Source organism: Brevibacillus sp. FW301-21C12A (assembly GCF_058788915.1).
Map to the genome: position 1 here is coordinate 59241 of NZ_JBYTBG010000002.1, position 114102 is coordinate 173342.

General features: G+C 54.0%; 108 protein-coding genes, 1 other RNA gene, 2 pseudogenes, 1 riboswitch and 1 other annotated feature (2 of these 113 running past the window's edge). Of the genes and pseudogenes, 70 read left to right on the plus strand and 41 right to left on the minus strand.

Annotation, left to right across the window (positions count from 1 at the left end; genetic code table 11):
- From hutH to uvsE, 4 genes are all read right to left on the minus strand, one after another.
- Positions 1 to 594, minus strand: the start of a protein-coding gene (gene hutH, locus AC3WQH_RS01850) for a histidine ammonia-lyase (RefSeq protein WP_197187734.1). It extends 915 nt beyond the left edge of the window; only the first 594 of its 1509 coding nucleotides appear in the window; it begins with the start codon at positions 592 to 594; the stop codon falls past the left edge of the window.
- 325 nt (positions 595 to 919) lie between these two features.
- A complete protein-coding gene (locus AC3WQH_RS01855; protein ID WP_242507371.1) occupies positions 920 to 1363 on the minus strand; it encodes a hypothetical protein in 444 nt (147 codons plus the stop codon).
- Entirely contained in the window at positions 1364 to 1537 is a 174-nt protein-coding gene (locus tag AC3WQH_RS01860) for a hypothetical protein (RefSeq protein WP_155808674.1), read from the minus strand.
- 347 nt (positions 1538 to 1884) lie between these two features.
- Complete coding sequence (uvsE, locus tag AC3WQH_RS01865) at positions 1885 to 2817, minus strand: UV DNA damage repair endonuclease UvsE (RefSeq protein ID WP_492331895.1); 933 nt, start codon at positions 2815 to 2817, stop codon at positions 1885 to 1887.
- Positions 2818 to 3129: 312 nt separating this feature from the next.
- On the opposite strand from uvsE, the gene AC3WQH_RS01870 reads away from it, so the two are divergent.
- The 6 genes from AC3WQH_RS01870 (at position 3130) to AC3WQH_RS01895 (ending at position 8103) form a co-directional block, all read left to right on the plus strand.
- Positions 3130 to 3612, plus strand: a complete 483-nt coding sequence (locus AC3WQH_RS01870; RefSeq protein WP_290426098.1) for a hypothetical protein — start codon at positions 3130 to 3132, stop codon at positions 3610 to 3612.
- A gap of 270 nt (positions 3613 to 3882) precedes the next feature.
- Positions 3883 to 5058, plus strand: coding sequence for an amidohydrolase (locus AC3WQH_RS01875; RefSeq protein ID WP_492331882.1), 1176 nt, complete (start codon positions 3883 to 3885; stop codon positions 5056 to 5058).
- 33 nt (positions 5059 to 5091) lie between these two features.
- The gene (locus AC3WQH_RS01880) at positions 5092 to 5922 is read left to right on the plus strand and encodes a DUF3100 domain-containing protein (RefSeq protein WP_005832930.1); all 831 of its coding nucleotides are present in this window, start codon (positions 5092 to 5094) and stop codon (positions 5920 to 5922) included.
- On the plus strand, positions 5919 to 6356 hold the full coding sequence (locus AC3WQH_RS01885) for a hypothetical protein (RefSeq protein WP_005832928.1): 438 nt from the start codon (positions 5919 to 5921) through the stop codon (positions 6354 to 6356). Before AC3WQH_RS01880 ends, AC3WQH_RS01885 begins: the two co-directional genes overlap by 4 nt.
- Before the next feature lie 172 nt (positions 6357 to 6528).
- The gene (locus AC3WQH_RS01890) at positions 6529 to 7320 is read left to right on the plus strand and encodes an ABC transporter ATP-binding protein (protein ID WP_005832926.1); all 792 of its coding nucleotides are present in this window, start codon (positions 6529 to 6531) and stop codon (positions 7318 to 7320) included.
- A 93-nt stretch (positions 7321 to 7413) separates the two neighbouring features.
- Positions 7414 to 8103 (plus strand): MBL fold metallo-hydrolase, encoded by a 690-nt coding sequence (locus tag AC3WQH_RS01895; RefSeq protein WP_005832924.1) that lies wholly within the window; start codon positions 7414 to 7416, stop codon positions 8101 to 8103.
- Between the two features lie 88 nt (positions 8104 to 8191).
- Here the strand turns inward: AC3WQH_RS01895 and AC3WQH_RS01900 are convergent, their stop codons facing one another.
- The 3 genes from AC3WQH_RS01900 to AC3WQH_RS01910 form a co-directional block, all read right to left on the minus strand.
- Positions 8192 to 8809: a SurA N-terminal domain-containing protein gene (locus tag AC3WQH_RS01900; protein ID WP_005832922.1), complete on the minus strand. Its 618-nt coding sequence runs from the start codon at positions 8807 to 8809 to the stop codon at positions 8192 to 8194.
- A 199-nt stretch (positions 8810 to 9008) separates the two neighbouring features.
- Entirely contained in the window at positions 9009 to 9695 is a 687-nt protein-coding gene (locus AC3WQH_RS01905; RefSeq protein WP_221842733.1) for a tetratricopeptide repeat protein, read from the minus strand.
- A gap of 80 nt (positions 9696 to 9775) precedes the next feature.
- Positions 9776 to 11722, minus strand: a complete 1947-nt coding sequence (locus AC3WQH_RS01910) for a beta-propeller domain-containing protein (protein WP_007785074.1) — start codon at positions 11720 to 11722, stop codon at positions 9776 to 9778.
- Positions 11723 to 11901: 179 nt separating this feature from the next.
- On the opposite strand from AC3WQH_RS01910, the gene AC3WQH_RS01915 reads away from it, so the two are divergent.
- The 6 genes from AC3WQH_RS01915 (at position 11902) to AC3WQH_RS01940 (ending at position 17982) form a co-directional block, all read left to right on the plus strand.
- A complete protein-coding gene (locus AC3WQH_RS01915; RefSeq protein ID WP_007785077.1) occupies positions 11902 to 13437 on the plus strand; it encodes a fumarate hydratase in 1536 nt (511 codons plus the stop codon).
- Positions 13438 to 13624: 187 nt separating this feature from the next.
- Entirely contained in the window at positions 13625 to 14590 is a 966-nt protein-coding gene (locus AC3WQH_RS01920; protein ID WP_005832916.1) for a HipA domain-containing protein, read from the plus strand.
- Complete coding sequence (locus AC3WQH_RS01925; protein ID WP_005832914.1) at positions 14580 to 15326, plus strand: HIRAN domain-containing protein; 747 nt, start codon at positions 14580 to 14582, stop codon at positions 15324 to 15326. The genes AC3WQH_RS01920 and AC3WQH_RS01925 overlap by 11 nt, the downstream gene beginning before the upstream one ends.
- 177 nt (positions 15327 to 15503) lie before the next feature.
- A complete protein-coding gene (locus AC3WQH_RS01930) occupies positions 15504 to 15887 on the plus strand; it encodes a LysM peptidoglycan-binding domain-containing protein (protein WP_492331883.1) in 384 nt (127 codons plus the stop codon).
- A gap of 121 nt (positions 15888 to 16008) precedes the next feature.
- The gene (locus AC3WQH_RS01935; protein WP_005832911.1) at positions 16009 to 16197 is read left to right on the plus strand and encodes a hypothetical protein; all 189 of its coding nucleotides are present in this window, start codon (positions 16009 to 16011) and stop codon (positions 16195 to 16197) included.
- A 228-nt stretch (positions 16198 to 16425) separates the two neighbouring features.
- Positions 16426 to 17982, plus strand: a complete 1557-nt coding sequence (locus tag AC3WQH_RS01940) for an MDR family MFS transporter (protein ID WP_007785082.1) — start codon at positions 16426 to 16428, stop codon at positions 17980 to 17982.
- 5 nt (positions 17983 to 17987) lie between these two features.
- Here the strand turns inward: AC3WQH_RS01940 and AC3WQH_RS01945 are convergent, their stop codons facing one another.
- Both AC3WQH_RS01945 and yfkAB read right to left on the minus strand, forming a co-directional pair.
- The gene (locus tag AC3WQH_RS01945; RefSeq protein ID WP_026557020.1) at positions 17988 to 18242 is read right to left on the minus strand and encodes an alpha/beta-type small acid-soluble spore protein; all 255 of its coding nucleotides are present in this window, start codon (positions 18240 to 18242) and stop codon (positions 17988 to 17990) included.
- 30 nt (positions 18243 to 18272) lie between these two features.
- Positions 18273 to 19388 carry a radical SAM/CxCxxxxC motif protein YfkAB gene (yfkAB, locus tag AC3WQH_RS01950; RefSeq protein ID WP_005832907.1) on the minus strand — a complete coding sequence of 372 codons (1116 nt, stop codon included), beginning with the start codon at positions 19386 to 19388 and terminating at the stop codon, positions 18273 to 18275.
- Positions 19389 to 19466: 78 nt separating this feature from the next.
- Between yfkAB and AC3WQH_RS01955 the strand changes: the two genes are divergently transcribed.
- Together AC3WQH_RS01955 and AC3WQH_RS01960 are read left to right on the plus strand one after the other, a co-directional pair.
- Complete coding sequence (locus AC3WQH_RS01955) at positions 19467 to 20147, plus strand: DUF1385 domain-containing protein (protein ID WP_005832905.1); 681 nt, start codon at positions 19467 to 19469, stop codon at positions 20145 to 20147.
- 212 nt (positions 20148 to 20359) lie between these two features.
- Positions 20360 to 20905, plus strand: a complete 546-nt coding sequence (locus tag AC3WQH_RS01960; protein ID WP_007785087.1) for a GNAT family N-acetyltransferase — start codon at positions 20360 to 20362, stop codon at positions 20903 to 20905.
- A gap of 45 nt (positions 20906 to 20950) precedes the next feature.
- Here the strand turns inward: AC3WQH_RS01960 and AC3WQH_RS01965 are convergent, their stop codons facing one another.
- Together AC3WQH_RS01965 and AC3WQH_RS01970 are read right to left on the minus strand one after the other, a co-directional pair.
- Positions 20951 to 21481: a gamma carbonic anhydrase gene (locus AC3WQH_RS01965; RefSeq protein WP_007785089.1), complete on the minus strand. Its 531-nt coding sequence runs from the start codon at positions 21479 to 21481 to the stop codon at positions 20951 to 20953.
- A gap of 13 nt (positions 21482 to 21494) precedes the next feature.
- A complete protein-coding gene (locus tag AC3WQH_RS01970; protein WP_025848379.1) occupies positions 21495 to 21803 on the minus strand; it encodes a HesB/IscA family protein in 309 nt (102 codons plus the stop codon).
- Between the two features lie 135 nt (positions 21804 to 21938).
- On the opposite strand from AC3WQH_RS01970, the gene rnpB reads away from it, so the two are divergent.
- The 3 genes from rnpB to AC3WQH_RS01985 all read left to right on the plus strand — a co-directional run bounded on the left by rnpB (position 21939) and on the right by AC3WQH_RS01985 (position 25237).
- Positions 21939 to 22328, plus strand: an RNA gene (gene rnpB, locus AC3WQH_RS01975) — RNase P RNA component class B.
- Positions 22329 to 22553: 225 nt separating this feature from the next.
- Entirely contained in the window at positions 22554 to 24596 is a 2043-nt protein-coding gene (locus AC3WQH_RS01980; protein ID WP_492331884.1) for a molybdopterin-containing oxidoreductase family protein, read from the plus strand.
- Positions 24597 to 24643: 47 nt separating this feature from the next.
- Positions 24644 to 25237, plus strand: coding sequence for a DL-endopeptidase inhibitor IseA family protein (locus AC3WQH_RS01985; RefSeq protein WP_235694761.1), 594 nt, complete (start codon positions 24644 to 24646; stop codon positions 25235 to 25237).
- A 46-nt stretch (positions 25238 to 25283) separates the two neighbouring features.
- Here AC3WQH_RS01985 and asnB read toward each other — a convergent pair whose 3' ends face one another.
- Positions 25284 to 27131, minus strand: a complete 1848-nt coding sequence (gene asnB / locus AC3WQH_RS01990) for an asparagine synthase (glutamine-hydrolyzing) (protein WP_007785093.1) — start codon at positions 27129 to 27131, stop codon at positions 25284 to 25286.
- A 133-nt stretch (positions 27132 to 27264) separates the two neighbouring features.
- On the opposite strand from asnB, the gene AC3WQH_RS01995 reads away from it, so the two are divergent.
- The 6 genes from AC3WQH_RS01995 (at position 27265) to AC3WQH_RS02020 (ending at position 33769) form a co-directional block, all read left to right on the plus strand.
- A complete protein-coding gene (locus AC3WQH_RS01995) occupies positions 27265 to 29016 on the plus strand; it encodes a LytS/YhcK type 5TM receptor domain-containing protein (protein ID WP_007785095.1) in 1752 nt (583 codons plus the stop codon).
- Positions 29016 to 29744 (plus strand): LytR/AlgR family response regulator transcription factor, encoded by a 729-nt coding sequence (locus tag AC3WQH_RS02000; RefSeq protein WP_005832892.1) that lies wholly within the window; start codon positions 29016 to 29018, stop codon positions 29742 to 29744. The genes AC3WQH_RS01995 and AC3WQH_RS02000 overlap by 1 nt, the downstream gene beginning before the upstream one ends.
- 140 nt (positions 29745 to 29884) lie before the next feature.
- Positions 29885 to 30235 carry a DUF485 domain-containing protein gene (locus AC3WQH_RS02005; protein WP_005832890.1) on the plus strand — a complete coding sequence of 117 codons (351 nt, stop codon included), beginning with the start codon at positions 29885 to 29887 and terminating at the stop codon, positions 30233 to 30235.
- Positions 30232 to 31758: a solute symporter family protein gene (locus AC3WQH_RS02010; RefSeq protein ID WP_005832888.1), complete on the plus strand. Its 1527-nt coding sequence runs from the start codon at positions 30232 to 30234 to the stop codon at positions 31756 to 31758. The genes AC3WQH_RS02005 and AC3WQH_RS02010 overlap by 4 nt, the downstream gene beginning before the upstream one ends.
- A 135-nt stretch (positions 31759 to 31893) precedes the next feature.
- The gene (locus AC3WQH_RS02015) at positions 31894 to 33411 is read left to right on the plus strand and encodes a solute symporter family protein (protein WP_206699488.1); all 1518 of its coding nucleotides are present in this window, start codon (positions 31894 to 31896) and stop codon (positions 33409 to 33411) included.
- 46 nt (positions 33412 to 33457) lie between these two features.
- Positions 33458 to 33769 carry a hypothetical protein gene (locus AC3WQH_RS02020; RefSeq protein ID WP_005832886.1) on the plus strand — a complete coding sequence of 104 codons (312 nt, stop codon included), beginning with the start codon at positions 33458 to 33460 and terminating at the stop codon, positions 33767 to 33769.
- A gap of 50 nt (positions 33770 to 33819) precedes the next feature.
- On the opposite strand, the gene AC3WQH_RS02025 is transcribed toward AC3WQH_RS02020, so the two are convergent.
- On the minus strand, positions 33820 to 33993 hold the full coding sequence (locus AC3WQH_RS02025) for a Ger(x)C family spore germination C-terminal domain-containing protein (RefSeq protein ID WP_157179549.1): 174 nt from the start codon (positions 33991 to 33993) through the stop codon (positions 33820 to 33822).
- A gap of 667 nt (positions 33994 to 34660) precedes the next feature.
- Here AC3WQH_RS02025 and AC3WQH_RS02030 point away from each other — a divergent pair.
- The 14 genes and pseudogenes from AC3WQH_RS02030 to AC3WQH_RS02095 all read left to right on the plus strand — a co-directional run.
- Positions 34661 to 36782: pseudogene (locus tag AC3WQH_RS02030) on the plus strand (molybdopterin-dependent oxidoreductase); the annotation flags it as partial.
- Positions 36783 to 37238: 456 nt separating this feature from the next.
- Positions 37239 to 37460, plus strand: coding sequence for a helical membrane plugin domain-containing protein (locus AC3WQH_RS02035; RefSeq protein WP_274388432.1), 222 nt, complete (start codon positions 37239 to 37241; stop codon positions 37458 to 37460).
- Between the two features lie 151 nt (positions 37461 to 37611).
- Positions 37612 to 38940, plus strand: coding sequence for a cytochrome ubiquinol oxidase subunit I (locus AC3WQH_RS02040; protein WP_327990816.1), 1329 nt, complete (start codon positions 37612 to 37614; stop codon positions 38938 to 38940).
- The gene (locus tag AC3WQH_RS02045; protein ID WP_007785108.1) at positions 38937 to 39950 is read left to right on the plus strand and encodes a cytochrome d ubiquinol oxidase subunit II; all 1014 of its coding nucleotides are present in this window, start codon (positions 38937 to 38939) and stop codon (positions 39948 to 39950) included. The genes AC3WQH_RS02040 and AC3WQH_RS02045 overlap by 4 nt, the downstream gene beginning before the upstream one ends.
- 246 nt (positions 39951 to 40196) lie before the next feature.
- Positions 40197 to 43148 carry a formate dehydrogenase subunit alpha gene (gene fdhF, locus AC3WQH_RS02050; RefSeq protein ID WP_026557024.1) on the plus strand — a complete coding sequence of 984 codons (2952 nt, stop codon included), beginning with the start codon at positions 40197 to 40199 and terminating at the stop codon, positions 43146 to 43148.
- Positions 43148 to 43627: a helical membrane plugin domain-containing protein gene (locus tag AC3WQH_RS02055; protein ID WP_005832877.1), complete on the plus strand. Its 480-nt coding sequence runs from the start codon at positions 43148 to 43150 to the stop codon at positions 43625 to 43627. The genes fdhF and AC3WQH_RS02055 overlap by 1 nt, the downstream gene beginning before the upstream one ends.
- Before the next feature lie 44 nt (positions 43628 to 43671).
- Positions 43672 to 44094, plus strand: coding sequence for a phosphate-starvation-inducible protein PsiE (locus AC3WQH_RS02060; protein WP_026557025.1), 423 nt, complete (start codon positions 43672 to 43674; stop codon positions 44092 to 44094).
- Complete coding sequence (locus tag AC3WQH_RS02065; RefSeq protein ID WP_005832873.1) at positions 44091 to 44441, plus strand: Na-translocating system protein MpsC family protein; 351 nt, start codon at positions 44091 to 44093, stop codon at positions 44439 to 44441. The genes AC3WQH_RS02060 and AC3WQH_RS02065 overlap by 4 nt, the downstream gene beginning before the upstream one ends.
- Positions 44442 to 44477: 36 nt before the next feature.
- The gene (gene fdhD, locus AC3WQH_RS02070; RefSeq protein ID WP_025848403.1) at positions 44478 to 45299 is read left to right on the plus strand and encodes a formate dehydrogenase accessory sulfurtransferase FdhD; all 822 of its coding nucleotides are present in this window, start codon (positions 44478 to 44480) and stop codon (positions 45297 to 45299) included.
- Positions 45286 to 46293 carry a GTP 3',8-cyclase MoaA gene (moaA, locus tag AC3WQH_RS02075; protein ID WP_492331885.1) on the plus strand — a complete coding sequence of 336 codons (1008 nt, stop codon included), beginning with the start codon at positions 45286 to 45288 and terminating at the stop codon, positions 46291 to 46293. Before fdhD ends, moaA begins: the two co-directional genes overlap by 14 nt.
- A gap of 5 nt (positions 46294 to 46298) precedes the next feature.
- Complete coding sequence (locus AC3WQH_RS02080) at positions 46299 to 47552, plus strand: molybdopterin molybdotransferase MoeA (RefSeq protein ID WP_026557027.1); 1254 nt, start codon at positions 46299 to 46301, stop codon at positions 47550 to 47552.
- A 77-nt stretch (positions 47553 to 47629) separates the two neighbouring features.
- Positions 47630 to 48259 (plus strand): HD-GYP domain-containing protein, encoded by a 630-nt coding sequence (locus AC3WQH_RS02085; protein WP_242507369.1) that lies wholly within the window; start codon positions 47630 to 47632, stop codon positions 48257 to 48259.
- A gap of 175 nt (positions 48260 to 48434) precedes the next feature.
- Entirely contained in the window at positions 48435 to 49496 is a 1062-nt protein-coding gene (locus tag AC3WQH_RS02090; protein ID WP_007785125.1) for an HD-GYP domain-containing protein, read from the plus strand.
- Positions 49497 to 49646: 150 nt separating this feature from the next.
- A complete protein-coding gene (locus AC3WQH_RS02095) occupies positions 49647 to 50516 on the plus strand; it encodes a universal stress protein (RefSeq protein WP_005832862.1) in 870 nt (289 codons plus the stop codon).
- Between the two features lie 128 nt (positions 50517 to 50644).
- Here the strand turns inward: AC3WQH_RS02095 and AC3WQH_RS02100 are convergent, their stop codons facing one another.
- The 3 genes from AC3WQH_RS02100 to AC3WQH_RS02110 all read right to left on the minus strand — a co-directional run bounded on the left by AC3WQH_RS02100 (position 50645) and on the right by AC3WQH_RS02110 (position 51776).
- Positions 50645 to 50875, minus strand: a complete 231-nt coding sequence (locus AC3WQH_RS02100; protein ID WP_005832859.1) for a hypothetical protein — start codon at positions 50873 to 50875, stop codon at positions 50645 to 50647.
- 5 nt (positions 50876 to 50880) lie between these two features.
- Entirely contained in the window at positions 50881 to 51036 is a 156-nt protein-coding gene (locus tag AC3WQH_RS02105) for a hypothetical protein (protein ID WP_238500504.1), read from the minus strand.
- A 146-nt stretch (positions 51037 to 51182) separates the two neighbouring features.
- Entirely contained in the window at positions 51183 to 51776 is a 594-nt protein-coding gene (locus AC3WQH_RS02110; RefSeq protein ID WP_122952645.1) for a TetR/AcrR family transcriptional regulator, read from the minus strand.
- A 151-nt stretch (positions 51777 to 51927) separates the two neighbouring features.
- Between AC3WQH_RS02110 and AC3WQH_RS02115 the strand changes: the two genes are divergently transcribed.
- Together AC3WQH_RS02115 and AC3WQH_RS02120 are read left to right on the plus strand one after the other, a co-directional pair.
- Positions 51928 to 52770, plus strand: coding sequence for a deoxyribonuclease IV (locus AC3WQH_RS02115; RefSeq protein WP_005832855.1), 843 nt, complete (start codon positions 51928 to 51930; stop codon positions 52768 to 52770).
- A 51-nt stretch (positions 52771 to 52821) separates the two neighbouring features.
- The gene (locus tag AC3WQH_RS02120; protein ID WP_005832854.1) at positions 52822 to 53223 is read left to right on the plus strand and encodes a hypothetical protein; all 402 of its coding nucleotides are present in this window, start codon (positions 52822 to 52824) and stop codon (positions 53221 to 53223) included.
- Positions 53224 to 53348: 125 nt separating this feature from the next.
- Here the strand turns inward: AC3WQH_RS02120 and AC3WQH_RS02125 are convergent, their stop codons facing one another.
- The gene (locus AC3WQH_RS02125; RefSeq protein ID WP_026557029.1) at positions 53349 to 54773 is read right to left on the minus strand and encodes a sigma-54 interaction domain-containing protein; all 1425 of its coding nucleotides are present in this window, start codon (positions 54771 to 54773) and stop codon (positions 53349 to 53351) included.
- A 287-nt stretch (positions 54774 to 55060) separates the two neighbouring features.
- Between AC3WQH_RS02125 and AC3WQH_RS02130 the strand changes: the two genes are divergently transcribed.
- The 6 genes from AC3WQH_RS02130 to AC3WQH_RS02155 all read left to right on the plus strand — a co-directional run bounded on the left by AC3WQH_RS02130 (position 55061) and on the right by AC3WQH_RS02155 (position 59975).
- Positions 55061 to 55729 carry a CoA transferase subunit A gene (locus tag AC3WQH_RS02130; RefSeq protein WP_005832850.1) on the plus strand — a complete coding sequence of 223 codons (669 nt, stop codon included), beginning with the start codon at positions 55061 to 55063 and terminating at the stop codon, positions 55727 to 55729.
- On the plus strand, positions 55729 to 56391 hold the full coding sequence (locus AC3WQH_RS02135) for a 3-oxoacid CoA-transferase subunit B (RefSeq protein WP_007785141.1): 663 nt from the start codon (positions 55729 to 55731) through the stop codon (positions 56389 to 56391). Before AC3WQH_RS02130 ends, AC3WQH_RS02135 begins: the two co-directional genes overlap by 1 nt.
- A gap of 40 nt (positions 56392 to 56431) precedes the next feature.
- Positions 56432 to 57247 (plus strand): transporter substrate-binding domain-containing protein, encoded by an 816-nt coding sequence (locus AC3WQH_RS02140; RefSeq protein WP_007785143.1) that lies wholly within the window; start codon positions 56432 to 56434, stop codon positions 57245 to 57247.
- A gap of 87 nt (positions 57248 to 57334) precedes the next feature.
- Positions 57335 to 58000, plus strand: a complete 666-nt coding sequence (locus tag AC3WQH_RS02145; RefSeq protein ID WP_025848420.1) for an amino acid ABC transporter permease — start codon at positions 57335 to 57337, stop codon at positions 57998 to 58000.
- A gap of 18 nt (positions 58001 to 58018) precedes the next feature.
- Entirely contained in the window at positions 58019 to 58759 is a 741-nt protein-coding gene (locus AC3WQH_RS02150) for an amino acid ABC transporter ATP-binding protein (RefSeq protein WP_122952644.1), read from the plus strand.
- A 28-nt stretch (positions 58760 to 58787) separates the two neighbouring features.
- Positions 58788 to 59975, plus strand: a complete 1188-nt coding sequence (locus tag AC3WQH_RS02155) for a thiolase family protein (RefSeq protein ID WP_007785148.1) — start codon at positions 58788 to 58790, stop codon at positions 59973 to 59975.
- A gap of 202 nt (positions 59976 to 60177) precedes the next feature.
- On the opposite strand, the gene AC3WQH_RS02160 is transcribed toward AC3WQH_RS02155, so the two are convergent.
- From AC3WQH_RS02160 to AC3WQH_RS02170, 3 genes are all read right to left on the minus strand, one after another.
- Positions 60178 to 61449 (minus strand): erythromycin esterase family protein, encoded by a 1272-nt coding sequence (locus AC3WQH_RS02160; RefSeq protein WP_492331886.1) that lies wholly within the window; start codon positions 61447 to 61449, stop codon positions 60178 to 60180.
- Positions 61450 to 61785: 336 nt separating this feature from the next.
- Positions 61786 to 63501, minus strand: a complete 1716-nt coding sequence (gene argS / locus AC3WQH_RS02165) for an arginine--tRNA ligase (RefSeq protein WP_007785153.1) — start codon at positions 63499 to 63501, stop codon at positions 61786 to 61788.
- Between the two features lie 76 nt (positions 63502 to 63577).
- Positions 63578 to 63838 (minus strand) — a binding site (T-box leader).
- Positions 63839 to 63881: 43 nt separating this feature from the next.
- Entirely contained in the window at positions 63882 to 64376 is a 495-nt protein-coding gene (locus tag AC3WQH_RS02170; RefSeq protein ID WP_005835067.1) for a hypothetical protein, read from the minus strand.
- A gap of 213 nt (positions 64377 to 64589) precedes the next feature.
- On the opposite strand from AC3WQH_RS02170, the gene AC3WQH_RS02175 reads away from it, so the two are divergent.
- Positions 64590 to 64868 carry a hypothetical protein gene (locus AC3WQH_RS02175; protein WP_007785156.1) on the plus strand — a complete coding sequence of 93 codons (279 nt, stop codon included), beginning with the start codon at positions 64590 to 64592 and terminating at the stop codon, positions 64866 to 64868.
- Here the strand turns inward: AC3WQH_RS02175 and AC3WQH_RS02180 are convergent.
- Entirely contained in the window at positions 64865 to 64972 is a 108-nt protein-coding gene (locus AC3WQH_RS02180) for a YjcZ family sporulation protein (protein WP_005835070.1), read from the minus strand. The genes AC3WQH_RS02175 and AC3WQH_RS02180 overlap by 4 nt on opposite strands.
- 210 nt (positions 64973 to 65182) lie before the next feature.
- A riboswitch (SAM riboswitch) is annotated at positions 65183 to 65284 on the plus strand.
- A gap of 117 nt (positions 65285 to 65401) precedes the next feature.
- On the opposite strand from AC3WQH_RS02180, the gene metH reads away from it, so the two are divergent.
- Together metH and AC3WQH_RS02190 are read left to right on the plus strand one after the other, a co-directional pair.
- Positions 65402 to 68854, plus strand: coding sequence for a methionine synthase (metH, locus tag AC3WQH_RS02185; protein WP_005835072.1), 3453 nt, complete (start codon positions 65402 to 65404; stop codon positions 68852 to 68854).
- Between the two features lie 33 nt (positions 68855 to 68887).
- Positions 68888 to 70753: a bifunctional homocysteine S-methyltransferase/methylenetetrahydrofolate reductase gene (locus tag AC3WQH_RS02190; protein WP_005835074.1), complete on the plus strand. Its 1866-nt coding sequence runs from the start codon at positions 68888 to 68890 to the stop codon at positions 70751 to 70753.
- 80 nt (positions 70754 to 70833) lie between these two features.
- Here AC3WQH_RS02190 and AC3WQH_RS02195 read toward each other — a convergent pair.
- The 5 genes and pseudogenes from AC3WQH_RS02195 to AC3WQH_RS02215 all read right to left on the minus strand — a co-directional run.
- A pseudogene (locus tag AC3WQH_RS02195) lies at positions 70834 to 71412 on the minus strand (phosphotransferase); the annotation flags it as partial.
- Between the two features lie 42 nt (positions 71413 to 71454).
- Positions 71455 to 71820, minus strand: a complete 366-nt coding sequence (locus AC3WQH_RS02200) for a hypothetical protein (RefSeq protein WP_492331887.1) — start codon at positions 71818 to 71820, stop codon at positions 71455 to 71457.
- A gap of 77 nt (positions 71821 to 71897) precedes the next feature.
- Complete coding sequence (locus tag AC3WQH_RS02205; protein ID WP_026557033.1) at positions 71898 to 72476, minus strand: mismatch-specific DNA-glycosylase; 579 nt, start codon at positions 72474 to 72476, stop codon at positions 71898 to 71900.
- Between the two features lie 122 nt (positions 72477 to 72598).
- Complete coding sequence (locus AC3WQH_RS02210) at positions 72599 to 72742, minus strand: hypothetical protein (protein WP_005835081.1); 144 nt, start codon at positions 72740 to 72742, stop codon at positions 72599 to 72601.
- Positions 72743 to 72928: 186 nt separating this feature from the next.
- On the minus strand, positions 72929 to 74449 hold the full coding sequence (locus AC3WQH_RS02215; protein WP_007785163.1) for a carboxypeptidase M32: 1521 nt from the start codon (positions 74447 to 74449) through the stop codon (positions 72929 to 72931).
- 188 nt (positions 74450 to 74637) lie between these two features.
- Between AC3WQH_RS02215 and AC3WQH_RS02220 the strand changes: the two genes are divergently transcribed.
- The 7 genes from AC3WQH_RS02220 to AC3WQH_RS02250 all read left to right on the plus strand — a co-directional run bounded on the left by AC3WQH_RS02220 (position 74638) and on the right by AC3WQH_RS02250 (position 88402).
- On the plus strand, positions 74638 to 76236 hold the full coding sequence (locus AC3WQH_RS02220; RefSeq protein ID WP_005835087.1) for a peptide chain release factor 3: 1599 nt from the start codon (positions 74638 to 74640) through the stop codon (positions 76234 to 76236).
- A 123-nt stretch (positions 76237 to 76359) separates the two neighbouring features.
- Complete coding sequence (locus tag AC3WQH_RS02225) at positions 76360 to 77511, plus strand: MFS transporter (protein ID WP_492331888.1); 1152 nt, start codon at positions 76360 to 76362, stop codon at positions 77509 to 77511.
- Between the two features lie 493 nt (positions 77512 to 78004).
- The gene (locus AC3WQH_RS02230) at positions 78005 to 83563 is read left to right on the plus strand and encodes an AAA family ATPase (RefSeq protein WP_492331889.1); all 5559 of its coding nucleotides are present in this window, start codon (positions 78005 to 78007) and stop codon (positions 83561 to 83563) included.
- A 1-nt stretch (position 83564) separates the two neighbouring features.
- Entirely contained in the window at positions 83565 to 84605 is a 1041-nt protein-coding gene (locus AC3WQH_RS02235; protein WP_005827055.1) for a hypothetical protein, read from the plus strand.
- Positions 84606 to 84791: 186 nt separating this feature from the next.
- Positions 84792 to 85115 carry an ArsR/SmtB family transcription factor gene (locus AC3WQH_RS02240; protein ID WP_005827057.1) on the plus strand — a complete coding sequence of 108 codons (324 nt, stop codon included), beginning with the start codon at positions 84792 to 84794 and terminating at the stop codon, positions 85113 to 85115.
- A gap of 95 nt (positions 85116 to 85210) precedes the next feature.
- Positions 85211 to 86212 (plus strand): NADP-dependent oxidoreductase, encoded by a 1002-nt coding sequence (locus tag AC3WQH_RS02245; RefSeq protein ID WP_327990802.1) that lies wholly within the window; start codon positions 85211 to 85213, stop codon positions 86210 to 86212.
- A gap of 246 nt (positions 86213 to 86458) precedes the next feature.
- The gene (locus AC3WQH_RS02250; RefSeq protein ID WP_007785173.1) at positions 86459 to 88402 is read left to right on the plus strand and encodes an AraC family transcriptional regulator; all 1944 of its coding nucleotides are present in this window, start codon (positions 86459 to 86461) and stop codon (positions 88400 to 88402) included.
- Between the two features lie 255 nt (positions 88403 to 88657).
- Here the strand turns inward: AC3WQH_RS02250 and AC3WQH_RS02255 are convergent, their stop codons facing one another.
- The 3 genes from AC3WQH_RS02255 to AC3WQH_RS02265 are packed head-to-tail and all read right to left on the minus strand — an operon-like array spanning position 88658 to position 90457.
- Positions 88658 to 88837: a hypothetical protein gene (locus AC3WQH_RS02255; RefSeq protein ID WP_129552215.1), complete on the minus strand. Its 180-nt coding sequence runs from the start codon at positions 88835 to 88837 to the stop codon at positions 88658 to 88660.
- A complete protein-coding gene (locus AC3WQH_RS02260; RefSeq protein ID WP_005827063.1) occupies positions 88824 to 89615 on the minus strand; it encodes a DUF817 domain-containing protein in 792 nt (263 codons plus the stop codon). The genes AC3WQH_RS02255 and AC3WQH_RS02260 overlap by 14 nt, the downstream gene beginning before the upstream one ends.
- The gene (locus AC3WQH_RS02265) at positions 89612 to 90457 is read right to left on the minus strand and encodes a sulfurtransferase (RefSeq protein ID WP_005827065.1); all 846 of its coding nucleotides are present in this window, start codon (positions 90455 to 90457) and stop codon (positions 89612 to 89614) included. The genes AC3WQH_RS02260 and AC3WQH_RS02265 overlap by 4 nt, the downstream gene beginning before the upstream one ends.
- 97 nt (positions 90458 to 90554) lie before the next feature.
- Between AC3WQH_RS02265 and AC3WQH_RS02270 the strand changes: the two genes are divergently transcribed.
- On the plus strand, positions 90555 to 91163 hold the full coding sequence (locus AC3WQH_RS02270) for a DUF502 domain-containing protein (RefSeq protein WP_005827067.1): 609 nt from the start codon (positions 90555 to 90557) through the stop codon (positions 91161 to 91163).
- Positions 91164 to 91253: 90 nt separating this feature from the next.
- Here the strand turns inward: AC3WQH_RS02270 and AC3WQH_RS02275 are convergent, their stop codons facing one another.
- Both AC3WQH_RS02275 and AC3WQH_RS02280 read right to left on the minus strand, forming a co-directional pair.
- On the minus strand, positions 91254 to 91499 hold the full coding sequence (locus tag AC3WQH_RS02275; RefSeq protein WP_005827069.1) for a hypothetical protein: 246 nt from the start codon (positions 91497 to 91499) through the stop codon (positions 91254 to 91256).
- A gap of 152 nt (positions 91500 to 91651) precedes the next feature.
- On the minus strand, positions 91652 to 92089 hold the full coding sequence (locus AC3WQH_RS02280; protein ID WP_007785178.1) for a DUF2621 domain-containing protein: 438 nt from the start codon (positions 92087 to 92089) through the stop codon (positions 91652 to 91654).
- Between the two features lie 174 nt (positions 92090 to 92263).
- Here AC3WQH_RS02280 and AC3WQH_RS02285 point away from each other — a divergent pair, with 174 nt between their 5' ends.
- The 3 genes from AC3WQH_RS02285 (at position 92264) to AC3WQH_RS02295 (ending at position 94259) form a co-directional block, all read left to right on the plus strand.
- Positions 92264 to 92638: a hypothetical protein gene (locus AC3WQH_RS02285; protein WP_005827074.1), complete on the plus strand. Its 375-nt coding sequence runs from the start codon at positions 92264 to 92266 to the stop codon at positions 92636 to 92638.
- Between the two features lie 98 nt (positions 92639 to 92736).
- Positions 92737 to 93699 (plus strand): tetratricopeptide repeat protein, encoded by a 963-nt coding sequence (locus AC3WQH_RS02290; protein ID WP_005827076.1) that lies wholly within the window; start codon positions 92737 to 92739, stop codon positions 93697 to 93699.
- A 170-nt stretch (positions 93700 to 93869) separates the two neighbouring features.
- Positions 93870 to 94259: a VOC family protein gene (locus tag AC3WQH_RS02295; protein WP_007785186.1), complete on the plus strand. Its 390-nt coding sequence runs from the start codon at positions 93870 to 93872 to the stop codon at positions 94257 to 94259.
- A 90-nt stretch (positions 94260 to 94349) separates the two neighbouring features.
- On the opposite strand, the gene AC3WQH_RS02300 is transcribed toward AC3WQH_RS02295, so the two are convergent.
- Genes AC3WQH_RS02300 through AC3WQH_RS02310 form a run of 3 tightly spaced genes read right to left on the minus strand, consistent with a single transcriptional unit; the run spans position 94350 to position 96938 of the window.
- A complete protein-coding gene (locus AC3WQH_RS02300) occupies positions 94350 to 95156 on the minus strand; it encodes an ABC transporter permease (RefSeq protein WP_005827080.1) in 807 nt (268 codons plus the stop codon).
- Entirely contained in the window at positions 95137 to 95940 is an 804-nt protein-coding gene (locus tag AC3WQH_RS02305; protein ID WP_005827083.1) for an ABC transporter ATP-binding protein, read from the minus strand. The genes AC3WQH_RS02300 and AC3WQH_RS02305 overlap by 20 nt, the downstream gene beginning before the upstream one ends.
- 5 nt (positions 95941 to 95945) lie before the next feature.
- Positions 95946 to 96938: an ABC transporter substrate-binding protein gene (locus AC3WQH_RS02310; RefSeq protein WP_005827085.1), complete on the minus strand. Its 993-nt coding sequence runs from the start codon at positions 96936 to 96938 to the stop codon at positions 95946 to 95948.
- Between the two features lie 126 nt (positions 96939 to 97064).
- Here AC3WQH_RS02310 and rnz point away from each other — a divergent pair, with 126 nt between their 5' ends.
- From rnz to AC3WQH_RS02325, 3 genes are all read left to right on the plus strand, one after another.
- Complete coding sequence (gene rnz, locus AC3WQH_RS02315) at positions 97065 to 98024, plus strand: ribonuclease Z (protein ID WP_007785190.1); 960 nt, start codon at positions 97065 to 97067, stop codon at positions 98022 to 98024.
- A 327-nt stretch (positions 98025 to 98351) separates the two neighbouring features.
- Positions 98352 to 99008 carry a YczE/YyaS/YitT family protein gene (locus AC3WQH_RS02320; protein WP_025848460.1) on the plus strand — a complete coding sequence of 219 codons (657 nt, stop codon included), beginning with the start codon at positions 98352 to 98354 and terminating at the stop codon, positions 99006 to 99008.
- Between the two features lie 130 nt (positions 99009 to 99138).
- Positions 99139 to 99228, plus strand: a complete 90-nt coding sequence (locus AC3WQH_RS02325) for a YjcZ family sporulation protein (RefSeq protein ID WP_007785194.1) — start codon at positions 99139 to 99141, stop codon at positions 99226 to 99228.
- Between the two features lie 89 nt (positions 99229 to 99317).
- Here the strand turns inward: AC3WQH_RS02325 and AC3WQH_RS02330 are convergent, their stop codons facing one another.
- Complete coding sequence (locus AC3WQH_RS02330) at positions 99318 to 99557, minus strand: stage VI sporulation protein F (protein ID WP_025848465.1); 240 nt, start codon at positions 99555 to 99557, stop codon at positions 99318 to 99320.
- A 191-nt stretch (positions 99558 to 99748) separates the two neighbouring features.
- Between AC3WQH_RS02330 and AC3WQH_RS02335 the strand changes: the two genes are divergently transcribed.
- On the plus strand, positions 99749 to 100678 hold the full coding sequence (locus AC3WQH_RS02335) for a S8 family peptidase (RefSeq protein WP_007785198.1): 930 nt from the start codon (positions 99749 to 99751) through the stop codon (positions 100676 to 100678).
- A 76-nt stretch (positions 100679 to 100754) separates the two neighbouring features.
- Here AC3WQH_RS02335 and AC3WQH_RS02340 read toward each other — a convergent pair whose 3' ends face one another.
- A complete protein-coding gene (locus AC3WQH_RS02340) occupies positions 100755 to 101081 on the minus strand; it encodes a hypothetical protein (RefSeq protein ID WP_026557037.1) in 327 nt (108 codons plus the stop codon).
- A 73-nt stretch (positions 101082 to 101154) separates the two neighbouring features.
- Between AC3WQH_RS02340 and AC3WQH_RS02345 the strand changes: the two genes are divergently transcribed.
- Together AC3WQH_RS02345 and AC3WQH_RS02350 are read left to right on the plus strand one after the other, a co-directional pair.
- On the plus strand, positions 101155 to 101619 hold the full coding sequence (locus AC3WQH_RS02345; protein ID WP_005827098.1) for a YaiI/YqxD family protein: 465 nt from the start codon (positions 101155 to 101157) through the stop codon (positions 101617 to 101619).
- Positions 101603 to 102271, plus strand: a complete 669-nt coding sequence (locus AC3WQH_RS02350) for a phosphatase PAP2 family protein (RefSeq protein WP_005827100.1) — start codon at positions 101603 to 101605, stop codon at positions 102269 to 102271. The genes AC3WQH_RS02345 and AC3WQH_RS02350 overlap by 17 nt, the downstream gene beginning before the upstream one ends.
- 5 nt (positions 102272 to 102276) lie before the next feature.
- On the opposite strand, the gene AC3WQH_RS02355 is transcribed toward AC3WQH_RS02350, so the two are convergent.
- Positions 102277 to 103161 carry a LysR family transcriptional regulator gene (locus AC3WQH_RS02355; protein ID WP_005827103.1) on the minus strand — a complete coding sequence of 295 codons (885 nt, stop codon included), beginning with the start codon at positions 103159 to 103161 and terminating at the stop codon, positions 102277 to 102279.
- 133 nt (positions 103162 to 103294) lie between these two features.
- Between AC3WQH_RS02355 and AC3WQH_RS02360 the strand changes: the two genes are divergently transcribed.
- Complete coding sequence (locus AC3WQH_RS02360; protein WP_007785202.1) at positions 103295 to 104512, plus strand: MDR family MFS transporter; 1218 nt, start codon at positions 103295 to 103297, stop codon at positions 104510 to 104512.
- 307 nt (positions 104513 to 104819) lie between these two features.
- Here the strand turns inward: AC3WQH_RS02360 and AC3WQH_RS02365 are convergent, their stop codons facing one another.
- Complete coding sequence (locus AC3WQH_RS02365) at positions 104820 to 106253, minus strand: amino acid permease (protein ID WP_007785204.1); 1434 nt, start codon at positions 106251 to 106253, stop codon at positions 104820 to 104822.
- Positions 106254 to 106469: 216 nt separating this feature from the next.
- Entirely contained in the window at positions 106470 to 107810 is a 1341-nt protein-coding gene (locus AC3WQH_RS02370) for a sigma-54 interaction domain-containing protein (RefSeq protein ID WP_235694767.1), read from the minus strand.
- A 278-nt stretch (positions 107811 to 108088) separates the two neighbouring features.
- Between AC3WQH_RS02370 and AC3WQH_RS02375 the strand changes: the two genes are divergently transcribed.
- A complete protein-coding gene (locus AC3WQH_RS02375; RefSeq protein WP_007785208.1) occupies positions 108089 to 109300 on the plus strand; it encodes an ornithine--oxo-acid transaminase in 1212 nt (403 codons plus the stop codon).
- 275 nt (positions 109301 to 109575) lie between these two features.
- Positions 109576 to 109713: a sporulation histidine kinase inhibitor Sda gene (locus AC3WQH_RS02380; RefSeq protein ID WP_005827113.1), complete on the plus strand. Its 138-nt coding sequence runs from the start codon at positions 109576 to 109578 to the stop codon at positions 109711 to 109713.
- A gap of 161 nt (positions 109714 to 109874) precedes the next feature.
- Here AC3WQH_RS02380 and AC3WQH_RS02385 read toward each other — a convergent pair whose 3' ends face one another.
- Both AC3WQH_RS02385 and AC3WQH_RS02390 read right to left on the minus strand, forming a co-directional pair.
- Positions 109875 to 110378 (minus strand): hypothetical protein, encoded by a 504-nt coding sequence (locus AC3WQH_RS02385; RefSeq protein ID WP_005827115.1) that lies wholly within the window; start codon positions 110376 to 110378, stop codon positions 109875 to 109877.
- Between the two features lie 137 nt (positions 110379 to 110515).
- Positions 110516 to 111871 carry an IS4 family transposase gene (locus AC3WQH_RS02390; protein WP_309480004.1) on the minus strand — a complete coding sequence of 452 codons (1356 nt, stop codon included), beginning with the start codon at positions 111869 to 111871 and terminating at the stop codon, positions 110516 to 110518.
- A 313-nt stretch (positions 111872 to 112184) separates the two neighbouring features.
- On the opposite strand from AC3WQH_RS02390, the gene AC3WQH_RS02395 reads away from it, so the two are divergent.
- Both AC3WQH_RS02395 and AC3WQH_RS02400 read left to right on the plus strand, forming a co-directional pair.
- The gene (locus AC3WQH_RS02395) at positions 112185 to 113714 is read left to right on the plus strand and encodes an AbgT family transporter (protein ID WP_005827117.1); all 1530 of its coding nucleotides are present in this window, start codon (positions 112185 to 112187) and stop codon (positions 113712 to 113714) included.
- 203 nt (positions 113715 to 113917) lie between these two features.
- On the plus strand, positions 113918 to 114102 hold the 5' end (the start) of the coding sequence (locus AC3WQH_RS02400; protein ID WP_025848476.1) for a MalY/PatB family protein. Its footprint extends 985 nt past the window's final position; 185 of the gene's 1170 nt are visible here — the first part of the coding sequence; the start codon lies at positions 113918 to 113920; its stop codon lies beyond the right edge, outside the window.

Consider the following 114102-nt stretch of genomic DNA (forward strand, 5'->3'; position numbering starts at 1 on the left):
CAGGGCCAGACCTTCTTTGGCCTGCAGGCGAATCGGGGAGAGCCCGACTGCTTTGAGCGCCGCTTCTCCGCTCATCCGCTGTCCATTGACGATCGCTTCGCCCTTGCCGAGCATGACGAGGACCATGTGCGCGAGCGGAGCCAAATCGCCGCTGGCGCCGAGCGAGCCTTGCTGGGGAATGACCGGATGGACGCCGCGGTTGCACAGCTCGGCCAGGTGCAGCAGCGTTTCTTCCCGGATGCCGGAATAGCCTTTTGCCAGCGCATTGATTCGCAACGTCATCATGGCGCGGACGACTTCCACCGGATAAGGCTCTCCCATTCCGCAGGCGTGGCTCATAATCAAGTTTTCCTGCAGCTTGCTGACATCTTCGCCCTGAATCATGACATCGGAAAATTTGCCGAAGCCTGTGGTGATGCCGTAGACGACTTTTTGCTCCTGGAGCATCTCTTCGACCATCGCCCGGGAGCGGCGCACATTTTCCAGCGCCTCGGGGGTCAATTCGATGCGGTGAGCGTCCCTGGCAATCCGGACGACGTCTTCAATGCGCAGGCGATTCCCATTCATATGGATGACGCTTGCTTGCTGATTCATGGATAGTTTCCTCCTTTAACAGAGCAGAGAACGAAAAGAGCGAGGGGTTAGGATACTAGATCCTAACCCCTCGCTCCTGGGTTCTATGTGATTGGATGAAACGCGTAAGCCCGATTGGAGGCCGCATACGTCTTTCCTCACTTTCGCTCTACAACTGTCAGATAATTTTCGTTATTAGTATTATTGTAACGGAAGTGAGCGCGCAGTCAAGATCAAGATTGGCACGGCTCCTTCCCTATAGTGGAAAAAAACGGGCTCAATCCATTTTTGGAAACTGGGCGATTGTCGTTTCTTGAGCGGGATAAATGTCATACCATGTACTGTGTTATTTCATCAGAAAGGACGTGTTCATTTCCGTGGAAAAGCGACGCAAGATGCCGCCTGTGCCTCCATCGTCCCCAAGGCGTCCCAAAGAAATGCCAAAGCCGCCTTCCCCGATAATGCCGTTGCCGTCACCGATTGTACCGTCTCCTAACGTACCATCGCCAAACGTACCGTCACCGTCGAAGCCGAAAGCGCCGCAAAGCTCGGAGAATCCGCAGCACAACATCCCGGCACGCCCGATGCCGCAACGGCCGAACGTGCCATCTCCTAACCAGATTATGCCGAATACGCCAAACCCGATGCCGCCAAAACCGATGCCGTCCAATCCGATGCCGCCAAACCGGATGCCAGCCAACCCGATGCCGCCAAACCGGATGCCAGCTAACCCGATGCCGCCAAACCGGATGCCAGCCAATCCGATGCCGCCAAACCGGATGCCGTCCAATCAAATGCCGCCAAATCGGAGGCCAGCCAACCCAATGCCGCCAAACCGCAGACCGAATCCGATGCCGCCGAACGTCATGCCGAACCGGCGTCCACCAAATGCTTCGCCAAACATGAGGCCGCCGTCAGCGGAAAACGTCCGGCCAGGCTCGGAAATCGAACTGTATTTGTTCAAGTTCCATTTCCATATGGACCGGATGCAGTATTTCCGTCACAAATGCGAGCAATACCGGGATCACCGCCGGAAATACAGCGAATACCGCAGACATTACAAACACCATCAACGGAGAATGAAGCATTATCACGACCGTTGCCAAGTTTGGCATCATAGGGGCAGCAGCTCTGGCGGACGCAGCAGCTCATCGTCTTACGGACATAGAAGCTCCTCCTCCGGACATGGCTGCGACTGTGGTTGCAGTTGCGATTAACGAGCAAGCAAAAAAAGGACGCCTGTTTTCGCGTAGGCGTCCTTTTGGCTGTTTGGCTGGCGGCAAAAGCGAATTGGTTTTCCTGCTGGGGCGATCAAGGGGCAGCGGCAAACGCCTCGACCTCAACCCCGCGTTTTTTCAGATGTTGCCGCAGAGTCAGCAGCGCATCGTCTTTGTTTTTGCATTCCAGCACAATATCGACATGGTAATCGGCGAGAGCGCTGGCAAAAGCGATAAATTCGTCCGGATCGATATTGTCCGCATGGGAGCGAAAGTCTTTGGCTGATTTCGGCGAGGACATGTGCATTTTCGGGATGCGCTTCCCCCACGTCTGGATGATGCGCGGAAGATACTCTGTCCATTCCTCGCCGTCCGAATGGCAATGGTGGTGATGGATGTCGAACACCATCGGCACACCGATCCGCTCGCACAGCTCCAACACCTCGCGCATGGTGAAGGACGTGTCGTCATTCTCCACGACCAGTCGCCGCTTGACCTGCTCAGGCAGTCGCTCAAAGTTCGCCGCAAATCGTTCCAGGGAAGTGACCTTGTCCTCGAACACACCGCCGACATGCGTGACCAGCACCGAATTGTCGTCCAATCCAAGCAGATCAAACACTTTGGCGTTATACGAAAAATCCGCTATCGCCGCCTCGACCACGGATGGCTTGTCGCTGTTCAAAATGCTGAAGTGGCCGGGGTGCGCTGTCAGGCGAATGCCGTTGTTGCGGATGAATGTGCCTGTCTTCTGAAAGTCCCAGGAAAATTCTTTGGCCCAGTCCCAGTCTGCCGCGACCGGGTGCGTAGCCAGCGGCACAAATTCCGAGGGGAGGCGATACAAAAAAATGCGGTTTTCCACGTTGTAGGCGAGCAAATCCATCAGGTTGAAAAAATTCGTCTGCAACACTTGCCGCAGTTTTTTCAGGCGCGCCTGCGGCTCCAGTTTATTGATTTGCGCAACGGTCGTCTTTTTGTTCGGATTGTTTTTCAGCTTGACGCTGATGCAGGCATAGCCCAAACGGATCAAGGAAATCACCCCTGGGATCGTCGTCACCACGTAGTATCTCCAAAAACAGTAGCGGCGTGTGATATGAAAACTTCCCAGTTGCGCGCATGAAGGTGAGCGAACAGGCAGGGCGCCTGTGTACACCCTTTTTCGATCGGCATGTTTCCTTTCCGTACGGCCACCCGCCTGCAACGGACAAGCATCAGGTGCGATGGATTGCCGCAGCGACACGGTAAAAGCTTGGGCAACGGGCCGCCGCGACTCATAAGCCAAAGCCCCCGGAGAAAAGCTACTGGTAGAAACAAACGATAAACCGTAAAGGAGCGAAGCGTGATGAGCAAAAGCAAAAGCGTGAGAACGTTACTCGTCATCGGAACCGTTCTGCTTCACCTGACTTCCCCAGCTCTCGCCAGACAAGCGGCGGAACCGGGCCAGATGATGCAGCAAGCGGCGCGGCAACAGGCGGAGAGCGAGCACAATCGCTACGAAGTGGCAGGCATTACCGACCCGGTTGCCTTTGAAGCTTTTTTCGACAAGCTTCAGGAGGCGGTGAAGGCCGGGAACAAAGCACAAGTCGCAAGAATGGTCCAGTATCCGCTGCGCATAAACAAGGACGGGGGCAGCCGCTACGTGCAAAATGAGCAGCAGTTCCTCGCGGAGTACGACGAGATTGTCACACCGAAGGTCAAGGAAGCTTTGCTCGCCCAAAACGTCCGTGAGACGTTCGTCAACGCCCAAGGCGTGATGGTGGGCAACGGTGAACTGTGGCTGGGCCAAAGCGGCGGCAAGTACGTGTGGTTTGCCGTCAATTTGTAGGAAGCGGGGCAGGGCTTTTCTGCGGAAAAGCCCTAAAGGACGCTGTTCAAAAATTTTTATTGCGTTTTATGTATTTTTTACGTGGACATTATAGAGAGAAAATTCTAAAATAACTAATAAATAGACAGGGTCGAGGTGGGTTCGACAAAAAATGTCCTTCTGAAATGGACATTTGTAATTTTGGCTCACACGTGATAGAATTCACGGAAAGCCAATTTGTTTAATGAAACTTAACTGAACGTAAAGCTAGAGAGAAAAGGAGTGGACACAGTGAGTTTGGATACGAAGCGATTGGCGGACGAATTGGCAGAACAGGTCGTTGCCTGGCGCAGACATTTGCACCAGCATCCCGAACTGTCGTTTGAAGAAGAACAGACGTCTCAATATGTGTATGAAAAATTGCGATCTTTCGGAAGTTTGGAATTGTCCCGTCCGACGAAAACGAGCGTGGTTGCTCGCCTGATCGGCTCCCAGCCGGGAAAAGTGCTCGGCATGCGCGCCGACATGGACGCCCTGCCGATTCACGAAGAAAACGATGTGCCTTACGCATCCGGCAAAGCAGGCGTGATGCACGCTTGCGGGCACGACGGGCACACCGCGATGCTGCTTGGGGCGGCGAAAATATTGTCGCAGTACAAAGACCGCATCAAAGGGGAAGTGCGATTTTTCTTCCAGCACGCAGAGGAGCTTCCGCCGGGCGGCGCGGTCGAGATTGTCCGGACAGGAGCGGCGGACGGTCTGGATTCGATTATCGGGATTCACCTCGCTTCTTACATGCCAGTCGGAAAATTCGGAGTTTTATACGGGGCGCTCACCTCTTCCACAGACCGTTTTGATGTGAAAATCCAGGGCAAGGGCGGACACTCCTCCCAGCCGGAGTCGGCGATCGATCCGGTCGTCATCGGCGCGCAAGTCATCACCGCTTTGCAGCAAATCGTCTCCCGCAATGTCAGCGCGTTGGACAAGGTCGTCCTCTCCGTGACGATGCTGAACGCAGGCACGGCCTACAACATCATTCCAGATACGCTGACGCTGACAGGCTCGACCCGCTGCTTTAACGCGACAATTCGCGAAAATCTGCCGGTCTGGATTGAGCGGATTGTCAAAGGGATTACCGAAGCACATGGGGCCGGCTACGAGTTCTCGTTCTCTCACGGCTACACCTCCGTCGTCAACGACGAGCAAGTGACCAGGCTGATGGAGGACATCATTCGCGAGCGCTGGGGCGAGGAAGACATTATGTACATCGACCCGCTGATGCCGGGCGAGGATTTCTCCGAATACTTGAAAAAGGCGCCAGGCTGCTTCATCCAGTTGGGAGCGGGCAATCCGGAGAAAGGCTTTGTTTACCCGCACCACCACCCACGCTTTGATTTTGATGAAGACGCATTGGCTCGCGGCGTCGAATTGTTCGTTCGGGCAGCGCAAAAGGTAGTCATCGAATAGCAGACAGAAACAAGACCGAACAGGGGGATCCTTATGACTGAGGGACGCGTGAATGTGTACAAGCTGCATTTCCTGGTGCTTGTACTGGTAGCCTTGACAGAGTTTATCGGCACGAAAAAAATCAATATCGGCATCGGCGTCATCGCCTTGTTCCCGATGCTGTACGCACTCGTTATCGGCGGTGTCATTAGCTGGCCTTCATTCAAGTTTTTGAAAGAAAAAGATATGAATGTCGCGGCAAACATTTTGGGCGTTTCTTTTCTGATCTTCGTATGTAAGCTCGGCGCCAACATTGGTCCAGAGCTGCCCAAGCTGTTTGGAGCGGGCGTATCGCTGCTCGTCCAGGAGGTAGGCCACATCGTCGGAACGATCATTTTGGGCTTGCCAGTGGCGCTTTTGCTCGGTCTGAAGCGCGAATCAATCGGGGCTACCTATTCCCTCGACCGCGAGCCTAACCTGGCGATTATCGTGGACAAGTTCGGGGCAAGCTCGCCGGAAGCGCGCGGCGCACTGGGCGTTTACATTTGCGGTACGTTGTTTGGCGCGATTTTCATGTCGTTGCTCGCAAGTATCCTCGGCAGCAGCGGACTGTTCCATCCGATTTCGCTCGCGATGGGCGCAGCGGTTGGTTCAGGGAGCATGATGGCGGCAGCGACAGGCTCGCTCGCCGTAATTTTCCCGGAAGCGCAAAAAGACATCGCCTTCTACTCGGGGGCGGCGAACTTGATGATGAGCATTATCGGTACGTATGTATGCATTTTCGTCTCCTTGCCGCTCACGCAGCGGCTGTACGCATGGCTGGAGCCGATCATCGGCCGCAAAAACGCTTCTTCTGACACAGAAGGGGGGAAAAGAAGCGCATGAATCAAATTTTGACGATTCTCATCATTGGCGCAATCTCACTCATCGGTAACTGGATCGGCTATGGCGTGCCGATCATGGAATCGTTGCCAGGCATTGTGCTTCTCGCGGTCATCACCTTGATCGGGATGGGCTTTACGAAAATTTTGCCGTTCAAATCCCCGGTGATTGTCTGGATTTCTCTGTTTGCCATGTTGGCTACTTCTCCTTTCTTCCCAGGAAGCGAGTACACGGCAGCGTCGATTGCCAAAATCAACCTGCTGGCGCTCGCGACACCGATTCTCGCATACGCCGGTCTGTCGCTTGGAAAAGACATTCATCTGTTCAAGCAGTTGAGCTGGCGGATCGTAGTCGTATCCCTCGTCGTTTTCACAGGGACGTTCCTGTTCGCAACCTTGTTCGCGGAGATCGTGTTCAAGATTCAAGGAAAGTTTTAAGCAAACCGCATTAGCGAAACAAACCTTCGTGGCTCGCAACTTGCCGCGAAGGTTTTTTCGCATCGCCTCCGGGTGTACAAAAGAATTGATCGATCAGGAATGGACAGTTATACTCTTAATAATCAGAAAGATTACGGCTTCCGACAAAGTAAGACAGGAGTGGAGAGAGCAAATGATTATTGATGTGAACCAAGTCATGTGGCAAAGAGACGAAACGGTCATTTTGCGCGACGTTAACTGGCAGGTGCAAGAAAACGAGCACTGGTGCCTGGTCGGACTGAACGGCTCCGGCAAAACGAGCCTGCTGAAAATCATCTGTGGCTACACTTGGCCGACAAAGGGGCAGGTCAGCGTCCTCGGAAATGTGTACGGAACGGTCGATTTGCGCGAAGTAAGAAAATCGATCGGCTGGGTCAGCACGGCTTTGATCGCACAGCTTCACGAGCACGAGACGGCCTTTCGCGTCATTTTGAGCGGGAGAGAAGCGACGATTGGCCTGTACGCGGTTCCGGCGGAGAAAGATGTGCAAAAAGCGTCCGAACTGCTCGAAACATTCGGCTGCACGGAGCTGCGGGACAGGCCGTTCGGAGCGCTTTCGCAAGGAGAGCGGCAAAAGGTGCTGATTGCGCGGGCGTTGATGGCGTCCCCCCGGCTGCTCATTTTGGACGAGCCATGTACGGGACTGGATTTGCTGGCACGAGAGCAGCTTTTGTCGATGATCGAGCAAATTGCCAAGCAGCCGGACGGGCCGACATTGCTGTACGTCACTCATCATATCGAGGAAATTTTGCCGTGCTTTACCCACACGCTGCTGTTGAAGGCGGGGGAGGTCGAGCGGGCGGGAAAAACGGACGAGGTGCTGACGGCAGACGGATTGACCCGCTTTTTTGGGGTTCCGGTCAACATTGCGCGGTCGCAGGGACGCTCCTGGGTCAGCCTCGGGGAAGCGGCATCGGTGCTTTAACAGCCGATCTTTTGGCAAGAGTCGGCAAGGTCGTGTAACATTGTGTATAATAACAGTATGAATAGAAACTGGGAGGAGAGGAGAGATGGAGGCATGAACAACGTGATTGCACCAATCACAGACTCCACCTGGGCGATCATCACCTACGAGGATGCGTGGCAGAGCTACGTGAACAGCTACGTGGTCAAACAAGGTGAATCGTTTGCTGTTATCGATTCCCACTTGCGCAAGCAGCGGACGTACTTTCAGCAGGCGCTGGAGGGAATCGGTGCCAAGCCGGAGCGGATTGAATACGTTTACTTTACCCATCGGCACGCGGACCATATCGGGAATGCCGACATGTTTCCTTCCCGAAACAACTGGATTCATCTCGACGATTACTACGAGCTGGACGATTTCTCTCAGACGCTGTTCGGGCATACCTTCACGGGGAGCGGCGGAGATCTACCGTCGTTGCGTTTTCGGCAATTGTCCTTTCATACGGAAGGGTCCGTGGCGTTTTTCGACCCGCAGAGCAAAATTTGTTTTGTCGGCGACCACATCTGCTTTGATAAAGCCGAGCTGGGTCAGATCGTCGGAAAAGAAAGCGAGTGCCGGGCGGCGTACAAGGCGCATATAAAAAGCTGGGCCATCGACGAGCCTGATCGCGTCCCGGAGTACGTGGAGGGGCTGGAAGCGTTGCTTGACTGGCCGATCGAATTTTTGGCGACGGGACACGGTCCCATCCTGCAAGGCGACATCCCCGACTTTTTGCAGGAGCTGATCGCGATTTTACGTCCGTAACTTTTTTCTGCAAAAGAAAAGACTTGTGCACCGGAAAAACGGGCGACACAAGTCTTTTGGCATTCGCGTGCGGGTGAATCAAGCGCGATTATTCCTTTGCTTGCTCCACCAGAACCGGGTCCATGATCTGGACGTTGTACTTTTTCTTCATTTGCTCCAGCCACTCGTCCGAGTGCTTGCGTCTGTTGCGCTCTAGCAGCTTCTCGGCGATCTCGGGACGAGCTTCTTCATACGTTTTTCCGAGCTTTTCTTTATTTTTCTCGTAGTACTCCTTGATTTGCTCCTCTGTTACCGGGAATGCCTTTTCAAACACTTTGTCGCGCAAAAGGAGCATGCCGAACCGCTCGCGGAGCTCTTTTTCATTCATTTTTCGTTCCTGCAAATACTCCTGGAACTTCTCCGGTGTTTTCAATTTATCCTTGATCGGATTGATCTTCGCGTCGATCTCCTGCTCGGTCACTTTGATGCCTTGGGCGGCGGCTTCCTGCTTGCACAGTTCAATGGCAATCAGGTCGGTCACGACTTTGGCGCCAGCCTCTTTTTTCATCTGCTCATAGAGCGCGGTTTGCGAGATCGCGGTGTTGCCGACTGTCGCGACTGCACTTGTATGGGCGGCGGCAGGATCTTTTGCCTGCGATACGCCGATCACAGCCAGTCCTGTCAGGAGGACGGCGACTGTCAGGATGGAAATGTCAAACTTTTTCATTTCAAGAAACCTCTCTTTCTGGCCTACATCTGTTGAAATAGTATAGAGCAGCGATACGGAAGAAAAATGGAACGGCTTTTACGAGAATGCCACATTTTCCTGCCCGATATGCCCGTTTTCTGGAAGCAGGCGGCAATAAAAAACCGCACACCAGAAAAATCATGTGCGGTGTCATTTGGATTGGAAAGCAGGCGGATATTTAGCTGACGTGAGTCGAAGCCTTTTGCCATTCCTCCAGGCGTTTTTCCAGCTCGGAGCGGTTGAAGTGCAAAGAGCTGGCCGATTTGTTCAGCAACTGGCGGAGATAGGTCAAGGCGTGCTCGTAGTTGCCCTTGGCCGCTTCGATTTCAGCGAGGCAAAACAGCTTCCACTCCTTGGCAGAGCGCTTGGTGGCAATCAGTTGATAAGCTTCGAGTGCGCTTTCGATTTCGCCCAGTCGAGCGTGCGAGCAGGCGATGAGCGCGAGCGAATCCGTCATCCCCTGGTCGCGTTGGTAAATGCGGAAAGCGACTTCCAGCGATTCGCTGTAACGGCCGGACGAGTAGTAGACGATCGCCAGGTTGTAAAACAGGTAGTGAATCATGGCCTGATTGAACAGAGAAGGGCGTTCCTTGCAGACGTTGATGCCCGAAACAATGTACTTTTCAGCCAGTTCGTAATTGCCGATCATGATTTCGTGTGTCGATTTATCGAGCATGGCTACCGCACGCGAACGGTTTTTTCGGTAGGATGCCTCCAACCAGCTAAGCCGTACATCCAATCGGCGCTTGTACAGATTCGCCATATATTGAAAACGGAAGGGCCAGTGCAGGCGAATGAACATGACCAGCAGCACGGCAGCTAATCCCGCCAGTGTTGAAGTCAGATTAAGACTCAAATACTCCACGTAATGACACCCTCTCTTTTTGCGCTGCCTCTATTCCCCCATCTTAGCACAGAACCTGTCCGCGTGACAGACCATTCCCTTTATTTCGTCAATGGCAAAGTCTTTACAGCTTTCGGCCCTTGAAGCGGCTGGGCTTTGACGAAGTCGTCGGAAACGGTGTAGAGCGTCTGGTCAATCGTCAGGATTCGCTTGATGTTTTTTGTGCTTTCGTACCAGCCTTCCCCTGCCTTGTCTCTGTCTGCTTGCTCCAGATGTGTAATTTTGTCCGTCAACGTAAAGCCTTTTTCCAGATCGAGCCGGTAGACGTACGCGCCCTGGAACGTGAAGTGGCCGTAGCCGCGAATGTCCTGCTTCGCCTTTTGTTCCTCGGTCCATTCGTAGACGGTGACCGGGAAGGCGAGCAGCCCTTTTTCCTTGGAAAACAACAAAGCTTTATGGTTGCGCAACAGCTCGGAGTCTGTTCCGCGGTCGCCGATGACGGTTTTGAACTTTTCTTTCGGCTTGGTCACGTCGCTGACGTCGAACAGCGCGATTTTCATGCCCTGGTAAAAAGCCATGTCCTTGTCTGACTCTGCTTCCTTGCCGAATCCGATGATGTGGTTTTCGTCATACGGATGGAGGTAATCGCTGTAGCCCGGAATTTTCAGCGCTCCCAAAATACGCGGGGCAGCAGGCTTTGCCAAATCGAGCACGAACAGAGGGTCTACGTTGCGGAACGTCACCATGTAGGCGCGTTTCCCCATGAAGCGGACGGAGTAGATGCGCTCGGTCGGAGCGATGCCTTCCAGCTTGCCGTGGATTCCGAGCGTGCTGTCAAGGACGTACACGTTGTTTTGCGAAGTGCCGGAATCGGTGCGCCACATGTTTCCGCTCGTCGTCGCGATCCGCAAGTAGCCGTCGTGTTCGTCCAGGGAAAACTGGTTGAGAATCTGGCCCGGCACGCTGCCTTTTGCCGAAAAGGCGATCTTGCCGTCGTTCATGCCGAAGCGGTAGATCGTCGTGTCCGTCGCAAGCGGCGGGGGGGCAAACGAAGGGGCAAGTGACTCGCCTTGCTTCAGCTTGATCGGCTCCGCTTTATGCTCGGTTACCGCTACGTACAGATTGGTCGGGGAGGCGTAAATGTTTTCCCCTGCGCCCAAATAAGTGGAAAGCGACAGCTTTTGTTTAGGCTCGTCGAGATTGACGCCTGCCACCATCAGGTAGTTCGGCTGCAAGCTTTCCGGAAAATAGCGGATGTCGCTGTACGGAACGGTTTGATACTGCTCGCCGAAGGCACTGTCGCGATAGGCAGGGCCAGGCAGCTCCGTTTTTTCCTGCAAAATCCGGTAAGTGTCGATGTAGTGATTGGCCGTCAAATACAGGCTGGAACCGATTTTGCGGGACGACAAATACTGGCCTTCCACTTCCAGTTGTCTGATGAGCCGCGGTTGCGCTTTGTCTTGGATGTCGTAGACGAGCGCTTTGACAAGCTGGTTGTGGCGGTAATACGGGATAGCGCGCTTCGAAGCGGGCAAAGGAGCCAACTCGACGCTGCTGTTCGCCTGGCCGATGACGATGAGTTTTTTGTCGTCGACGAACATCTCCAGCGGCGTGAACAGGCCGTCCTCATAGCTGATCCGGCTCGTCATGCGCATCTCCGAGGCCGGGTACGCTTTGACGATGCGCACTTCGCGACTCGTCGACTGGTACAGGTAGGTGCCATCCGTCTTGACGATGTCGGCTTCATCGACGCCTTGCACCTGCGTGTTCGTCGCAGAAAAATCCGGGGCTGCTGCGCTTTTGCCGGAATCCCTCGCTTCAAGGACAGCAGCCGCTGCGGGCATGCTCAACTCGGCTTCTGCCACGACGTAGTTGGTTTTCGCCTTTTTCAGCAGCTTCTTGAATTGCCCGTAGGAACCGACGACAGGCAATCCGTCTTGCTCTGAGGCTGTGACAGTCGGCTCGTTGAGCGAGCCTGGCGGGAGCAAAAACGGCAGAGCGCACAGCACGACGGCTGTCACGATAAGTCCCGCTGCTTTTTTCTTCATCTCGATCCCCTCGCATCTCGATCTTGGCAGGATGTGCATTCAGTTATAAGACGCAGAATGCTGCTTTAACGTTTCACATTGTCTTTGGTCAGCAATCTACGGACAGGGGGGAGAGCGTGTGCTATAATAATAGGCGGTTTAAGCTACCATTCACACTTACGTCAAAAGGGGCGTCATAGATGGAAAACTTGAAGCAAAGCATTCTGGAACTCATCACGGATACGTCAACAAACTTGCCGCCAGACGTGCGTCGCGCCGTCAATGCAGCAAAACTGAAAGAAGATTTGGGCACTCGTGCTGCGCTGTCCTTGTCCACCATCGCGCAAAACGTCGTGATGGCCGAGGAAAACGTCTCTCCGATCTGCCAAGATACGGGGATGCCGACCTTTGAGGTCAAAACTCCGGTTGGCGTCAACCAGCTCACGATCAAAAAAGCGATCAAGGAAGCGATTGTAGAGGCGACGAAAACAGGCAAGCTGCGTCCCAACTCCGTTGACTCCTTGACAGGGGCAAACAGCGGGGACAACCTGGGGCCAGGTACTCCGGTCATTCACTTCGAGCAATGGGAAGAGGATGAAATCGAAATCAAGCTGATCCTAAAAGGCGGCGGCTGTGAGAACAAGAACATTCAATACTCCCTGCCCTGTGAGCTGGAAGGTCTGGGCAAAGCGGGCCGCAACCTGGATGGCGTGCGCAAATGCATTTTGCATGCGGTCTACCAGGCACAAGGACAAGGCTGTAGCGCCGGCTTCATCGGCGTAGGCATAGGTGGCGACCGCACCTCCGGCTATGCGCTGGCGAAGCATCAACTGTTCCGCCCTGTGGATGATGTCAATCCGAACCCGGACCTGGCCGCGCTGGAAAACTACATTATGGAAACAGCGAACCAACTGGGAATCGGGACGATGGGCTTCGGCGGAAACTCGACCTTGCTCGGCTGTAAAGTGGGCGTGGAAAATCGCCTGCCCGCAAGCTTTTTCGTTTCTGTTGCCTACAACTGCTGGGCGTTCCGCCGTCAAGGTGTGCGTCTGAACGCCGAAACAGGCGAAATTCTCCGTTACTTGTACAAGGACGAGGAAGTCGCCATGGATTTGGCTCCGACCGCAGCCGCAAGCGAAGAAGGCGAAAGCCGTCGCGAGGTAGTGCTCGAAGCGCCCATTACGGAAGAGCAAATCCGCAGCCTGAAAGTGGGCGACGTCGTCATCATCAACGGCGAAATGCACACCGGACGCGATGCCCTGCACAGCTACCTGATGGATCACGACTGTCCTGTGGACCTCAATGGGGGGATCATCTACCATTGCGGTCCGGTCATGCTGAAGGATGAAGCGGGCGAGTGGCATGTAAAAGCGGCTGGACCGACGACTTCCATCCGCGAGGAACCGTACCAGGGCGACATTATCAAGAAATTCGGAATCCGTGCCGTTATCGGAAAAGGCGGAATGGGCGCAAAAACGTTGAAAGCGTTGAACGAGCACGGTGCTGTCTACCTGAATGCAATCGGTGGCGCGGCTCAGTACTATGCAGAGTGCCTGGAAAAAGTCGAAGGCGTGGACTTCCTGGAGTTCGGTATTCCCGAAGCGATGTGGCATTTGCGCGTAAAAGGCTTCGCCGCCATCGTGACGATGGACTCCCACGGCAACAGCTTGCATGCCGATGTCGAGAAATCGTCCCTGGAAAAATTGGCTCAGTTTGCCGAGCCGGTATTCAAATAAGGGAAACCGTATAGAAATAACGCAAAAGCCTCTGACATTATATGATGCCAGAGGCTTTTGAGCTGTAAACGAGTCATTCAAGCAATAACCCTTGTCCTGTGGTCATGAAAAAGCAGTAATAGCTTTTAGCATTAAACATGTGCTATTTGATATAATCAGCATAGATTATTGTTAAGGAGATTGCCATATGTACCCAATCTTAAATATTTCAGGGTGGCCCTTCGAAGATCTATACGTTTCGGGATCAAAAGAAAAGAGATGGTACAGATTTCCTGAGAGTTTTAAGCTAGGCTTATTCAAGCTTCCTGTTTCGCTGACAAGTAGTACATGGAAAATAGAAGGAGAATCTACTGGGGAAATGTGGGCTGAAAAAATTGCTTCCGAAATAGGCAAAATTCTGGGTTTTAGCACACATACTGTAGACATAGCTTGTGTTGCGGCTGACGACGAAATCGTAGGGCATTATGGGCTAGATATTTCGAAGTTGGATTCGGGAATGATTTACGGAGCACTTTGTCATTCCTTTCTTGTTGAAGGGGAGGAGAGTTTAGTTGAAGGTGCAGATATGATCATGGAATATGATTTTACATACAATCGGGACATTTTACGGGGAGAGTTTGAAGTTTACAGCTATGAGTTATTAGAGAAAATTTTTCGTAAATACAATTTTATAGAAGAACTGTATAAAATGATGGTTTTTGACACTTTAATAGGGAACACAGATCGACATCAAGATAATTTTGGAATCATAAGAAATGAAAAAACAAACGAGATACGGTTTGCTCCTTTTTACGATAATTCTTCTAGTTTAGGAAGAGAGTTACCTCAACATAAAATCATGCTAATGATGCGGGATAAACAAATGTTTGATGCATACTTATTTGGAAGGAAATCAAGTTCTTTAATCAAATGGGGAAACATTCAACAGCATGAGAAATTGAATATTTTTTCGTTGTTTCAAAAAATCAGGGAATGTACCCCTGAAATTAGTAAATATGTGTCGCGTATTGAACAACTTTCTGATAATTTGATAATCCAATTGCTTGAAAAAGTACCGGACGTAGTTATGACTGACCTTCAAAAGCAATTCGTTATACGCTTGTTAATAACTCGTCGAGACTATATGTTAAGGGAGTTTAGCCATGAAAATTAGTTTTAGTAAATTACTTCTAAACTGGAAAAGTCCAGTTTCAGGGAGAAATTTCCCAGTAGGAGTACTGCAAAAAAGGCTTGATAGCGGTCTGTACGTGTTTTCTTATAACATTTCAGTCGTTGAAGAGGCAAAGGCGGAAGGTTTCATTCCGTTTATCGGGATTAGTGATATCGAGTCAGTCTATGAAAGCAAGAAATTGTTTTCCGTTTTTGAAAGAAGACTTCCTAACACGAAACGAAATGATTTTCAAAAATTTTTGTCTGATAATGATTTGCAGGGTTCTGATGATGTGTATTGGGATTACTTATGTGTAACAAAAGGGAAATTGGCAACGGACTCGTTAACGTTCATGGAACCAATTGTTTATGAAAAGAATTATGTTTTATTTAGTTGTGAGGTTGCAGGCTGGTCATATACAAAATCTAAGAACAGGGATTTTCAACAGAAGGAGAACATTGAGTTTATTGTCAGAATAGACGATGTTAATCCTGAAGATTCGTCTGCAGTTGAATTTATTGACCAAGAAAATCATTATGAACGAGTGGGGTACATACCAAGACCGTTTAATCTGCTTTTTTATCGGTTGTTGAAACAAAAAATCAGTGTTTATTCAAAAGTTTACCACTTAGGAAAAGAAGATAACCGACCACATGTGCTTATTTATACCGAAGATATTGAAAGGGAAATAATCGAAAGGGAAACAGATTTGCAGTATTTAATTGAGTATCATGATTAGCACTGTTGTTCATTCTCACTCCTAAGCATTCTTGGGCGCCTTGCCGCTGCGCGCCTGCAACGGCGAATATACTGGGTGTTTACCTATCTTTGCAAAAATGGGTATTGGTTTATCTCCACTGTCTCCGGGCGGGCATAGGCTAGTAACGAACAAGAAACGATAGAGGGAGTGAGCTTCGTGAACTATACAGTCCGTGCGGGAGATACCCTGAACAGTATTGCCGCTCGCTTTGGCGTGCCCGTTCAGGAATTGATCCGCGTAAACAATATCGCCTATCCGTATTACATTTACGTCGGTCAAAACCTGTACATCCCGGTCACTGCCACGCCTGCTCCGACGAGTGATGTGGAACGGAGATTGACGCGCGTGGAAAATCGCGTGGATGCGCTGCGCGACGACTACACCAAAGTCGATGATCGCGTGGATCGCCTGGAAACACGCGTCAACCGCCTGGGGGCGCGCGTGACCCGTCTGGAACGCCTCGTGCCCGGCCCGGTGCCGACGCCTGCGCCAACCCCGCCCCCTCGACCGCGCCCGACTGCGACTCCACGCCCGCGCTAAGCCATTGGACGTCCGGCCATCCTTCCTTTTTGCAAAGGGCTAATAATTTTCCCGCTACGCCATCGCCTCTTGGCCCCGAACTGCATAAGGTAGTACTAGAGGATTACGAGGAGGTGCGGCCATGCTAGGGTTTAACGGCAAAAACGTCAGACACCATTTCATGGGCGTCTATGGAAAAGTGGTGCAGATTCGCGAGCTGGTGGAAGTCATCGACCAAGTATTCGATTCCTTTCACAAAGTAAACAGCATCAGCAAGACGATGCTTGGGCCACGCAAGCCGAGTGCGAAAAATCTCGACAAACTCAGATGACGATCAGGCATGAAGCCGGACAACCAAAAAACCGCCTCCAGTCGTTGCTGGGGCGGTTTTTTATCTATAGGCAAGGCGTCCGAAAGCAATGGAAACCTGCAAGTTCTCAGGGGCAGACTCTATCATCAGAATAACCGATCGCAAAGAAAAAGTCTATTCATTTTTCGCGATTTCCCTTATATTTTTGAAGCTGTCAACGACGGTTTTACAAAAAAGGGAGGGGACGAGATGAAGGAACAAAAGCGTCAGGTGAATCTGGTGACGGCAGGCTTGCTGCTTGGTCTGGTGTTGGCGTCGCTGGATCAGACGATCGTGGCCACGGCCATGCCGACGATTACAAAAGAATGGGCAGGATTGTCGCTCTACAGTTGGGTGTTTGCGATCTACATGCTCGCTTCGACGATCACGATGCCGATTTACGGAAAGCTCGCCGATTTGTTTGGCACGCGGATTGTCTATTTGAGCGGGTTGGCGCTGTTTTTGGCGGGGTCGCTCTTGTGCGGATGGTCAGGCTCGATGATGGAGCTGATTACCGCCCGGGGAGTGCAAGGCTTGGGGGCCGGGGCTTTGCTGCCGATTGCCTTTACGATTGTCGGCGAGCTGTACCCACCCGAGCAACGCGGAAAATTCCAGGGCTTGTTCGGAGCGGTGTTCGCTTTGGCGAGCATGGTCGGTCCGACGCTGGGAGGGATCATAGTGGAGAAGTGGGACTGGGGCTGGATTTTCTTTCTCAATCTGCCGATCGGCATTCCCGCCTTTCTGCTCATCGCACTGGCGTGGCGCGGGAAAACGATTCGCGACAAAAAGCCGCAGATTGACTGGTACGGAGCCATCAGCCTGAGCGCCGCTGTCCTTGCGATTTTGCTCGCCCTGGTGATCGGAGGGGAGCGGCATGACGCATGGGGCTCATGGCCGGTTCTCGGCTTGTTCGGTACGGGTCTGCTTTTGACGGGGCTGTTCATCTGGGTTGAAAGCAAGGCGAAGGAGCCGCTTTTGCCGCTCTCGCTGTTTCGGATTCCGGCCATCGGCTTCGGAAATATCGCAGGCTTTTTCGTGAGCGCAGCGCTATTTGGTGCCATTGCTTACATTCCGCTGTTCGTCCAGGGCGTGCGCGGAGCAAGTCCGGCGGAGGCGGGGTATATGCTGACACCGCTCATGCTGTCCGTGGCAGTGTCTTCTGCCATTGGCGGAAGGCTGCTGGCCAAAGCTTCGTTTCGCGCGATTCTGGTTCCGAGTCTGGTCTTGATAGCGATTGGCTTTTACCTTTTAGGCCAGCTTCAGGCAACCACGCCAAACAGCCAGCTTTTGGTTTCCATGATCGTGACGGGGCTTGGGATGGGAGCAGTCTTCCCGGCGCTCGGTACAGCAGCCCAAAGTGCGGTTCCGCCCGAGGCACGCGGCGTCGCCATGTCGACCTCGCAATTTTTTCGCTCGATTGGCGGGACGATGGGCATCAGCGTATTCGGAACGATTTTGGCGTGGCGCATGCAGGCGGGGATGAACGAGGTGAGCGGTATGGCAGACTCCACGCTGTCTGCTGAGCAGCTTGCCGCCCTTGCCGATCCGAAGCTTCTGCTGGACGAGCAGCTTCGCAGTGCGCTTGCGCCCGAGTCGCTCGCGGCCGTGCAGCACGTATTCAGCGAGGCTTTGCACGGCGTGTTTTTCTCCGGGATGCTACTGATTTTCATCAGCCTGGCTGCCAGCATGCTGTTGGGGAGGGCGCGATTGATCGAAAAAGAACCCCGCCGCTCGCTTTCAGCAAAAGACAGGGTTCCCAAGGCGTGAGGCCGTTACGATTTTTGATTCATGGCTTGCGCGGCCATCCGCACCATTTCCTTTACCATGCTGCCGCCCAGCCTGCCGCCGATCCGGCCTGCGTCGTGTGAGCTGAGCTGGCCGTTGTAGCCGCGCTGCAGCGGGACGTGAAGCTCGGAAGCCACTTCATACTTCGCCTGGTTCGGATCGGCGACATGGGCGACTTGCGCTTTCAAGGCATCGAGCCCTGCTCTGGCACCTGGGACGAGAGGACGTTTTCGTCTGCTCATGGATATCACCTCTCGCCTTAGCGTGCCCAACTAGACGAGTGCCTTGCGCAACGTGAAGTCCGTCTCCGGGTAGTAAGTGTTGGCAACGAGCAGGTTCGGCCCGGCGCATTTGGCCGCGGGACAGAAGCAGTTGATCTTCTGGTTCAACGAATGGCGCTGCCAGGCGTCAAACATATGTTGAAGCTGAGCGTCCTGGATATTGCCGAGCGGCTCGACATCGCCGAAGTCGGTCACGATCACATCGCCCGTAAAAATGTTGATATTCAAGCGATTCCGACCATCCGGATCATTGCGGGTGGTCACATTTTTCGCTGTTCGCAGTCTTTGGATCAGCTCTCGGTCTGCCGGATCAGGGCTGCAGGCGAAAAAGGGGAGAGTCCCGAACAGCATCCACAAGTTTTCGTTGCGAATGTCGAGCATCCGGTGAATCGCCTGGCGCAGCTCATCCAAAGACAGCACGTTCAGGTCGCGGGCAAAGTCGCTGGCGTACATCGGGTGAACCTCGTGCCTGCGGCTGCCCATTTCCTGAATTTGCCGATGCAGTGTATCGAGCTTCGGCCACGTCCGATGATTGAGCATCGTCTCCGCGGAGACGAACACGCCTGCTGCAGCGAGCTTGCGGGAATTTTCCATGATGCGCTCAAACTGCGCTTCTGCCTGTTTGATTGAAACCGTTTGCCTTGCTTTTGCGTAAACAATATCATGAAATTCCTCTGGCGTAGACCAGTTCCAGGAAATGTGCATCACATCTATGTAAGGCAAAATCAGCTCGTAGCGGGAAAACGGCATCGACATGTTCGAGTTGATCTGTGTGCGCAGTCCGCGGTCTGCTGCGTAGCGCAGGATCGGCAGGATGACTTCCTTTACAGTTCGTTCGCTGTACATCGGTTCCCCGCCTGTTATACTTAGCGTAAGCAAATCCTTGGCTTCGTCCAGACGGCGCAGGATCAGATCGACAGGCAGGGCGGGATCGTCTTTATATCGCAATGTATCGCCAACCGCGCAATGCTCGCAGCGGAGATTGCACAGATTCGTTACCGTAAACTCCACGCTGGTAAGCTTGTAAGCGGGCGGTGTCGCATTAAACAACGGCTCCCATGGATCGTGTATCGGTGTGATTGGTGTTGTTGGAACCATGCGGATCAATTGTGGAAACCTCCTTCATTCTGCGTACAACTCAACCTATTATAACGACATTAGAGCGGAAGGAGAATAGCTAACGGCATGATTATGGGGATGTCTTTTGGACGCGGTGTGCTTTTTCATGATCGAAACGTGCTTGCTTGTGCCGAAGTAAAAGACGGCGTCATCCATATGTGGGCGGAAAAAATTACGCTCAAGACGATCGGCAAGCTGTGGTATCGGATTTTTTTCTCCTTTCCCTGGTATTATCAGCTTTTTCATCTGCTGCTTGCCTGCTATGTGGTCGCAGCCCTGGTCAATCCGGCGTGGGCGGTTATAGATCCGCTGTGGGTAGCGGTTTACATCGGCGGCTTTCATTTTGTTTTTCCAAAAATGATGAAAAAGTTTCACGGTGCAGAACATAAAGTCTTTAGCTATACAGGCAAAAAATCGCTGGCGGCCTTGCCGCAAATCGCCAAAGCCGATATCGTCAACGACGGCTGCTCGACCAATCTGGTCGTCTGGTTTTTCGTCGGATTTTTGCTCTCGGTCTGGTTTTTGCCGCTGGAGTGGAGCGTTGTCTGCGGCGTGGGCGGCCTGTTCGTCGGGATGTTTGGGGATCGCTACGTGCGCAAATATTGCGGCGTGCTTTACAAGCTGTCCGCTTTTTTTCAGAAGCACTTCACGACAAAAGAGCCGGATCGCCTGCACCTGGAGACGGCGATTCGTTCCTATATGCTGTTTGAGCATATTCGTGAAGTGGAGCGGCAGCGCTCCGCCTGAACACGAGCGGGCGGGCAGGAAAAGAGCAGAGTGTCCTCTTAATGAATGGATACGCTGCTCTTTTTTCTCCATGCCAGGAGTTGCCAAAACAATTGCGCCATTTCCTTTGTTTTGGTAAAATTTCCAATACTCGTTCGCTTGAGGGCTTTTTTGTGAAAAAATGGACGAGCGCAGCAGAGTTTATCAACTCCAAACAGAGAGGGAGGGGCAGCATGCGAATCGAAAAGCGCGATTTTACCGTCAATGGGCTGACTTACACGATCCGCTCCGCAACGGAACAGGACGCGGGCGAGCTGTCCGCGCTGCGGCTGCAAATCGACGGCGAGACGGAAAATCTGGACCGGGAAAAAGGCGAAGACTACATCGACGAAGCCGGGTTCAGCGAGCTGATTCGCGCTGACGCCGCGAGCAGCCGCAACCTGTTTCTGGTGGCGGTGGCAGAGGGGCAGATCGTCGCGTTTTCGCGTTGCGCAGGCAGCCCGCTGAAAAGATTCGCGCACAAGGTGGAGTTTGGCGTAGGAGTCCTGCAAGCTTTTTGGGGATACGGCATCGGAAAACATTTGTTGCACGAATCAATCGCGTGGGCGGATCGAACTGGCGTGAAAAAAATGACGCTGCACGTCCTGGAAACGAATGAGAAAGCGATCCGGCTGTACGAGCGGCTTGGCTTTGAAGTGGAGGGCGTTTTGAAACAGGACAAACTGCTTTCCGACGGCAACTACTACAATACGATCGTGATGGGCAGATATCGCGACTAAAAAAGGTCGAGGGTACGGATGTCCTCGACCTTTCGTCTCTATGCTCTACCGTTCCAGCGGGCTTTCTTCCAGCTTGCGGTACATTTTTCCTTTGTCGACGTAAGACTGGCGGATGCGCACCAGCTCTTTGAAGTCTGCTTCGGTCAGCTCCCGCTTGATCTTCGCCGGGTTGCCGACTACGAGCGTGCGGGGCGGCACTTTCATGCCGGGCGGGACGAGTGCGCCAGCCGCGACCATCGCTTCCTCGCCGATCTCGGCGCGGTCCAGCACAATCGCGCCCATGCCGATCAAGGCGCCGCGGCGGACGATGCAACTGTGCAGGACGGCATTGTGTCCGACCGTTACTTCGTCTTCGAGAATCAACGGGTTGTTCGGGCTTTGGTGCAGCGTGCTGTTGTCTTGCACGCTCACTCGTTTGCCGATGATGGTCGGCGCGATGTCGCCGCGAATGACGGTGTTGTACCAAATGGAAGAATCCTCGCCGATTTCCACGTCTCCCGACACGACGGAGCCTTTGGCGAGGAAAACAGTTGGATGAATGTTGGGCTTGATGTTTTCGAACGAAAGCAGTAGCATAATAACCTCCTGGTCAGTGAGTATGCGGGCAATTTGCCTCTTGCGGCCGGGGATGGAGAATGGAAAAACGCCCCGTGACAGGATCGCAATCGATGACAGTCCCAAGGAGCTTGTCTACGTCTTGCGGCTGGTAAAAAAAGCGGACTTCGTTGATGACCTGGACCTGATCGTGCTTTTCCGCTTCGGTGATGGCAATGCTGTAGGTAAAGCTGCCGCAGCCTGTCGTTGTAGGAACGAGCCTGATCCCCAGCTTGTCTGCGTCACGCTCTTCCGCGATCATCAAGGCAAGGCGCGCTGCCGCCTGTGGGGTAATGGTTATCACGGTCAACCCTCCTTGTCGCTTCTTTCATTGTACTACAGGTTGGCAAAAGGATCGAATGGGAACGTTCCAGGTTCTGCTGGTTGACCGCACATGAGCTGTATGATAGAGTATGTAGTACTGATTCTGAAATGCAGGAAATGCGGGTAGCCGCTGCCGCAATCGTCTCGGCGATTGGCGGTAGAGGAAAGTCCAGGCTCGCCCAAGCTGAGATGCTTGGAGTGTTCGTACCTGGCGCAAGCCAGGGCAGTGAGGCGCAAGCCTCGCTGACGGCGTGGAAAGGGCTCTCTCTGAGGCCCGAGTACGCTGAAAGTGCCACAGAAACGTAGCTTTTCTGGCGACAGAAAAGATGGAACGCGGTAAACCCTGCGAGCGAGAAACCCAAATTTGGTAGGGGAACCGTCCTGAAGGAATCAAACGGAAGGGACGGATGGTATCTTCGGATGCCATAGATAGATGGCTACCGCTCTTGGTGCGAGGGATACGTCCCGCTTGCAGCACGGGAGAGACAGAACCTGGCTTATAGCATTTCCTGCTGGATAGGATAAGACAAAACCGCCTGATTTTCAGGCGGTTTTTTATATGGACCGACTCGCAAGTGCAGGCCGCGGCGTTTTCGGTAGCGAAAATGCTCACCACTCATGCTAAAATACATAGAAAAGTAATGTTACGCGATCTGGTTACATGGATTTAGAGCTTGTGGCAGCTTGCAGCGAACAACCAAAAAAAGCAAACGACGAAAGAGGGACTACCGTGACTTTTACGACAGAGGAGAATGGCGTATTTCCTGCCGTCTGCTCCCTGGATTGCCCAGATCAGTGCGGACTGTTGCTTCACAAGCAGGATGGCAAGTTGGTAAAAATCGAGGGCGATCCGAACCATCCGGTGACGAGAGGAAACATTTGCAACAAAGTGCGCAACATGGCGGCGCGCCTCTACGATCCCAAGCGGCTGGCCTATCCGCTCAAGCGAGTCGGGAAAAAAGGCAGCGGCGAATTTGTCCGCATCACCTGGGAGGAAGCGATCGAAACGATTGCTTCGCGCTGGCGTACCTTGATTGATGCGGACGGCCCCGAGTCCATTTTGCCGTACAGCTTTTACGGAAATATGGGCCGGATCAATGTGGAAGGCATGGATCGGCGCTTTTTCCACCGCATGGGCGCGAGCATTCTCGACCGCACGATTTGCAACAGCGCAGGAGCGGTCGGCTACAACTTCACGATGGGCGGCGCTTTCGGGACCGACCCTGAGGACACGGTACACGCCAAGCTGTTCATCATGTGGGGCATCAACACGGTCAGCACGAACATGCACCAGGTCGTGCTTGCCGAGCAGGCGCGGAAAAACGGCGCGAAAATCGTCGTCATCGACGTCCATAAAAACCAGACAGGACGCTGGGCCGACTGGTTCATCCCGATTTTGCCCGGGACCGATACCGCCCTGGCGCTCGGACTTATGCACGTCCTGTTCGCAGAAAACTTGGTCGATTCCGCCTTTTTGCAAACGTACACGGTCGGCCACGAAGAGCTGAGGGAGCACGTAAAAGCGTACGACCCGGCTACTGTGTCCGCGATTACGGGCGTCCCGGTTGACGATATTTACAAGCTGGCGCGCTGGTACGGGCAGACGTCGCCAGCCTTTATCCGCATCGGCAACGGCATTCAGCATCACGACAACGGCGGCATGTGCGTGCGGACGATCGCCTGTCTGCCCGCGCTCACCGGACAGTGGCTCGTGCGGGGCGGGGGCGCGATCAAGGGCAACAAAGGATTTTTGGAGCACAACAAAAACGCGTTGCAGCGGCCGGATTTGCTCGCCGACAAAAACACCCGCGTCATCAACATGAACGAGCTGGGCAAAGCGCTTCTGGAAGCGAATCCACCTGTGAAGTCGCTGTTTGTGTACACGAGCAACCCGGCGATTGTCGCTCCGGATGGCAACAAGGTCAGACAAGGGCTTGCGCGGGAAGATTTGTTCACCGTTGTCCACGATCTGTTTTTGACCGAGACGGCTCGCTATGCCGACATCGTGTTGCCCGCTACGTCCTCGTACGAAAACATGGACTTTTACACAAGCTACTGGCACCACTACATTCAGTTGCAAAAGCCGGTTCTCGCCCCGTATGGCGAGAGCAAGTCCAACACGGAACTGTTCCGCTTGCTCGCTGCTGCCATGGGCTACGACGAGCCTGCCTTCCGCGATTCCGACGAGGAGATGATTCGCCAGGCGCTGCAGGGGCACGGCAATCCGCATCTGGAAGGAATCGACTTCGAGACGCTCGCGGAACGAAACTTCATGAAGGCCAAGGTCGATTCGTACTTTGCTGGCCGCCTGGCAACTCCGAGCGGAAAAATCGAGCTGTACTCGCAGGCGATGGCAGACAGAGGCTATCCGGCCTTGCCGACATATACGCCGCTTCTGACGGACGACGCTTATCCGTACCGATTCATTCCCGGCCCGAACCATAACTTTTTGAACTCGACGTTTTCCAACAATGACAAGCACGTCAAGATGGAGAAAATTCCTCGCCTGCATATGAACAGCGCGGATGCGCTCGCCGCCGGGATTGCGGATGGGGACACGGTGCGCGTCTGGAATGAGCGGGGAGAATGCGAGCTGGTCGTATCCGTCGGCGAAAATGTTTTGCCGGGCGTGGTCGTCAGCCAAGGCTTGTGGGCAGATGCCCCGCAGGCCAAGCATTACGTGAACGCGCTCACCCCTGATCGGGTTGCCGACATGGGCGGCGGCGCGACCTTTTTCTCCGGGCGTGTGGACGTTGTGAAGCTCGCCAAATAAAAAGGGCGTACTAGCATAAGCCCTTCTCCATACGGTTTATGGAGGAGGTGAAATCGTTGGATGAATGGCGCATGTTCAAGCAGTTTATCAGCTCGGCCGAGCAAGTCTGGACACAGATCGCCACGTCGCCGCGAGGAAAGGTCGTCTACACCGTAAATGGCGTCGATTACACGCCCTTGCCCGACAAATACAACACGAAGCGGAAAATCTCCCGCATCTTTCGCAGGTATTGGGGCAAGCAACTGACAGAGGCGATGATTCGCAACCTCCGCCTGCGGATGCTAAAAGGAAAGCTGTGTATCCCGTATGGCGCGGTCCCGCCGTTTCCGAACACGGTACAGTCTGTACAAGTCAAAGCGAACTGCCCCAACCAGCGAGTGGTGGCAGCGATCCTCGTCGGGGGAGAAAAGAAGACGAGAGTGGATTACCGCTTGATCCGCGCGGGAGAAACCGATGCGTTTACGATCATGAAGCGGTCCGGCCGCGAAGGTGACGTGCGATACCGTCCGCCTGCCGCCGCTTTGAAGGCGACGCCGAAGCCGGCGCCGAAGCCGGTCTTGCACCCTGCAGCGAAGCCCGAGGCAAAGCAGGCCAAAAAGAAAAAGAGCAAAGGAAAGAAAAAGCTCCTCAAAACCCCATAACCATGGGGTCGAGGAGCTTTGCTTTTGCACGGTTGCCATCGTTACGTTAAGCCTTGATCGTGACCTTGTATTCGCGCAGCCAGTAGTCTAGCTGGCCCAGGTAGGCGAAAAGCTGCGGCGTGCTCATGAGCTGACCGAAGAACGGTATGCTGGAAGCCTGGGCGTCCGACTCGGCAATTTTGCGAATGACGGGGACATCGACCAACCGCAGCAGCGGCGAGCTCGGGTCGTTCAAAGTATCAAGCAGCCAGGTGCGGACGGCTTCGGTGTAGGACGGGTTGTGCGTTTTCGGATACGGGCTTTTTTTGCGGTACAGCACTTCGTCGGGGAGAATGCCTTCCATCGCCTTGCGCAAAATCCCTTTTTCGCGATTGCCGTACGTTTTCATTTCCCAGGGGATATTCCAGACGTACTCGACGATCCGATGGTCGCAAAAAGGCACGCGCGCTTCCAGGCTGGCCGCCATACTCATCCGGTCCTTGCGATCGAGCAGCGTATTCATGAACCACGTAATATTGAGGTAAAACATTTCCCGGCGGCGTGCTTCCAGCGGGTCCTCACCCGGCAAGTGCGGCACTTCGTCGAGCGATTCCGCATAGCGCATCGCGACGTATTCCTCCGGTTTGACCCAGGCTCGCAGCTCGGGCGCAAGCCACGAGGCCCGTTCCTTCACCGCCCGCGACCAAGGGAAGGTCCCGGCGGTAAGCAGCTCCTCCCGGTGAAACCACGGGTAGCCGCCGAACACTTCATCTGCGCATTCGCCGGAGAGGACAACCGTCGTCTCTTTTTTGATCTCGCGGCAAAACAGGTAGAGCGAGGCGTCCACGTCCGCCATCCCTGGCAGGTCGCGGGCGAGCGTCGCTGTTTTCAAGGCATCGATCAGCTCAGCCGTATCAAATTCGATCGTATGGTGCGCGGTGCCCAAAAATTTGGAAACGAGCTGCACATACGGCGCATCCTCGTTCGGCTGAAAAGCGCTCGCTTTGAAATGCTTGTCGTTGTCTACATAGTCGATGGAGTAGCTGTGGAGCGTTCCGCGGCCTTCTTTTTTGAAATAGTCGGCGGCCACAGCCGTAATGACGCTGGAGTCAAGCCCGCCGGACAGGAGGGTCGCGACAGGGACGTCCGCTACCAACTGGCGCTGGATGGAATCGACGACGAGCTCTCTGACGCGCGCTGTCGTCGTGTCCAGGTCGTCGGTATGCGGACGGCTTTCCAACTGCCAGTATCGCTCCTGTTTGACCCGGTCGCGCGTGACGGTGAGGAAGCAGCCCGGACGTACTTCGTGCACGTTATGGAACACGCCATGGCCCGGCGTGCGCGCGGGGCTGATGCCAAACACTTCCGCGAGCCCTTCCCGCGACAGCTCCGGCCGTACATCGGGGTGGGCCAGCAGCGCTTTTAATTCGGAGGCGAGCAAAAACGAGCTGCCTCTCTGCGCGTAAAACAGCGGCTTGACACCCAGTCGGTCGCGTGCGACAAACAATTGCTGTGCCCGATCGTCCCAGATCGCAAAAGCGAAAATACCGTTCAGCTTGGAGAGGCAGTCCGTGCCCCATTCCAGATACGTGTGCAGCAGCACCTCCGTATCCGAATGGGACTGAAAAGTATGGCCGCAGGCGAGCAGCTCCTGCCGCAAGTCTTCCGTGTTGTACAGCTCCCCGTTGTAAATCATCGTGCAGGCATGTTCGCTTTTGAGAGCCGTCATCGGCTGTTGCCCGCCTGCCGGGTCTACCACGACGAGGCGACGATGACCGAGGGCGGCCCGCGGAGTCAGCCAAAACCCGTCGGCGTCAGGCCCGCGATCCGTGAGGCACCGGGTCATTTTTTGCAGTACCGGACGTTCCTGGGAAAGGTCCTTTTCCCAATCAATCCAACCTACGATTCCACACATGTTTCCATCACCCTTCCCATGAAGCATTGCACACTCAGCGTATGCAAAACGCCCAGCTTGATTGTCTGTCCAGCAGGGAATTCGAAATAAATGCGGAATTTATAGAAGATTTCAACATAAACAGGAGGAAGCCGTGGACAATCTCACGCTGCTGCTCATCGAACGGATGGGCATTCTCTTGACGCTCGGGTTTATCCTGACGCGGATTCCGCTGTTCCGGCAGCTTTTGGACCGGGAGCTGCACCTTGGAACCTCCATCGCTTTTTCGATGATGTTCGGCTTGTTCGGCATCGCGGGCACGTATGCGGGCGTGGTGGTGCACAAAGACGGGTACATCCCGGGCTTTTGGATTTTTTCGCTTGCAGGAGAGGAGATCGTTGCCAATTCCACGCTGGTCGGCGTCGTGATCGGAGGGCTTCTGGGCGGGCCGATGGTCGGGCTGGGAGCGGGGATTATTGCAGGCCTGCACTTGTATCAGTTGGGCGGTTTTGCCGCGGTTCCCATGGGCTTGTCCGTTCCGCTCACAGGGCTGTTGGCAGGTTATGTGGCGCGGTTTTTTTCGCAAGAACGGGTGATCTCGCCCTCCAAAGCGCTGTTTATCGGCATGTTTGCTCCCGTGATCCAGATGTCGCTGCTATTGATTATGTCAGGACCGCCGGAGCTGGTTCGCACGATGGTCAATGTCATTGGCATTCCGATGGTGCTTACGAACAGCATTTCGATTGCCATTTTTACGACGATGATTCGCGTCGCCTTGCAAGAAGAGGAGCGCTCCGCTGCGTTGGAGGCTGAGCGTGCGTTCACGATTGCTCAGCGTATTTTGCCGCAGTTGAAAATGGGGCTGACGCCGCAGACAGCGCAAGCAGCGGCGCTCGTGCTGCAACGCGAGGCGAAAGCGATCGCAGTAGCCGTGACGGACCGGGAGCGCGTACTGGCCCACGTCGGCGCCGGGGCCGACCATCACTTGCCCGGAGAAACGGTTCAGAGCGATCTGGAGCAGCGCGTGCTGGCCAGCGGCTCGATCGACAAGGGCGTGGGCCGGGAGATGCTCGGCTGCAAGCGCAAGCAATGCCAACTGCAAGCCGCCATACTCGTTCCGATCAAAGAAGGGGGAAGCGTCGTCGGCTTAATCAAGCTGTATTTTCGCCGTCCCCAGCAAATCGGCAAAGTTCAGGAGGCGCTGGCAAAAGGGCTTGGTAACCTCATCTCCAACCAGTTGACGCTGTCGCTCGCCGAGCAGATGAAAGGGCTGATGAAGGACGCGGAGCTGCGAATGCTGCAGGCGCAAATTCACCCGCACTTTTTGTTCAACACGCTCAATTCGATCGTGACCTTGATCCGGATCGACCCGCAGCTCGCCCGCCATATGACCATTCAGCTTAGCGTGTTCATGCGCTTCAATCTGAAGCTCACGTCGAGCACGCTGGTCACGGTCGGCCAGGAGTTGGAGCATCTGCACGCTTATTTGGAGATTATCCGCATCCGCTTTTCCGAGCAGTTCGCCGTGCATACGTCCGTTGATCCCGGCGTGGAAGACGCGCTCATGCCGCCCGGCACCTTGCAGCCGCTGATTGAAAACTGTATTCACCACGGCTTGCGCGACATGGGGGCAGGCGGGGAAATCAGCCTGCGCGTAAAGCGGCAAGGCCATGCCATCGTGTTTACGATCGAGGACAACGGCCGAGGATTCCCGGAGGAACTGCTTCCGCTCCTGGGCAAAATTCCGATGGAGCGCAAGGACGGAAACGGCATCGGGGTCCACAACGTCAACCAGCGGCTCATCAGTTTGCAAGGCCCGGATGCGCAACTGCATTTTGCCAACAGGCCAGAAGGCGGCAGTTCGATCACATTTGCGATTCCAATCAAAAAAGAGGTGAGTGCCTGATGCCGATTCGTATCATGATTGCAGAAGACGAACGACTTGCACGTGAAGAGTTGAGCTATTTGTTGCAACAGGAAGGGGATGTCGAGCTGCTTCCCTACGCGACCAACGGCCGGGAGTTGCTGGAAATGGTCGACGAGCACGAGCCGGACGTCGTTTTTCTCGATATGAAAATGCCGGAGCTGGAAGGGGCACAGGCCGCGAGAATGCTGGCCGCCCGCAAGCCGCAGCCGCTCATCGTCTTCTGTACGGCGTATGAGACGTTTGCCGTAGACGCCTTCAAGCTGAACGCCGTCGATTATTTGCTGAAGCCGACGGAGCCGAAGCGGCTGGTGGAAACGATGCAGCGCATCCGCGAGCGGCTGGTCAAGCCTAGGCAGGAGCCGGCTGCTCCCAAGCGCTCCAAGCTGATCGTGGAGGACAACAGCAGGCTGGTCGTGATCGATCCGGCCACGATCGTCTACGCTGTGCGAGAAGAGAGGCTCGTGCGCATCATTACCCAGACCGACACGTATTCCACGCGGATGACGCTGACCCAGCTCATGGAAAAGCTTGCCGGCTACGATTTTTTTCGCACGCACAAAAGCTACCTGGTCAACCTGCACTATGTGAGCGAGCTGGAGCCGTGGTTCAACGGCGCCTACAACCTGCTATTGAAAGGAGAGGCGAAGACGCGCATCCCGGTGTCCCGAACCTCGGCCAAAGATTTGCTGAGACGGCTCGAAGAATGAGGCGCTTGCAGATCGCGATGCAAAATCGGCCGTTGGCGCACGCCCCCAGACATCTTGCGCGAAAAGCCACACGAACAAAAACGGATTCCCTACAATAGAGGAAGCGCTTACATTTTTTGTTTGAAGAGGGGGAGGTTCCAATGAGCAAGCCGCTTTCGGTTCCAAAAACACAGGGCCAGAAGCAGGATAGCAGTGATTACACAGCGATCATCCAATCAGACACCTTCAAGGAGCTGTTGCGCAGCAAACGGGCGTTCATCCTGCCATCTTCCATTTTCTTCTTTGTCTTCTACTTTACTTTGCCGATCTTGACCTCCTATTTCACCGTGCTCAACCAGCCGGCGATTGGAGCGATTTCGTGGGCGTGGGTGTTCGCCTTTGCCCAATTCATCATGACCTGGGGCCTCTGTATTTTGTACACCAAACGGGCCGCGCGCTTTGACGAGCTGGTGGAGAAAATCAAGCGGGAGACAGGGGGCGGGGGCAAATGAATGTAACGGCATTTTTACTTTTTTTAGGAATTGTCGTGCTTACGCTGGTGATTACGTATTACGCTTCCAAGCGGACGAATACGACCAGCGAGTTTTACACCGCGGGCGGTGGGCTGACAGGGTGGCAAAACGGGCTGGCGATTGCGGGCGACTACATGTCTGCCGCTTCGTTTCTCGGGATTGCCGGAATGATTGCATTAAGCGGGTTTGACGGCTTTTTTTACAGCATCGGCTTTCTCGTCGCCTACCTCGTCGTGCTTTACTTGGTAGCGGAGCCTTTGCGCAACCTCGGCAAATACACGATGGCGGACATGATTGCTGCGCGTTTTGACAATAAGCAGGTACGTGGTGTGGCTGCACTGAACTCCATCGCCATTTCGATTTTTTACATGATCGCCCAGCTCGTAGGGGCGGGGGCGTTGATTAAGCTATTACTCGGGCTGGAGTACACGACCTCTGTTTTGATTGTAGGGGCGCTGATGACGGTCTACGTCGTGTTTGGCGGCATGACGGCAACCTCGTGGGTGCAAATTGTCAAAGCCGTGCTGCTCATGGTCGGCACGTTCATCATCTCGCTGATGGTCTTTGCCAAGTTTGATTTCAACCTGATGACGATGTTTGAACAGATGAAAACGGCGACGCCGCTCGGGGAGCAGTTCCTCAATCCGGGCAACAAGTTCAAGGTCGGGCTGGATACGATCTCGCTCAACCTGGCGCTGGTGCTCGGAACGGCCGGGCTGCCGCACATCCTGATTCGCTTCTTTACGGTAAAAGACGCGACGACTGCCCGCAAGTCCGTCGTCTACGCCACCTGGATTATCGGCCTCTTCTACATCATGACGATCTTCCTCGGCTTTGGCGCAGCGGCGTTTGTAGGAGCGGAAAACATGGATGCGGCCGGGAACATGGGCGCTCCGCTGCTCGCCCAGGCACTCGGCGGCAACTTCCTCTTTGCCTTTGTATCCGCCGTTGCTTTCGCGACGATTCTCGCCGTCGTGGCCGGATTGGTGCTGACCGCAGCCTCGGCGTTTGCCCACGATTTTTACGGCCACGTCATCCGCCAGGGCAAAGCGACGGAAAAAGAGCAAATGAAGATGGCGAAATGGGCTTCGGTAGGGGTTTCGGTCGTGTCCATCGCACTTGCGCTGTTTGCCCAAAATTTGAATGTGGCGTTTCTCGTCGCGCTTGCCTTCGCCGTTGCGGCCAGCGCCAACCTGCCCGTCATTTTGTTCACGATCTTCTGGAAACGGTTTAACACAACAGGGGCGGTCAGCGGCATGCTGGTCGGGCTGTTCAGTTCGCTGATTCTCGTGGCTTTGAGCCCCAACGTCTGGAATCCGGTTGCCGGAAAAGCGATTTTGGTCGGAGAAGCGTTGTTCCCGCTGCCGAATCCGGGAATCGTCTCCATCCCGCTCGGGTTTTTGGCCGCCTGGATCGGCACGCTGCTGTCCAGCTCGCGCAACGACGCGAAGTACGACGAAATTTTGGTGCGGGCGAACACAGGAATAAAGGACTCGGCGTAGAAGCAAATAACGCAAGGAAGCTCCTGCCAGGCAAAAAGGCTCAGGGTGATCCCTGGGCTTTTTCGTTTGGCGCGGGGAAAGGAGAGCGGGTCCGTGACGACGATCATTTTCTTTTTGGCTGTCATAATCGGGACGATGGCGATTACATATTCGGCTGCCAAGCAGACGGGAACGACCAGAGATTTTTACGCCGCCGGCAACCGCCTGACGGGTCTGCAAAACGGCATTGCCATTGCGGGCGACTACATGAGCGCGGCTTCGTTTCTCGGCATCGCCGGGACGATTGCCATGTACGGCTTTGACGGCTTCGTGTACGCCATCGGTTTTTTTGTCTCCTATCTCATCATTTTGTTTCTGATCGCGGAGCCGTTGCACAACCTCGGGCGCTATACGCTCGCCGACGCGATTGCCGTCCGCTTCGACAGCTTGTGGCTGCGCGGGGTGGTCGCCTGTACGACGCTGTTGATTACGATTTTTTACATGATCGCGCAGCTCGTCGGGGCAGGGGCGCTCATCCACTATTTGCTCGGCGTCCACTACGATACGGCGGTCATGATCGTCGGCAGCCTGATGACGTTTTACGTCGTCTTCGGCGGGATGGTCGCGACCTCGTGGGTGCAGATTGTGAAGGCGATTTTGTTGCTGACGGGGACGCTCATCCTCAGTCTGATCGTCTTTTCGCGATTCGGCTGGAGCCTGTCGGAGATGTTTTCCCACGTCAGCACGATCACGCCGTTGCAGGAGCAATTTTTGCATCCGGGCAACCAGTTGAACGATCCGCTGGAGACGATCTCGCTGCATCTCGCCCTGATTCTCGGCACCGCCGGGCTGCCGCACATCATTTCCCGCCTGTTTACGGTCAAGGATGCGGTGACCACCCGTTCCTCGATCTACACGGCTACGTGGGTGATCGGCGCGTTTTATTTGCTGACGATTTTTCTCGGCTTTGGCGCAAGCGCCTTCGTCGGCTATGAGGCGCTGAAAAATGTCGGCTTTGGCGGCAATCTGACCGTGACGCTGCTCGCGGATGCGCTCGGCGGCGAATTTTTGATGGCCTACATCGCTGCAGTCGCCTTTGCCACGATTTTGGCCGTGGTGACCGGGCTGGTGCTGTCCGCCTCGTCCGCTTTTGCCCATGACGTCTACAGCCATCTGATCCGGCGGGGGCTGGCGTCGGAAAAAGAACAAGTCGCGATGGCCAAATGCTCGTCGGTTGCCGTCGGATTCGCTTCCATCTGGCTGGCGATCGGCGCGGAAAAGATGAACGTCGCGATTCTCGTCGGTCTGACCTTTGCCGTCGCCGCCTCGGCCAATTTGCCGCTCTTGTTGTTTACGCTGTACTGGCGCCGCTTTACCGTGCGCGGGGCGATTTGCGGCGTGTTGACGGGGCTGATCGCGTCCGTCGTACTCGTCGTGGCCGGACCGACCGTGATGAATCCACAGACCGGCTTCATTTTGGCCGAGCCGATTTTTCCGCTGACCAACCCCGGCTTGATTTCGATTCCGCTCGGGTTTTTGGGCGCTGTGCTCGGCACGCTGCTCGATTCCCGCAAGCCTGACGCTGAAGCGCACTACGACCGCGTGCTGCTCCAGGCATTGACGGGCATCCGCACTTCGCAGGCGCGGACAGCACGCCAAGCGGATTCTGCATAAAAATTTGTTCCTGTTCCACCCTATAGGGGGAAGGAGGAGAGACAATTTGGGCCAGAAAAAGGAAGCAGATGTCGTTTCCACCGATCAGCCCGACGTGTACGAGCGGGCGCGAATCGCGTTGAACGAGTTGATCGCAGAATTGTGTGATGCCTTGGGCGAGGACGACACCGAATCGTTCAAGCGAAAAGGCTACGAGATGATCGGGCACTATTTTCGCCAACCCGTCAATACGGGCGATCTGACCTTGATCGTCGCCTCGGTGCTTTCCGACATTTTGTACAAGCTGGAGATGACCCAGCAAGGCGATGACGTCTCCATGGTGCGCGACGAGTACAGCGTCATGAAAAAAGAAGAGTAGAAACTGGCGACCCCGTGCAGAGGGTCGTTTTGTCTTTGTGGGCGGCTGTGTCATTTGATTCCGCCCGATCCGACGAGGTCGATGTTCACCTTGATTTGCCAGTCGAGCCGGGGATAGATCGCTTTCCATCTCTCCCAGTCTTTTTCCCGCTCGTAGTGGGTAGCCCGATAGCGCAAGCCAAACCCGATCGGATCGACGCCAAGCGTCTGCAGCTTTCGCAGCACGTGGTGATAGCGCTTTGTCCCTTCGCTGAGCCAGCTTCCGCCTTGACAATTGAAAACAGCAGGAGCGGCACGTTCAAAATCAGAATCAGCTCCGTGCTGTACAGCACCGTTTTCGAAGCTTGCAAGGCGCCGAAGCTCGCTACCGCAACAAATAGAATCAACAGTACGTACACCGGAGTCTCCGGGCTTAAATAGCGGGACACGATGAAGGCGTAGTTAATCAATACGAGCGCTCCCGATATAAACGACGCGCTGCCCAGAAGCAGCAGCGCCGGAATCGCAATGGCCCTGGGCAACGCGTGCCGCAAGATTTCCGGCAACCCTTGGCCGCGAAACGTCAGCATCGAGCTGGTAAAGATGTACATGAGGATGTCCCCGATGATCGGGCCGAGTGCCAACGATAAAATCGCGCCGTCATACCGCTCTCTATACGCGATTCTCCGGCACGACACCCAGGGCAAACACCCTGGGTTTTTTGTTGCCAACGTGAGCAGGCGGAATGTAAAGCTGCAGCTCGTGCGCCCGGACAGCGTCTGCGTAAAAATGTATAATCCCCCAGCGTTACGACAGAATAACTTCAGAATAGAAAGGGTACAGGCATTTTATTTACCTTTGTTTGCTTTGCGTACATACCAGAATGTTCTTTATTTTGTGGAGGGATGGCAAAATGGACGAGCGATCGTACACGATTCAAATCAACGACGAAACGTACCCCGCCGTGCAAGGGCAAACGATTTTGGATGTGGCAGAATCCCATGATTGTTATATTCCTCATATCTGCAAGCATCCCAATCTGATGCCGATTCAGACGTGCGATACATGTATGGTGGAAGTGAACGGCCAGTTGGTTCGCTCCTGTGCAACGGGGAGCGAGCCGGGAATGATCGTCAACACAAAGTCGGAGCTGGCCAAAGAAGCGCAGTTGGAGGCGATGTCGCGCATTTTGCGCAATCACGAGTTGTACTGTACGGTTTGTGACAACAACAACGGAAACTGCGTCGTCCACAACACCGCCGAGTACCTGGAAATTGAGCATCAAAAATACGAGTTCAAGCCGAAGCCGTATCCCCCCGATCTATCCCATCCGATGTACCGCTACGAACCCGATCAATGCATCCTGTGCGGCCGCTGTGTGGAAGCATGCCAGGATCTGCAAGTCAGTGAAGTGCTTTCCATCGACTGGAACCGCGAAAATCCGCGCGTAATCTGGGACAACGATGTGCCGATCGACCAGTCTTCCTGTGTTTCCTGTGGGCATTGTGTCACCGTATGCCCATGCAACGCGTTAATGGAAAAATCCATGCTCGGCGAAGCCGGGTATATGACAGGGATTCCCGCCGATGTGCTGGAGCCGATGATTAACATCACCAAAGAAGTGGAACCTGGCTACAAAGAAATTTTTGCCGTATCCGAAATCGAGGCCAGCATGCGCAAAACCCGGATTAAGCGGACCAAAACGGTCTGTACGTATTGCGGGGTAGGCTGCAGCTTCGAGGTATGGACGAAAGGCCGCAAAATCTTGAAAATCGAGCCGCAGCCAGAAGCGCCCGTAAACGGCATCTCCACCTGTGTCAAAGGGAAATGGGGCTGGGATTTCGTCAACAGCGAAGAACGCTTGACCAGGCCGTTGATTCGCAAAGGCGACAAATTCGTCGAAGCGAGCTGGGAAGAAGCGCTTGGGTTTATCAGCAAGAAACTGAACGAACTGAAAGAAAAGTACGGGCCAGATTCGATCGGCTTCATCGCTTCCTCCAAATGCACCAATGAAGAAAATTACATTTTCCAGAAGTTCGCCCGCTCTGTCATCCAGACGAACAACGTCGACAACTGCTCCCGCTATTGCCAGTCGCCTGCTTCCATGGCGTTGATGCGGACGGTTGGCTACTCCGGCGACTCGGGAACGATTCAGGACATCGAAAGCGCCGGCCTGGTCATCGTGGTCGGGGCCAATCCGGCGGAATCCCACCCGGTGCTGACGACCCGGATCAAGCGAGCGCACAAGCTGTTTGGGCAAAAGCTCGCGGTTGTCGATCTGCGGAAAAACGAATTGGCGCAAAAAGCGAATTTGCATCTGCATCCGAAGCCGGGAACCGATCTGGTCTGGATTTCCGCGATTACGAAATACATCATCGACCAGAGCTGGGAAGCAAAAGAATTTATTCAAGCAAGGGTAAACGGCTACGAAGAGTTCGTCCAATCGCTGCAAAAGTTCACCCTCGAATATGCCGAAGAAGTGACCGGGTTGACAAAAGAAGAGCAGATAAAGCTGGCGACGATGATTCACGAAGCCGACGGCATGTGCATCCTGTGGGCGAGTTTGCCGACGTGGTGCTGCCCGCATCGCCGAGTCTGGAAAAAGACGGGACGTTCGTCAACACGGAACGGCGGATTCAGCGGCTGCACAAAGTGTTTGAGCCGTTGGGCGAATCCAGGCCGGACTGGATGATTATTCGCGATCTGGCCAACACGATGGGCGCAAACGGGAACTACACGCACCCAAGTGAAATCATGGTGGAAGCAGCCAGCCTCGCTCCGATGTTTGCCGGAGTCAGCTACGAGCGGCTGGAAGGCTGGAACATGATTTACAAGTTGTTCTTTTGGAGGTATAATAGGCCGGAGTCAGCTACGAGCGGCTGGAAGGCTGGAACAGCCAGCTATGGCCAGTGAAGCCTGACGGGGAGGATACGCCGTTGCTCTTTACCGAGCGGTTCCCGTTCCCGGATGGAAAGGCACGACTGATTCAGGTTGACTGGCTGCCGCCGATGTTCGAGCTGACGAAGGACTTCGACTTGCATCTGAACAACGGCCGCCTGCTGGAGCATTTCCATGAAGGAAACATGACGTATAAAGCGACGGGAATTACCCACAAGGTTCCGAATCCGTGGCTGGAGGTTTCGCCGGAGCTGGCCGAAGAACGAGACATCAAGGACGGAAGCGTGACGACTGGATTTCCATCCCCGATTTACTCGGAACAGGAGGGCAAGCCGATGGCCAAAGCGATTACAAACATTGAACGGTACATTCCCACGCCAGAGGAAGAAAAGCAAAAGGCGATCCAGCAGGTGCTGGATGCGGTGAGCGAAAACCACCAGGCGCTGATTACGTTGCTCGATATCGTGAAGGAATTGCAGGAGATTGGCGTCTTGGACATCGTCCAGGGAGCGCTGAAAAATCGGCATGACATCGGGGTTATCGCCGTGTCCCAGCTCAACCAGCCCGGCATGCACCGGATCATGAAAAACGGGATGAACGCGCTGCAGTTTTTGGGCAAGCTGCAAAACATCTTGAACGCCGTCGATCATGGAATCGTGCGGTTAACGGACACGAAAAGCGAGAAACCGATGGGCCTGATGGGAATGGGCAGGGCGATGATGGAGCCGAACGTCACCCTCGCGCTTGGCTCCATGATTAACTTTTTGCGCGGAATGGGCGAAGGCATGCAGGAAGCCGAGAAGCACGTTCATTGACCGCGACAGCAAGGAGGCGCGAGAATGCATACAGACAAAATCCCCGTGCAGGGAATGAAGGATGAAAACGACGCGGAAAAAGTGAGCGCTGCTGCCGGGTTCCACCGGGAGACGAGCAGGGACGACCGAATGCTGCCAAGGAGGAAAGCGGATGGATTTGGCGTTGCAAAGCAGAATTTTATTCGGACTTACGTTAGGGTTTCACATCATCTATGCCACCATCGGAGTGGGAATGCCGTTGTTGCTGTTACTGGCTGAAACGATGGGGATTGTGAAAAAAGACCAGCAGTACAGGCTTTTGGCGCGCAGGCTGGCCAAAGGGTATTCGATCACGGTTGCGGTTGGCGTCGTGACGGGGACGATCATCGGCCTGCAATTGTCCCTTCTGTTTCCGGGGTTTATGAAAATCGCGGGGCAAGTGATTTCTCTGCCGCTATTTATGGAGACGTTTGCCTTTTTCTTTGAAGCGATTTTTTTAGGGATTTACCTGTACACGTGGAGCCGGTTTAAAAAGCCGCTCTTTCATTTGCTCGTCTTGATTCCGGTCGCGATTGGCTCTGGCCTGTCCGCCTTTTTCATAACGACGGTAAATGCGTTCATGAATACGCCACAAGGGTTTACGATCGAAAACGGAGCGATTGCGAACATCGAGCCGTTAAAAGCGATGTTCAACCCGGCGACGCCGACCAAGGTAGCGCACGTACTCACGTCTGCGTACATGACAACGGCTTTCGTGATCGCCGCCATTGCGGCCTGGTTTATTTTGCGGGGCCACCGCAACGAGTACTATAAAAAGGCGTTGCGACTGAGCATGACGGTAGGACTGATTTTTGCAGTGGCGACGGCCGTGGTGGGCGATCTGTCGGGCAAGTTTCTCGCTGCCTACCAGCCGGAAAAACTGGCTGCGGCGGAATGGCATTTTGAGACGAAAACGCACGCTGACCTTCTGGTAGGGGGAACCTTGGACAGAACGACGAACGAGGTGAACTACGCCCTCCGATTGCCAAGCATGCTCTCCTTTTTGGCAACCGACAGCTTTCAGGGAGAGGTCACGGGCTTAAACGACATTCCGAAAGAAAACTGGCCTCCCTTAATCATTCATTACTGGTTCGACCTGATGGTAGGGATTGGAAGCTTCATGATTGTGCTTTCCTGTATCTTTGTCGCTTGCCGGATCTGGAAGCCGCAACTGGAATGGAACCGCTGGCTGCTCGGCCTGATCGTGCTCGGAGGCCCGTTGTCGATGCTTGCGATCGAATTTGGCTGGATTTTTGCTGAAGTAGGGCGGCAGCCGTGGATTTTGCGCGGGTATATGACCGTGGCAGAGGCGGCGACAACATCGCCAGACGTCGGGGCGATGCTTGTCCTGTTTAGTGTGATTTACGCTCTATTAGGCATATTGACCGTGTATGTGCTGGTTCGAATGGCGCGCAGAAATCCGGTGGAGCCGCTACTGGATGCGAGGAGTGAGCAGACGTGACGACGGAAGGGCTTGGAATCTCCATCCTCTGGCTGTTTTTGTACGGCTATATCATCGTCGCTTCGATTGACTTCGGGGCGGGCTTTTTCTCCTACTACGGAAGGATCACAGGCAAAGGAGAAATCATCAACAAAGTGATTACCCGCTATTTGTCGCCGGTCTGGGAAGTGACCAACGTCTTTCTCGTGTTCTTTTTCGTCGGCATCGTCGGCTTTTTTCCGGAGACAGGCTATTTCTACGGGACAGCGCTGCTCGTCCCGGCGAGCGTCGCCCTGGTCTTGCTGGCGATTCGCGGCTCTTTTTACGCCTTCAGCAAATACGGCAATCCGAGCAGCCACCTGTACCATTTTTTGTACGCGGCAACAGGCGTCCTGATCCCGGCTTCCTTTTCCACCGTCCTGACGATATCGGAAGGGGGATTTATCGAAATGGACGGCGGCGTCCCGCATTTTTTGCCCGGCAACCTTTTTTACAGCCCGTATTCCTGGGCCGTTGTGTTTTTGGCTCTCGTGAGTGTGCTGTTTATCAGCGCAAGCTTTTTGACCTATTACGCGAATCGGGCGGAGGACGCGCAGGCAGAGGGCGTGCTGCGGCAATGGGCGCTGTTTAACAGCTTGCCGACGATTTTTGCGTCTTTGCTCGTCTTTATGGCCTTGTGGAAGCATAATCCTGAGCATTTTTCTTCGCTCATGGACCATAGCATCTGGTTTATTTTGTCGTTTGGCTTCTTCTTGAATGCGCTGCGCTTATTGATCGTCAAAAGGGCATACGGCTGGATGTTCATTTCCGTCATGCTGCAATTTTTCACGGCGTTCTGGGGGTACGGAAAGTCCCATTTGCCGTATTTGCTCTACCCGTACGTCTCCTTTCATACGAGCGTCACGAATCCGACGATGGCCAAGTTTTTGGTCGCGGCTTTCATCGGCGGGATGGTGTTGCTCATTCCGTCGCTGTTTTTGCTGATGCGGCTGTTCATTTTTAACGCAAGATATGTGAAAGGCAAGGTGTGAGCAATCCTTCAACAAAAAGAGTTGGATTTTCGGGCGGTTTTGGTGCTATAATGAAGCTATAGTCGATCATTGATGGTTGGTCATCACGTATAGCCAACGCATCCTGATCTCCTCCATACGAATGGGATGGATAACTGGTATCAATTGATGCTTAGTCATTAGCCCACCATAAGACAATTTGTGCATGCGTTATGCCCGAATTGTTTTATGGTGGGCTTTTATTATGATTCTGGAGGTTTTTGGGAAATGAAAAAGGTAAAGTTTGAACTAAACAACGTGAAGCACGAAGCGGAAGAAGGGACCCGCATCCTGGACTACCTGCTGCAACACGACATCGAGCATCCGCATATATGCTACTCACCCATTTTAGGCCCAGTTCAAACTTGTGATACGTGCATGTGCGAAGTGGACGGAAAAATTATGCGGGCGTGCTCGACGCCGATTGCAGACGGGATGAAGATTCTCACTTCCTCCGAGCGGGCAAAAGGCGCGCAGACCGAAGCGATGGACCGCATCCTGGAAAACCACATGCTGTATTGCACCGTCTGCGACAACAACAACGGAAATTGCCGGGTGCACAACACGGCAGAGTTGCTCGAAATCGACCACCAAACGCGTCCGTTCCGCGGCAAAAACTACGAAGTGGACATGTCGCATCCTTTTTACCGCTACGATCCCGATCAATGCATCCTCTGCGGACGTTGTACCGAAGTATGCCAGGATTTGCAAGTAAACGAAACGCTGACCATCGACTGGGAGCGGGAAATCCCGCGAGTCATTTGGGATGACAACAAATCGATTAACGACTCCTCGTGCGTATCTTGCGGTCAGTGCGTGACCGTTTGCCCGTGCAATGCGCTGATGGAAAAATCGATGCTCGGCGAGGCAGGATTCATGTCAGGCATTCAAAAAGACCTGCTGAACCCGATGATCGATCTGATTAAAGAAGTCGAGCCTGGGTACAGCAGCATTTTTGCGATTTCAGAAGTCGAAGCGGCGATGCGGGAGACGCGAACCAAAAAAACGAAAACGGTTTGTACGTTCTGCGGCGTAGGCTGTTCGTTTGAAGTATGGACCAAAGGCCGCCACATTTTGAAAGTGGAGCCAACGGAAGACTCTCCGGTCAACAGCGTCTCCACATGTGTGAAAGGGAAGTTCGGCTGGGATTTTGTCAACAGCGACCAGCGCTTGACTACGCCCCTGATTCGCAAAGACGACGCCTTCGTTCCGGCGACGTGGGATGAGGCGCTGACGCTGATTGCCGAGCGGATGGGTGCGATCAAGCAAACCTACGGAGGCGAAGCGCTTGGCTTTGTCAGCTCGTCGAAAACGACAAACGAAGATGCGTACCTGATGCAAAAGCTGGCGCGCCAAGTTTTTGAATCGAACAACATCGACAACTGTTCCCGCTATTGCCAATCGCCCGCAACCGACGGACTGCTCGCAACTGTCGGATACGGCGGAGACTCAGGCACGATTAAAGATATCGCCAGCGCCGGACTGGTCATCATCGTCGGGGCGAACCCGACAGAGGGCCATCCCGTTTTGGCAACCCGCGTAAAACGGGCGAAAAAATTGCACGGGCAAAAACTGATTGTTTCCGACCTGCGCAAGCATGAGATGGCAGAGCGCTCCGATCTGTTCCTGCACCCGAAACAAGGAACCGATTTTGTCTGGCTGACGGCCGTTGCGAAGTACATCATCGACCAGGGCTGGCATGACGAGGCGTATATCCGGGCGCGGGTGAACCAGTTTGACGAATATCGCGCCATGCTGGAAAAATACACGCTGGACTACGCCGAAGCAGTTACCGGACTCGGCAAAGAACAACTGATCCAGACCGCCAAAATGATCCATGAAGCGGACGGCACTTGCGTTTTGTGGGGAATGGGCGTCACGCAAAACGTCGCAGGCTCGTATACATCGGCGGCGATCTCCAACCTGCTGCTGGTGACAGGAAACTACGGCCGTCCAGGAGCGGGCGCTTATCCTTTGCGCGGACACAACAACGTCCAGGGCGCTTGCGACATGGGCACGCTGCCTACCTGGCTGCCAGGGTACCAGCATATTACCGATGATGCGGCGAGAGCGAAATTTGAAAAAGCGTACGGCGTCACCATCTCCAACAAACCGGGCTTGACCAATATCGAAATGCTGGAAGCCGTCGAAAAAGGCGAACTGAAAGCGATGTACCTGATGGGCGAAGACATGGCGTGGGTAGATTCCAACGCGAACCACGTGCACGACACGCTCAGCAAGCTCGACTTCTTCGTCGTCCAGGACGTATTCCTGACCAAAACGGCGCAATTTGCCGATGTCGTCTTGCCTGCGTCGCCATCGCTGGAAAAAGACGGTACGTTCGCGAACACCGAAAGACGCATCCAGCGTTTGTATCAAGTTTTGGAACCGCTTGGCGATTCCAAGCCGGACTGGGCGATCATCCAGATGATCGCGCAACGCATGGGAGCCAACTGGAACTACCAGCATCCGAGCGAAATCATGGACGAAATCGCCAGCCTGGCGCCGCTTTACGGAGGCGTGTCCTACGACCGTCTGGAAGGATGGAACAGCTTGCATTGGCCGGTACAAAAAGACGGCACCGACGAACCGCTTCTCTACCAGGAGCGCTTCAACTTCCCGGACGGCAAAGCGAGACTTTCGCTCGTGGAATACATTCCGCCTGTGGAATATCCATCGGAATTTGACCTTACTTTGAATAATGGTCGATTGCTGGAACATTTCCACGAAGGAAACATGACGAACAAGTCAAAAGGAATCCAGTACAAACTGCCGGAAGTGTTTGTGGAGGTTTCGCCTGAACTTGCCCGCGAACGCGGCGTGCAAGACGGTTCCCTGGTTCGCCTCGTCTCGCCGTACGGAGCGATCAAGCTGCGGGTGCTCGTGACCGATCGGGTCAGCGGCAACGAACTGTACGTACCGATGCACTCCGTCAGCCATGAAAATGCGATCAACCTGCTGACAGGCAGCGTGGGCGACGTTCGCACGCAAACCCCTGCGTACAAACAGACGAAGGTGCGCATGGAGCTGCTCAAAGAAAAAGGCATGACCCCGCTGCCTATGTACAATCCTCGCTACGCGAAACGAAACCCGCAACTGGGTGTCCAGGTAGAGCGGAAATGGGCGAGAGAAGATTACGTGCCGATTGCAGAAGTTAACGTTGCGGGAGGAGAAAAATAATGGCAAGACCGATAACGAAAGTAGTGAAACCAGAGGTTAGCGAAGAACAAAAACAAGCGCAAACAGTCGATCGCGTCCTGCAATCCCTGGCCGAAAATCCGGAGGGGATTCAGGCGACGATCAAGCTGCTGCAGGAGCTGCATGACAGCGGCATACTGGGGGCGCTCAACGCCGCTGTCGAAGCGAAAGAAGATATCGCCAAAATCGTCGTCGGACAAATGGTTCGTCCGCCCGTCACGAACATGATTAACAATGCGATGGCGGCGGCGGGAGGATTGACAGAGCTCGATCCGGAAATGACCAAAAAGCTGATGGCCGGCGTTACCAAAGGGCTGCAAAGAGCGGATGAAGCTTTGCAGTCGGGAGCAAAGGTCGGCGTGTTCGATTTGATAAAAGCGTTGCGCGATCCGGACATCAACCGGGCGATGGGATTTGGCATCAACCTGCTGAAAGGAGTCGGGGAAGGATTGAAAGACTGATGAAACAGGCAGCAAGCTTTTTGAAGAGGAGGTCAGCTAGTTGGATGACGAAAAGCAAAAACGAATTGACAATCGTGCGCTTTTATCAACTTATGCTAAATACTTCGCTCATCATTCTCGGGTTGGTCTTGAGCTTTTACCTTGTACGCGAACTGTATGCCATTGTACTGGATGCCCTTCAAGGAAATAATAACGTCCATGATATTTTGGAAAAAGTCTTGGCCTTTTTTCTCTACTTTGTCTTCGTTTCGATGATCGTCAAGTATTTCCACGAAGCGTATCACTTTCCGTTGCGCTATCTGATCTATATCGGGATCACAGGCACTGTGCGTTTTATCATCGTCAATCGGGATGATGCGATGAACAATCTGATTTTATCGCTCGTTATTTTTATCCTGGTCATCAGCTATATTATGCTGGCTCCCCGTCAGAACAAGGTCGGGGAGCTAAAGGAGAATATCGAATGACAAAAAGTCTTGAGCACCAATTCAGCATGCTTGTGCGCGAGATACGCAAGGAATACGTTGGAAACGGTCCGCGCGAAATCCTCACTCGGTTTTGCGGGCCGTGGGTCATTTGCGAGATGAAAGGCAATTTGACCAACGTAGAAAAGTTCATGATTATGTCCGAAGACGGCAGACGAATGGTTCACGATGCGCGTACGAAGCTGGTGAAGAACATTTACAATGATCCGGCGGTAGTAGCGAAGCTGGAGGAAATTATCGACGCCAAAATTTTGCGGATTTTTTCCGATATCAGCCTGGAAGAAGACATCGCCATGACCGTATATGTACTGGACCGATCCATTTCATAACGAGCAGCAGCAAAGGAAAGGTGGGAAACAATCGTGATTCAGCCCGTGTCTATTTTGTCTCCTGTCCTGCACTATGAAAATGGCGCTTTGGAGGAAGTAGAAGATTCCATCGTCACAGAGTCGCCGATTACGATCATGTTGAACGAGGAAGAGTTTGCGACGTTAGTGTGCAGCCCGGAATACATCGAAGAGCTTGTCATTGGCTTTTTGGCGTCTGAAGGGGTAATTCAGGCATACACGGATGTGACTGACCTGTTTGTGGACGAAACCACTGGGTACGCCTACGTCCGCGCCGAAAAAGTGAACAGGTACAACCAGATGTTCCACTCGAAACGGTACGTCACTTCGTGCTGCGGGAAAAGCCGCCAAAGCTTTTACTTTTACAACGACGCGCGCACGGTGAAAAAGTTGGAAACGACAGGCGTGACGATCTCAAGCGCGGATTGCTTTCGCTTCATGCAGGCGATGCAGCAGTCAGCAAAGCTTTTTCAGGACACGGGCGGCGTTCACAATGCTGCCCTGTGCGATGCAAACGGGATCGTCGTCTCCCGAATGGACATCGGCAGGCACAATGCCCTCGACAAACTGTACGGGCATTGCCTGATGCATTCCGTGCCGGTAGAAGACAAAATCATGGTGTTCAGCGGCCGGATTTCGTCAGAAGTACTGTTGAAAGTAGCCAAGATCGGATGCAGCATCGTGTTGTCCAAATCGGCGCCGACCGAGCTGGCCCTGCGGCTGGCGCAGGAGCTTGGCATTACTACCGTTGGCTTTATTCGCAACCAGTCGTTCAACGTGTACACCTGGCCTGAGCGAATCGAACAGGCCGAAGGGGGGACGTCCAGTGATTCCAAGTGAATTAGTGGACTCGTTTGGCCGCGTTCACGACTATTTGCGCCTTTCCGTAACCGATCGGTGCAATTTGCGCTGTGTGTACTGTATGCCAGCGGATGGGATGGAATTTGAGCCGGACGAAAACATTTTGTCTATTTACGAGATTACCGAGGTTGTCAGAGTGTTGGCCGAAATGGGCGTGAAAAAAGTAAGGCTGACGGGCGGGGAGCCGCTCGTCCGCAAAGGCATTGAAGAACTGGTCGCAGCGATAGCGGAAACACCGGGAATCGAAGACATTGCCTTGACGACCAACGGCATTTTTTTGGCGAAAAAGGCGGCGAAATTAAAAGCAGCGGGCTTGAAGCGCGTCAACATCAGCCTGGATACATTGAAGGCCGACCGTTTTTCGCTTATCACCCGCGGCGGCGATGTCCAGCGCGTTTTGGACAGTATCGCGGCCTGTCAACAAGCCGGGATTCGGCCGATCAAGCTGAATGTCGTTCTCATGAAGGGAATCAACGACGACGAGATTGAAGATTTTTTGCGGCTGACGCTGGACGGCGCCGTGCAAGTCCGCTTTATCGAGTACATGCCGATCGGCCACAACGACATGCGCTGGAAACAGTCGTATTTGCCGCTGTCGACCGTCTTGGAGCGATGTAAGCAGCTTGGTTGGGAAACAGAGGAAAGCCATGACGTGCGCGGCAACGGTCCCGCCCAGACCTTTCGGATTGCCGGGGCCAAAGGCAGCTTTGGGTTGATTCACCCGGTGAGCGATCATTTTTGCGAAACGTGCAACCGGCTGCGTTTGACGGCGGATGGCAACATCAAGCCGTGTCTGTATTGGGCAGACGAGTTTAACGTTCGCAAGCATATCGGAGACGATGAAGCGATTCGCCAGCTTTTTTTCAAAGCGTTGAGCATCAAGCCGATGAATCACGAAATGGCCAAGGCTTTGGCAGATGAAAGCCAATCTCATGTACCGACGGCAAGGCGCATGTCGCAAATTGGAGGATAAGCGAGATGGAAAACGCAAATCGTTTTCGCCGACAGACTGTTCAGGTGGAGGAAGCGCAGCGCAGAATCGAACAGCATCTGCGCCAGCTTGGCGTGGAGGAGGTTTCGCTGGAAGATGCCTGCGGCCGCACGTTGGCAGAGGAGGTGACGGCGCCCGAGCCGATGCCGCATTTCCGCCGTTCCGGGATGGATGGCTTTGCGATCATGGCGAGCGCTACCAAGGGAGCGTCACCGGAATCGCCCGTCCTGCTGGAAGTGATCGAGCATGTTCCGTGCGGCTTAGTTCCGACTAAAGCCGTATCGCCTAATACGGCTACGCGGATCATGACCGGAGCGATGGTGCCGGAACAGGCAGACGCGGTTATCATGCTGGAAATGACCGACAACGTGGAGAAGCAGGGCAAAACGTTCGTGTCCATCAAAAAAGAGATGCCGCCCGGCAAAAATCTGACTCCGATCGGCCACGAACTCGCCAAAGGCGAATGCGTCCTGCAAAAAGGAAGCGAAATTCGCGCTGGCGAGACGGCGCTGCTGGCTACATTCGGCTTTTCTCGTGTCAACGTATATAAGCGCCCGACCGTCGCGATATTCGCCACAGGCTCCGAACTGCTGCCTGTGGACGCGCCACTGTGCCAGGGGAAAATCCGAAACAGCAACTCTTACATGCTGGCAGCGCTCGTTCGGGAAGCGGGGGGCATTCCGCTGTTGATGAACGCGGTCCCGGATGAAGCGGACAAAGCGCAAGCGGTTATTCTCGATGCGTTTTCCACCGCGGATTTTGTCATCACATCAGGCGGCGTATCGGTAGGCGACTACGATATTCTCGTCGATCTTTTCCAAAACTGGGAAGGGGAGCTGCTGTTCAACAAAGTAGCGATGCGGCCCGGAAGCCCGACGACGGCAGGGGTGTGGAAAGACGCCTTTTTATTTGCCCTGTCAGGCAATCCGGGGGCGTGCTTTGTCGGCTTCGAGCTGTTCGTCCGCCCGGCGATTTTGGGGATGCAAGGGCGCAAAAACAAATACAGACCGGAATGCACGGCTTTTTTAGGAGAGGCGTTTGCCAAGGTCAATGCGTATCCGCGCTATGTCCGCGGAAAATCGTATGTGCAAGATGGCAAACTGTTCGTAAAGCCTGTCGGAATGGACCAGTCAAGCGTAACCGTGTCGATTAAAGATTCCGACTGCTTGATTAAGATTCCCCCTGGCGGGAAGGGTGTGCAGCAAGGAGAGCTTGTCTTTGCTCTGCTGCTCCGAGAATGACGAAAACGTTGCGGCGCTACATTTCGTAAATTTCGCTTGAGAGAAAAGAGCGGGATGACATGGCCGGGGAGGCACCATTGCAAAAACTGTTAACGACGATGCTGCATAGTAACCGTGCGGCTACGAATCACATGGTCGAAACGATCCACTCGCTCGTTTCATGCGTGAACGCCCGTGATCCTTATACGTATCAGCATTCGGTCAACGTTGGCTTTTACGCCTGGGTAATCGCCAACCAACTTCAGCTCGACGAGGAAGAATGTGCCAATGTGTATATCGGCGCCTTGCTGCACGACATCAGGATCATTGGCACACCGGATTCGATCCTGAGGAAAAACGGGTCGCTCACACCGGAAGAATTGGCTATCATGAAAAAGCATCCAGAGATCGGCTACGCGATTGTAAAACGGATTGCTCCCTTGCAACAGCGAGGAATTGCCAAGACGGTGCTGTACCATCGCGAACGGCTGGATGGCAAAGGCTATCCGCACGGCCTTTTCGCTGCCGAGATTCCGCTGGGCGCAAAAATTGTCTCTGTCGCCGAGGCTTTCAACGCGATGACGTCAGCGCGGCTTTACCGCCCTGTTTTGGACTACGGGAAGGCTGTCGACCAGTTGCTGGACGGAAAAGGCAGCCAGTTTGACCCGACCGTCGTCGACGTGTTCCTGGAGGCGATGGCCAGCCGCAGAGAAAAAGCGCGACTGTAAGGCCAAAAGAAACAGCGCCGTCTTTTGTGCGAAAAGCACCGGATCATCCGGTGCTTTTTTGCTGCAAAGGTCCTTTTTTGCCGGATTGTTCATAAAAACATCTGCGAAACATGTTTTTCCAATGCTAAGATAGGGAAAAAGCATCAGGGGAGAAGGAATCAGGAGGATTGACCCCATGAAATATGTGAGCGTAGATCAAGTTGAGCCTGGGGATGTGCTGGCTCGCAGCATTTATACGAGCGAGGGCTTGACGCTGTTGCAGACGGGTGTGCAACTGACCGTCGGAATGATAAACAAGCTGCGGCGCTTTGGGGTGACGATGCTCAGTATCAAGGACCCTTTTTTCGACGAGGTGAAGGAACAGGAGGTAGTCACAGAGACGACGCGAAAAGATGCCATTCGCAATCTGTCAGGCGCGATTTCGTGTGTCCAGTCCGGCAAGGAGTTCGACGTGCGCGGCATTCAAAAGTCTGTCGGCAACATTGTCGAAGAGACGCTGCGCAATCGCAAGGTGCTGTTAAATCTCGGGGAAATTCGCACCAAGGACAACGCCCTGTACATCCATTCGCTCAACGTCTGCATGATGGCGACCGTGATGGGCGTCGGGCTTGGCTACAACACCACGCAACTGAAAGAGCTGGCAATCGGCGCGCTTTTGCATGACATCGGCAAGCTGTCGGTGGACAAGGAAGCGCCAGCCTACAAGAAAAACAGCAGGACCAATCATCATACCTGGATAGGGTTTGAAATATTGCGAAAAAAACACGAGATGAGCATCGTGTCTGCGCACGTGCCGCTCCAGCACCATGAATGGGTCGACGGAACCGGAGTCCCCCGCGGACTAAGCGGCGACGAGATTCACGAGTTCGCCAAAATCGTCGCGATCTGCAACTACTACGACAATCTGATCTCGCCGCTTTCCGAGGAAGAGGAGACGCTGCCTCCCTACGAGGCGTGCGAGCGAATCATGGGCCTTGCGGAAAAGCGCTTCGACCACAAAATGGTCATCCACTTCCTGCGCTCGATCGCGCTGTACCCGATCGGCACGTCGCTCAAGCTGAGCACAGGCGAAGTCGGCGTCGTGATCGACCAAAACCGCGGCCTGCCAGCCCGTCCGGTCGTGCGGGTCATCAGGCGGGAGCAGCAGGCGAATCGGCGGATGGCAGAAGATCACGAGATCTGCGATATTGATCTCGGCGCAGAGCCCACCATTTTTATTACAGGAGTACTAGAATAGAGAGAGAAACTAGACCTAAGGGTTTTTTCGATGCCAAGATCAGGGAATTCCCCTACATACATAATGAGGGTGTCAGTCTACAATGAAAACAGGCAAAAAGTCTCAAAAATCGACTTTTTGCGACGATGAAAGAGGAAAGGACGTGTCCTTATGTCCCGTATTCTAGTACCAGTAGATTTCTCTGCACAGTCTATTCAGGCGGTTCGCTTTGCTCTTGCGTACGCCAAAGATAAGCATGAACTGACTCTGCTTCATGCCATCCCTCCGTTTCCATCGCGCAACGTCGTCCGCAAGCTCGGGCAAAAAAGCGTGGAAGATTTCCAATTGGATGAAGCGAGAGAAGACTTGAAAAAGTTCCTCACGATTGTCGAAGAGGCAGGAGTCACTTACGAATTGGAAATCGAGTTCGGCGAGCCGCATGAAGTGATCGCCAAGCACGCGACAAAAGGCGAGTACGCCGCAATCGTCATGGGGACGCACGGATACGGCCGGATCACCGGATTCCTGCTGCAAAGCGTCAGCTACCCGACGATTCACGACGCCCAGCTTCCTGTCTTCCTCATTTCCGAGGAGACCGATGCCAGCCGCTTCCCTTGGCAAAAAGTGCTGATCGCCGTCGACGGCTCGGAGCAGGCGAAAAACGCAGCGCAAAAAGCGATTGCCTTGAGCCAGGACATTCCGGGCGTTTCCTACCTGCTACTCAGTGTCGTGACGCCTCCTGTCGCTTATGCCGGAGTGTACGGCGTAGGCTGGGAAGACACAGCGACGCTGGAAAACTGGGGAAAAGAAACCGTGCGCACTTGCGAAGAAGTGCTGGAAGCGGCGCAAATTCCTTACGAGAGCAAGGTAGTGATTGGCGATCCGGCGACAGTGATTCGCCAGACCGCCGAAGAGGAGCAAGCAGGTCTGATCGTGCTCGGTCACCACGGGCTTGGCGGCATCGCGGGCACTCTGCTCGGCAGCGTGACCTTCAAAACGATTCATCGCACCAAAACGCCGCTGTTGATCGTCAAATCATAGGCTCATTCGTGAACAGGCAAGCTGTCCGGACTCCGGGCAGCTTTTTTGTGCAGATAAGGTTGGATAAGAATTTATCCAGCGGAAAGTGCAACGAAGGCTGTGCCAATGGCTTGGCGCAGCCAAGTTTTCTAATGCTCCAGGGCACGCTCAGCGCCGGACGCCCAGTTGATGCGGGAGCTTCCCCAGGCGGCAACGAGCACGACCGCGCCTGCGATGACGAAGACATAAATCAGCGCGGTCAACTGCATCAGCGGCCCGGCCACAAACGAACCGAGCATCATCAGCCCGACGAGCAGCGGCGCAATCGTCCCGTTTACCCGGCCGACGTACGCTTCTTCGACAAGCGTAATCATCCGCATTCCGATCACAATTTCCAGAAAAGCAAGCCCCACTCCGGTGAAAAACGCATGGCAGCGGTGACGATCAGCCAGACAGAGAGCGCCTCGACGACGATGGAGAGAGCGAAGACGGCAACCGGATTGTTTCCGCTAGTCTCCATCACGTAATAAAGCAAAGCCATGTTGCGTATCCAAATCCCGACGTTTTCCAGCGTATCGGAGACAAAGACGGTGAGAAAGACGCGATTTCCCCATTAGTGGCTTCATTTTGCACACTCCTGCGATTAATTAAACCGAACGTTCGGTCTAGAAACTTTCGAAAAAAAAGCTACCTGGCGACAATACCATGCAGCAAAACATCAATCCCCCGCTTCATCAAGGCATGAAGGCGCTCCTCCTCCATTTTGAAGCCGACATTGATAAGGCCGTTGACAAACCCTTCGAGGATCATCGCCAGCTCTTCCGGATCGGCCTCGGCAAATTCTCCGCGCGCCATTCCTTCCTGAAAAATCGACGTGTACAGCGTGTAGGAGGAGCTGAGCATCGCAAGCACCTGGTCCATAATGAGCGGATCGGCGAGCTGGCTGCCGGAAAACTCTTCTCCGGCTCGTTTCAACGGGTGGGACAAAAAGTCTTCGAGCAGAAAAGCGGCCAAGGCGTACAGCTTTTCCACCGAAGTGGCGTACTGCTTCTCTTTTTCCTTCCACAGCTCTGTCCACTCGTTATACTGCTTTTCCAGCAGGTGCAAAAAAAGCTGCTCCTTGTTTTTGAAATGGTAGTAAAGGCTCCCTTTGCTCGCTCCGGTCGCTTGGCAGATGTCTTCGATCGATGTGGCGAAGTAGCCCTTTTGGGAAAACAGCTCGGTTGCTTTCTCGACGATATGTTGTTTGGTTTTCTCCCCATCAAGGCGACGTTTGGACATGAAAGGCAAGGCTCCTTTTTATAGACTGAACGTTCGGTTTAATTTCGGTCTACCGGATGGGAGAAAGAAGCGCAAGTGCTTTCCCGCAAGGCGATTGAGAATGGACGGCCAGGGGAAAAATGGGGAAAGCGAGTGAGGGGGCGAGGAACGCATGAAAATCGGGTGTCACATCAGCATCCGCCACGGCTATGCAGAGGCGGCGCGAACCGCTCTGCGGGAAGGAGCCGCCTCTTATCAGTTTTTCCCGAAAAACCCGCGCAGCCTGGGGGTCAAGCAGTTTGATCCGGCCGATGCGGCAGCTTGCCGCGCTTTTTGCGAGGAACACGGCTTGGCGTCGATTGCCCATACGGCTTATCCGGTCAACTTGTGCGTGGAAGACGACGAGCTGGCTCTGGTGACGGTGCAATCGGTGCGCAACGATCTGGAGATTGCCGAGGCGTGCGGAGCGCTTGGCGTAGTTGTCCACTTCGGGCAGTACAAAGGGACGGACGTGCTTGCCGGCTACAAGCGGATGATTTTGCTGACGAATCGAATCGTGGACGGCTGGGCCGGACAGGCCAAGCTGCTGATCGAAAACAACGCCGGACAGGGCAACCGGATGGGCACGACGCTGGAGGAGCTGGCACAGGTGCGGCAACTGCTTGCCGAGCCGCAGAAGGTCGGGTTTTGCTTCGATACGTGCCACGCGTTTGCCAGCGGGCTGTGGGACGGGAAAAATTGGGGCGCGGTCATACAGCGTATGGAAGAACTGGACTATTTGCCGTATTTGTCCGCCGTGCATTTGAACGATTCGGTTTACCCGAGCGGCTCGTTTCGGGATCGGCATGCGCGCATCGGACAAGGGATGATCGGGGACAATGCTTTTGCCGAGCTGTTGCGCACGCCGCAGCTTCAAGGCTTGCCGATTGTATTGGAGACAGCGCGAGGGTCAAGCGGGGGGCATCGCGAAGAAATCAGGCACGTCCGGCGTCTGGCGAACAATTGGCAGGCTTGACCGGATTGTGGTACAGTGTGAGAGGATGTTGTCAACGAGGGAGGGGTACCAATGGCAAAACGGATCAAAGTGACGATTCACGATTTTGCGACGCTGAAAGAGAATTTGAACAACCCGGAAGAGCTGGCTCTTTACGAAGCAGCCAACGGGAATACATACGATGCCGAAATCGAGCACGACGGCTACGCTGTCATTGATGTGACAGAGGACGACTACATTGAGCTGGCACCGGGCGAATACCAGCTCATGATCGAGGAATGGACCAACGCCGGGCAAATCGGCGAGTGGACTTTGCAAACGAAGTCAGATCCGGCAGACGACACAGCGCTGCTGTATCGCAGCGTCGACGCGTCAGGCCAGGAAGTGCAGCCGCCGCAATCGCTGCCGAAGCAAGTCGTCGAGCTGGTAGCGAAGACCTGGTTTGGCAAGGCGCCAAAAAAGGTCGAGGAATAGTCGGACAAGAACAGGGAAAGGAGCGCTGCGAGTGGTAGCGCTCCTTTTTTTTCGCGCAAAAAATCGCAGGATGTAGCCGCTCGTGACGAGGAACAGGCGAAGGCTGGGAGCGGCAAGTACCGAGATCATTCGGCCGTCTCGTCCTCAAGCTGAATGTCGTACTTTTTGATCCGCCGCATCAGAAGCGATTGGGTGATGCCGAGCGCCGCCGCGGTCTTGCGCGTCGTTTTGTGGATGCGCAGCGCCTGCATGATAAATTCGACCTCGATTTTTTCCATCCGCTCCGTCAAGGAAAGGGAGCCGAGCGTGAGGATGCCGTCCTCCAGCTCGCGAATGCTGCGCAGTTCCTCCGGCAAATCGGTGGCGGAAATCTCGTCGAACTTGGACGTGATGACGATGCGCTCGACCAAATTTTCCAGCTCCCGCACATTGCCTGGCCAGTCATACTGGTGCAACACGTCCAGCACGTCAGATGTGAAACGGCGTTTTTGGTGGTGCTTGGCGTTGAATTTTTGCAAATTGTGGTGCAACAGCGGGAAAATGTCGTCTTTGCGCTCGCGCAAGGGCGGGACGTTGATCGGCAAAATGTTGAGCCGATAGTACAGGTCGTGCCGGAACTTCCCTTGGCGCACCAGCTCCTGCAGGTTGGTGTTGGTCGCGGCGATGATGCGGATGTCCGCCGTGTAAGTTTTGGTGCCGCCGATCGGCATGAACGTCTTGTTTTGCAAAAGCAACAGCAGCTTCGACTGCAAATGGTAGGGCAGCTCGCTGATCTCGTCGAGGAACAGCGTCCCTTTGTCCGCCATTTTGACCAGCCCGATTTTCCCCGAGTGGTTCGCCCCGGTAAACGCCCCTTTGTGATAGCCGAACAGCTCCGATTCGATCAACGTTTCGGGGATGGCGCTACAGTTTACATGCACGAACGGCCCTGCGCTTCGCTCGCTAAGCTGGTGGATTTGCTCGGCGAGATGGCTTTTGCCCACCCCGGTTTCGCCCGTGATGAGCACAGTCGTGTCGACCAGCGCGACTTTTTTTATCAGTTCCATGAGCGCCAAATACGAGCGGCTGTTGCCGATCAGCGTCTGCGACGAGCTTTGGTTCGCTTCCCGCTTCATGAGCTGCAGTTCCTCGCTGTAGCGCTTCAATAGCGCGACGGTTTCCTCCAACTGCGAACTGGCCCGTGCCGCCTCCGTAATGTCCCGGGAGTGGGCGACGATCAGCTCCGGCTTTCCGTCTTCGTCCGGGATAATATGGCCTGTCACGAGAAATTTTCCTTTGCTGTTCACAAGCTGGATGGTCGTCGTCGGCTTGCCCGATTCCAGGACAAGCCGGGTCACGGAAGGACTGAAAATGCCCATTTCCTCCAGATCGGTCACGTTTTGCCCAATCAGCTCGGCTTTCGGGATGCCGCACAAGTTTTCGCTCGCCTTGTTCAGCCACAGTGTGGTTCCTTGCGCATCCGATATAAAAATGCCGTCCGCAAGCGAGTTCAATATGTCGATGAACCGATCTACAGACGACAAGGCCAAAATCTCCGCATCTTTTTCCACGCTTGATACGCTCCCCTCATTTTTGACCTGATTGTACAGGAAGTGACTGCCGATTGTATAGTGAGTCGGATTTGAAAAAACGCGAGTCGATTTCGATTCACCTGAAAAGAGTGCGTTTCTCTCCCTTTCGACTCAAAAGTGATTCTACTTCGATTCGTCAGAAAAGACGTAGTTTCGGCAATTTTCGCTACCATCCAGCTTTTTGGGTGTTGGCACAGGACTTGCTACTGTTAGGGGGACGTAAGCGACTTTGCTCAATAAACAAGAGAGATAAGGAATGGCATGCGATGCTAGCGAAACTGGTGACGCGCGAACAAGCGACGGAATGTGTACGAGACGGTGTCCGGCTGATGTACGGCGGTTTCGGAACGATCGGCTCCCCGGCTCTTTTGATCGACACGATTTTGGAAAAAGGGGTGCGCGACCTGACCTTGATCGGAATCGACGCGGGGTATCCGCAGGTCGGGATCGGCAAGCTGATTAGCCACGGGCGGGTGAGGAAGCTGATGACGACGCATATCGGCTCCAATCCGGAAGCTGGTCAACAGATGATGGACGGACGGCTCCAGGTCACGTTTTGTCCCCAAGGAATTTTTGCGGAAAAAATTCGCGCAGGGGGCGTAGGCATTCCCGGCATTGTTGTCGATGCGCAAATGTGGGGAGAAGCGACAGAAGGAGGGGAAGCGGTGGTTTTTGGGGGGAAGCCGTGCTGGATGGAACCGGCGCTGACGGCCGATGTAGGCATCGTCTATGCGAAACAGGCGGACACGTACGGCAATCTCATCTACGACAAGTCGGCGAGAAACTTGAATCCGCTGGTGGCGATGGCTGCTGACATCACCATTGCCGAAGTGGAGGAGATCGTTCCGGCAGGAGAGCTGGACCCGGAAAAAATCGTGACACCCGGCATTTTTGTCGATTACATGGTGAATCGCAGCGGCGGGGGGAACGGCTGATGCGACTGACGATGGATCAGCGAAACATGATCGCGCGGCGCGCCGCCAAGGAAATCGAACCGGGGATGGCCGTCAATCTGGGGATCGGGATACCGGAGCTGGTCGCGGACTTTATCCCGCACGAATGGCACGTGATGTTTCATTCCGTGAACGGCATTCTCGGGGTAGGCCCCACGCCAATCAAGGGCGAAGAAGACCAGCATATCTCCAATGCGGGGGGAGCGCCCGTTACCGTAGTTCCGGGCGCTTCTTACTTCGACAGCACGATTGCCTACGGCATGATTCGGCGCAAGAAGCTCGATGTCGCTTTTATCGGGGCCTTGCAGGTCAATCGCAGGGGAGATTTGGCGAACTGGATCGTCCCTGGCTCGCGCGTTCACGGCATCGGCGGTGGAGCCGAGCTGGCCTATTACGCCAAAAAGGTGATCGTCCTGATGAGCCATGTGACGCGGACAGGCGAGCCGAAAATCCGCAGGGAGTGTACGTTTCCACTGACCGCGAAGCGCTGTGTCGACCTGATCGTCACAGAGCGGGCGGTTATCGAGGTCACGCCGCAGGGGCTGATGCTGACAGAGGTCATGTATCCGTACTCCTTGCAGGATGTCATTTACCATACCGGAGCGCCGTTGTTGATTTCAGAACATTTGCAAATGGTGGAGTAATGAAAAATTTTTCTGCACAAAGATAAGGGGGCTTACCAACATGAAAAAATCACTCAAAGCCGTTGCAGGCGTATTGTTCTCGCTGTCGCTTCTCGTAGCAGGATGTAGCCAGGGGGCTTCGACGAACGATGGCGGGGGACAGGCAGGCGCAGCCAGCGGAAATGCGTCCGCGATGACGAAGGAGCCAGGCGTGTTCGTCTTTGCCGCTTCCGGCGAGTACCAGCCGTTCAGCTATTTCAAGGATGGGCAGCTTACCGGGTTTGACATCGAAATCGGCAACGAGATCGCCAAACGGCTGAATTTGCAGCCAAAGCCCGTCACCTCGCCGTTTTCCGGGATTATCGCGGGGGTCAAGGAAGGGCGCTACGATGCGGCGATTGCCAGTCACGCGATTACGGAAGAGCGCAAGCAGCAAATTGATTTCGCCGATCCGTACTACTTGTCCGGCGGCCAACTGTTCACTCGTCCCGACGGCACGACTTCCACACTGGAAGAGCTGAAGGGCAAGGAAGTCGCAGTCGCCTTGGGCACTACGCATGAAAAAATGGCGCGGGAGTACACCGACAACATCAAGACGTACGACAGCGACGTCACGGCCCTGCGCGCGCTGGAGCAAGGCAAGCATGACGTGGTCATTACGGACAGTGTGGTCGGCGAGATCGCGATTGCCCAAGGCTTGAAAATCAAGAAAAGCGGCGCGCCGTTGTCTGAGGTTCAACACGGAATCGCCGTGCGCAAAGGCAATAGCGAGCTGTTGAACAAAATCAACGAGGTGCTGAAGCAAATGCACGAAGACGGCACGTATCTGAAGCTGAGCGAAAAGTACTTCAATCGCGACATCAGCAAGAACGAATAAGGTTGACGTTTGTGTAAGGCCGCCTGTCATCCGCGCAAGGAAAGCGGCGGGTGACAGGGACATTTTATCAGCGAGGGGTGGCATCGAGTGCCCAGTATTGCCCATTTGACAGAAGAGTTTTTCCGCACATTGCCGTTTTTTTGGAAGCCGCTGCTCTTGACGTTTGAGCTGACGATCGCTTCCGTCATCGCAGGGTCGATCATCGGGCTGTTCGTCGCCCTGTTGAAAGTCTCCAAGTTCAAGCTCGGGCAAATTGTTGCCAACGTCTATATTATGGTCATTCGCGGAACGCCTTTGATCGTGCAAATTTTTGTCCTCTATTTCGGTTTTTACAAGGTGATTGATCTCGGTCAATTTTGGTCAGCGGCTTTAGCCTTGGCGATCCACAGCGGGGCGTACATCGCGGAAATTTTCCGCGGGTCCATCCAGTCGATCGACAAGGGACAGATGGAGGCAGGCTTGTCGCTCGGGATGTCTACCGGCCAGACGATGCGCCGGATCATTTTGCCGCAGGCGATGAAGCGCTCCATTCCGCCGCTCGGCAACCAGTTTATTTTGTCGCTGAAGGAGTCGTCGCTGGCTGCTTTCATCGCGATGGATGAGCTGTTCTCGCTGGCGCGCCGCCTGTCTGCGGAAACCTTTGATGAGATGACGTACTTTTTGATCGTGGCCCTGTACTATTTGGTGATTGTCATGATCTTTACGTATATCGTCCATGTGATGGAAAAGCGGTTGGCCAAAGGTGACGTATAGAAGAGGGGAGGGAGAACGATGGAAGACAAGCAAGTCATGATCCGCGTGCAAAATTTGAAAAAAAGCTTCGGCGCCGTGGAGGTGCTGAGAGACGTGACGCTACAGGTGAAAAAGGGCGAAGTCGTCGTGCTGATCGGGGCGAGCGGCTCGGGAAAAAGCACGCTGATTCGCTGCATCAATTTTTTGGAGATCAAGGACGGCGGCGAGATTTTCATCGAAGGCAAGAGCATCGATCCGAAAAAGGACGACTTGACGAAGGTGCGGCAAAAGGTCGGCATGGTGTTCCAGCACTTTAATCTGTTCCCGCACAAAACGGTTTTGGAAAACATCATGGAAGCGCCGCTGATCGCGAAAAGGGCGGACAAGGAGCAAACGAGGCAGGAAGCGCTGCAACTGTTGCAGAAGGTAGGCTTGTCCGAAAAAGCAAACGTCTATCCATCCTCGCTGTCAGGCGGACAAAAACAGCGGGTAGCGATCGCCCGTTCGCTGGCGATGAAGCCGGAGATCATGCTGTTCGACGAACCGACCTCCGCGCTCGACCCGGAGCTGGTCGGCGAAGTGCTGGAGACGATGAAGCAGCTCGCCCAGGACGGGATGACGATGATTATTGTGACGCATGAAATGGGCTTCGCCAAAGAAGTGGCGGACTGGGTCGCGTTCATGAACCAGGGCAAGATCGTGGAGATGGCCCGCCCGGCAGACATGTTCAACAATCCGCAGGAAGAGCGGACGCGCGAATTTTTGAACCGGGTCTTGTAACGAGGGCAAAACGAAAGGGAGCGTAACGATGAGAGAGGTAGTCATTGTCGCCGGCGTGCGCAGCGCGGTCGGCGCATTCGGCAAAAGCTTGCGCGACGTCCCGGCAACGGAGCTGGGACGGCAAGTGCTGGAAGGGCTGATGGAAAAGGCGGCTTTTCCCAAGCAGGAAGTGAACGAAGTGATTTTCGGCAACGGCTACGTGCACGGAGGCGGGCTGAACGCGGCGCGCATCAGCTCGCAGTTGGCCGGATTTCCCCGCCATGTGTACGGGCACATCATCATCAAGGCGTGCGGCTCGGGCTTGAAAGCGATTGGCAGCGGCGCTTTGGCGATCATGGCCGGGCAAGAGGACGTGGTGGTTGCGGGTGGCGTGGAGAGCATGAGCAACGTGCCGTATTTGGTGAAAAACCGCTGGGGCAGCAAGTTCGGCAACTTGACGATGGAAGATGCGCTTTTGTCTGACGGCTTGATCTGTTCCTTGGAAGGCGAGCACATGGGCAACACGGCTGAACGGCTTGCGCAGCAGTACGGCATTTCCCGCGAGGAACAGGACCGCTTCGCCTACGACAGCCACAAAAAGGCGGCGACTGCCATAGCCGCAGGCAAGTTTGCCAGCGAGATCGTGCCGATTGCCATCCATGAGCGCAAAGGAGTGCGGGTGTTCGATCAGGACGAGTCGGTCCGCCACGAAATTAGCCTCGAAGACTTGGCGAAGCTGAAAAGCGTGTTCCAAAAAGACGGAACGATCACGGCAGGCAATGCGTGTCCGATGAATGACGGCGCAGCCGCAGTGTTGATGATGTCTCGCGAAAAAGCGGAGGAAGCGGGGCTTATGCCGCTGGTCAAAATCAAGGCGTTTGCCAGCGCGGGAGTCGAGCCGGGCGTGATGGGGATCGGGCCTGTGCCGGCCACCCAAAAAGCGCTGCAAAAAGCAGGGCTGACGCTGGACGACATCGGGCTGATCGAGCTGAACGAGGCGTTTGCCGCGCAAACGTTGGCGGTGATGAAAGGGCTGGAGCTGGACCCGGCCAAGGTGAATGTCAACGGCGGCGCGATCGCGCTCGGCCACCCGGTCGGTGCCACCGGCGCGAAGCTGACCGTCAGCCTGATGAACGAAATGGTGCGCAGCCGCGTCAAGTACGGCATGGTGACGCTTTGCATGGCAGGGGGAATGGGCCTGTCTGTCATTTATGAAAACTTGACGCTGTCCTCGTAAGTTTTTCGGCGGACAAAGAACAGCACAGGAAAAGCCCCGTCAGAGGGCCACGTCGATCTCGGCTCGTGGCGGTCTGGCGGGGCTTTCTTTTGCTGGTGATCCGGGGCGACGTCTTGGGGCGGAGCGGAGCCATTTGCGCTTTGCGCACAAGCGACCGGAAAGCAGGCGGATGGTTCCGGTGCACGTTTTCGTTCGCACGCCGTCAGTCCGCGAGCATGACAGAAGGAGTCGCCGTCCGCACGAACACGAGCGCATCAAACGCTTTTGCCGGGACCATTTGCAGCGTGTACATGTTCTCGATGCTCGCGTACCAGCCGCTAAACACGTCGCCGATGGCGCTGATCGGCTGCGGACGATTCAGATAGGCGTAAAAATCGGCATCCTGCCGCGTTTTGGCGAAGTCCAGGAAGCCGTCCGGCAGGTTGGTGCGCGCGAACAGCACGGCGAGGCGGTGATCCCCGGCGTTTTTGACAGCAAACAGCTTGCGTTCGTCGGTAGTGGCGTCCTTGGCCAGAAAGGCGCTTTCATAAAATTCGCTGCCGATTGCGTAATACTGGTCGCCGAGCGCTTTCGCCAAATACGCCCCCATGCAGGTTGCAACGCCCGTGGTCGTGGACGTCTTTTCAATGTGCCCGTTGTGTCCGGTAATGAACAGGCGCTCGCGGCCGTAATGTTTCTTTTCCAACGCGAGAATCCACATGACGCGCTCCGCCATGTAGCGATCGCGGGCGCTGCCGTAGTTGACGTTCGTTCCGTGCAGGATCGCGTTTTGTCTGATCGACTCGGCAAAGGCTAACGCCAGCTCGTAGTCTTTTTCGGAGCTTTTGGCGGTGTAGGCGGCTTTGTTTGCTTTCATCCGGCCGAGCAAGCTCTGGATGTGGGGAAGCCCTTCCTTGGCCGGCTGTTGTTCGGACAGCGTTTGATCGGTCAAAGCTGCCAAAGCTTTTTCATAGGTTGCGGCGAGGGGCGGATCGACTTTTTGCAAATAGGCGAACAGCGCTTGTTTGTTCTGGTCGTAGCGCTGCATGTCAAAGCCGTAAAAGCGGATGCGGTCGCGGTCAGCGCGCTGTTCGTTGTACGCGCGCATCCAGGACAACAGCGCTGCCATCTCCTCGGTGTTGTAGATCGCAAAGCCGAGCGCTTTTGCCGCCTCTTGCGCTGTCCCGCTTCCGCCGGATATGTAGGCGTCGACCTTCTGGCCGCCGCCGAAGTCGCCTTCGATGGCGAAGGCGCGGTAGCCGTGCTTTTCTACCAGTTGCCGAAACACGTCCAGCTTGAGCGTCGTAAATTGTTTGTTGCCGTGGGTCGCTTCGCCAAAGCCGATAACCGTTTTTTGGGGCAACTCCATTTTCGATACGGGAACGACATGCTTGTTCATAGACGATGGCAGTGCGCTTGCCGCCTTCGCCTCGAAGCCTGTCAATACGCTCAGCACGAGCAGCAAGCTTGTGGCGAGCAAAAGAAATTTTTTCATCGTTTACCGTCTCGCTTTCTGTAGCAGGTCGCCTGTTTGCGACCAGGTGTGAACAGCGGGATGTGTTTGTTGCCGAGTGGAGCCAAGGCGTTCCTGCGGGGGAGCCGCTATCTTAAGCCGGGGTGTCAAACGGAAGGAATCTGCCCGTTGCCCGTATTTGCCACATCCTTCTTGCTTTCCTCTCCTATTATGGCACAGGCTGGAAAAAAGGGCACGAAACAAATGAGTCAACTACCCGCGAGGCGCTTTTCATCCAAAAGCAAAAGCCGGGGCCACCTTTTGCCAAGGCAGGCTTCCGGCTTTTGGGTCAGATCATGCGTCAAAGAACGGCGCTTCCTACATTTCCTCTGGCGCTGCCAGTCCGAGCAGGCGCAGCCCTTCTTTCAACACGGCCACCACCGCTGCCACGAGCTGGAGGCGGGAAGCTTTCACGTCTTCTTCTTCCGCGAGAATGCGGACGTTGGCGTAGAATTTGTTGAACGACTGCGCGAGGTCGATGACGTACTTGCCGATTTGCGACGGGTCGAAGTTGTCGCTGGCCCGTTCGATCACCTCAGGGAAGCCGTTCAGCAAGGTGATGACCGCCCATGCTTCCTTGCTGTCCAAAGCGCCTGGTACGAGGCTCGCTGTCGTTTGCGGCTGGTAGTTGCCTTTGCGCAGAAGCGAGCAGGCGCGGGCGTGCGTGTATTGCACGTAAGGTCCGGTTTCGCCCTCGAAGGTGAGCATTTCTTCCCAGGAGAAGTTGATGTCGTTCAGGCGGTAGTTTTTCAGGTCGTGGAAAATGACAGCGCCGACCCCAACCTGGCGGGCAACTTCTTCCTTGTTCGCGAGCGTCGGGTTTTTCTCCTCGATCACTTTTTGCACGTCGGCAATCGCTTGTGCCAATACTTCCTCCAGCAAAACGACTTTTCCTTTGCGGGTGGACATTTTCTTGCCGTCCTTGAGCATCATGCCGAACGGGATGTGGTGCATGTCGGCGGACCAGGCGTAGCCCATTTTTTCCAGTACCTTGTACAGTTGCTGGAAGTGGAGACGCTGCTCGTTTCCGACGACGTAGAGCGCTTTGGCGAAGTCGTACGTCTCGTGGCGGTACAGGGCGGCAGCCAGATCGCGCGTCGCGTACAGCGTCGCACCGTCCGATTTTTTAATCAGGCACGGCGGCATGTTGTACTCGTCGAGGTTGACGACCAAGGCGCCGTCCGATTCGGTCAGCAGTCCTTTTTCTTCCAGCAAGGTGACGACGCGATCCATCTTGTCGTTGTAGAAAGCTTCGCCGTGCGTGGAGTCGAAGGAGACGTTCATCAACTCGTAAATTTTCATGAACTCCTTGAGCGATTCGTCGCGGAACCATTTCCACAGATGCTGTGCTTCTGCGTCGCCGTCCTCCAGCTTTTTGAACCATTCGCGGCCCTGGTCTTCCAGAGTCGGGTCTTTTTCCGCTTCTTCGTGGAAGCGCACGTACAGGCTGAGCAGCTCCTTGATTGGCTCGGCTTTTACTTTTTCCTCGTCTCCCCACAGACGGTAGGCGACGATCAGTTTGCCGAACTGCGTGCCCCAGTCGCCCAAATGGTTGATGCGCACAGGCTGGTAACCGCGTTTTTCCATGATGTTCGCAATCGCGTTTCCGATCACGGTAGAGCGCAGATGGCCCATGGAAAACGGCTTGGCGATGTTCGGCGAGGACAGGTCGATTGGCACTTTGCGGCCCTGGCCTACCTGGCTGCTGCCGTAGGCGCTGCCTTGCTCAAGGATCGTTCCGATCACTTGCGCCGCCACATTTTCCTGATCGAGAAACAGGTTGACGTAAGGGCCGACCGCTTGGGCAGAGCGCAGTGGCGCTCCTTCGATTTTTTCGGCAAGCTCTGTGGCGATCATCGGTGGCGCTTTGCGGAGCGCTTTTGCGAGCTGGAAGCAAGGGAAGGCGATATCTCCCATCGCAGGGTTTGGCGGCGTTTCCAGCATGCCGTAAACTGTTTCTGTTGGGAAGGTGTCCACACCGAGAGAGGTGAGGGCAGCGGCGATTTTTTCCGCGACTTGGTGCTTGTAGCTCATTGTGATTCTCCTTTCAAAATGGGAAAAAGCTTAAGGGACGCAAAAGAAAACAAAAAAACCTCCGCGTCTCCTGGATAAAAGAGACGAGAGGTTGTGCTCCCGCGGTGCCACTCTTGTTGTTTTCGCCTGCATGCGTGCATCAGGCAAAAACCGCTTTGTGCTGCTGTAACGGGCAGGCCCGGCAAAACCCTACGCGATCCGGGCGCGATTTGCTTCGCCGGATGTTCAGGCCGCATCTCCGAGGGGCGCTTCCTCGCGTGGTTCGGCATCGGGCTTCCACCATCCCCGACTCGCTACAGCCTCATTCCAGGAGTACTTTCCTCATCAACGATTCGCTTGTTTCTCTAGCATTATAGCCGTTTTTGGTGCCAGGATGCAACTTACTCTTCGGCTTTTTTCAAAATCTTGTCGAGCTCGGCGAAATATTGCTTCGTCAGCTTTTCTTTTTCTTCCGCGCTCATAGTTTCCGCGTTCATCCACTGCTGCTTGTAAAGCTCCAGTTGCTCCACCATCGCCAGCTCGGCCGCCGCCTCCTCGTCCAGATCGTAGTTTTCGGATGGATCAAACGGAATGAGCCGATTGTCGTTGCCGCTGCGCAGGTAGGGGGAGCGCCAGTTTTCCGGGAAGCGGTACGGCTGCTCGCCGAACATCAGTCCCAGGACGTCATCGGAGTCAATCGGCAGGAAGTGATCGTAGTTGTCCCTGCGGCCCCCTTCCGACAGGTTGATATGGGACAAAAAGTAGCGCAAATAATGTTCTCCTGTTTCGGTATGCTTTACGATGGAGTAGCTTTCAAATTCGGAGCTTTCCAGTTCTTTTATCGTTTCTATACAGGACAGAAATTCGTCCTTTTCACGCGCGAGCAGAGCGTCCATTGTCGATCGTTCCTTTCATCGGTTTGGGTAGCCTCATGATAGCAAAAGCGTTTCGCTCTGACAATGAAGGCAGAGCGGTCAAGTGCCATCCTGTTGAAAAAAGTTAACTAACGATGCTTCTCACAAAAAGCCCGTAGCTGGATCAATGGCGGCGAGAAGGCAACGGTCGCGCCTGCGGCAGCAGAAAAAGTCGCGCAAGCCTTTTGGAAAACGATGGTGGGGGAAGAAGCCGACGTTTACGAGCGCCAGGCGACAGAGGTTTATGCGGATGAGCATTGGCGCAACAGAACGTGGATGAACGTCAGCGACCAGCGGATGGAAAACGGCAAGCCTGTCCCGTATGACGTCCTGACCGTCCAGGTGGACAAGCGTGAGCGCGTCGCCTTTTACGGCAGGCGGTCTGGCTGCGATCGCACTGTCCATGACATGAAAAAAGAGGCTATCCCTTCAAGCCAAGGCAAGGGGGATAGCCTCTTCCTGTCATTTACTTAGCAGTCGTCGTTCGAACACCCGACAATGACCAGCAGGATAAACAGTACGAGCACCAATGCGAAGCTGTCTCCAAAGATGCCGTGTCCGCAGTAAGATGTACTCACGTTTGTTCCCCCTCCTTTCCGTTATGCTACAGTCTATACACGAACGCACAGATTGGCGTGGGCGAATGCCCGGTATGCGCAAAAATGGGCGCAGAAGAGCGGGAAGAGTGTAAAGAATAGACAAATTCTCAATTGACGAAGACTTTTCGCGGTGTTAAGATACTTTCAAACATCAAACCTGAAAGCAAAAAATGAATAGCATAGTAACAACTCTTATCAAGAGAGGCAGAGGGACTGGCCTGATGAAGCCTCGGCAACCGGTTAAAATCCGGTGCCAATTCCAGCAAAGCTACGTGCTTTGAAAGATGAGAGGATGGTTCAGGCGCAAAGTGTATCCGCGGACAAATCCTCTTCTTTCAAAGAAGAGGATTTTTTGATGCAAAAAACGGCTGAGAATAAACCGACGCAAGGGAGAAAAGGAGCACGTCAATGAAACCCACTTTTCGCGAACAGCTTTCCCGGAAAATTCTGATTCTGGACGGTGCGATGGGCACCATGCTGCAGCAGGCGAACCTGACCGCCGATGATTTTGGCGGCGAAGCGTACGACGGCTGCAACGAGCTGCTGAATTTGACCAGGCCCGATGTGATTCGCTCCATCCATGAAAAATATTTGGAAGCGGGAGCGGACATCGTGGAGACCAATACATTCGGGGCGACTTCGGTCGTGTTGGCCGAATACGATGTCGCGGACAAGGACCTGGAAATCAATATCGCCGCTGCCCGTCTGGCGAAGGAAGCAGTCGATGCCTACTCCACAGCCGAATGGCCGCGCTACGTGGCGGGGGCGATGGGGCCGACGACGAAAACGCTGGCACTGACAGGCGGCGTCACTTTCGAGGAACTGGTGGAGTCGTACTACCGCCAGGCAAAAGGGTTGATTATCGGCGGGGTGGACGTCCTGTTGCTGGAGACGTCGCAGGATACGCTGAACGTCAAGGCAGGCGGGATCGGCATTCGCCAGGCGTTTGAAGAACTGAACGTAGAACTGCCGGTGATGCTGTCCGGAACGATCGAGCCGATGGGTACGACTTTGGCGGGGCAAAACATTGAAGCGTTCTACATCTCGCTTGAGCACCTGAAGCCCGTGACGATCGGCCTGAACTGTGCGACAGGGCCGGAATTTATGCGCGACCATCTGCGCACGTTGTCCGGCTTGGCCCAATGTGGGGTAAGCTGCTATCCAAACGCCGGGCTGCCGGACGAAAACGGGCACTACCACGAGACGCCGCAAGGACTTGCTGCGAAAATGCGCGCTTTTGCCGAGCAAGGCTGGCTGAACGTGGCAGGCGGCTGCTGCGGAACGACGCCTGACCACATCCGGGCAATGGCGGAGGCGCTCAAAGACTGCAAGCCGCGCCAGGCAACAGAGCAGGCGGTCAGTGCCGTATCCGGCATCGAGGTCGTCTACGTCGAGGACGACAATCGCCCGCTTCTGGTCGGGGAGCGCACGAACGTCATCGGCTCGAAAAAATTCCGCGATCTGATCGCAGCAGGGCAGTACGAGGAAGCGTCCGACATCGCCCGCGCCCAGGTGAAGCGCGGGGCGCACGTCATCGACATTTGCCTGGCTGACCCGGATCGCGACGAGTATGCGGACATGGAAAAGTTTTTGCAGTTCGTCGTGAAAAAGGTCAAGGCTCCGCTCATGATCGACTCGACAGACGCGAAAGTGATGGAGCTGGGCTTGCGTTATTCCCAGGGAAAAGCGATTCTCAACTCGATCAACCTGGAGGACGGACTGGAGCGCTTTGAAGAAGTGGCTCCGCTAATCCGCAAGTTCGGGGCGGCCGTCGTCGTCGGGACGATCGAGGAAGCCGGAATGGCGATCACCCGCGAGAAAAAGCTTGAGGTCGCGAAGCGCTCCTATGACATATTGGTCAACCAGTACGGCATCCCGCCGCAGGATATCATTTTTGACCCGCTCGTCTTTCCGGTAGGGACGGGAGATGAACAGTACATCGGCTCCGCGCGGGAGACGGTGGAGGGGATTCGCCTCATTAAAGAAGCGATGCCACAGTGCAAGACGATTCTTGGCGTCAGCAACGTTTCCTTCGGTTTGCCGCCAGCGGGACGCGAAGTGCTCAACGCGGTGTTTTTGTACCATACGACGCTCGCCGGACTTGATTTTGCCATCGTCAATACGGAGAAGCTGGAGCGCTACGCTTCGATCCCGGAGGACGAGCGCAAGCTGGCGGAAGCGCTGCTGTTTGAAACAAACGACGAGACATTGGCAGCCTTTACGGAGTTTTACCGCCAGAAGAAAAAAGAAGTGCGCGTGGAAGCTTCCTCGCTGACGCTGGAAGAGCGGCTGGCCCGCTATGTGGTGGAAGGCTCGAAGGACGGCCTGGTCGACGATTTGAAGCTGGCACTGGAAAAGTACACGCCGCTGGAAATCATTAACGGTCCGCTGATGGCCGGGATGGAAGAGGTCGGCCGTCTGTTCAACGGCAACCAGCTCATCGTTGCGGAAGTGCTGCAAAGCGCGGAAGTCATGAAAGCGTCCGTCTCGTTTTTGGAGCCGTTCATGGAAAAGAGCGATTCCGCGTCGAAAGGCAAAATTTTGCTGGCGACCGTCAAAGGCGACGTGCACGACATCGGCAAAAATCTGGTGGAGATCATTTTGGCCAACAACGGCTACAACGTCGTGAACCTGGGGATCAAAGTGCCGCCTGAGCAACTGATTGCCGCCTGCCGCAAAGAGAAGCCGGATGCGATCGGCCTGTCCGGGCTGCTGGTGAAGTCGGCCCAGCAGATGGTCATTACCGCACAGGACTTGCGTGCGGCGGGAATCGACGTGCCGATGATGGTCGGAGGGGCGGCGTTGACCCGCAAGTTCACCTCCAACCGGATTGCGCCTGAATACCGCGGGGTTGTGCTGTACGCCAAAGACGCGATGGACGGCCTCGATCTCGTCAACCGTCTGCAAAACCCGGAGGAGCGCGAGCGGCTGATCGCGGAACAGCAGGATTTGGCCGAAGCGGCTGCTGCCGCTGCTGCACAGCCTGTCGTGCAGGAGAAAAAAGCTCCGCTCCCGGCGCGTTCGGCCATCAGCAGAACCGTTCCGATCCACCTGCCGCCGGATTGCGACCGCCATGTGCTGCGCCAATACCCGATCAGCCACTTGCAGCCGTACTTGAACTTGCGCATGCTGCTCGGCAAGCATCTGGGCGTGCGCGGCAATGTGGAAAAGCTGCTCGAAGCGGGCGACGAAAAAGTGCTGGAGCTGTACGGCGTGGTCGAGGAACTATTAAAGGAAGCGAAGCAGCGCGGAACGATTACTGCGCACGGCGTGTACCAGTTTTTCCCGGCGCAAGCGGACGGCAACGATATTATCGTCTACGATCCAAACGATCACAGCAAAGTGCTGGAGCGCTTCTCGTTCCCGCGCCAGCCGGAGGAACCGCATCTGTGTCTGTCTGATTTCTTGCGCCCGGTCGAGAGCAAGGAAATGGATTACGTCGGCTTTTTGACTGTGACGGCAGGGGGCGGTATCCGCGAGCGTTCGACGGAACTGAAGGAGCGCGGCGACTATTTGCGCTCGCACGTCTTGCAGGCGCTCGCTCTGGAGTTGGCGGAGGCGTTCGCCGAGCGGATTCACCACATGATGCGCGACGTCTGGGGGATTCCCGATCCGGCGGAGATGACCATGCTGGAGCGCTTCGGTGCCCGTTACCAAGGCATTCGCGTGTCGTTCGGCTATCCGGCTTGCCCGAATCTGGAGGACCAGGCGCAGTTGTTCCGTCTGCTGCGGCCAGAGGATATCGGCGTTCAGTTGACAGAAGGCTTCATGATGGAGCCGGAAGCATCTGTCTCCGCGATGGTATTTGCCCACCCGGAAGCGCGCTACTTTAACGCGGGTCCGTCGGTGTTTGAAGTATAGATCGTCTAATGAAATGGGAGAGAAGGGATTGAGTTGACGACGAGCAAGAAAGACTTACGGGACTATTTGCAAGATCACCTGCTGGTCGGAGACGGAGCCATGGCGACCCAGCTACATGCGCTGGGTGCCCCGGTTGGCGTCAGCTTTGAAGAATTGTGTTTATCCAATCCGCGCGTGGTGCATGAGGTTCATGCCTCGTACTATCAGGCGGGGGCGCGCCTTTTGGAGACGAATACGTTTTCGGCGAACCGCGACGCGCTCAGCCGCTACGGCCTGGAGCACAAGGTAGCGCGGATCAACCGTCTCGCTGTGGCGATCGCCCGCGAGGCGGCACAGGATGATGCGTATGTAGCGGGCAGCATCGGCTCGATTTTGGCCGGACGGGTCAAGAAAAAGGTACTGGATGAATATCGCGACCAGTACGAGGAACAGGCAATCGCCCTGTTGCACGCAGGCGCAGACGCGCTGATTTTGGAGACGTTTCTCGATCTGGAGGAGCTATTGCTGGCGATTGAGGTCATCCGTCCGTTGACAGATGTGCCGGTCATCGCCCAGCTTGCGACGCTCGAAGTCGGGCGGACGCGCGACGGCTACTCGTTGACAGACGCTTTTCCGCAGTTGAAAAAGGCAGGAGCTGACATCATCGGCCTGAACTGCCGTTTGGGTCCGGCTGAAATTTTGCGCTCTTTTGAAGGGACGATCTTCCCGGACGATTCGCTGCTGTCGGCGTTTCCAAACGCAGGAAGGCTGGGCATGACGGACGGGGAGTACGCCTTCAAGTCGTCTCCCGAATACTTTGCCGAAAGCGCCTTGCGCCTGAGGGACCAGGGAGTTCGCCTGATCGGCGGCTGCTGCGGAACGACTCCTGCGCACGTGAAGGCGATGGCAGACGCGCTCGCTTCGCAACAGCCGAAAGCCCGCGTCAATCCGCCCGTTGCCCTGGTCGAGCGCCCGCACATTTCCGTGCAAAGCACCCACGAGCGGGAAAAGCCGAGCATTGTCGAGCGGGTCAAAACAGGCACGACGATCATCGTCGAATTTGATCCGCCGCGCGATCTCGACGCCGAGCAGTTTTTGGACGGTTGCTGCGAACTGCACAAGGCCGGGGCGGATGCGATCACCCTGGCGGACAATTCGCTCGCCACTGTGCGGATGAGCAACATGGCGCTCGGCGCGCTGATGAAAAACAGGCACGGGATCGACCCGCTGCTGCACATCGCCTGCCGCGACCGCAATCTGATCGGCCAGCAATCCCACCTCATGGGGCTGCACGCGCTCGGCATCGACCAAATTCTCGTCATCACGGGCGACCCGTCGCGCTTCGGCGATTTGCCGGGGGCCAGCTCGGTGTTTGACGTTACTTCCTTCGATCTGATCCGCATGGTGAAGCAACTGAACGAAGGCGTCTCGTTCTCGGGACGTCCGCTGAAGCAAAAAGCCCAGTTTATCGTCGGCGCGGCCTTCAACCCGAACGTCCGCAACATGGCGGCAGCCGTCGCCCGACTGGAAAAGAAAGTCGAGGCCGGGGCCGATTACATCATGACTCAGCCGGTGTACGACGTCGAATCGATCCGGCAGGTGCACGAGGCGACCAAGCACATCGGGATTCCCGTCTTTATCGGAATCATGCCGTTGACCAGCTCGCGCAACGCCGAGTTTTTGCACAACGAGGTGCCGGGCATCAAGCTTTCGGCGGAAGCGCTGGAGCGAATGAAAAAGGTGCAGGGTCCGGCCGCCAGACAGGAAGGGATCGCCATTGCGAAAGAGCTGCTCGATACGGCTGTCCGCTATTTCAACGGCATTTACCTGATTACGCCCTTCAACTACTACGAGATGGCAGCGGAGCTGATCGCCTACGTGCGCCAGCAGAGCGCGCTGGTCAAAACGGCGCAGCCGTAACGGCTTTCGCTCGCCAAGCCCACTCTCTGTCGACATGCCAACAGGCCCTCGCGTAAAAGACAGGCTACAGCCTTTGTCGTTTACGCGAGGGCTTTTAGTTCGTCCAGCATGTACGCAGTCTTTAAGGATTCGCGTGTGCAAAATTGCTGGATGTGCGCCGCATCCATTTGCTCGTACTGCTTCATGCGCAAAAAGCGTTCCATTATATGCGGAAAGGCGAGGTCGACAAACAGCAGGTGAAGCTGTTCGGCCGACAGCGGGTTTTCCCGCAAATAGCCGCGCAACAGGTAGGCAAACAGTTGCTTGTTCCATGCCCCTTCCTTGCGCATGGCAAGCGACAGCACACGGCTGATGTCTTTGGAAGGAAAGTCGTAGCGGACATCTTCCCAGTCGATGATCGCGATTCGTTTGTTGCGCACAAGCAAATTGCCGTTGTTGAAGTCGCCGTGGCAGAGGAAGTGCTTGCTGAGCGGCGCTTTTTTCCACTTGGCAAAATAGGCGGACGTATTCAGTTGCTTGCGCGCCGTCTGTCCAGCCTGGCGAAAATACGGGAGGTACTCGACGATGGTGGAGAAATGCGGCTTCTGCTTGTCTGCGTGCCGTTGCTCCCATTTTTCCAGCGCGGCCAGGTCCGTTTTGTATTCTTCCGACCATTTTTTGGCGCCGTTGTAAAGTTCGCCGTGCTTGGAGGTAAAGCCGAGCTAGCTTTTGTGAAACTGCCCGAGCAAAGCGCCGACCTGCTCCAGCTTGCCCGGCGAGTTGTAGGCGAGCTTCGGCCAGGACAGCCACTGATGGAGGACGAACAGGTTGTCTTTCCAAATAATATAGCGTTTGCTGTTTTTCGTCCGCTGAATACCGGGGATGAGGATTCCTTGTTTGCGCAGGTGCGCTTCGGCGTTCAGGATAAAATGCTGGCGCTCTTTGGGCAAATACGATACTTTGCCGATGAACTTGCCGATGGAAGTATCGAAAAAAACGACGAGCGACTTGGGCGTTTCCCTAAGCTTTTCGTGCTGGATGACAGTCAGGGCGTATTTTTGCTCGATCTTGCGGATGAGGTCGTCCATCCGGTTTGCGCCTCCCTTGCGTATAAGATCGTACGATTATAGTACGCCAAGAGAGACAGCGGTTGACACAAAAATGCTCAGCCGGGCGGCAAGGGCAGCGGATGCCAGTTCTTTTCCCGCAAAAAGGCGCTGAGCTCGGCGAATTTGGCGATTCTCTCCGCGCGCGTGAAGGAAGCGTTGGCTCCGCTCGTGGACGGGATCACAAACAGATAGCTGCCAGCCCAGTCATCTGTGGCAAATGCTTTTTCCGGCTGCAAGCCGAGAGCGACAGCCGCCTTCTTCCGGCCCGTGGCATGGCGAAAGGCGGTAATCCCGTTAAAGCAGATGACGCGCGGGCGATAGGTCTGGATCATCTGGACGAACTGCTCGGCCCCTGTCGCGAAGTCGTCGCGGGTGAGGTCCTGCGACGAGCGGGTAGGGCGCGAGACGAGATCGGTAATGCCGTAATCGTATTCAAGCAGCAGGGCGGTTTCTTCCGGGCGCAGTTGCCGGGGGGTAAGCCCGCCTTCGAACAGGCCGCGCCAAAACAAATTCGCCGGGTTCGCGTAGTGGAAGCCTGCCGACGCCGAGACGCGCCCGGGATTGATGCCGCAAAACAAAACCGCCAGATCGCGGCGGATGTAAGTCGGCAGCCATTTTTCCGTAAAGTCGACCAATGCGATTCCCTCCGTTTTTTTCACATTGTAGCACATCCGAGAGCGCTTACAGCAACAAGCAAAAAAAGCCGCCAGACGGCTGGCAGCTTATCGGTAAAAGGTCGATCGGTTCGGTAGTGAAATTACAGTTGAGCGTACGGCAGCATGTGCTCCGGCTCGTTCATGATGAATTGTTCCATTTCATTGCGGACGTATTTTTTTGTCTCGAATGGAACGGCTTCGTGTTCTTCTTTGCCCCACAACCAGCGCGACAACGATTGAATCATAAGGATTCTCCTCACTTGGTGGTAATGTTTTACATGCTCATCATACTCCTGTTTTGTTGGTTTGTGGTTGGGGATCTGTGAATAAGGCGTGAAGAAATGGTGGATAGAACGTGAACAAAAAGGAAGCGATTACAGCCACAGATGAAAAAAGCGCTCCCGGATCGGGAACGCTGAGGGTACAACCTGTTACAGTTTGTAGATGTCGGTATATTTTTTCTCCAGGTAATCCATCAGGTAAGTGGCGTTTGTGCCTTCCCCGGTAATCGCTTGCACGAGTTCGCGCGGGCTTTTCATTTTGCCGTACTGATGAATGTTTTCTTTGAGCCAGGCGCGAATCGGAGCGAAGTCGCCGTTCGCCACGAGGTCTTCGAAGCCGCTAAGCTCGCTTTTCATCACATGGGCGAACTGGGCGGCGTACACGTTTCCGAGCGAGTAGGTTGGGAAGTAGCCAAAGCTGCCGCCGGACCAGTGCACATCCTGGAGGACGCCCAGCGTGTCGGTTGGCGGTTCGATGCCCAAGTATTCCTTCATCTTTTCGTTCCAGATTTGCGGCAGATCGGCAACCTGGATCGTCTGGTTGATGAGCCCTTTTTCGATCTCGTAGCGAATCATGACGTGCAGGTTGTACGTCAGCTCGTCTGCTTCGGTGCGGATGAACGACGGGGTCACGGAGTTGACAGCGCGGTACAGGTCTTCGGCCGTCACGCCTGCGAACTGCGCCGGGAACGCTTTTTGCAAATCCGCGAAAAAGTGGTTCCAGAACGGCAGGCTGCGCCCGATCATGTTTTCCCAGAAGCGGGACTGCGACTCGTGAATGCCCATCGAGGTGCCGTCGCACAGCGGGGTAAACAGCAGCTCCGGATTGATGTTTTGCTCGTACATCGCGTGGCCCGCTTCATGAATGCAACTGAACAAGGCGGAGTTGAAATCATTTTCGGCGTAGCGCGTCGTGATGCGGACATCTCCCGGATTGAAGGTCGTGCAGAACGGATGCGCGCTTCTGTCCATCCGGCCTGCCTTGAAGTCGTAGCCGATTTTCTCCAGGATATAGCGGCTGAACGCTTCCTGCTCGGCAATGGGGAAGTTTTTGTGCAAAAACGACGTGTCCGGCTTGTTCGGGGAGTCGGCGATCGCTTTGACCAGCTTGACGGTTTTTTCGCGCAAGGTGGCGAAGATCGGATCGAGCTGATCGACCGTCATGCCCGGCTCGTACAGGTCGAGCAAGGTGTTGTACTTGTTCTTGCCGTCGTGTCCCCAATATTCAATAAACTCAAGCTGGAAGTTGACGATTTTCTCCAGGTACGGCTGGAACATGGAAAAGTCGTTGTTCGCCCGGGCTTCTTCCCATACGGTTTCCGCCTGGGAGGTCAGCACGACAAACTCCTGATACTTGGCAGCCGGAATTTGCTTGTTGCGGTCGAACTCTTTTTTGCATTCGAGGACGCTGTGGCGGGTGATTTCGTCGAGTGCTTCCAGGGCGGACGGTTCACCGAGCTCGGCGAGAAACGCTTCCATTTCCTTGGACGTCGCCAGCTTGAACTGTTCGCCAGCCAGCACGCCGATGATCTCGGAGCGGGCATCCATCCCTTTGCGCGGAGCTTGTGTAGCTTTGTCCCAATGCAGGACGGCGAGTGCCTGGTTGTAGCTGGTCATTTTTTTCACATAGGCCCGAAAATCGGCCGCGCGTGTTTCGAGATTCGTCGTCATGAAGTCCCTCCTGTGTAATTGTGCATAGCCATGTTATCAATATGTACATCATGCAGTCAAAAAATTTTTACTACTAAATATTATAACGATTTGGAGAAAAATTACTAGGTGGATGCAGGGCGCATTTGTCGGTATAATCGTATAGGAAAACAATCTGGCACCTTATTCGCGACGACAGGAGAATGAAGATGAGTCAAACCAATCCCCAATGGGAAAATGAGATAGCAAAACGCCGCACCTTTGCCATCATCTCCCACCCGGATGCGGGTAAAACAACGATGACGGAAAAGCTGCTCTACTACGGTGGAGCCATTCGTGAGGCAGGGGTGGTCAAAGGCCGGAAAAACGCCAAGCACGCCACATCCGACTGGATGGAGATCGAGAAAAAGCGCGGAATCTCCGTGACGTCCAGTGCGATGGACTTTGAATACAAAGGGCACCATATCAATATTTTGGACACTCCTGGTCACCAGGACTTCAGCGAAGACACATACCGCACCCTGACCGCCGCCGATGCCGCTGTCATGATTATCGACGTGGCCAAAGGGGTGGAGGCGCAGACGATCAAGCTGTTCAAAGTCTGTCGGATGCGGGGCATCCCGATTTTTACGTTCGTCAACAAGCTCGACCGCCACGGGAAGGACCCGTTTGAACTGCTGGAAGAAATCGAGCGCGTGCTGGGCATCCGCTCGTACCCGATGAACTGGCCGATCGGCATGGGCAGCTACTTCAGCGGCGTCTACGACCGGATGAAATCCCGCGTCGAGCTGTACCAGAACAACTCGCAGCACGAGGAAATTTCGTTTTTCCCGGTCGAGGGCGCAGAGGACCCGATGATCGGCGAGCGCGTCGGTCAGGAGCTGTGGCAGCAGTTGCAGGACGAAATCTCCCTGCTCGATGTCGCCGGGGACGAATTTGATCCCGAGCTGATCGCCCAAGGACAGCTCACGCCTGTATTTTTCGGCAGTGCGATCAACAACTTCGGCGTGCAGACCTTCCTGGACAACTTCCTGCAAATGGCGCCAGCGCCTTCTGCGAAAAAGAGCAATATCGGCCTGATCGATCCGTACACGAATCCGTTTTCCGGCTTCATTTTCAAAATCCAGGCCAACATGAACCCTGCCCACCGCGACCGTATCGCCTTTTTGCGCATTTGCTCCGGCAAGTTCGAGCGGGGCATGTCCGTGAAGCACGTGCGTCTCGGCAAAGACATCAAGCTGGCCCAGCCTGTGCAGTTCATGGCGCAAGATCGCGAAATCGTCGAGGAGTCGTTCGCCGGTGACGTCATCGGCTTGTTCGACCCGGGCATTTTCCAGATCGGCGATACGCTCTGTGTCGGCCAATCGTTTGAGTACGAGGAAATGCCGCACTTCTCGCCGGAGTTTTTCTCCAAGGTGATGGTGAAAGACGCGATGAAACACAAGCAGTTCCAAAAAGGCATCATGCAACTGACAGAGGAAGGGACGGTGCAGTTGTTCCGCACCTATCCGATGGAAGAGCTGATTTTGGGTGTAGTCGGCGTCCTGCAGTTCGAGGTGCTGGAATACCGCCTGAAGGCCGAGTACGGTGTCGAAATCATGCTGACGAGAATGCCGTACCAGATCGCGCGTTGGCTGGAAGGCGATAAGGCGGCGCTCGACGCCGTGAAAAACAAAACGGTTACCGACCGCTATGGCCGCCCGGTGATGCTGTTTGAAAGCGAGTATCAACTGCGGGTCGCCATGGAAAAGTATTCGTCGATCAAGTTCCACGAAAGCTCGCTCGGATTGAAAGCGACGCAGTCATAAGTGATGAAAAGAACAGGACCTCTTGAGCAGTGGCGGGGTCCTGTTTTGCTTTTCCTATCCTACTTGGACGACTCCCCTCATATACTGGGACAAAGACTGGCGGGATGAGAGGAAGGGAATGCTTTGAGGGTTCTGCTGTTGGTCGTGTTGTTTCTCGTTGCCTTCGACATGCACGCACAGACGCCGCTTTTGGCGCCGTACTTGAATATTTTGGGTGTGTCGGCTGCCATGATCGGCTTTGTGCTGGGCGGCTATGCAGTAAGCAATCTGACCGGAAATCTCTTCGCGGGTCCTTTTCTCGATCGGTTTCCGAAAAAGTGGTTTATCGCCGGAGGCTTGATTCTGGCCGGATTCATGCTGATTGGTCAAGGCGTCGTGACGCATACGGGCGGTTTTTTTGCTTTTCGGCTCATGCTCGGCTTTGTCATGGCCTTCGTCTCTCCCGCCTGCTCGGCGATGCTGGGCGAGACGGGCAAGACGGCGCTCGAACAAGGCGAGATCATGGGCAAAAAAGGACTGGTGCTCACGACAGCGGGGATTGTGTCGCCAGCGGTCGGCAGCTTTTTTGCCGTTCAGTTCGGCTACGGCCAATCGTTTGTCATTCTCGGCTACATCATGATCGTAGCCGGCGTGTTTTCCTGGCTCGTGCTCCCGGTCAAAGTGGATGGCGGCGGCATGCCTGCCAAGCTATTGCCCAAGGGGGCAGGTCGCCAAAGCCTGCTGACGATTCTGGAAAATCGCATGCTGTATCCGGCCTTTTTGGGCGGGTTTGCGATCATTTACGCGCAAGGGACGATCATCTACGAGGTGCCGCTGCTCGTGCAAAAGCAAGGGATGTCGCCAGCCGTGACCGGCATTTTATTCAGTTTGAAAGGTTTGGGGGCGCTGGCGATTCTCTGCCAGTTTTGGCTGCACAAAGTGCCTGTGGAGACGCGAAGCTTCGCCGGACTCGGAGTGCTCGGCGCGCTTTTGTACATGCTCGCGCTCGGCGTGGCGATCCCGATCCAGGTGATGATGTTTTTGTTCGGCGCCTGCTTCGGCATGCTGTTCCCGGCTTTTGCCACGATCCTGACGGTGCACTCGCCGCGCGAGCTGTACGGCAGCGTGTTCAGCATCTACTCGGCGGTGCTGTCTGTCGGGGCGGTGCTGAGCCCGGTCATCGCGGGCTTGTTGGGGAATTGGCATCATTCGTACTTTATTGCGTTCTTCGTGACGGCAGGGGTGTGTTTGATCGGCGTGTTGCATCGGTTGTTGTTGAGCGGGGTTCCGCGGTAGAGGGTGGAGAGAGTTTTCCTGGGGCGGGGGAACTCTTTTTTGTGTGCGGGGGAAAGCGAATTGTAACCGTCAAAAGTTTTCTTGATGCATGGGCATTAACAGATTGTGCTGGGCGGTGGAATCACTCCTGGCGTGCGAGTTTTTTGCTATTTCCATGGTGTGATAGATGAGGAACGGGATGTCGTTTTCTTAGTAATAGCAGTACAAAAATAGAAATTACAAAAATTGTGGGACAACGAATTGCGAAGGTTAAAAAGGAAAATCGTAAGAAATAATCTTAAAATTATTTTTAAAAAAAGGAAGAAATAAATAATCAGAGAATTAGTTTATAGGTTAAAAGTCACTGTGGTTGTAAAATGAAATAGTAAAATGGGAATAGGTGTATTTTCCAACAATTTGGAGAGGAGGTGAAACTGGACAAAGGAGTAGAAATGAGCTTGAAAATGAACAGAAATAAGGAAACCACATGATGATTATAGTTAGGAGGGACCGTGTGTCAGATCAACGACATAAATGGGAGCATCTGATGGAGCGGTTCATACTCGCCCGAGACAGTGCTACTGTTCAATTGAAAGAAATGCTATCCCGACTGGAATCTGGCGAAATGCTGTCAGAGGAAGCGTATGAATCGACAAAGCAATCGTTAGTTTCTGTGCTTCAACTCCAGAACGACGCATGTAGTGCCATCCCATCAACGTATGGCAAACCGTCTACCATGGATGAATTAAAAGAAATCGTGGACGATATGGAACGCACATCCCTTCTTTTGGCGCGGGCAGAGCGGGCGCGTCAATCGATCAAGGCGTTCATTCGGCTGCAATGCTTGGATGACGGAGTTGCCCAAGAATTTGTGCAACAACAAGCCAAAGCGGAGAGCCTGCTCCACCAACTGTCTGAAGAGGAACTGGCAGAAGCCGGAGAAGTCTATGACAGAGTTGTTCAGTTTATCCGTAATCCCGCAGAGTGTGACGACCTTGCAGAGATGTACAAACAGATCACAAAATCAATCGGGGTCGCCACCAGGTATGCACTGGAACAGGGCTGGCTTTTTTGGCCGGATACTGATTTTTCAGACGACAGGCAAGAGGCTGCAAATGTTGTTCTGACAGGGCATACTGCTGAAGCAGAGGAAGAGTCAAAAGGTTTCGAAGACCGTTCAGCCGTCTCAAATGCCTCCGCTGAGACAACGATGGATGACGGAATTACAGAGATTCCCCCTGATATTTCCACCGATCGCATGGATTGTCCCACGCCAGATACTGCAAAAGTATTTGACGGGGCTTCCTCTATTCATGAAAAGGAGCCATTGGCATCCTGCCTCATGAGTTCGCTTGCGCATAGAGAACAAGCGACAACTGCCCCACCTGTAAATGATGCATTTGCCGGAGTTCCGGACAGTTTGCTTGACTTTACGACAGTCAAGTATGACTGCATTAGCAAAAAGAAAAATATCGACAATTTTTCGTCTAACAAATTTGGGGGAGAATTGAAGCAGGTATCGGTCATACCGCGTTTGGCAGCTTTTCTTATGTGCTACTTGTACAACGCTGGGACTGTTGCCGATAGTCAGCTTGAAACATCATGGGCAGACCCCGTACGCGAAAGTGGCCGTACATCCGGTAATCCAGAAGATATCGTGCGAAACACCCTCAAGAAGCTCGCGCAAAAAGGTTATGTGGCTGAGCATGTCGTAGAGCTGGCGGAAAAATCTGAAGTTTTTTACACGCTCAGCGCGTATGGAGCAGTGGCCTTTCAAAAAGACTCCAGCAGACGGCTGTTGCAAACTCTCTCCCAACAGAAACTCCTTGCCGAAACGGAAGAAGTCCAACTGATGTTTGGCAGCGACAGAGTCGTTGCAGATTTCTTCCGCTTGCAGCATATCAATCGAGCGCTGCAAGCGCTGAGTAAACATGTACCCAAGCAGTTGTCGATGTTGCGGGCAACCATACAGCCTTTTCCCCATCGGGAAGTTTCCGATAAGAAGACAGGAAACCTTTATTTGGTCATTCCCGGCATTCTTGATGCAAGGGATCCACAGGCGGATCTTGAACTCGTCATCGAGATGGCAAATAACAAGGATAACTGCATTCCTCTCGTCGTAGTTGACTCGATGGAGGAGGGCTCTTGCTGGGCTGAATGGCTATCTTCCACAGAGCGGCAAGCCTATTATTTGTTGATAGAAAATCAGCTTCCCATCATTGGAGGCAAGGAAGGCTCGGATCATTTGTCCGTATTGTTCCAACTGCCAGAAACGAATACCAGCGACAGTGTTGCAGAGCATCCACTGGCAGAGATGACTGCGATTCAAGAAGTCTCGGACCCAAAGGGTCAAATGACAGCCAGGAATCAGGAGCGATTGGATTCGCAGACAGATGAGCCTGTTTTCCAGGACGAGATCGTTGAAACTGGGCCAACTCAACGACGCGATCAACAGAAGTCTGAACCATCTGTTCTGATAAGCGCCGATGATCTGAAGCGGGTTGTCGAAAGCGCGTTGAGTAGGCTCGCGGAAGGACATTGGGCGGAAGGCATGTTGTTGTTGCACACGGTAGCCGGTTTCTCAAAAGACGTCCAGGTTTTGCGTGACAAAATATCATTCACTCTCAACGATCCCCTATGCCGTGAAGAGGACTGGCATACGCTTGCCGATTTGCCGATCACCCTTCCGTACGGGGAGTTCGAGATGCTTGATGACTGCGTCAAAGCAGCCATGTGGCTGAAAATCTTTTTTGATCCCAAAGACCCGAATGACTATCGTTTGAAAACTCGCTGGAAGCAAATTAACAACGACTTATCGAGCGACGTACTCGAAACGTTTTCTAGCATTAAGAGGCTCATTGGTCATTTTTGGACGTTTATTGATCGTTACAATATTGGCATCAAGTATTGCGTTTCATCTGATGTTCGCGACCAACTCGACGTTCAATTAGCAGTGAAACAGGTAGAGGAGCGCATCAAAGAGACAATCGAAACGGTTTTCCCTCGCAATACGATGTCTAAAATTAACCATCCGAAGATCAAGGAGATGGTTGTTGAACTGTATGGTAACAGTGGCCTCATGACTCGCTATTTGCAAAATGCATCCGAGATGCCGTTAGCGCAATTACGCGAAGTATGCCAATTGTTCACAGAGGCCGATTTGTCCGTCGATCCAGGCGGCCTTGATCTTCAGCCAACGGACGGAAAACTGGAGCAATTCCTTGACAAGCATTGGGTCGGGATGAGCAACTGGTCCAGCAATGACAAAAGTACGATGCTCACCGGGGCCTTTCGCAACCGGATGAGAAATTGGTTGCGTGAAGCGACAGAGCCGCTATTGCGGTACTATGCATGCCGTTACGCTGAAACTTCGATGAGTGGGTCAACTTATATTTCGTCCGAGATGGCTAGCAAAGCGCGTCAAGAATCGCAACAGCTCGTTTTTGAAGCGATGAAGCAACTGGAGGAGCAATCAATTTTATTGGACAAGGTAGGCCATCGTCTGCTTCATTCCACCATTCGCGATTTGCAATCTGTCTTTGAAGAAACAGGTGATGAGCGTGAGCATCACTTTTATGAGTCATTGCTGCTTTCCGGAGAAATCGAACTGGATTCTGACTATTTGCCGATCTTGGATGAGCAGTGGCTCCAATCCATTCAACCTGTTGCCGGGTATACACTTTGGGAACGCTTATTGCGTCATCACAGCAAGAAGGTTCAAACGTGGGAACAGGCTGCTGACCAAGCGTTACGCAACTACGACATGGGTATGTACGATTTGATTACCAAGCGTTCTGGCGAGTGGCTGGCTGACACGACAGTGAGTGAGACACGGCGCAAGGCGCCACAGCAGCTTATGAAATATAATGATGATTTCAGGGCTGAAGTGGAACTCGCGCAAAATTACGGTCAAATGGCAAGCAATGACGAAATGTATGGCTATATCAAGCTTGCGGAAGCTGCTAAAAAACATGCGGAGAAAACGCTCAATGTCGGGTTCTTCAAGCGTTTGCTTGAACATTGCCGCGCACAAATTGTGAGAGGCTCTGACACGCGTATGGAAGCAACTCGCAGTCGTTTGGATGCGTTAAAAGAGGACACCCTTCTGAGTGCGGATCGAGACGATCTGGCAAGCGATGAAGAAGTGCTGCGACAGTGGCCGATTCTCGATAAAATTGAACGAGCCCTTGAGAGACGCAATATGACAGTTGCTGAGGATTACATACAGCTAGCTGCGAGTGGTCAAAAAGACACGCCGTCACTTCAAATGTTTGACAGTGATTTGTACAAGTCATTCCTTGAGCGATACCACGGACTTTTTCAATCATGCAACGCCCATAAACGCGAGGATCTGCATCGTGTATACAGCCGGTCTGTCCGTAGCCAACTGTTTCCGAATCAGAACAACCGGAACACGGCTAGTGCGGAAAAGTTAATCCAGCAATGGTACAAGTTTCAGCCGCATCAAATAAGCGAGTTCATGGAGCAACTGCTGTTTCACAAGGTAGAGAGAGTTGTGAAAGAACGAGAAAATGAATTTTATGTGTTCCCAGCAGCTCGCGATGCGCAATTAGGTCAGTATCCTCATCCATTCAAGGAGTTGGGGACTGAGGCTGTGCGAAAAGGAGTTCGCGTGCTGGCTATGGCTGGCGTACGGACAGCCGACAACTTGCTGGATGAAGTGACACAGCGCGGTGCGGGAAATGGGGCCGCGACAATCGTTGTACTTGACTATGCGCTCCCTCTGGCTGACAGAAAACTGCTGGCCAAGTCAATCAAATTGCGATCCATTCCGGAAATCATAGTTGTCATTGACAGAGTGATGGCACTGTTTCTGGCCGGATACAGTCAAACTGATCGTGCCGATGTATTTCTCAGCATTGCCTTGCCATCAAGCAAGATTCAACCATATATCCCTGTCGGCGGGATTCCACCAGAAATGTTTATTGGTCGAACCGATGAACTGGAGAAAATCAGAAGCATGAATGGCCCGGTATTTGTCTACGGTGGACGGCAGCTTGGTAAAACGGCATTGCTGAGGGAAGCAAAAAACAGGGAACATAATCCTGAAAAAGGCCGATATGCAGTCTTTGTTGACTTACGGGAGAAAAATACGGATGCATCGCTTCGGATTATTAGTGAAGAGTTGGTCATTGAGAAGGTATTGACGCAGCCTTGCAACACGTGGGATGAGTTGCGAATGGCACTGCGTACAAGACTTTTGGCCAGGGAGCGGCCTATTCATAAACTGATGCTGTTGCTGGACGAAGCGGATGTGTTTCTTGCAAGCTGTGAGAGTGGACAAAACAGGCCGCTCGAAATACTGAAAGAACTGAAAGATACGTTCAATGGACAATTCAAATTTGTTCTTGCGGGACTTCGCGACGTTGTCCGATTCAACAAGCGACTACTTGGCGGCAACAGCGTACTTGCCCATCTGGGCCATATCACAATCCGCCCGTTGGAATACTTGGATGCTCGTGACTTGCTGCTTCGTCCGTTGCAATATCTCGGATTTCGGATTGAAGAAAATGGCGAGGATATCATCAGTCTTATTCTTGCGAAGACGAACTATTATCCTGGCCTGATTCATCTTTATTGCCAAAAATTGATCGAAGCGATCACTGACAGCTATCGCAACGGCAATTATAATGAAAACTCCAATCCGCCCTATTTGCTTGACGAGAAGCATATCAAGACATTGCTTGGACAAAGGGAACTTCTTACAGAAATTGAGAATAAATTCCGCATTACCTTGCAGCTTGATACTGACAATTTGTATGATATTTTGGCCAAGGCGATCGCGTATCGCTATTATGTGGTCGGAATTGGTCAGAGTTCTTCCGCACAGGACATCATCAAGATTTGCAAAGAGTTCAATATCAACAAGATCGCGAGTTTGTCGGAAGATAGCGTCAAGGCATTGCTGGAGGAAATGGATGAGCTAAACATCATCCGGCGGGAGACGCGTGGTTCGGATCACTATGTATTTAATCGATACAGTTTCTTCCAGATGCTTGGCAGCAGCGAAGACGAGCTGTTTTATCAGCTTTACGAATTGGGAGAGAATTAACATGGAAAAACCATCGCTTTGGTGGAACTATATGTCTGGTGCTGCACGGTATCTTCAGGATACCGTGGCAGCAACCAGTAACTATCGTGTCTTATTAATTGAGGAGCCTCCTTACAAGGAGGACTTTTTTCATCTGCTCAAGGAAAGGCTGCTGCAAAGTGACAGCAGCCTCCAAATCGGACAAATTCAGGCGGATGAATGGGCACGCGATCTGGATGTAGGCGAGGCGCTAATGAATCATTACGCCCATCACGTTGAATATCATCCTATGGATGGCTCCCGGTCTGAATATATGGCAAGAAATGATCTGCTTTCAGGTCGGGTACTTATTGTGCGAGAGACGAATCACCGAACGGAATGGATTGATAGTGCAATTGAATATGCCAAGTTCAGTTCGCAGCGAAATGGTCTGCTTATTTTGACTTACAGTGCCTCTCTCCCGCTATCTACCGCCCGTAAAGGGGTGAAGTTGTTGCAGTGGAGCGACTATGTGGCACATTATGATATGCAACTGTTTGCTTCGTATTGCATTGCGGAAAAACCTGGGCTTACTTTAGGACTACGCAACTATATCACGCAGCTTGCCTCAAGAATGGCCGGAACCGATCCGGAACTTTGCAGCATGTTGGCTGTTGAGGAGACGGCGTATGATGCCTTTGGATTGCTGCATGAACTGGCCTCTGACTACGAGACAGCGAGAAATCTTGTTGAGAATCCACAGAAAGTGACATCTATTATTTGGGAGGCGCAGATTCATATTGTCTTTCCAATCATAGAAGAAATGCGTCGTCGCTTCATTGAACGCTACCGTATCGAGTTGCAAGGCGTGTTGCCGCAACGGGACAATTTTGAAAAGTTACTGCAGTCCCCGGAAGATATGGAGCTGCGCCATATGTGGTATTATTACTTTAAAGCGAATGGCTTTCTGAGTTCAGATGATGAGCGTTCCTTTCGAGTGTTATATGACGCACGCAATCAATTAGCGCATTTGGATACGATAGACAGAGAAATGATCCGTGAGATCGTCTCCCAGCAAGTATGACTAAGGTGAAATAATTCCAAGCTCCCCTTTTTTAGCGAAAACAAATGCTGGGCATGCATTTGCGTAGAGAAGGGGGGCTTCTTGTAAAATCCCCCACCTCCCACTTGCATTTACAAAACAAGTGGTTATAATTACGTTTAAACGATTAAACCAAAGAACCAATGAACGAACGAAAGGATGAACCGCATGAGCCAGCGAACCGAGCATGTGCTGCAACAATTTAAAGACTGCATTCCTCTGCTGGAAGTGCTGACCGATGAAAATCGGCAAGCGATTATTATGCTGCTGGCACAGAACAAATCGGGACTGAACGTCAATGCGATCGCGAGCCATATAGATTTGTCCAGACCGGCTGTCTCCCATCATTTGAAGGTGTTGAAGCAGTCCGGCTTTATCACATCCGAAAAAAAAGGCGTAGAAAATTATTACGTATTGACTGTCCGCAAACCGCTTGAACAACTCAAAGCATTAATTACCGCCGTGGAAGCCGAGTGCAATGGGTCGCAGTGACTACCTAGAGATGCAAGAGAAATGTGGTAGCGAAATTGTTTTGCACAATTGGTTCATTTGTTTAAACCAATAATCATAAACAGGAGTGATCGTACATGAAGGCCATCGTCATTGAGAATTATGGAAAAAATGCTCCATTAGTATTGACAGAACAGCCAATGCCCAGTGTCGGAGAACATGATGTGCTGGTGGAAATTCATGCTGCCAGCTTAAATCCGATCGACTTTAAAATTAAAGAAGGAAAAGTGAAATTCCTGTTGAGTTACAAGTTTCCGCTGATCTTGGGCAACGATTTCTCCGGAGTTGTCGTCAAGGTTGGCGAACGGGTGAAGGCGTTTAAACCCGGAGATGAAGTTTACGGCAGGCCCCGCAAAAGCCGGATCGGCACATTGGCCGAATTCATTGCTGTGCATGAGGATGATATTTGGCTGAAACCGCAAAATTTGACCTTTGAAGAAGCGGCGTCCATACCGCTGGTCGGACTTACGACTTACCAGGCGTTTTCCGATATTTTGCATCTTCAAAAAGGCCAAAAAATCTTGATTCACGCAGGTTCGGGCGGCGTAGGCACCTTCGCCATCCAACTGGCCAAAAGGATGGGCGCTTTCGTGGCGACAACAGCAAGCGACAAAGGGTATGAACTGGTCAAATCGTTGGGGGCCGATCTCATCATTAATTATAAAAAAGAGAACTTTGAGGAAATGCTTACCGGGTATGACGCTGTCTTTGATACGCTAGGGGGAGACGTCCTGGAAAAATCGTTCCGCATCCTCAAGCCAGGCGGACAAATCGTCTCCGTCTCGGGCATGCCAAACGCAAGATTCGGAAAAGAAGCCAATTTGGGTTGGATGAAAACGGCCATGTTGTCCATCGTGAGCCGTAAAATCACAGCGCTTGAGCGGAAGACCCAAACGAAATATCACTTCCTTTTTATGAAAGCGAGCGGCGCGCAATGGAAGATCCTGACGGAAATGATCGAAGCAGGCCAGATTAAGCCTGTAATTGACAAGGTGTACCAGTTGAAAGATACCGCGCAAGCATTCGACTACCTGGAAAGCGGAAGGGCCAAAGGAAAGGTAATCGTAAAAGTAAAGTAAACAGTAATGCAAGGAAGAAAAGGCAACCGCTCCGCATGAATTGAAACAGGAACGCTTCCCTGCCATGCTGCCGACGTTTTTGGAATGCTCGCGAACTTGCGCGGGCCAGACCCCGAACTGGAATTTTCCGCAGGTTGATCTGGCTCCCAAATTCCCTTATAATACCGATGTGTTTTTGTGATAATCATTCTCATAAAAATCAAACAAATCAACGCTTCTTGCGCAAAAACAGGCAGGTGTGCTCGGATGAAGGAAGAGGAAAAAAAGAAAATCCATGACTTGTTGGCACATTGGACGCACGCGGCTGTTCAGGTGATCGACGTTCGGCATTTTGTGTTGCAGGCGCAAGAGTCGTGGAACAGCTACCGGCTTCCGGCCTCCAGCTATTTTTACGCTTGCAAGGGACAGGCCACGGTTCGACTGGATGGGCGCGAATATGCGGCAGACCGCTTCTTGCTGCTTCACGGCGGCAAAGGCATGGTGCTCGACGTGAAGCTGACAGACGACGAGCTATTCGCGTTTTACCTGATCTTGTACAAAGCAAAAACGTTGCTGCCGCGCCCTGCCGACCATGCGTTGCTAAACGATGGCGGCAAAGAGCCGTTTCAGTTGCCTTATGCGCTTGTGCCGCATGAGCCAACCGGACTGTACCATCTGGCCGCAACGATGGCCCGCGAATGGGACGCACAGGAGCGGCTTCGGGCAAAAGGCACGTTTTTGCAGTTTGTCCACGAGGTCATGCAGCAGCTCATTCAGCACGGGTTTCACCAAGAACAACAGCCGCTCGCCAAGCAGGTCGTCCGCTTCCTGGAAGCGCATTACACAACGCGGATTTCTTTGGAGAGCCTCGCTGAGCAGTTTTGCTACAGCGCCCGCTACTTGACCCGACTGGTCAAGGAAGAGACAGGCCACAGCCCGATTGATTACGTCATCTCACTGAGGATGGAAAAAGCGAAGGAGCTTTTGGCCCGGACGGACGCGAAGCTGCAGGAAGTAGCGGCTGCTGTCGGATACCAGGATGTGCTCTACTTCAGTCGGCTGTTCAAAAAGCATACAGGCATGACGCCGAGCGCCTTTTCCGAGCATGCCCTGGCGGCACCCCCAGTTCCGGATCGTCTATATGGAAAGCCCGGATTGTCTATTGTGGACGAGAAGGGGGAAAGCTATAGTGTTAACGATAATCGTTATCAACGAAGCTTTGGGGGGATCGTTCGCATGAACAAAAAATCAACGCGCCACATGGCAACTCTCTTCATGGTCAGTCTCGCACTGCTCGTGAGCGCGTGCTCCGGCACGGCAAGTCCGACACCGCAAGCCGAGGGGAGCGTACAGGAGCAAGCCGGAGCGGCCCAGCGCGAATTGACAGACGGGTTGGGCAACAAAGTGACCGTACCTGCGCATCCGCAGCGGATCATCGCTTCTTATCTGGAAGACCATCTGGTGGCGCTGGGCGTGAAGCCGGTCGCCCAGTGGTCGGTAGGCAAAGGCGACGTGCAGGGGTATCTGCAAAAAGATTTGGCAGGAATCCCGGCGATTCCGTATGACCTGCCGCCTGAAGTCGTGATGAGCTACAATCCCGACTTGATTATCATGGACAATGCAGAACTGGTAGCGGGAGACAAATACAGCCAGTACGCCAAAATTTCGCCGACGTACACGATTGGCAAAGAAAAGAACAGCGACTGGCGCAAAGAGCTTCTGATCGTGGGCGAGGTCCTGAACAAGAGCGAGGAAGCGAAAAAGGTACTGGCCGATTACGATACGTACGTGGCCGAAAGCAAAGAAAAGCTGAAGCAGGGCATTGGCGAAAAATCGGCGGCGGCACTGTGGGTAACGGCGAAAGCCGTCTACATGGCGCGTCAGGACTTGTCCAGCGGGGACGTGCTGTACAAAGACCTTGGGTTCAAAGTGCCTGCTGTCGTCCAGGAAATTTCCAAGTCGGGCGATGCCAACTGGAACTCCGTGTCTCTGGAAAAGCTGGCACAGCTTGACGCCGACTACCTGTTTGTCGTAAACAGCAAAGGCGTGTCCAAGGACGAGTTTCTGAAGGAGCCGGTCTGGGCGAATATCCCTGCGGTGAAAAACGGACATGTCTACGACTTTACGACAGAATCAAGCTGGTTGTACACAGGCGTGATCGCCAACCGCCAGATGATCGAGAACGTGCTGGAAAACGTATTGAAACAATAAGTCACTCACACCCCAAACCATCGTTCGCAGCAAGCGGACGGCGGTTTGGGATTTTTTATTGCCGTCTGTCATTTAGAATAATTATCACTTATAATGATAGCCAGTTGTTTCTGGCAGCCCACAAGCCGATCTCGCTGGAAACGCTGGGCGAGTACGATGGCGATTACCTCGTGTTGACGAGCGACTCGAAAAAGCTGGCGGACTACCAGGCAGACCCGATCTGGGGCAAATTGCAGGCGGTCCAAAACGGCGGGTCTACATCTGGGGCGAGGAAAGCTCGTGGTTCCAGGACCCGATCGCCGTGCTGTCGCAGGCAGAGCTTCTGGCGGATTGGCTGGTCGCGGAAGCGAAAAAGTAGAGAGATTCCCAGCGCAAAAAGGCAACGAACCTACCGTTGCCTTTTTTGCTATTGCCCGCCTGCTCACTTTGTCTCAACCGACTTGCCGCCTGTCCGTCGCGCTTTTACATGCTTCAACTCCGCCACGATGATGAAGCTGACGATGACGAGCAAAAACCACGAGCTGATTTTGCTAAGATGCACCAGCTCCCAGCCGGAGCGCTGGTTCGGGTACGCCCAGGCGCCGAAAAAGGTGGCGATATTTTCCGCGATCCAGATGAAAAAGCCGATCAGGAAGTAGCCGAGCGGGATCGGCATGGAAAAGCGCTCGTGGGTGACGCGAAAGTACACTTTCGATCGCCAGAACACGATGAACATGAGCACCATTAACACCCAGCGCAGGTCCCAGATGAAGTGATGGGTGAAAAAATTGAGGTAGATCGCCGCACCGAGCGAGGTCACCCAGATCGGCTTCGGCCAGTTGGTCAGGCTGACGTCCAGGCGACGCCACGCCTGGCACAAATAGCTCGCGACACTCGCGTACATGAAGCCGCTGTAGAGCGGAACGCCAAACACCTTGCTGTACCCGGCCTCGGGATAGCTCCAGGAGCCCATGTGCACCTTGTATATTTCCAGACACAGTCCGATCAGGTGAAAGACCGTGATTACCTTCAACTCGTCCCGCGACTCCAGCCCGCTTTTCACCATGAACACCTGAAAAGCCAAACAGAGCAGCAAAAGCAAGTCGTATCTGGGCAGGCCAGGGATCGCGACGAATTTGGATACCGCGAGCGAAGCGAAGATGAAGACGGGAAACAGGCAAGACATGGCCTCCTGATACCCGAAGTGCAGCAGGAGGCGAATGAAGCGGATCATTCTTCGATTCCTTCGGCAGGAGTAGGGCCTTTGGCGACAGGCAAATCGTAGGAGCTCCAGTCGCTCCAGCTTCCTGCGTACAGCTTGGCGTCAGCCCGTCCTGCCTGGTGCAAGGCGAGCAGGTTGGTGCAGGCTGTGACTCCCGAGCCGCAATAGACGATGATTTCCCGGTCTGCAAAGTCGGCGATGCGAGCCTTGAGCTGCTCGGGCGGAAGCATGGTCATGTCCGCTGCCAGGTTGTCCTTGTAAAAGAAATGGCGGGCGCCAGGGATGTGTCCGGCCTTCGGATCGAGCGGCTCCTGTTCGCCGCGATAGCGCTCGCCTGCCCGCGAATCGAGCAGCACGGTTTCAGGCGTGCGCTTTTGCACGTCTTCGATGCCGACCAGCATCTCCGGGCGCGGGCGCGGGACAAACGTACGCGCCTGCGGTGTCGGCACGTCAGCGGTCACCTCGTAGCCAGCCTTTTTCCAGGCGGCGTATCCGCCATCGAGCACGGCGACGCGGTCGTGACCGAGGTAGCGCAAAAGCCACCAGAGACGTCCAGCCATCGACATTTCCTGGTCATCGTAGGCGATCACGGTCGTCTGCTCATCAATTCCTGCGCGCGAAAAAAGGGCAGCGATAGCGTTGATATCCGGGAGGGGATGGCGTCCGCCATGCTCGCCCTTTGGACCGGACAGGTCGCGATTCAGATGAAAGTAGAGCGCCCCTGGAATATGATCGACTTCGTATTCTTGCGCGCCTTGTTCGGAAGCGGACAGCGCAAAGCGGCAATCGGCGATGACGATCCGCTCGTCGTGCAAATGATCGCGGAGCCATTGTGGTGTGACAAGTGCTTGCATGGTTCACCCTGCTTTCTGATTTTTTCTTCATCATAGCAGATGACTATCCGATGGGGTACAATATTTCTAAAAAGTGGCGGAAGAGAGGAGCAACGGGATGAAGCGTGTGATCCGATACTTTTTGGAAGGCTTGCTGTACGTGATTCCACTGGCTGTGACGATTTACATTTTATACACCATTTTTACGACGGTGGACAGTTGGTTTTACAATCTGGCCAGCACCCGGTTCCATCTCCATTTTCCCGGCGTCGGAGTGCTGATTACAATTGTGGGGATTACGATTGTCGGCTTTTTGGCCTCCAACGTGCTGACGCGCGGCCTGTTGGCCGTCGTGGACAGCATTTTTGAAAAAGTGCCGTTCATCAAGCTGATTTATACCGCGATCAAGGACTTGATCGGGGCGTTCGTCGGCGACAAAAAAAGCTTCGACAAGCCGGTTCTGGTGACGCTGTCGAAGGATTCGGGAGCCAAAGTCATCGGCTTCATCACAAAAGAAAGCATGGATACATACGGGCTTGCCGATCACGTCGCCGTTTATCTCCCGCAGTCGTACAACTTTGCGGGCAATTTGCTGCTCTTTCCGAGCGAGCAGGTGCAGCCGCTCGACATGGACAGCGCCGAGGTGATGGCGTTTCTCGTCTCGGGCGGGGTATCCGGCAAAAAGGCGACCCCCAAGGCCGAAAACGAACAAAGCTGCCAGGCATGAGGCAGCTTTTCGTCTTTTTTTCTATGGAACATACAAAGGGCAGCTTCCGGCTTTGCGACCGGTAGCTGCCCTGCTCTTTTTTCGCGTCCATTAACTGCTGAAAAAACCGCTGTGGCTGGAATGCTTGCGACGATAGTAGCGATGGCCATACGTTTTGTGACCGAGCTTCCACAGCGGTCCGCGATGGCGATAATCGCTGCTGCTGTATTTGCGGTAGCCGCGCCCACCCATTTTCCAAAAAAACCGCGCGCCTTTTTTCAACAGAGCCACGACAATGATGACCGCGACAACAAACAGCACGAACCCGATCCCCAAAATGGTCAGTATGACTGACATCTGCATCGTCTCCTTTTGCCCAGCCCGTTTCGCGTTGAAAAAGCTTTTTGCGCAGGCCAGTGATCCGTATAAGTATTCTTACGGATGGGCAGAGAGGAAGTTTCAGACGGAGCAAGCCGGCTTTCGGGCAGGCGGGGCAGTGCCTGCTGCCTTTACGCGTTCAAATATTTCTCGTAAGGGGTGTAGTCGATTTGCTTGGATTGCAAGTGGGCGATGAGCCATTTGTGGTCGCGCTTGGGAGTAGCGACGATGTATCCTTTGACGATCAGCTCTGTCGTAATCGAGGTCGCTTTCTCTTCCAGGGCGATCTGCCCGATTTTGGCTGCGATCGAGCGTCTTGCCACATCGCGGAATAGCTGCGGAACAGGCTCAACCAGCTCGTTGAGCAGCGTCAGGCCTTCTTCTGTCCACAGCGAGCGCGTCTGCTCGATGTAGTAGTCCTGCCAGTCGAGATCGGACTTCCCGTCCTGTTTCGGCATGGACTTGAGGAATTTGCGAAACATGAAGTAGCCGCCGATCCCCATCAACCCGACAAGCACAAACGTCCACCCGACAATAAACAGGGAAAACCCTGTCGACATTTCACTCATGTGCGTACACCTCGTAACCGTAATCCATAAAAATGCGCATATAGGTAAAGTGTACCTTATTTTCAGTCGAGCAACAAACTTTTTGTGCTTTTGCCCATCCTGCTGGTTTTCTCTTCCCAAGTACACATACAATTTAGTATGATTAGAATTAATCTTTATTGGGAGTGGACGCTCATGTTCAAGCTTGGACAACGCGTCGTCATTGTTGCCGACTCCTTCGAGCAAGGCTTGCCGATAGGCGAATACGGGTATTTGATCGCACGCGACCGCAACCCGGACAGTGCGTTTGCATGGGTCATTCGCATACCCAAGATAGATAAGCATATTCCAGTGGTAGAAGAAGACATCGCCCTGGAAGAAAAACTGCTGGAGGAGGAAGCGCAGCGTGTCTCGCAGGAAGCTTTGCTTGATTACGCTCTGGCGACGCGCAACGAAGCCCTCTTCAGGCAACTGATGGGCATGTCGGATGCAGAAGAGGCAAATGACGAACCAGCGAAGGAATCAATGGAGGATTTTATCCGTAAAGTAAATCTGAAAGCCTGGATATAACGATCTGCGGTTTTCCTTTTGGGGAAAATCGTTCTTCTTTGCAGGACGGGGCTTGTCCCTTGATACTATTGTGAAGGAAATGAAAGCGAGGCTGTTTCATGTCTGAATTTGTGACGTTTACCAATGAATTTGGTCAAACCATCGAGATGTCCCGGGAGGACTACCAGAAAAAAGTGATTCCGCACAATCTGGATATGTATTGGGACCAAAAAGAAAAGCTTCGTGACTTTGCGATGGAGTTGGTGAAGGAGCAATTTCATGAGCAGGCGGCTGTTGCGGCGGACAGGCTGCTTGAGCTGTACGGGCCAATTGAGTCTGCGCTCATTTTCCGCGCGGTTGTTCACATGCAGGCGAGAGAATTTGAGCGGGCGAAAACGATCCTGACCGATTGCCTGGAGCGCTTCCCTTCGTCGGGGACGGCCTGCACCAATCTGGCGAAGATTTACGCGTATGAGGGAGAAGAAGACAAAGCGTTCGAAATCTTGAATACGGGCCTGCAAAAAGACCCGAACCAGGAAAACGGCCTGAACATGTACGTCGAGAGCTTTTTGCAGAGCGGCAAGCGCGAGGAGTTGCGCTCTCGCCTGGAAGCGCTCTGTGTCAAGGAAGGCGCCTGGAGGCCGCAGTTGCATCTGGCCCGCCTCGCTCTGACCGAAAACGATCTGCTGAACGCGATGAAATGGTACACGGTGGCTATCGAAGGAGCCAAAGACCGCTTCGAAGTGGTCATGACGGTAACGGGCGAGCTGGGACAGGCAGGCTATGTGTATCAACTGATCCAAATCTGTGAGAAGTTTTGGACGCCGGAGTTTCCGTATCCGTATGCCGGCTTCAACTATGCCAACGCCTTGTTGGCGACCGACCAGAAGGAAAAGGCGATTGCGATTCTGCGCACGATGCAGGAGCATCTGCCGGACAACTACAAGCCGATGGTCGACCATTTCCTCGCCCGGGTTCCCGGAGCGTTGGAAGTGGAAGCGGCAGCGCAGCAAAAAGTGGCAGCCAACAGCCAGCCTGGCGATCAGGCGGCGAAAAAGAGCTGGTGGAAGTTTTGGAAGTAGCCGAAAACGCGTACATAGCGCCCGACATCTGGCTGTCGGGCGTTTTTCTATGCGGTTGCAACAGCCTGTGCGGCGAACGGCAGGGGACAGCCACGCGCGCTTGGCGCAAAAGCCGCGAGCGAACGGGGCCGCCCGCGCCAAAAGACCGCGAGCAAAAAGGAGGACGAAGCATGCTGCACCATCTGGAGTTGTATGTAGCGGATTTGAAGCGATCCGCGGAGTTTTGGGGGTGGCTCTTGGAGGAACAGCTCGGCTATGAGCGCTACCAGCAATGGGCGAGCGGGATCAGTTGGAAGCACGGCAACACGTATCTGGTGTTCGTGCAGGCAGAGGAACGGTTTCTCGATGTGCCGTATCACCGCTGTCGCGTCGGATTGAACCATCTGGCTTTTCACGCGCGCAGCCGGGAGCAGGTGGAGGCGATTCGCGAGGAGCTGTGGCGGCGAGGCGTGCCGCTGCTCTACGAGGACCGCTATCCACACGCGGGCGGCCGGGAGCATTACGCGCTGTTTTGCGAAGACCCGGATCGGATCAAGGTGGAGATCGTAGCGCCGGAGTAAGAGAGTGGCGAAAGCGCCCCGGCAAGACACACAACCAGCGAAACAGCGCGACCATCCCCGGATGATGATCGCGCTGTTTCGTACCTCCATCTATTTAAACTGGCTGGTGAGCCGCCGCTCGAGAAAGGCGACGCCCTGGTACATCAGCGTGGCGACGACCGCGATGATGGCGAGGCTCATCATGACCATGGTAAAATTAAACACTTGGAATCCGTAAATAATCAGATAGCCCAACCCTTGCTGGGAAACGAGAAACTCGCCGACGATGACGCCCACCCAGGAAAGGCCGACATTTACCTTCAACGTGGCAAGCAAGGTCGGAATCGTCGCAGGGAGAATGACGAGGCGGAAAATTTGCCGTTTGTTGCCGCCGAGCGTCTGGACGACCTTGACGTAGTTTTGGTTGACCTCGCGAAAGCCGGAGTAGACGTTGATCGTGGTGATGATGATCGAGATCGCGCAGCCCATGGCGATGACAGACATCAGCCCCGGCCCGAAGCCGACGATGAAGACCGGGCCGAGCGCGACTTTCGGCATGCTGTTGGCGATCACGAGATACGGCTCCAGCACGCGCGACAGAAACGGGGACCACCAGATGACGGTCGCGATGACCGCCCCGAGCAGCGTGCCCAAAAGAAAGCCGATGACCGTTTCCCATACCGTCATGCCTACGTGGGGAAGCAGGCTGCCGTCCAGTAGCTGGGACCAAAACTGTGCCCAGATTTTGGAAGGGTAGCTGAAAATGAGCGCATTGATTGTGTTCGTGCGCGCAAGCAGCTCCCACAAGCCGAGAAAGGCGAGAAACAGCAGGCATTGCGTGGAAAACACCCAGTAGCGGCCCGTCGCCTCCTGCTTCAAGTAGTTGCGGTGGATGGCTTCAATGTCCTTTCGCTGCATCGGATACCACCTCCATCTCCTTCCAGACGCGATGGAACAAGTCTTGGAAGCCATCCTGGTTGCGGGCGTCGAATGGCAGAGAGTCGCGAATCGCGGCAGGGACGGCCAGCTCGCTGCTGACCCGGCCCGGGTTGCGCGAAAAAATGTAGATGCGGTCGCCCATGGCAATTGATTCGGACAGGTCGTGCGTCACCAGGATGGCGGTTTTTTTATGCTTGCGCAAGGTGGAAAAAATCAGGTCTTCCAGCTTCAGCTTCGTCTGATAGTCCAGAGCGGAAAACGGTTCATCGAGAAGCAGCACATCCGGTTGACAGGCAAGGGTGCGGACGAGGGCGACCCGCTGTCTCATGCCGCCGGACAACTGCTGCGGGGAAGCTTTGCGCACGTCGGCAAGCTCCATTTCATCGAGCAGATGCAAGGCGTATTGTTCCGTCTCCCTGGTGCGGATTCCCTGGATGTCCAGTCCGAGAAAAACGTTGTCTTCAATCGAGCGCCAGTTGAACAAATAGTCTTGCTGGAGCATGTAGCCGACCTGCCGGGACGTTCCGCGAACGGGTTTTCCATCGATCAGCACGTTTCCGGCAGTCGGCGTCTCCAGTCCGGCAACGAGGGAGAGCAGTGTCGTTTTGCCACAACCACTAGGGCCAACCATACAGATGAACTCGCCTTCCTCCACGCGCAGGTTGATGTCCTGCACCGCCATGAACGCCCTGGTCGTAGATAAATAGAGATGGGTCACGTGGGAAAGTTCAATCTTGGCCGGCGTAGAAGGAATCTGGTTCATGACGATTAATTCCCTTCCTTGGATTGTTTGGCGAAGGTGGTGTTGACCAGCTTGGTGTAATCCGCCCGTTGCTTCAACTCACCTGCCGCATCCATAATTTCTTGAAGCTGGTTCCATTCCTGTTCGTCCAACACTGGATCGGCGGCGTAGGAACCTTGCTCCAAATAGCGCTGTACGGCGTTCTCCAAAATTTGCGGGTCGATCTGCTCGAAGTATTTTCCGATGACTTCAGCCGTTTCCTTGGCGCTGTGGCTGGCAACCCACTGTTGCCCTTTGTAGACCGCATTGGTAAACTTTTGGATAGCCGAAGGATTGCTGTCGATATAGCTTTGCTTCGTCATGTAGACGGTGTAAGGGACGGTGCCGCTCTCCTTGCCGAATGAGGCGACGACGTGGCCGATCCCTTCCTGTTCGAAGCGGGACGCTTCCGGCTCGAACAACTGTACAAACTCGCCGGTTCCGGAAGCAAAGGAAGAGGCAATGTTTTTGAACTCGATATTCTGGATCAGCTCCAGATCGCTTTGTGGATTGATATTGTGCTTTCCCAGCACGTACTCTCCGACCATTTGCGGCATGCCGCCCTTGCGTTGACCGAGGAAGACGCTGCCTTTGAGCTGTTCAAACGAAAACGAGTCCGTTTTGTTGCGCGCGACGAGGAAAGTACCGTCTGTCTGGGTCAACTGGGCGAAGTTGACGACGACGTCTGCCGCCCCTTGCTGCGAGACGTAGATGCTCGTTTCCGAACCGACCAGAGCGACCTCGATCCCGCCGGACAGGAGCGCAGACATCACCTTGTCGCCGCCGGGAATCGTGGACAGCTCCACGTCCAGGCCTTCTTCCTTAAAAAATCCCTTTTCCAGCGCAACGTATTGGGGAGCGTAAAAAAGGGAGCGGGTTACTTCGCCAATTCTTATTTTTTCAGAAGTGCTGGAGCAGCCGGTCAAAGCGGCGAACAGAGCCAGACAGGCAGCCAGCCCCAGCGCAAAAAATCGTTTCATTATCGGGAGTCCCTCCTTGCTAGGCTGTTGTTTGTTGTAAGTTATGCGCCCAGACAAAAAAGGGTGAATGCTTACAGACCGTGACAGGCTTGTGGGAAGCTCCGCCAAAGGAGAGGTGCAATAGTCGTGATCGTGACATTTTTAGGGACTGGATCAGGTGCGCCCACTACCCGCCGCAATGTGAGCGGAATCGGGCTTCGCTTTTTACAAGCAGGAAAATGGTGGCTGTTTGACTGCGGGGAAGGGACACAGCATCAACTGCTGCGCTCTCCGATGAAAATCAGCCAGTTGGACAAAATTTTCATTACGCATTTGCACGGCGATCACCTGTACGGACTGATCGGCTTGCTCGCTTCCAGATCGCTGCGTAACGGGGAGGCGCCTCCGCTTGCGCTGTACGGGCCGCCGGGGCTGGACCGCTATTTTCGCGCGATCATGGACATAAGCCCGGTGCATTTGCAATACCCGCTGGATCTGTGCATCGTCAGCGAAGGCGTCGTGTACGAAGACGAGGACGTGATCGTCACATGTCGCAAGGCGAAGCACCGGGTGCCTTCGTTCGCGTACAGCGTCCTGGAAAAAGACAAGCCGGGGGCGTTTCTGGTCGAGCGGGCGAAAGCAGCGGGGGTGCCGTCCGGACCGCTGTTCGGCGCGTTGAAGCGGGGCGAGCAGGTCATGCTGCCAGACGGGCGCGTGCTGGATGGCAAAGACTTCGTCGGCGCTCCGCAGCCTGGCCGCAAAATCGTCTTCAGCGGCGATACGGAGCCGTGCCAAAGTGTCGAGGAGCTGGCAGCAGGGGCTGACTTGTTGGTACACGAGGCTACTTACGCGGATCGCGACAAGGAGCTGGCTGTGCGCAGCGGGCATTCCACGGCGAAGGAGGCCGCCGAGCTGGCGAAGCGGGCAGGCGTGAAGGCGCTCTGTCTGACGCACTTCAGCCCGCGCTATGAAGACGAGGATGGCGATTTTTCCATGGCCGACCTGCTGGCGGAAGCGCAGGCGATTTTTCCGGAGACGCAGCTCGCGGAGGATTTGGGCAGTATCGCGGTAAAGCGAGTGCGAAAAACGGTGGGAGAAACCGAGTAACCCTGCTATAATGAATAAATTATTACTTAGGAAAGAGGAGGAGCATGCAGCGAATGACGTTGCCCCTCTCACGGGAAGGCGGTTGTCCCTGGGAGGCAGAAGCAGTCAGCCGGGAAAGCGTCAGCGGATCGGGACGAGACGGCAGCTTGCCGAGGCAGGAAGCTGCATGTAACTTTTGCAAAGCCTAAGAGGCATGACTGCAAAGAACGGATTGCTGGAAAGAGAGTAACCGGCTCGTCGCGGCAAGCCCTGGCATTTTGTTCGCCAGGGCGGCGTTTTCGCCGGGAAAAAAGAGAGAGCGCAACGGGAGAGGAAAGGTGAAAGACTGTGTCCGGTAGACGGGTCAGCAGGTCGATTGTCGTGCGCTACGCCATGTTTGTTCTCGGGCTGTTTATCGGGGCATTTGGCTGTGTGCTCGCGATCAAGGCAAACCTGGGAGTGGCGCCGTGGGATACGTTCCACATCGGCTTGCAAAAAACGTTTGGCTTAACGATTGGCATCTGGTCGCAGATCGTCGGCTTGGCCGTGATTTTGTCATCGTATCTGGTTGCCAAAATCAAGCCGACCTTTGGCATGTTTTTGAACATGGTCTGTTTCGGGAGCTTTCTCGATCTGATTTTGTGGCTCGATATCGTGCCGGAGCTGTCGTCCGTTTGGTCGCGATTGGCGATGTTTTTGCTGGGCCTTGTGGTGATGAACATCGGGATCGGGATGTACTTGTCGCCTCGGCTGGGAGCCGGGCCGCGCGACAGCTTCATGCTGGCGATGAACGAGCGGCTGGGCTGGAGCATTCAGAAGGTTCGGCTGATTATTGAAGTCGCGGTCCTGATTGCCGGGGCAGCATTGGGCGGACCCGTTTCCATCGGGACGGTGCTGATCGCCCTGCTGACGGGGCCGATGATCCAGAGGACCATTCCGTTTTGGCAATCGGTCATGAAAAAGCAGTACGGCATGATGGAGCCGATCGAGCGGCGAGCGAGTTGATCTGCCGCTGTTTTTCCTCACAGCAACTACACACGTAACCAGAAATGGGCACGGACTGGGCGAGCGTCCAATCAAGATTGGCTATTCGCACATACAGTATGATTAGTTGCTGACAAAGGAGGGAAAGCGAATGAGTCTGTTCAACGGAGGATTCGACGATTTTGCTTTGATTCTGGTGTTGTTCGTATTGCTGACAATCGTTGCTTGCTCTTGCGACTAACGAGGTAACACCGGCTGCATAGGTTGGCAATAGCAAGAGGGAGAGCGTAGCTGCTCTCCCTTTTTGCTGTTTTTGTTTTGTCAGCGGCGTCAGCCGAGCTTTTCATGCACCTGCTTTTTGACGCTTGCCATTTGCTTGTCGGACAGTTTGACCCCGACCGCTTTGCTGACCTTTTTAATCAGGTCGGCAAGCTTTTTGTCATCTTTCAGGTCCTTTTTCGTAATCCCTTTCGCCAGTGACTTGATATCGTCCATTTTCCATTTCTTCTTGCTCTTTTTGTTGATTTTTTTCAGAAGATCGCTCGTTTTCTTTCCTTTTGCTTTTGCCATGCAGCACTCGCTCCTCTCCAAATGTATTTACGCCTGCCCCTTGCAAATATATGGGAGAAGCCTTCTGTTCGCTTGGACAGATCGACTGGGCTATTCGCCTATTTTGCCGGGCGATGTGCGAATGCCCAAGCAGACACAGGCGGATGTGACATAGGATGTGGCAACGCCATGCATGACAGGAGGCTAGCGGGTTGAAAATCATCAGCTTTCAGCGGGGGATGCCGTTTCACGAAATCCTGACCGATTTGCAGAAAAAAGTAATGACCAAAACGGAGAGACTTCCTTGGCGTTGTTACGACGACTGGTCTTGCCTGTGCATCAAGGAAAACATATACGAGCAGCACTGCGAACATTTTCGCAGGTATGAGGCGATGGTAGAGGAGAACGTGACGGTAAGCGTGCATGCACAGACCGAGAACGAGGACGAAATCCCGTGGGGTGTCCGCTACGTCGGAGCAGAGCGACTGTGGCGAAAAGGCAGGGGCGAGGGCGTGAAGGTCGCTGTCATTGACACGGGAATCTCCCGCAATCATTTTGATTTGAAGGGACGGATCAAAGGCGGCGTCAATTTTGTGCGCGGCAAGCAAAACGGGCATGGCACGCACGTGGCCGGGATCATCGTCGCGGAGATGAACCAGCGCGGGATTGTCGGTGTGTCTCCCGAAGCCCACTTGTACGACGTGCGTGCTTTTGACCACGAAGGCAAATCGTCGCTGTCGACGATTTTGCAGGCTTTGCAGTGGTCGATTGCCAATCAAATGGATGTCATCAACATGAGCTTCGGCATGCCGCAGTACAGTGAGGCGCTGGCGCGAGCGGTGGAAAAGGCGAACGAGCACGGCATCGTCCTGGTAGCTTCTGCGGGAAATAGCGGGGGAGAAGTAGAGTATCCGGCCAGGTACAAAGGCGTGATGGGGGTAAGCGCGATCGATCAGTCGGGCAAACTGGCGTCGTTTAGCGCGCGCGGCAAAGGTGCCAACATGAAAGCGCCTGGCGTGGAAATTTTGTCAACATGGCCCGGAAACCAGTTCAAAAAGTTGAACGGAACCTCCATGGCTGCCCCGCACGTTTCTGGTCTGATGGCGCTCGAAATCGAGCGAAAGCGAAACAAAAAGAAATAGTCCGAAGAGGACGAAAAAAAGCTCCATGGCAGCGAGGTAGCCGCGGAGCTTTTTTCGTGTTCCTTCCATCGGAAAATTATTGATGGACTTTGGTGTCATGGTCTTGCTGGACGCGAAACCATATATTAAGATCATTAATGACGCTTGCTAATTCATGGATCTCGCTGTTCAGCTCACAAGAACGGGCGAAATTTTCCTCTTCCGACATCTGCCTTGTTTTTTCGATGATGACAGCTTCCACCCGTTGGATCTGATCCGGGATGGTCGCGCGGATTTCCTCCCACTCCATCAAAATGTCGGCTCGTTCCGTATGTGAATACTCCTCCCATGGCATATCCAATGCAGGAAGGCGAATACCTAATCGTTCATCGAAAATAAAATAATTGCGCAAAGGTGATCTCACTCCTCTCCACTTCCATCATACCAAAAACGGAGCAGCGCGGGGAGAGAGAAAAGCGCACGAAAGGAAGTGGCGAATGGAAAAAGGACGCGTTCTCATCGATGCCGATGCCTGCCCACGACAGGCTCTCGTCATCGCACAGGAGCTGTGCAAGGAATTCGGGTGGCTTTGCCTGACTTTTGCCAGCTACAATCATCAGATCGGCTCTGAACATCACGTAACGGTAGATGCAGGGCCACAGGCGGTCGATATGAAGCTCGCCAACGAAACCCGTCCGGGTGATGTGGTCGTGACGCAAGATATTGGACTGGCTGCGCTCATCCTCGGCAAAAAGGCGCGGCCGCTGACGCCGCACGGTCTTGTTTTTGAGCCGGAGCGAATTGCTTTTCATCTGGAGGAGCGAAACGAAAAAGCCCGCTATCGTCGCGGGGGAGGAAGAACGCGAGGCCCGGCGGCGCGTACGCGCGAAGATGACCAGCGCTTTGCGGCTGCGCTGCGCTCGCTGTTGGAGAGAGGAGAAACGTATGAAGTGGACGGCTAAGGAAAGTGGATTGATTGTGTGCGGCATCGTCTTTGCGGTGCTTGGAGCATGGATGCTTCGACAGTACATAGCAGGTGAGGTAGCGGGGATGGATCAGGCGGCCTTTGCGTTTTTCGCAGACGTTCGCTCGGAGGCGGCAACGACCTTTTTTCAGATGCTTACGCTTTTGGGGAACGCAACGACCTTAGCGCCGCTCGGCGTCGTGCTGGTTGCAGCCTTTTTCTTCAAAGGGCACAAGCTGGAGGCGGTCGTCGTCCTGCTGACATTGGGGGTAAGCGAGGTCGCCAATGAACTGTTGAAGCTGATGTTTGCCCGTCCCCGGCCTAGTGGCTTTAATCTGATCGAGCTGCCGGATTCGTTTTCGTTCCCGAGCGGCCACGCCATGATCGCTCCTTGCTTTTACCTCATGCTCGCCCTTTTGATTGCGCGCTGGTATCAGGAGAAAAGCTGGTCGGCGTACATACAGCCGATTGCGCTCGTCGTCGTGGTGTTGCTCGCGGCAAGCCGCGTCTACCTCGGTGTGCATTATTTGAGCGACGTGCTTACGGGATTTTGCCTGTCGCTGTGCTGGTATTTTCTCGTCCGCTGGGGCTATGAAAGAAGGCTGGGGAGACGAGATTCCGTCGTCGACCCCATACCGCAATCGCGCTAGATTCGCTAAGTGGTAGAATAACCTAATTCACTCATGAGACTCAGCCATTTTTCCACGCTGGGTTTATTTTTTTTGTCTTTCGGCAGGACGATGTAGGCGGAGCGCTTCGGAGGCTTGTTTCCTGTAATCGGCAGTTCCTTGAGCGTTCCGGCAGCCAGCTCCGACTTGACGGCGGAGCGGGTCAGCAGGCTGACGCCCAGCCCTTCCTTAATCAAATCAATGGCCAGCTCCGCCTTGTCGACGGTCAGCTTGGGCACGTAGTTGCGCGGCAGCGTCTGTCTGATCCATTCGTTGAAGGGCGGTCCCCAGTTCATGTAGAGCAGCGGCAGGTTGCGAAGCTCGCGCGAGTCCACATGAGTCGACTGGGCGAAGCTGCTCTGCGGACAGCAGACGAGGACGATTTCATCGTCCCAGGTGGGAATGACCTCAAAGTTCGGCAAAGACGGCGGCACATATACGATTCCGATCTGAATGACGTTGTCGAGCAAATACTGGATGACGTCGGAGGAATGCCCGGTTTTGGTGCTGATGGCAATTTGCGGATAACGGTAATGATACTCTTTCAAGATCGGTTCGAGGGTAGAGGTCCAGATGGCGTTCAGACTGCCGATGGACAAGTAATCTTCATATGGCTGGAGAGAAGCGACTTCGCTCAGTGCCTCGTGAGACAGCTTGAGGATTCTTTCGGCATAGGGCAAAAGCGTCAAGCCAGCCTGGGTAATTTCCACACTCCGCTTGTCGCGGATAAACAGCGGCTTCCCGACTTTTTCTTCCAGTTGCTTGATTCTCATCGTCACCGTAGACTGAACGAGATGGAGCATTTCCGCAGCCTTGGTGAAGTTTTTCGTCTGTGCCAACGTGTAGAAGGCGCGCAGTTGTTCGAAGTCCATAGCGTGTGTTTCCCTCTTATCTAAATATTTGATAACCATATACAAAAACGTTCGTTTCCCAAATTATACCCTGTTCTTTAAGCTGGGGATATCCCCAAATCATGAGAGATAGCGGGAGAGCGAGGGGTATCAAATGAAGAGGGAAATGTGGAAAGAAACACCGTTTTCTGTCAAGCTGCTCTTGACGACATCCTTTATGATGAACCTTGGTTTTTATGCCCTGATTCCGTATCTGACCTTGTACTTGACGGGCAGTATTGGATGGACGCTGGCGATGGCGGGACTCGTGCTCAGCGTGCGGCAGTTTTCCCAGCAAGGCTTTGCGTTTTTGGGCGGAGTGATGGCCGACGCCTTTGGCTACAAAGGTGCGATGGTTCTCGGCATGGCCGTGCGGGCTGTCGGGTTCGCGATGTTCGCATTCTGTACAGAGACGTGGCATTTTTTTATCGCAGCGATTTTGTCTGGCCTCGGCGGGGCGCTGTTTGACCCGGCTGGCTCGGCTGCGTTTGCGATTTTGACGCCGGATTCCATTCGCAAAGAAGTGTTTGCCTTTCGCAATGTACTCGGCAATATTGCGGTAGTCGGCTCGCAAATCGTCGGCACCGCACTCTCGGCCGTTGATTTTACGTACTTGTCGCTGTTTGCCGGAGCGATTTTTGGCGTGAACGCGCTTGTCTCCTTCTTTTTTCTGTCCCCGATCAGTGCCACCAATACACGGCACAGTATTTGGGAGAGCATGTTCACGGTGATCCGGGACAAGCGTTTTGTCCGCTTCACGTTCATCCTGATGGGCTATTATTACTTGAATATGCAAGTATTTTTGACCATACCGCTGCTCGTGGAGCATGTGACACACAGCAAAACTTCTGTCGGGATTGTCCTGTCGGCGATGTCGCTGTTCGTCATTCTTTTCCAGATGAAGGTGACGCAATGGCTGGAAGGATATCCGCATCGGCTGACCTTGATCGGCATCGGCACGCTGGTCATGGGCGTGGGGCTGTTCCTGTTTACCTTTGCCGATTCGCTGTGGATGCTGCTCATCGACGTCTTCCTGTTCGCGCTGGGCACGATGATCGCCGTGCCGAATCTGGTAGATGTCGTTCCGCGTTTTGCGCCAAAAGATTTGGTAGGAGCCTATTACGGCTTCAACGGATACTCGATTGCCATCGGCGGCTCGCTCGGCCAGGTCGCAGGCGGCTGGGTGTACGATGTCGGGCTGAAGCTGCAGGCGGCGTGGCTTCCGTGGACGATCTGTCTCGCCGTAGGCTTGTTGGTTGCCTGGATGCTCCATTTGATGGAGCAAGACACGTTCAAGCTCGGCAACGATTTGACAAAAATCGCGCAACCGTAAGCTTTTTGACGAGAAAACACGAAATGTTATTGGGCGCCCATTGAAACATTTTCCATGGGTGGTGCGTATATAACGATAGAAACGAAAACGATGGGCGTTAGGAAAGTGAGGGAATCTGATATGGAAGATATGAAAAAGCTGAAACGGATGTTGCTGGTGACGAGTTCCCTTGGATTTGCCGTCTTTGCCATGGTGGTCATAACGGAAATTGTGCGAATCTCCCTGTAGCATGGCCAAAAAATCATGACCATAAAGCGAAAAGCTTGCCTCCTTTGAACAGGAGTGCAAGCTTTTCTTTTATATTTGCTTACAGATTGTTCGCTTTGCGATAGGAGCCCAGTTCAGTGTCTGGCTGCGGCTCCAGCTTGTTTTTGAAGCGAAGCTGGTAGATCAGAATCGCAATGAGCATGAACGGAATGCCACAGTAGAGAGCGATGCGCTGCTCCGGATCAAAGGCCAGGCTGACGAGGACGCTCAGGTTCAAAATCAGCGAAACCAATGGAAGTACAGGGTACAGCGGCGTACGGAACTTCAGGTCTTCCAGCTTGCCGCCATTTTTCAGGTAGTGGCGACGAAAAGCGAGCTGGGACGCGGAAATCGAGATCCAGCCTACCTGAGCACCCAGGCCAGCGATGGACAGAAGCACCATGAACACGGTATCTTCTGCAAAAAAGCCGGACAGAAGCGAGAGCAGAGAGATGGAAAAAGTAATAATCAACGCATTCATCGGAATGCCTTTGCGGTTGACGATCGCAAGCTTGCGGGAAGCCATTCGCTCATTGGACAAGGAGTAGAGCATCCGCGTAGCGGCGTACAAGCCGGAGTTGGCTACAGACAACAGCGCAGTCAGGACGACGAAGTTCATGATGTCTGCTGCATAAGGGATACCGATGCTGTCAAACACGACGACAAACGGGCTTTCGATCACGCCAGCCTGTTGGTACGGAATCATCCCGGCCACGATGGCAATCGCCAAAATGAAGAAGACGAGCGTGCGCCACACGGTAGCGCGAATGGACTTCGGAATCGTTTTCTCCGGTTCCTTGCTCTCGCCGGCCGCGATACCGATCAGTTCGGTACCCTGGAAGGAGAAGTTCACCGTAATCATCGTCATCAACAGGCCGGTAATGCCAAACGGAAGCAGCGGACTGCTGGTGAAGTTGGAGAACATCGGAGCAGGTTGTCCATTTTTCATGTCAATCAAGCCGAACATAGCCGCTCCACCCAAGATGATAAACAGGATGATAGCGCTTACTTTAATGCTGGAAAACCAGAATTCGGACTCACCGAACGCACGGGCAGAAAGCGCATTCAACAGGAACAGAAGGACACCGAAGATGGCGCACCACATCCAGACCGGAGAGTCAGGGAACCAGCGCTGCATCAACAGACCGGAAGACAAAAGCTCGAGGGCAACGGTTACGGCCCAGCCGAGCCAGTACAGCCAGCCTACGCCGAAGCCAAGGGACGGACTGACGAACCGGGTCATGTACGTTTGGAACGAACCAGCTACCGGCATCGCTACAGTCAGCTCGCCAAGGCAGAGCATGGTCAAATACATGATAAAGCCGCCGACCAGAAAAGAAAGGATCGTGCCAACGGGTCCAGCCTGGCTTAACGTATAGCCAGAACCGAGAAACAGTCCGGTCCCGATCACGCCTCCAAGAGAAATCATGAAGAGGTGCCTACTGCTCATACTGCGTTTTAGTTCATTGTGCTGTTCGTTGCTGCTTGGTGTCATAAAACCCTCTCCTTCACGCGAGAAATATTGATTTGATGAATGCGTTTTCAGGCGTGCTATATGTTTTGCAAGAATGATACCAAAAGTATCAGCGCAAGCAAATCATCTTTGTCAGGTAGATTATGGAGAAGAGTGCAAAGAAAATGGGCGTTTCTGTGCAAAAAAAATAAAAAAACGCCAAAAATTTTGGCGTCGTAAAATGAAGAAGCAAGCCGCTTATCCTCTGATTCCCAATTTGCGCAGGCGGTACTGCAAGCTTTGCCGACTGATTTGCAGTTCCTTGGCCGCGCGCGAGATGTTGCCGTTGTAGCGGTCTACGACGTGATGAATATAGGCGGTTTCAAACTCCTGCATCGTTTCCTTCAGCGATTTACCTTCCTCAATAAACGGAAGAGAGCGGGGAGACGCTTGCTCGCTTGCGGTCGCGCTGGCAGGGGAGCGGCGCAAAAAGTGCAGCGGCAAGTGCTCGTAGCGGATCGTCGTCTCGTCCACCATCAAGTTCATCGCCCCTTCGATGAGATGCTGCAGTTCCCGGACGTTGCCGGGCCAGTCGTGCTCCTGAAAAAATTGCAGGACGTCGCTCGCGACACCTGTCACTTCCATTTGAAACAGCTCATTGTACTTTTCAATAAAATGCGAAACGAGCATCGGGATGTCTTCCTTGCGCTCGCGCAGCGGAGGCAGGAACAGGGTGACGACGCCAAGGCGGTAGTACAAGTCTTTTCGCAAATGAGAATTGGCGATCGCCTCTACCGGGTCTTCGTTGATAGCGGCGATGATGCGCACGTCAATCGCCCGATCCTTCGTGTCGCCGATGCGCCTGATCGACTTCTCCTGCAGGGCGCGCAACAATTTGGCCTGGAGAGGCATACTAAGCGAGTTGATTTCATCGAGAAACAGCGTGCCGCCTTCTGCCTGCTCGAACAAGCCCGGTCTTTCCACCGCTCCGGTAAAAGCGCCGCGGGCCGTGCCAAACAGCAAGCCTTCAATCAGGCTGTCGGGAAGCGCCGCGCAGTTTTGCGAGATGAGCGGGCCGGATGAGCGCAGGCTGGCATTGTGGATGCTTTGCACGAACAGTTCTTTGCCTGCTCCGGTTTCGCCGACGACGAGCACGGAGGAGGAGGTGCGCGCTGCCCGCTTGGCGTTTTCGATCACGTCGAGAATCGCTCCGCTTTTTCCGATAATCTGGTCAAACGTGTAGCGGGAGCCGTTTTTCGCAAGCAAGTTTTCGCGGATGAGCCGCTCCATCTTTGTCACATCGTTGGCGATCTCCATCGCGCCGATGATTTGCCCGTTTTCGATGATCGGGTATGTATTGTTGATGGTCGTAATTTCTTTTTGCTTGTCGTTGAAATACGTTTGCCGCGTATTGCGTATGCTATTTCCTGTCCGCAAGCAGGTGAGCAGCGTGCTCTCCTGTCCGCTGTGGAACTGGAACACCTCTGACAGAGGCTTGTGCAGGACGTCCTGGCGTGCCATTGACTCCAGCTCGGTCATTTTCTGGTTGTACACGATCGTCGTTCCGGTGGCGTCAATCACGTGGACGCCCTCATTCATTCTGTCTAGGATATGCTCGTAGATGCGAAGTAGCGTTTCGAGGGAGTTTTCTTGCCTTGAAGACGACACAATGGTTCACCAGCCTTTCTTCGTGACAGTATCATATCATACAAACGACTGCGTGCAAAATGATTATGCACCTGCAAAATAATACGGGAAGGACCTGCAAAATTTTTTTGCTCAAAACGGCCCGTTCCCCGTCATTTCCTTTGTTTTTTACATTGGCATCATTCTTGCTTGGATAAGATTAGCAAGTGAAATCGAAGGAGGCTATCAGCATGACGAAAACAAAAGTTGTCATTGAACAAACCGAAAAATACGGCGCACACAACTACCATCCACTACCGATCGTCATCTCCAAGGCAGAAGGCGTATGGGTAGAAGACCCGGAAGGCAATAAATATTTGGATATGCTGAGCGCGTACTCCGCTCTGAACCAGGGACACCGCCATCCGCGCATCATCCAGGCGCTGAAAGATCAGGCAGACAAAGTAACGCTGACCTCCCGCGCTTTTTACAACGATCAGTTGGGCGAATTTTACGAGAAGCTGTCCGCACTGACAGGCAAAGAGATGATCTTGCCGATGAACACAGGCGCGGAAGCAGTGGAAACCGCTCTCAAAGCTGTTCGTCGCTGGGCTTACGACGTGAAAAAAGTACCGGAAAACCAGGCGGAAATCATCGTCTGTGAAGGCAACTTCCACGGCCGCACCGTGACCATTACGTCCTTCTCTTCCGCAGAAGAGTACAGACGCGGCTTCGGACCGTTCACGCCTGGCTTCAAAATCATCCCTTACGGCGACATCGAGGCGCTGAAGCAAGCGATCACGCCAAATACAGCCGCGTTCATGCTCGAGCCGATCCAGGGCGAAGCGGGGATCATCATTCCGCAAGAGGGCTTCCTGAAACAAGCGCAAGAAGTATGTAAAGCAAACAACGTCCTGCTCGTCTGCGACGAAATCCAGACCGGCTTCGGACGTACAGGCAAACTGTTTGCAAGCGACTGGGAAGACGTCAAGCCAGACATGTACATTATGGGGAAAGCGCTTGGCGGCGGGGTATTCCCGATCTCTGCCGTTGCAGCGGACAAAGAAATTCTCAGCGTGTTCGAACCAGGCTCCCACGGCTCTACCTTCGGTGGAAACCCGCTCGGCTGCGCTGTAGCCGTAGCGGCGATGGACGTTCTCGCTGACGAAGGTCTTGTCCAACGTTCCCTGGAGATGGGAGAGTACTTCATGGAAAAACTGAAGGAAATCAACAACCCGATCATCAAGGAAATTCGCGGCCGCGGCCTGTTCATCGGCCTGGAGCTGACGACTGCTGCCCGTCCTTACTGCGAGAAGCTGAAAGAGCTGGGTCTTCTGTGCAAGGAAACGCACGAAACGACCATCCGCTTTGCACCGCCGCTCGTAATTAGCAAGGAAGACCTCGACTGGGCGATCGAGCGCATCAAGCAAGTATTGCACGTTTCCGAAACAGCAAACGCGTAACAAACACAAACAGCCTTCCGATTCAGGAGGGCTGTTTCTTTGTTTGAAAGGGAAAAAGGAAAGAGCAGTCGCAATCGTTCGACAAATTTCGATTGTCTGTGGATAAAAGTGGAATAAATATCCACATACGTATAGCGGCGTTTTCTGTTGTTACACACAGATTGCCCACAAGTTACTCACAGCATTTCCACATCGTTTGTGGATATCAGAACGGTTGTTCGATACTCTATCATCTGGTACAATGAACGCATACGAGAGGATGGAGGTGAGCAAGGGTGAAATACTTGAGTGACCAGATGCTGATAGAAGTATATCATCGTGCTGTCGACCTTCAGCTAGATTCCGCTTTTATTGAATTGCTTCGCGCAGAGCTGCAGACACGCAACATTCGCATCACACAGGCCAGCGCCTAAGAGCAACACACATAAGAACCAGCGACAAAAGCCATCCTTGGCGACGAACAGCTCCGGATTGTCAGATTCTCCTGACAATGGGAAGGGGCCGCTCAGTTAGAGGATGGCTTTTTCTGTCGTTCGTTTGTTTGACTGCTTTCCATGCTGCCCAAATCCATAGATCAGGCCGTGAAAAACTCCAACGCCGTGATTCCCGTAATCGGCGCTTCTTTTTTCAGCAAAGTTTCCGGCAAGTAAAAGTAGACAGGTCCGTCTTCCTTGATCGGCTTGCCGGCTTTGGAAAACTGCAGGATGGCCCGTCTCGCTTCGGAAATAGGGAGGACGACCGGGTCCGCGTTCTCGCGATGCAGCCGGACGTGTGTCGCCTCTGGCAGCGGTGCCGCATTCGTAATAAACGGATCCAGCCGAATCCCGTAGTCGCCGTCCAGCACTTTGCGCTCCTCTGCCAGGCTTTTGCGCTCGGACGGCAGTTGCGCGCCTTCCTTCAGCTCCTTGTCCCACTGCGTTCCTGTTCCTTGCAAATATTGCATCTGTTTGGACAAGGACGGGTCTTCTTCGCCCGCATACGTGTTCAAATCAAACTTGCGCTCGTCGAAAACCCAGACAGTCGGGTCCAAAGTGATCGGGTACGTGACAGCCCCTTTGAACACGATAACATCAGACATGAAGCATACCTCCGTAATCTTTCAACATCATCTAGCATTTTACTATACCTGTTCGCGAAAGGGCAAACAATGAAAATAACGAAAATTTCATAAATCAGTCTGAAAATTATTGACACACATTTTTGAATTTATATAACTCAACTTTCGCAGGACGAAATTGCCAAACAACTCTTGATGTAGCTGGGAAGAGCGGCAATCCATTGCTGTAATTGACTAAGAAGCCCCTCTTGTTGAGACGAATTCTCCAAATGACGTTGCATGAAAGCCCAGAGTTGCACAAGTGCCGTTTTTACATCAATGTCTTTCACTTCATCGCATAACAAATAAAACAGTCCTCCGAGTGTTTTCGAGTCTGCCTTCTGCCGGGCTTCCCAAGCAAGTAGGATGTATCTTGTAAACACAATCGTTGTGTGGCTAATCAACATATCATACGAACGGCCTTGAAACTCTTTCGCTAGATTCAAATAAGACTTGGTGAATTTGAAAAAGGTCTCGATCTGCCAACGCTTACCGTAGATTCGCACGATTTCCGCCGCATCCAAAGAACAATCGGTACTCAGTAACGTGAGCCATTCGCTTCTCTTGTTGCGGTTTTGAATAAATACGAGTTTCACCTGCAATCCGCAAGCGAGGCGAACTACGATGGAGCCTAGGATTCCATGTTTCGTCCGCTGGGTACGGCACAGGGTAAACAACTCGCCCAAAGTTAGCATTTGCTGTCCGAACAGATAGCGTTGCTTTAGTTGTTTGACCATACCGATGACCTGCAATCCTCTACCGGAAATGGCTTGGATAAGTGGGCTATGGGTAAACCATGTGTCCATAAGCACATAATCAGCTTGGATTCCCATCTGTAGAGCATGGTCGAGTAAGGTAAGGACTGCTGCTGGTTTGCTTTGCAAAGCCTCTTTTCGACGCTTGTATCCATTTGTTCGCTTGTCAATGTCTTCACGAATGTTTTGCAATCGATTCGCTTCGTTTCGGGAACTGAGCAAGGTAAAACCAACAGGTACAAAGGTAAAGCCATCTGACCAGCCAAGAGTCAGCATCTGAAATCCCTTAACAAATTTGCCTGTTGTATGATCGTGTACACGAGCAAGCAGTTCGAGTGCTCTGCTACGAGAACGGGAATAAACGGAATCGTCTATGATGAATACACGTACTCGTTTGGCGGAGGTCAATGAACCCAATGTTTTGATGAATGTTCCGCTAAGCGAATGGAGAAAGGCTCGCCAATTGTAACGGGGATCATTGAGAAAGCGATAGATCGTATCTTTTCCAGGTAAATCAGTACGTTGTTCGCTTTCTAGCAAGCGGAACCAGTTCTTATGCTGGAAAACCAAGAGAAAAACAAGCTGAAACAATTCCAAACAGGAATAGCCAACCCCCTTGATAATCCCTGCCTTGCGGAGATGATGGCCGATTTTCAACTGAGAAAACGCGTTGAGCAACGTTTTTGGGAGTTGCTGAGAGAGATCTTTTTTGATTATCATATTCTAGTACACCTTTCTTTTGGGTTAGTGCTGGACACACTAATTTTACCAAAATGAATGGTGTATTTCTTTTTGCTAATCAGATTTGTCAAGGTTACAACTTGATTGCCCTTCTATTCATGCACCACATGATCGGAGGCCGTTTTTCAAGGTGCGAAAGTTGAGTATATAATTATATTAAAATATTCTTATAAGTAAGATATTTGGCGCAGGACGGCAGGGGAAGGAACGAGCCGCGGTTTTGAACGGACGCCTGACTGGACGCGCTAACACGTTCAGGTCAAAAAACTTGGACATCATGAGGGGGCATACTATGGCAAATGGGGCAACAAATCTGAAACCGCAACTGGAGCAGCAAAGAGGCATTCTCAAATGGATCGAAACCGTCGGCAACAAGCTGCCGCATCCGTTCATGCTCTTTGTCATCCTCTGTTTGGCACTCATGGTCATCTCGGCGATTTTGTCCGCGATGAACTTGTCCGTCGTGCATCCCGGAAAAGGAGAGGCAGTCGCGGTCAAAAGCCTGCTTAGCGTCGAAGGCATTCACTGGATTTTGACGAGCATGCTGAAAAACTTCATCGAGTTTCCGGCTCTCGGACTGGTGCTGGCGATGACGCTCGGGATCGGCCTTGCGGAAAAAGTCGGGCTGTTGACCTCCGTGTTGCGAAAAATGATGGCCCGTGTGCCAAAGGCGATTGTCAGCTACGCGGTCGTATTCGTGGGCGTTCTCGGCAATCTCGCGTCTGATGCGGCGATGGTCATCATTCCGCCGCTTGGCGGGCTTGTTTTTCTGGCGATGGGGCGCCATCCGATCGCAGGATTTGCCGCCGGGATGGCGGGTGTATCCTCGGGCTTTACCGCGAACCTGTTTATCGCGGGAACCGATGCTCTCCTGTCGGGGATCAGTACAGAGGTAGCGCGGACGATTGATCCGAATGCCGTCGTCACTCCGGTGGACAACTGGTTTTTCATGTCGGCGTCCGTCTTTTTCCTCGCCTTTGCCGGAGGCTGGATTACCGACAAAATCATCGAGCCGCGCCTCGGCACATACCAGGGGGATCGGAACGTCCAGTTCGACGAGCTGACTTTGCAGGAAAACAAGGCGCTGCGTCACGCGGGGATCGCCGCGCTCGTCTTTGTCGTCATTCTCGCCCTGCTCGTGGTACCGGAAGGAGCGCTGTTGCGCGATCCGAAAACAGGCGATTTTCTGACCTCGCCGTTTTTAAAAGGAATCATTCCGATCATTTTGCTGTTCTTCGTCACCGTCTCGTATGTGTACGGACGAGCCATGGGGCTAATGAAGACGTCGAAGGACATGCCGCACTACATGTCAGAGGCGATCAAGGACATGTCCGGCTTCATCGTGCTCGCGTTCACAGCCGCTCAGTTCATTGCCTTTTTCAACTGGAGCAACATCGGCATCCTGATGGCGGTAAACGGCGCAGAGTTCATGAAAAGCGTCGGGCTGACCGGGCTGCCTGTTGTGATTGCCTTCAGCCTGTTTACAGGCATTTGCAGCCTGTTCATCACGAGCGGCTCCGCGCTGTGGGCGATCCTGGCTCCCGTGTTCATGCCGATGCTGATGCTGCTTGACTACCACCCGGCGTTCATTCAGGTGGCCTACCGGATTGCCGATTCGGCCACGAACACGATCTCTCCGGTGAACCCTTATTTGCCGCTCATCCTCGCTTTTTACCAGAAGTACAACAAGAACGCGGGGATGGGGACGATTTTCTCCACCATGATGCCGTATGCGATCGTCTTTTTGGTCATCTGGCTCATTCAGATGGCGATCTGGTATTACGCAGGCTTGCCAGTCGGGCCAGGTGTCTATCCGCGTTAACAAACGGTGCCAAAGAGCCGCTGACTTCGTCGCGGCTTTTTGTGCGTCAAAAAGCAGGCGCAGCCTTGGACAATTGCCGACGAAGCGGTTATGCTGAACGATAGAGAGGAAAGCTTGGCTTGGCCTGGAGACGGACAACAGGAGCGAGCGGGAACAGGGCGGACAGGCTGCCGGAAGCTTTGGAAATCGCGGGAGGGAAAACCATGTACGACTTTGAGACGAGAATCGAGCGCAGAGGAACGGACAGCGTAAAATGGGACATTGACAATCCGAAGGTGAACGGAGAGGGCATGCTGCCGATGTGGGTGGCCGACATGGATTTTGCCTGCCCGCCGGAAGTGACGGAAGCGATTGTGCAGCGGGCGGCGCACCCGATCTACGGCTATCC

What these genes read in the sequence shown, in the direction of transcription:
- AC3WQH_RS01870 (WP_290426098.1), top strand. Translation starts at nt 3,130, where the DNA reads ATGAGCAAAAGCAAAAGCGTGAGAACGTTACTCGTCATCGGAACCGTT.
- AC3WQH_RS01880 (WP_005832930.1), top strand. Translation starts at nt 5,092, where the DNA reads ATGACTGAGGGACGCGTGAATGTGTACAAGCTGCATTTCCTGGTGCTT.
- AC3WQH_RS01885 (WP_005832928.1), top strand. Translation starts at nt 5,919, where the DNA reads ATGAATCAAATTTTGACGATTCTCATCATTGGCGCAATCTCACTCATC.
- AC3WQH_RS01890 (WP_005832926.1), top strand. Translation starts at nt 6,529, where the DNA reads ATGATTATTGATGTGAACCAAGTCATGTGGCAAAGAGACGAAACGGTC.
- AC3WQH_RS01895 (WP_005832924.1), top strand. Translation starts at nt 7,414, where the DNA reads ATGAACAACGTGATTGCACCAATCACAGACTCCACCTGGGCGATCATC.
- AC3WQH_RS01900 (WP_005832922.1), bottom strand. Translation starts at nt 8,809, where the DNA reads ATGAAAAAGTTTGACATTTCCATCCTGACAGTCGCCGTCCTCCTGACA.
- AC3WQH_RS01910 (WP_007785074.1), bottom strand. Translation starts at nt 11,722, where the DNA reads ATGAAGAAAAAAGCAGCGGGACTTATCGTGACAGCCGTCGTGCTGTGC.
- AC3WQH_RS01915 (WP_007785077.1), top strand. Translation starts at nt 11,902, where the DNA reads ATGGAAAACTTGAAGCAAAGCATTCTGGAACTCATCACGGATACGTCA.
- AC3WQH_RS01920 (WP_005832916.1), top strand. Translation starts at nt 13,625, where the DNA reads ATGTACCCAATCTTAAATATTTCAGGGTGGCCCTTCGAAGATCTATAC.
- AC3WQH_RS01925 (WP_005832914.1), top strand. Translation starts at nt 14,580, where the DNA reads ATGAAAATTAGTTTTAGTAAATTACTTCTAAACTGGAAAAGTCCAGTT.
- AC3WQH_RS01935 (WP_005832911.1), top strand. Translation starts at nt 16,009, where the DNA reads ATGCTAGGGTTTAACGGCAAAAACGTCAGACACCATTTCATGGGCGTC.
- AC3WQH_RS01940 (WP_007785082.1), top strand. Translation starts at nt 16,426, where the DNA reads ATGAAGGAACAAAAGCGTCAGGTGAATCTGGTGACGGCAGGCTTGCTG.
- AC3WQH_RS01945 (WP_026557020.1), bottom strand. Translation starts at nt 18,242, where the DNA reads ATGAGCAGACGAAAACGTCCTCTCGTCCCAGGTGCCAGAGCAGGGCTC.
- AC3WQH_RS01955 (WP_005832905.1), top strand. Translation starts at nt 19,467, where the DNA reads ATGATTATGGGGATGTCTTTTGGACGCGGTGTGCTTTTTCATGATCGA.
- AC3WQH_RS01960 (WP_007785087.1), top strand. Translation starts at nt 20,360, where the DNA reads ATGCGAATCGAAAAGCGCGATTTTACCGTCAATGGGCTGACTTACACG.
- AC3WQH_RS01965 (WP_007785089.1), bottom strand. Translation starts at nt 21,481, where the DNA reads ATGCTACTGCTTTCGTTCGAAAACATCAAGCCCAACATTCATCCAACT.
- asnB (WP_007785093.1), bottom strand. Translation starts at nt 27,131, where the DNA reads ATGTGTGGAATCGTAGGTTGGATTGATTGGGAAAAGGACCTTTCCCAG.
- AC3WQH_RS02000 (WP_005832892.1), top strand. Translation starts at nt 29,016, where the DNA reads ATGCCGATTCGTATCATGATTGCAGAAGACGAACGACTTGCACGTGAA.
- AC3WQH_RS02005 (WP_005832890.1), top strand. Translation starts at nt 29,885, where the DNA reads ATGAGCAAGCCGCTTTCGGTTCCAAAAACACAGGGCCAGAAGCAGGAT.
- AC3WQH_RS02010 (WP_005832888.1), top strand. Translation starts at nt 30,232, where the DNA reads ATGAATGTAACGGCATTTTTACTTTTTTTAGGAATTGTCGTGCTTACG.
- AC3WQH_RS02015 (WP_206699488.1), top strand. Translation starts at nt 31,894, where the DNA reads ATGGCGATTACATATTCGGCTGCCAAGCAGACGGGAACGACCAGAGAT.
- AC3WQH_RS02035 (WP_274388432.1), top strand. Translation starts at nt 37,239, where the DNA reads ATGAACGCGCTGCAGTTTTTGGGCAAGCTGCAAAACATCTTGAACGCC.
- AC3WQH_RS02040 (WP_327990816.1), top strand. Translation starts at nt 37,612, where the DNA reads ATGGATTTGGCGTTGCAAAGCAGAATTTTATTCGGACTTACGTTAGGG.
- fdhF (WP_026557024.1), top strand. Translation starts at nt 40,197, where the DNA reads ATGAAAAAGGTAAAGTTTGAACTAAACAACGTGAAGCACGAAGCGGAA.
- AC3WQH_RS02055 (WP_005832877.1), top strand. Translation starts at nt 43,148, where the DNA reads ATGGCAAGACCGATAACGAAAGTAGTGAAACCAGAGGTTAGCGAAGAA.
- AC3WQH_RS02060 (WP_026557025.1), top strand. Translation starts at nt 43,672, where the DNA reads ATGACGAAAAGCAAAAACGAATTGACAATCGTGCGCTTTTATCAACTT.
- AC3WQH_RS02065 (WP_005832873.1), top strand. Translation starts at nt 44,091, where the DNA reads ATGACAAAAAGTCTTGAGCACCAATTCAGCATGCTTGTGCGCGAGATA.
- AC3WQH_RS02080 (WP_026557027.1), top strand. Translation starts at nt 46,299, where the DNA reads ATGGAAAACGCAAATCGTTTTCGCCGACAGACTGTTCAGGTGGAGGAA.
- AC3WQH_RS02090 (WP_007785125.1), top strand. Translation starts at nt 48,435, where the DNA reads ATGAAATATGTGAGCGTAGATCAAGTTGAGCCTGGGGATGTGCTGGCT.
- AC3WQH_RS02095 (WP_005832862.1), top strand. Translation starts at nt 49,647, where the DNA reads ATGTCCCGTATTCTAGTACCAGTAGATTTCTCTGCACAGTCTATTCAG.
- AC3WQH_RS02100 (WP_005832859.1), bottom strand. Translation starts at nt 50,875, where the DNA reads ATGCGGATGATTACGCTTGTCGAAGAAGCGTACGTCGGCCGGGTAAAC.
- AC3WQH_RS02105 (WP_238500504.1), bottom strand. Translation starts at nt 51,036, where the DNA reads ATGGCTTTGCTTTATTACGTGATGGAGACTAGCGGAAACAATCCGGTT.
- AC3WQH_RS02110 (WP_122952645.1), bottom strand. Translation starts at nt 51,776, where the DNA reads ATGTCCAAACGTCGCCTTGATGGGGAGAAAACCAAACAACATATCGTC.
- AC3WQH_RS02115 (WP_005832855.1), top strand. Translation starts at nt 51,928, where the DNA reads ATGAAAATCGGGTGTCACATCAGCATCCGCCACGGCTATGCAGAGGCG.
- AC3WQH_RS02120 (WP_005832854.1), top strand. Translation starts at nt 52,822, where the DNA reads ATGGCAAAACGGATCAAAGTGACGATTCACGATTTTGCGACGCTGAAA.
- AC3WQH_RS02130 (WP_005832850.1), top strand. Translation starts at nt 55,061, where the DNA reads ATGCTAGCGAAACTGGTGACGCGCGAACAAGCGACGGAATGTGTACGA.
- AC3WQH_RS02135 (WP_007785141.1), top strand. Translation starts at nt 55,729, where the DNA reads ATGCGACTGACGATGGATCAGCGAAACATGATCGCGCGGCGCGCCGCC.
- AC3WQH_RS02140 (WP_007785143.1), top strand. Translation starts at nt 56,432, where the DNA reads ATGAAAAAATCACTCAAAGCCGTTGCAGGCGTATTGTTCTCGCTGTCG.
- AC3WQH_RS02150 (WP_122952644.1), top strand. Translation starts at nt 58,019, where the DNA reads ATGGAAGACAAGCAAGTCATGATCCGCGTGCAAAATTTGAAAAAAAGC.
- AC3WQH_RS02155 (WP_007785148.1), top strand. Translation starts at nt 58,788, where the DNA reads ATGAGAGAGGTAGTCATTGTCGCCGGCGTGCGCAGCGCGGTCGGCGCA.
- AC3WQH_RS02160 (WP_492331886.1), bottom strand. Translation starts at nt 61,449, where the DNA reads ATGAAAAAATTTCTTTTGCTCGCCACAAGCTTGCTGCTCGTGCTGAGC.
- argS (WP_007785153.1), bottom strand. Translation starts at nt 63,501, where the DNA reads ATGAGCTACAAGCACCAAGTCGCGGAAAAAATCGCCGCTGCCCTCACC.
- AC3WQH_RS02170 (WP_005835067.1), bottom strand. Translation starts at nt 64,376, where the DNA reads ATGGACGCTCTGCTCGCGCGTGAAAAGGACGAATTTCTGTCCTGTATA.
- AC3WQH_RS02175 (WP_007785156.1), top strand. Translation starts at nt 64,590, where the DNA reads ATGGTGGGGGAAGAAGCCGACGTTTACGAGCGCCAGGCGACAGAGGTT.
- metH (WP_005835072.1), top strand. Translation starts at nt 65,402, where the DNA reads ATGAAACCCACTTTTCGCGAACAGCTTTCCCGGAAAATTCTGATTCTG.
- AC3WQH_RS02200 (WP_492331887.1), bottom strand. Translation starts at nt 71,820, where the DNA reads ATGGACGACCTCATCCGCAAGATCGAGCAAAAATACGCCCTGACTGTC.
- AC3WQH_RS02210 (WP_005835081.1), bottom strand. Translation starts at nt 72,742, where the DNA reads ATGATTCAATCGTTGTCGCGCTGGTTGTGGGGCAAAGAAGAACACGAA.
- AC3WQH_RS02215 (WP_007785163.1), bottom strand. Translation starts at nt 74,449, where the DNA reads ATGACGACGAATCTCGAAACACGCGCGGCCGATTTTCGGGCCTATGTG.
- AC3WQH_RS02220 (WP_005835087.1), top strand. Translation starts at nt 74,638, where the DNA reads ATGAGTCAAACCAATCCCCAATGGGAAAATGAGATAGCAAAACGCCGC.
- AC3WQH_RS02235 (WP_005827055.1), top strand. Translation starts at nt 83,565, where the DNA reads ATGGAAAAACCATCGCTTTGGTGGAACTATATGTCTGGTGCTGCACGG.
- AC3WQH_RS02240 (WP_005827057.1), top strand. Translation starts at nt 84,792, where the DNA reads ATGAGCCAGCGAACCGAGCATGTGCTGCAACAATTTAAAGACTGCATT.
- AC3WQH_RS02245 (WP_327990802.1), top strand. Translation starts at nt 85,211, where the DNA reads ATGAAGGCCATCGTCATTGAGAATTATGGAAAAAATGCTCCATTAGTA.
- AC3WQH_RS02250 (WP_007785173.1), top strand. Translation starts at nt 86,459, where the DNA reads ATGAAGGAAGAGGAAAAAAAGAAAATCCATGACTTGTTGGCACATTGG.
- AC3WQH_RS02260 (WP_005827063.1), bottom strand. Translation starts at nt 89,615, where the DNA reads ATGATCCGCTTCATTCGCCTCCTGCTGCACTTCGGGTATCAGGAGGCC.
- AC3WQH_RS02265 (WP_005827065.1), bottom strand. Translation starts at nt 90,457, where the DNA reads ATGCAAGCACTTGTCACACCACAATGGCTCCGCGATCATTTGCACGAC.
- AC3WQH_RS02270 (WP_005827067.1), top strand. Translation starts at nt 90,555, where the DNA reads ATGAAGCGTGTGATCCGATACTTTTTGGAAGGCTTGCTGTACGTGATT.
- AC3WQH_RS02275 (WP_005827069.1), bottom strand. Translation starts at nt 91,499, where the DNA reads ATGTCAGTCATACTGACCATTTTGGGGATCGGGTTCGTGCTGTTTGTT.
- AC3WQH_RS02280 (WP_007785178.1), bottom strand. Translation starts at nt 92,089, where the DNA reads ATGAGTGAAATGTCGACAGGGTTTTCCCTGTTTATTGTCGGGTGGACG.
- AC3WQH_RS02285 (WP_005827074.1), top strand. Translation starts at nt 92,264, where the DNA reads ATGTTCAAGCTTGGACAACGCGTCGTCATTGTTGCCGACTCCTTCGAG.
- AC3WQH_RS02290 (WP_005827076.1), top strand. Translation starts at nt 92,737, where the DNA reads ATGTCTGAATTTGTGACGTTTACCAATGAATTTGGTCAAACCATCGAG.
- AC3WQH_RS02295 (WP_007785186.1), top strand. Translation starts at nt 93,870, where the DNA reads ATGCTGCACCATCTGGAGTTGTATGTAGCGGATTTGAAGCGATCCGCG.
- AC3WQH_RS02300 (WP_005827080.1), bottom strand. Translation starts at nt 95,156, where the DNA reads ATGCAGCGAAAGGACATTGAAGCCATCCACCGCAACTACTTGAAGCAG.
- AC3WQH_RS02305 (WP_005827083.1), bottom strand. Translation starts at nt 95,940, where the DNA reads ATGAACCAGATTCCTTCTACGCCGGCCAAGATTGAACTTTCCCACGTG.
- AC3WQH_RS02310 (WP_005827085.1), bottom strand. Translation starts at nt 96,938, where the DNA reads ATGAAACGATTTTTTGCGCTGGGGCTGGCTGCCTGTCTGGCTCTGTTC.
- AC3WQH_RS02325 (WP_007785194.1), top strand. Translation starts at nt 99,139, where the DNA reads ATGAGTCTGTTCAACGGAGGATTCGACGATTTTGCTTTGATTCTGGTG.
- AC3WQH_RS02330 (WP_025848465.1), bottom strand. Translation starts at nt 99,557, where the DNA reads ATGGCAAAAGCAAAAGGAAAGAAAACGAGCGATCTTCTGAAAAAAATC.
- AC3WQH_RS02345 (WP_005827098.1), top strand. Translation starts at nt 101,155, where the DNA reads ATGGAAAAAGGACGCGTTCTCATCGATGCCGATGCCTGCCCACGACAG.
- AC3WQH_RS02350 (WP_005827100.1), top strand. Translation starts at nt 101,603, where the DNA reads ATGAAGTGGACGGCTAAGGAAAGTGGATTGATTGTGTGCGGCATCGTC.
- AC3WQH_RS02355 (WP_005827103.1), bottom strand. Translation starts at nt 103,161, where the DNA reads ATGGACTTCGAACAACTGCGCGCCTTCTACACGTTGGCACAGACGAAA.
- AC3WQH_RS02360 (WP_007785202.1), top strand. Translation starts at nt 103,295, where the DNA reads ATGAAGAGGGAAATGTGGAAAGAAACACCGTTTTCTGTCAAGCTGCTC.
- AC3WQH_RS02365 (WP_007785204.1), bottom strand. Translation starts at nt 106,253, where the DNA reads ATGACACCAAGCAGCAACGAACAGCACAATGAACTAAAACGCAGTATG.
- AC3WQH_RS02370 (WP_235694767.1), bottom strand. Translation starts at nt 107,810, where the DNA reads ATGAATGAGGGCGTCCACGTGATTGACGCCACCGGAACGACGATCGTG.
- AC3WQH_RS02375 (WP_007785208.1), top strand. Translation starts at nt 108,089, where the DNA reads ATGACGAAAACAAAAGTTGTCATTGAACAAACCGAAAAATACGGCGCA.
- AC3WQH_RS02385 (WP_005827115.1), bottom strand. Translation starts at nt 110,378, where the DNA reads ATGTCTGATGTTATCGTGTTCAAAGGGGCTGTCACGTACCCGATCACT.
- AC3WQH_RS02390 (WP_309480004.1), bottom strand. Translation starts at nt 111,871, where the DNA reads ATGATAATCAAAAAAGATCTCTCTCAGCAACTCCCAAAAACGTTGCTC.
- AC3WQH_RS02395 (WP_005827117.1), top strand. Translation starts at nt 112,185, where the DNA reads ATGGCAAATGGGGCAACAAATCTGAAACCGCAACTGGAGCAGCAAAGA.